The 115,343-nt window shown below is 70.4% G+C and carries 101 protein-coding genes (2 of these 101 running past the window's edge); 63 read left to right on the top strand and 38 right to left on the bottom strand.

Annotation, left to right across the window (positions count from 1 at the left end):
* From ACFVW6_RS11010 to ACFVW6_RS10985, 6 genes are all read left to right on the top strand, one after another.
* Positions 1-1,545: the 3' portion of a nitrate- and nitrite sensing domain-containing protein gene (locus ACFVW6_RS11010; protein ID WP_378826943.1), read on the top strand. Its footprint begins 630 nt before the window's first position; 1,545 of the gene's 2,175 nt are visible here — the last part of the coding sequence; its start codon lies beyond the left edge, outside the window; the stop codon is at positions 1,543-1,545.
* Complete coding sequence (locus tag ACFVW6_RS11005; protein ID WP_378826941.1) at positions 1,542-1,979, top strand: roadblock/LC7 domain-containing protein; 438 nt, start codon at positions 1,542-1,544, stop codon at positions 1,977-1,979. Before ACFVW6_RS11010 ends, ACFVW6_RS11005 begins: the two co-directional genes overlap by 4 nt.
* A complete protein-coding gene (locus ACFVW6_RS11000) occupies positions 1,976-2,356 on the top strand; it encodes a DUF742 domain-containing protein (RefSeq protein WP_378826939.1) in 381 nt (126 codons plus the stop codon). Before ACFVW6_RS11005 ends, ACFVW6_RS11000 begins: the two co-directional genes overlap by 4 nt.
* Positions 2,337-2,918, top strand: coding sequence for an ATP/GTP-binding protein (locus ACFVW6_RS10995; RefSeq protein WP_378826937.1), 582 nt, complete (start codon positions 2,337-2,339; stop codon positions 2,916-2,918). The genes ACFVW6_RS11000 and ACFVW6_RS10995 overlap by 20 nt, the downstream gene beginning before the upstream one ends.
* Positions 2,919-3,004: 86 nt before the next feature.
* Positions 3,005-3,616, top strand: a complete 612-nt coding sequence (locus ACFVW6_RS10990) for a hypothetical protein (protein ID WP_378826935.1) — start codon at positions 3,005-3,007, stop codon at positions 3,614-3,616.
* 140 nt (positions 3,617-3,756) lie between these two features.
* Positions 3,757-4,239 (top strand): hypothetical protein, encoded by a 483-nt coding sequence (locus tag ACFVW6_RS10985; RefSeq protein WP_378826933.1) that lies wholly within the window; start codon positions 3,757-3,759, stop codon positions 4,237-4,239.
* A 20-nt stretch (positions 4,240-4,259) separates the two neighbouring features.
* Here ACFVW6_RS10985 and ACFVW6_RS10980 read toward each other — a convergent pair whose 3' ends face one another.
* Positions 4,260-4,913, bottom strand: a complete 654-nt coding sequence (locus tag ACFVW6_RS10980; RefSeq protein ID WP_378826931.1) for a TetR/AcrR family transcriptional regulator — start codon at positions 4,911-4,913, stop codon at positions 4,260-4,262.
* 107 nt (positions 4,914-5,020) lie between these two features.
* Here ACFVW6_RS10980 and ACFVW6_RS10975 point away from each other — a divergent pair, with 107 nt between their 5' ends.
* On the top strand, positions 5,021-6,469 hold the full coding sequence (locus ACFVW6_RS10975) for a carboxylesterase/lipase family protein (RefSeq protein WP_378826929.1): 1,449 nt from the start codon (positions 5,021-5,023) through the stop codon (positions 6,467-6,469).
* Positions 6,470-6,701: 232 nt separating this feature from the next.
* On the opposite strand, the gene ACFVW6_RS10970 is transcribed toward ACFVW6_RS10975, so the two are convergent.
* Positions 6,702-8,033 (bottom strand): MFS transporter, encoded by a 1,332-nt coding sequence (locus ACFVW6_RS10970; RefSeq protein WP_378826927.1) that lies wholly within the window; start codon positions 8,031-8,033, stop codon positions 6,702-6,704.
* Positions 8,034-8,191: 158 nt separating this feature from the next.
* Between ACFVW6_RS10970 and ACFVW6_RS10965 the strand changes: the two genes are divergently transcribed.
* Positions 8,192-9,379, top strand: coding sequence for a PucR family transcriptional regulator (locus tag ACFVW6_RS10965; RefSeq protein ID WP_378826924.1), 1,188 nt, complete (start codon positions 8,192-8,194; stop codon positions 9,377-9,379).
* A 36-nt stretch (positions 9,380-9,415) separates the two neighbouring features.
* Here ACFVW6_RS10965 and ACFVW6_RS10960 read toward each other — a convergent pair whose 3' ends face one another.
* Both ACFVW6_RS10960 and ACFVW6_RS10955 read right to left on the bottom strand, forming a co-directional pair.
* A complete protein-coding gene (locus tag ACFVW6_RS10960) occupies positions 9,416-10,576 on the bottom strand; it encodes a zinc-binding dehydrogenase (protein WP_378826922.1) in 1,161 nt (386 codons plus the stop codon).
* Positions 10,577-10,714: 138 nt separating this feature from the next.
* Positions 10,715-12,262, bottom strand: a complete 1,548-nt coding sequence (locus ACFVW6_RS10955) for a long-chain-fatty-acid--CoA ligase (RefSeq protein WP_378826919.1) — start codon at positions 12,260-12,262, stop codon at positions 10,715-10,717.
* Positions 12,263-12,389: 127 nt separating this feature from the next.
* Between ACFVW6_RS10955 and ACFVW6_RS10950 the strand changes: the two genes are divergently transcribed.
* From ACFVW6_RS10950 to ACFVW6_RS10920, 7 genes are all read left to right on the top strand, one after another.
* Positions 12,390-13,565 (top strand): lipid-transfer protein, encoded by a 1,176-nt coding sequence (locus tag ACFVW6_RS10950; RefSeq protein ID WP_378826917.1) that lies wholly within the window; start codon positions 12,390-12,392, stop codon positions 13,563-13,565.
* Positions 13,565-14,023, top strand: coding sequence for a MaoC family dehydratase N-terminal domain-containing protein (locus ACFVW6_RS10945; RefSeq protein ID WP_378826916.1), 459 nt, complete (start codon positions 13,565-13,567; stop codon positions 14,021-14,023). Before ACFVW6_RS10950 ends, ACFVW6_RS10945 begins: the two co-directional genes overlap by 1 nt.
* Positions 14,020-14,427, top strand: coding sequence for a MaoC/PaaZ C-terminal domain-containing protein (locus ACFVW6_RS10940; protein ID WP_378826914.1), 408 nt, complete (start codon positions 14,020-14,022; stop codon positions 14,425-14,427). The genes ACFVW6_RS10945 and ACFVW6_RS10940 overlap by 4 nt, the downstream gene beginning before the upstream one ends.
* 17 nt (positions 14,428-14,444) lie before the next feature.
* Positions 14,445-15,275 (top strand): SDR family oxidoreductase, encoded by an 831-nt coding sequence (locus tag ACFVW6_RS10935; protein WP_355279423.1) that lies wholly within the window; start codon positions 14,445-14,447, stop codon positions 15,273-15,275.
* Between the two features lie 14 nt (positions 15,276-15,289).
* Entirely contained in the window at positions 15,290-16,435 is a 1,146-nt protein-coding gene (locus ACFVW6_RS10930) for an acyl-CoA dehydrogenase family protein (protein WP_378826910.1), read from the top strand.
* Between the two features lie 17 nt (positions 16,436-16,452).
* Entirely contained in the window at positions 16,453-17,598 is a 1,146-nt protein-coding gene (locus tag ACFVW6_RS10925; protein ID WP_378826908.1) for a TetR/AcrR family transcriptional regulator, read from the top strand.
* Positions 17,599-17,753: 155 nt separating this feature from the next.
* Entirely contained in the window at positions 17,754-18,140 is a 387-nt protein-coding gene (locus tag ACFVW6_RS10920) for a hypothetical protein (protein ID WP_378826906.1), read from the top strand.
* Positions 18,141-18,169: 29 nt separating this feature from the next.
* On the opposite strand, the gene ACFVW6_RS10915 is transcribed toward ACFVW6_RS10920, so the two are convergent.
* On the bottom strand, positions 18,170-18,883 hold the full coding sequence (locus ACFVW6_RS10915; protein ID WP_378826904.1) for a cutinase family protein: 714 nt from the start codon (positions 18,881-18,883) through the stop codon (positions 18,170-18,172).
* Between the two features lie 160 nt (positions 18,884-19,043).
* Here ACFVW6_RS10915 and ACFVW6_RS10910 point away from each other — a divergent pair, with 160 nt between their 5' ends.
* Both ACFVW6_RS10910 and ACFVW6_RS10905 read left to right on the top strand, forming a co-directional pair.
* A complete protein-coding gene (locus ACFVW6_RS10910) occupies positions 19,044-19,325 on the top strand; it encodes a hypothetical protein (protein WP_378826902.1) in 282 nt (93 codons plus the stop codon).
* A gap of 40 nt (positions 19,326-19,365) precedes the next feature.
* Positions 19,366-19,629, top strand: coding sequence for a hypothetical protein (locus tag ACFVW6_RS10905; protein ID WP_378826899.1), 264 nt, complete (start codon positions 19,366-19,368; stop codon positions 19,627-19,629).
* Between the two features lie 65 nt (positions 19,630-19,694).
* Here ACFVW6_RS10905 and ACFVW6_RS10900 read toward each other — a convergent pair whose 3' ends face one another.
* Positions 19,695-21,203: an FAD-dependent oxidoreductase gene (locus tag ACFVW6_RS10900; protein WP_378826897.1), complete on the bottom strand. Its 1,509-nt coding sequence runs from the start codon at positions 21,201-21,203 to the stop codon at positions 19,695-19,697.
* Between the two features lie 225 nt (positions 21,204-21,428).
* Between ACFVW6_RS10900 and ACFVW6_RS10895 the strand changes: the two genes are divergently transcribed.
* The 3 genes from ACFVW6_RS10895 to ACFVW6_RS10885 all read left to right on the top strand — a co-directional run bounded on the left by ACFVW6_RS10895 (position 21,429) and on the right by ACFVW6_RS10885 (position 25,769).
* On the top strand, positions 21,429-23,666 hold the full coding sequence (locus ACFVW6_RS10895) for an MMPL family transporter (RefSeq protein WP_378826895.1): 2,238 nt from the start codon (positions 21,429-21,431) through the stop codon (positions 23,664-23,666).
* Between the two features lie 28 nt (positions 23,667-23,694).
* On the top strand, positions 23,695-24,309 hold the full coding sequence (locus ACFVW6_RS10890; protein ID WP_378826893.1) for a TetR family transcriptional regulator: 615 nt from the start codon (positions 23,695-23,697) through the stop codon (positions 24,307-24,309).
* Between the two features lie 71 nt (positions 24,310-24,380).
* Positions 24,381-25,769, top strand: a complete 1,389-nt coding sequence (locus ACFVW6_RS10885; RefSeq protein WP_378826891.1) for a wax ester/triacylglycerol synthase family O-acyltransferase — start codon at positions 24,381-24,383, stop codon at positions 25,767-25,769.
* 55 nt (positions 25,770-25,824) lie between these two features.
* Here ACFVW6_RS10885 and ACFVW6_RS10880 read toward each other — a convergent pair whose 3' ends face one another.
* Both ACFVW6_RS10880 and ACFVW6_RS10875 read right to left on the bottom strand, forming a co-directional pair.
* A complete protein-coding gene (locus ACFVW6_RS10880; protein WP_378826889.1) occupies positions 25,825-26,691 on the bottom strand; it encodes an alpha/beta fold hydrolase in 867 nt (288 codons plus the stop codon).
* Between the two features lie 86 nt (positions 26,692-26,777).
* Positions 26,778-27,221, bottom strand: coding sequence for a hypothetical protein (locus ACFVW6_RS10875; RefSeq protein ID WP_378826887.1), 444 nt, complete (start codon positions 27,219-27,221; stop codon positions 26,778-26,780).
* Positions 27,222-27,390: 169 nt separating this feature from the next.
* On the opposite strand from ACFVW6_RS10875, the gene ACFVW6_RS10870 reads away from it, so the two are divergent.
* Positions 27,391-28,785 carry a sensor histidine kinase gene (locus ACFVW6_RS10870; RefSeq protein ID WP_378826885.1) on the top strand — a complete coding sequence of 465 codons (1,395 nt, stop codon included), beginning with the start codon at positions 27,391-27,393 and terminating at the stop codon, positions 28,783-28,785.
* A gap of 14 nt (positions 28,786-28,799) precedes the next feature.
* Positions 28,800-29,441: a response regulator transcription factor gene (locus tag ACFVW6_RS10865; protein WP_355279778.1), complete on the top strand. Its 642-nt coding sequence runs from the start codon at positions 28,800-28,802 to the stop codon at positions 29,439-29,441.
* 9 nt (positions 29,442-29,450) lie between these two features.
* Here the strand turns inward: ACFVW6_RS10865 and ACFVW6_RS10860 are convergent, their stop codons facing one another.
* From ACFVW6_RS10860 to ACFVW6_RS10840, 5 genes are all read right to left on the bottom strand, one after another.
* On the bottom strand, positions 29,451-31,247 hold the full coding sequence (locus ACFVW6_RS10860; RefSeq protein WP_378826883.1) for an acyl-CoA dehydrogenase: 1,797 nt from the start codon (positions 31,245-31,247) through the stop codon (positions 29,451-29,453).
* A 150-nt stretch (positions 31,248-31,397) separates the two neighbouring features.
* Positions 31,398-33,227, bottom strand: a complete 1,830-nt coding sequence (locus ACFVW6_RS10855) for an acyl-CoA dehydrogenase (protein ID WP_378826880.1) — start codon at positions 33,225-33,227, stop codon at positions 31,398-31,400.
* Between the two features lie 213 nt (positions 33,228-33,440).
* Positions 33,441-34,664 (bottom strand): TetR/AcrR family transcriptional regulator, encoded by a 1,224-nt coding sequence (locus ACFVW6_RS10850; protein WP_378826878.1) that lies wholly within the window; start codon positions 34,662-34,664, stop codon positions 33,441-33,443.
* Positions 34,665-34,810: 146 nt separating this feature from the next.
* Positions 34,811-35,272 carry a cupin domain-containing protein gene (locus ACFVW6_RS10845; protein WP_378826876.1) on the bottom strand — a complete coding sequence of 154 codons (462 nt, stop codon included), beginning with the start codon at positions 35,270-35,272 and terminating at the stop codon, positions 34,811-34,813.
* Positions 35,273-35,445: 173 nt separating this feature from the next.
* On the bottom strand, positions 35,446-36,663 hold the full coding sequence (locus ACFVW6_RS10840) for a helix-turn-helix domain-containing protein (protein WP_378826874.1): 1,218 nt from the start codon (positions 36,661-36,663) through the stop codon (positions 35,446-35,448).
* A gap of 386 nt (positions 36,664-37,049) precedes the next feature.
* Between ACFVW6_RS10840 and ACFVW6_RS10835 the strand changes: the two genes are divergently transcribed.
* On the top strand, positions 37,050-37,376 hold the full coding sequence (locus ACFVW6_RS10835) for a hypothetical protein (RefSeq protein WP_378826872.1): 327 nt from the start codon (positions 37,050-37,052) through the stop codon (positions 37,374-37,376).
* 100 nt (positions 37,377-37,476) lie between these two features.
* Here ACFVW6_RS10835 and ACFVW6_RS10830 read toward each other — a convergent pair whose 3' ends face one another.
* The 3 genes from ACFVW6_RS10830 to ACFVW6_RS10820 all read right to left on the bottom strand — a co-directional run bounded on the left by ACFVW6_RS10830 (position 37,477) and on the right by ACFVW6_RS10820 (position 40,064).
* A complete protein-coding gene (locus ACFVW6_RS10830; RefSeq protein WP_378826869.1) occupies positions 37,477-38,241 on the bottom strand; it encodes an SDR family NAD(P)-dependent oxidoreductase in 765 nt (254 codons plus the stop codon).
* Between the two features lie 178 nt (positions 38,242-38,419).
* The gene (locus tag ACFVW6_RS10825) at positions 38,420-39,043 is read right to left on the bottom strand and encodes an MspA family porin (protein WP_378826867.1); all 624 of its coding nucleotides are present in this window, start codon (positions 39,041-39,043) and stop codon (positions 38,420-38,422) included.
* A 142-nt stretch (positions 39,044-39,185) separates the two neighbouring features.
* Positions 39,186-40,064, bottom strand: a complete 879-nt coding sequence (locus tag ACFVW6_RS10820) for a sulfurtransferase (protein ID WP_378826864.1) — start codon at positions 40,062-40,064, stop codon at positions 39,186-39,188.
* A 174-nt stretch (positions 40,065-40,238) separates the two neighbouring features.
* Between ACFVW6_RS10820 and ACFVW6_RS10815 the strand changes: the two genes are divergently transcribed.
* The 17 genes from ACFVW6_RS10815 to fabD all read left to right on the top strand — a co-directional run bounded on the left by ACFVW6_RS10815 (position 40,239) and on the right by fabD (position 59,335).
* On the top strand, positions 40,239-41,090 hold the full coding sequence (locus ACFVW6_RS10815; protein WP_378826862.1) for an SDR family NAD(P)-dependent oxidoreductase: 852 nt from the start codon (positions 40,239-40,241) through the stop codon (positions 41,088-41,090).
* A gap of 336 nt (positions 41,091-41,426) precedes the next feature.
* On the top strand, positions 41,427-42,779 hold the full coding sequence (locus tag ACFVW6_RS10810) for a LuxR C-terminal-related transcriptional regulator (protein ID WP_378826860.1): 1,353 nt from the start codon (positions 41,427-41,429) through the stop codon (positions 42,777-42,779).
* A gap of 253 nt (positions 42,780-43,032) precedes the next feature.
* Positions 43,033-44,208, top strand: a complete 1,176-nt coding sequence (locus tag ACFVW6_RS10805; RefSeq protein WP_378826858.1) for an acyl-CoA dehydrogenase family protein — start codon at positions 43,033-43,035, stop codon at positions 44,206-44,208.
* A gap of 29 nt (positions 44,209-44,237) precedes the next feature.
* On the top strand, positions 44,238-45,995 hold the full coding sequence (locus ACFVW6_RS10800) for an acetyl/propionyl/methylcrotonyl-CoA carboxylase subunit alpha (RefSeq protein ID WP_378826855.1): 1,758 nt from the start codon (positions 44,238-44,240) through the stop codon (positions 45,993-45,995).
* A gap of 20 nt (positions 45,996-46,015) precedes the next feature.
* Positions 46,016-47,470 carry an FAD-dependent monooxygenase gene (locus tag ACFVW6_RS10795; RefSeq protein ID WP_378826853.1) on the top strand — a complete coding sequence of 485 codons (1,455 nt, stop codon included), beginning with the start codon at positions 46,016-46,018 and terminating at the stop codon, positions 47,468-47,470.
* A 23-nt stretch (positions 47,471-47,493) separates the two neighbouring features.
* Entirely contained in the window at positions 47,494-47,820 is a 327-nt protein-coding gene (locus tag ACFVW6_RS10790) for a TcmI family type II polyketide cyclase (RefSeq protein ID WP_378826851.1), read from the top strand.
* Positions 47,817-49,094: a beta-ketoacyl-[acyl-carrier-protein] synthase family protein gene (locus ACFVW6_RS10785; protein WP_378826849.1), complete on the top strand. Its 1,278-nt coding sequence runs from the start codon at positions 47,817-47,819 to the stop codon at positions 49,092-49,094. Before ACFVW6_RS10790 ends, ACFVW6_RS10785 begins: the two co-directional genes overlap by 4 nt.
* Positions 49,091-50,314, top strand: a complete 1,224-nt coding sequence (locus ACFVW6_RS10780; RefSeq protein ID WP_378826847.1) for a ketosynthase chain-length factor — start codon at positions 49,091-49,093, stop codon at positions 50,312-50,314. The genes ACFVW6_RS10785 and ACFVW6_RS10780 overlap by 4 nt, the downstream gene beginning before the upstream one ends.
* A 13-nt stretch (positions 50,315-50,327) precedes the next feature.
* Complete coding sequence (locus ACFVW6_RS10775) at positions 50,328-50,594, top strand: acyl carrier protein (RefSeq protein ID WP_378826845.1); 267 nt, start codon at positions 50,328-50,330, stop codon at positions 50,592-50,594.
* A gap of 31 nt (positions 50,595-50,625) precedes the next feature.
* Positions 50,626-51,408 (top strand): 3-oxoacyl-ACP reductase FabG, encoded by a 783-nt coding sequence (gene fabG / locus ACFVW6_RS10770; RefSeq protein WP_378826843.1) that lies wholly within the window; start codon positions 50,626-50,628, stop codon positions 51,406-51,408.
* A 28-nt stretch (positions 51,409-51,436) separates the two neighbouring features.
* On the top strand, positions 51,437-52,381 hold the full coding sequence (locus ACFVW6_RS10765) for an aromatase/cyclase (RefSeq protein ID WP_378826841.1): 945 nt from the start codon (positions 51,437-51,439) through the stop codon (positions 52,379-52,381).
* Positions 52,362-54,311, top strand: coding sequence for an SDR family oxidoreductase (locus ACFVW6_RS10760; RefSeq protein ID WP_378826839.1), 1,950 nt, complete (start codon positions 52,362-52,364; stop codon positions 54,309-54,311). Before ACFVW6_RS10765 ends, ACFVW6_RS10760 begins: the two co-directional genes overlap by 20 nt.
* Before the next feature lie 36 nt (positions 54,312-54,347).
* Positions 54,348-55,919: an acyl-CoA carboxylase subunit beta gene (locus ACFVW6_RS10755; RefSeq protein ID WP_378826837.1), complete on the top strand. Its 1,572-nt coding sequence runs from the start codon at positions 54,348-54,350 to the stop codon at positions 55,917-55,919.
* Positions 55,916-56,125, top strand: coding sequence for an acyl-CoA carboxylase epsilon subunit (locus ACFVW6_RS10750; protein ID WP_378826835.1), 210 nt, complete (start codon positions 55,916-55,918; stop codon positions 56,123-56,125). The genes ACFVW6_RS10755 and ACFVW6_RS10750 overlap by 4 nt, the downstream gene beginning before the upstream one ends.
* A 15-nt stretch (positions 56,126-56,140) precedes the next feature.
* A complete protein-coding gene (locus tag ACFVW6_RS10745) occupies positions 56,141-57,145 on the top strand; it encodes an LLM class flavin-dependent oxidoreductase (protein ID WP_378826832.1) in 1,005 nt (334 codons plus the stop codon).
* Entirely contained in the window at positions 57,138-58,391 is a 1,254-nt protein-coding gene (locus tag ACFVW6_RS10740; RefSeq protein WP_378826829.1) for an MFS transporter, read from the top strand. The genes ACFVW6_RS10745 and ACFVW6_RS10740 overlap by 8 nt, the downstream gene beginning before the upstream one ends.
* The gene (fabD, locus tag ACFVW6_RS10735) at positions 58,388-59,335 is read left to right on the top strand and encodes an ACP S-malonyltransferase (protein WP_378826827.1); all 948 of its coding nucleotides are present in this window, start codon (positions 58,388-58,390) and stop codon (positions 59,333-59,335) included. The genes ACFVW6_RS10740 and fabD overlap by 4 nt, the downstream gene beginning before the upstream one ends.
* On the opposite strand, the gene ACFVW6_RS10730 is transcribed toward fabD, so the two are convergent.
* The 7 genes from ACFVW6_RS10730 to ACFVW6_RS10700 all read right to left on the bottom strand — a co-directional run bounded on the left by ACFVW6_RS10730 (position 59,332) and on the right by ACFVW6_RS10700 (position 65,148).
* On the bottom strand, positions 59,332-60,075 hold the full coding sequence (locus tag ACFVW6_RS10730) for a class I SAM-dependent methyltransferase (RefSeq protein WP_378826825.1): 744 nt from the start codon (positions 60,073-60,075) through the stop codon (positions 59,332-59,334). The genes fabD and ACFVW6_RS10730 overlap by 4 nt on opposite strands.
* 59 nt (positions 60,076-60,134) lie before the next feature.
* Positions 60,135-61,073, bottom strand: a complete 939-nt coding sequence (locus ACFVW6_RS10725) for a PDR/VanB family oxidoreductase (protein ID WP_378826823.1) — start codon at positions 61,071-61,073, stop codon at positions 60,135-60,137.
* Positions 61,074-61,085: 12 nt separating this feature from the next.
* On the bottom strand, positions 61,086-62,378 hold the full coding sequence (locus ACFVW6_RS10720) for a Rieske 2Fe-2S domain-containing protein (protein ID WP_378826821.1): 1,293 nt from the start codon (positions 62,376-62,378) through the stop codon (positions 61,086-61,088).
* On the bottom strand, positions 62,375-63,274 hold the full coding sequence (locus ACFVW6_RS10715; RefSeq protein WP_378826819.1) for a TIGR03621 family F420-dependent LLM class oxidoreductase: 900 nt from the start codon (positions 63,272-63,274) through the stop codon (positions 62,375-62,377). The genes ACFVW6_RS10720 and ACFVW6_RS10715 overlap by 4 nt, the downstream gene beginning before the upstream one ends.
* Positions 63,271-63,705 carry a hypothetical protein gene (locus tag ACFVW6_RS10710; RefSeq protein ID WP_378826817.1) on the bottom strand — a complete coding sequence of 145 codons (435 nt, stop codon included), beginning with the start codon at positions 63,703-63,705 and terminating at the stop codon, positions 63,271-63,273. Before ACFVW6_RS10710 ends, ACFVW6_RS10715 begins: the two co-directional genes overlap by 4 nt.
* A gap of 32 nt (positions 63,706-63,737) precedes the next feature.
* On the bottom strand, positions 63,738-64,229 hold the full coding sequence (locus ACFVW6_RS10705; protein WP_378826815.1) for a nuclear transport factor 2 family protein: 492 nt from the start codon (positions 64,227-64,229) through the stop codon (positions 63,738-63,740).
* Positions 64,230-64,665: 436 nt separating this feature from the next.
* Positions 64,666-65,148: a nuclear transport factor 2 family protein gene (locus ACFVW6_RS10700; RefSeq protein WP_378826813.1), complete on the bottom strand. Its 483-nt coding sequence runs from the start codon at positions 65,146-65,148 to the stop codon at positions 64,666-64,668.
* Between the two features lie 243 nt (positions 65,149-65,391).
* On the opposite strand from ACFVW6_RS10700, the gene ACFVW6_RS10695 reads away from it, so the two are divergent.
* The 4 genes from ACFVW6_RS10695 to ACFVW6_RS10680 are packed head-to-tail and all read left to right on the top strand — an operon-like array spanning position 65,392 to position 70,483.
* Entirely contained in the window at positions 65,392-67,008 is a 1,617-nt protein-coding gene (locus ACFVW6_RS10695) for an ABC transporter substrate-binding protein (RefSeq protein ID WP_378826811.1), read from the top strand.
* 6 nt (positions 67,009-67,014) lie between these two features.
* Positions 67,015-67,968 (top strand): ABC transporter permease, encoded by a 954-nt coding sequence (locus ACFVW6_RS10690; RefSeq protein ID WP_378826809.1) that lies wholly within the window; start codon positions 67,015-67,017, stop codon positions 67,966-67,968.
* Positions 67,965-68,867 (top strand): ABC transporter permease, encoded by a 903-nt coding sequence (locus ACFVW6_RS10685; protein ID WP_378826807.1) that lies wholly within the window; start codon positions 67,965-67,967, stop codon positions 68,865-68,867. The genes ACFVW6_RS10690 and ACFVW6_RS10685 overlap by 4 nt, the downstream gene beginning before the upstream one ends.
* Complete coding sequence (locus tag ACFVW6_RS10680; protein ID WP_378826804.1) at positions 68,864-70,483, top strand: dipeptide ABC transporter ATP-binding protein; 1,620 nt, start codon at positions 68,864-68,866, stop codon at positions 70,481-70,483. Before ACFVW6_RS10685 ends, ACFVW6_RS10680 begins: the two co-directional genes overlap by 4 nt.
* Positions 70,484-70,487: 4 nt before the next feature.
* On the opposite strand, the gene ACFVW6_RS10675 is transcribed toward ACFVW6_RS10680, so the two are convergent.
* Both ACFVW6_RS10675 and ACFVW6_RS10670 read right to left on the bottom strand, forming a co-directional pair.
* Positions 70,488-71,330 (bottom strand): LLM class flavin-dependent oxidoreductase, encoded by an 843-nt coding sequence (locus tag ACFVW6_RS10675; RefSeq protein ID WP_378826802.1) that lies wholly within the window; start codon positions 71,328-71,330, stop codon positions 70,488-70,490.
* Positions 71,327-71,983: a TetR/AcrR family transcriptional regulator gene (locus tag ACFVW6_RS10670; RefSeq protein WP_355284915.1), complete on the bottom strand. Its 657-nt coding sequence runs from the start codon at positions 71,981-71,983 to the stop codon at positions 71,327-71,329. The genes ACFVW6_RS10675 and ACFVW6_RS10670 overlap by 4 nt, the downstream gene beginning before the upstream one ends.
* 137 nt (positions 71,984-72,120) lie before the next feature.
* On the opposite strand from ACFVW6_RS10670, the gene ACFVW6_RS10665 reads away from it, so the two are divergent.
* The 3 genes from ACFVW6_RS10665 (at position 72,121) to ACFVW6_RS10655 (ending at position 76,221) form a co-directional block, all read left to right on the top strand.
* Complete coding sequence (locus ACFVW6_RS10665) at positions 72,121-73,569, top strand: DHA2 family efflux MFS transporter permease subunit (RefSeq protein WP_378826798.1); 1,449 nt, start codon at positions 72,121-72,123, stop codon at positions 73,567-73,569.
* A 3-nt stretch (positions 73,570-73,572) separates the two neighbouring features.
* Positions 73,573-73,932, top strand: a complete 360-nt coding sequence (locus ACFVW6_RS10660; RefSeq protein ID WP_378826796.1) for a helix-turn-helix domain-containing protein — start codon at positions 73,573-73,575, stop codon at positions 73,930-73,932.
* A gap of 285 nt (positions 73,933-74,217) precedes the next feature.
* Entirely contained in the window at positions 74,218-76,221 is a 2,004-nt protein-coding gene (locus tag ACFVW6_RS10655) for an ArnT family glycosyltransferase (protein WP_378826794.1), read from the top strand.
* Positions 76,222-76,282: 61 nt separating this feature from the next.
* Here ACFVW6_RS10655 and ACFVW6_RS10650 read toward each other — a convergent pair whose 3' ends face one another.
* The 4 genes from ACFVW6_RS10650 to ACFVW6_RS10635 form a co-directional block, all read right to left on the bottom strand.
* Positions 76,283-76,684, bottom strand: a complete 402-nt coding sequence (locus tag ACFVW6_RS10650; RefSeq protein ID WP_378826792.1) for a hypothetical protein — start codon at positions 76,682-76,684, stop codon at positions 76,283-76,285.
* A 139-nt stretch (positions 76,685-76,823) separates the two neighbouring features.
* Positions 76,824-77,897, bottom strand: a complete 1,074-nt coding sequence (locus ACFVW6_RS10645; RefSeq protein ID WP_378826790.1) for a magnesium and cobalt transport protein CorA — start codon at positions 77,895-77,897, stop codon at positions 76,824-76,826.
* A 29-nt stretch (positions 77,898-77,926) separates the two neighbouring features.
* Positions 77,927-78,208, bottom strand: a complete 282-nt coding sequence (locus ACFVW6_RS10640) for a hypothetical protein (protein WP_355283945.1) — start codon at positions 78,206-78,208, stop codon at positions 77,927-77,929.
* 85 nt (positions 78,209-78,293) lie between these two features.
* Positions 78,294-79,622, bottom strand: a complete 1,329-nt coding sequence (locus ACFVW6_RS10635; RefSeq protein WP_378826787.1) for a cytochrome P450 — start codon at positions 79,620-79,622, stop codon at positions 78,294-78,296.
* A 173-nt stretch (positions 79,623-79,795) separates the two neighbouring features.
* Between ACFVW6_RS10635 and ACFVW6_RS10630 the strand changes: the two genes are divergently transcribed.
* Genes ACFVW6_RS10630 through ACFVW6_RS10620 form a run of 3 tightly spaced genes read left to right on the top strand, consistent with a single transcriptional unit; the run spans position 79,796 to position 93,593 of the window.
* Complete coding sequence (locus ACFVW6_RS10630; RefSeq protein ID WP_378826785.1) at positions 79,796-89,872, top strand: HAD-IIIC family phosphatase; 10,077 nt, start codon at positions 79,796-79,798, stop codon at positions 89,870-89,872.
* Complete coding sequence (locus ACFVW6_RS10625) at positions 89,869-92,529, top strand: thioester reductase domain-containing protein (protein ID WP_378826783.1); 2,661 nt, start codon at positions 89,869-89,871, stop codon at positions 92,527-92,529. The genes ACFVW6_RS10630 and ACFVW6_RS10625 overlap by 4 nt, the downstream gene beginning before the upstream one ends.
* Entirely contained in the window at positions 92,526-93,593 is a 1,068-nt protein-coding gene (locus ACFVW6_RS10620) for an alpha/beta fold hydrolase (protein ID WP_378826780.1), read from the top strand. Before ACFVW6_RS10625 ends, ACFVW6_RS10620 begins: the two co-directional genes overlap by 4 nt.
* On the opposite strand, the gene ACFVW6_RS10615 is transcribed toward ACFVW6_RS10620, so the two are convergent.
* Complete coding sequence (locus ACFVW6_RS10615) at positions 93,576-94,580, bottom strand: Gfo/Idh/MocA family protein (protein ID WP_378826778.1); 1,005 nt, start codon at positions 94,578-94,580, stop codon at positions 93,576-93,578. The two genes, ACFVW6_RS10620 and ACFVW6_RS10615, sit on opposite strands and share 18 nt — an antisense overlap.
* Positions 94,581-94,621: 41 nt before the next feature.
* On the opposite strand from ACFVW6_RS10615, the gene ACFVW6_RS10610 reads away from it, so the two are divergent.
* Positions 94,622-95,911, top strand: a complete 1,290-nt coding sequence (locus tag ACFVW6_RS10610) for a glycosyltransferase (RefSeq protein ID WP_378826776.1) — start codon at positions 94,622-94,624, stop codon at positions 95,909-95,911.
* Between the two features lie 13 nt (positions 95,912-95,924).
* A complete protein-coding gene (locus ACFVW6_RS10605) occupies positions 95,925-97,157 on the top strand; it encodes a glycosyltransferase (RefSeq protein WP_378826774.1) in 1,233 nt (410 codons plus the stop codon).
* Here the strand turns inward: ACFVW6_RS10605 and ACFVW6_RS10600 are convergent.
* Positions 97,135-99,597, bottom strand: coding sequence for an FAD-dependent monooxygenase (locus ACFVW6_RS10600; RefSeq protein WP_378826772.1), 2,463 nt, complete (start codon positions 99,595-99,597; stop codon positions 97,135-97,137). The two genes, ACFVW6_RS10605 and ACFVW6_RS10600, sit on opposite strands and share 23 nt — an antisense overlap.
* A gap of 120 nt (positions 99,598-99,717) precedes the next feature.
* Here ACFVW6_RS10600 and ACFVW6_RS10595 point away from each other — a divergent pair, with 120 nt between their 5' ends.
* A complete protein-coding gene (locus ACFVW6_RS10595) occupies positions 99,718-100,287 on the top strand; it encodes a TetR/AcrR family transcriptional regulator (protein ID WP_387791380.1) in 570 nt (189 codons plus the stop codon).
* Positions 100,288-100,332: 45 nt separating this feature from the next.
* Here the strand turns inward: ACFVW6_RS10595 and ACFVW6_RS10590 are convergent, their stop codons facing one another.
* Positions 100,333-100,977, bottom strand: a complete 645-nt coding sequence (locus ACFVW6_RS10590) for a dihydrofolate reductase family protein (protein WP_378826768.1) — start codon at positions 100,975-100,977, stop codon at positions 100,333-100,335.
* A 78-nt stretch (positions 100,978-101,055) separates the two neighbouring features.
* Between ACFVW6_RS10590 and ACFVW6_RS10585 the strand changes: the two genes are divergently transcribed.
* Positions 101,056-101,916 (top strand): haloalkane dehalogenase, encoded by an 861-nt coding sequence (locus ACFVW6_RS10585; protein WP_378826765.1) that lies wholly within the window; start codon positions 101,056-101,058, stop codon positions 101,914-101,916.
* Here the strand turns inward: ACFVW6_RS10585 and ACFVW6_RS10580 are convergent.
* Both ACFVW6_RS10580 and ACFVW6_RS10575 read right to left on the bottom strand, forming a co-directional pair.
* A complete protein-coding gene (locus tag ACFVW6_RS10580) occupies positions 101,885-103,195 on the bottom strand; it encodes a sensor histidine kinase (protein ID WP_378826763.1) in 1,311 nt (436 codons plus the stop codon). The two genes, ACFVW6_RS10585 and ACFVW6_RS10580, sit on opposite strands and share 32 nt — an antisense overlap.
* Positions 103,183-103,857, bottom strand: a complete 675-nt coding sequence (locus tag ACFVW6_RS10575) for a response regulator transcription factor (RefSeq protein WP_378826761.1) — start codon at positions 103,855-103,857, stop codon at positions 103,183-103,185. The genes ACFVW6_RS10580 and ACFVW6_RS10575 overlap by 13 nt, the downstream gene beginning before the upstream one ends.
* Positions 103,858-104,006: 149 nt before the next feature.
* On the opposite strand from ACFVW6_RS10575, the gene ACFVW6_RS10570 reads away from it, so the two are divergent.
* Positions 104,007-104,225: a hypothetical protein gene (locus ACFVW6_RS10570; protein WP_378826759.1), complete on the top strand. Its 219-nt coding sequence runs from the start codon at positions 104,007-104,009 to the stop codon at positions 104,223-104,225.
* 77 nt (positions 104,226-104,302) lie between these two features.
* On the opposite strand, the gene ACFVW6_RS10565 is transcribed toward ACFVW6_RS10570, so the two are convergent.
* Positions 104,303-104,878, bottom strand: a complete 576-nt coding sequence (locus ACFVW6_RS10565; protein WP_378827046.1) for an aminoglycoside phosphotransferase family protein — start codon at positions 104,876-104,878, stop codon at positions 104,303-104,305.
* Between the two features lie 362 nt (positions 104,879-105,240).
* Here ACFVW6_RS10565 and ACFVW6_RS10560 point away from each other — a divergent pair, with 362 nt between their 5' ends.
* From ACFVW6_RS10560 to ACFVW6_RS10530, 7 genes are all read left to right on the top strand, one after another.
* Positions 105,241-106,017 carry an MHYT domain-containing protein gene (locus ACFVW6_RS10560; RefSeq protein ID WP_355283905.1) on the top strand — a complete coding sequence of 259 codons (777 nt, stop codon included), beginning with the start codon at positions 105,241-105,243 and terminating at the stop codon, positions 106,015-106,017.
* Between the two features lie 99 nt (positions 106,018-106,116).
* Positions 106,117-106,305 carry a hypothetical protein gene (locus ACFVW6_RS10555; RefSeq protein WP_355283903.1) on the top strand — a complete coding sequence of 63 codons (189 nt, stop codon included), beginning with the start codon at positions 106,117-106,119 and terminating at the stop codon, positions 106,303-106,305.
* 225 nt (positions 106,306-106,530) lie between these two features.
* Positions 106,531-107,721 (top strand): lipid-transfer protein, encoded by a 1,191-nt coding sequence (locus tag ACFVW6_RS10550; RefSeq protein ID WP_378826756.1) that lies wholly within the window; start codon positions 106,531-106,533, stop codon positions 107,719-107,721.
* A 33-nt stretch (positions 107,722-107,754) separates the two neighbouring features.
* Positions 107,755-108,195, top strand: a complete 441-nt coding sequence (locus ACFVW6_RS10545) for an SRPBCC family protein (RefSeq protein WP_378826754.1) — start codon at positions 107,755-107,757, stop codon at positions 108,193-108,195.
* The gene (locus ACFVW6_RS10540; RefSeq protein ID WP_378826752.1) at positions 108,192-109,061 is read left to right on the top strand and encodes a MaoC/PaaZ C-terminal domain-containing protein; all 870 of its coding nucleotides are present in this window, start codon (positions 108,192-108,194) and stop codon (positions 109,059-109,061) included. Before ACFVW6_RS10545 ends, ACFVW6_RS10540 begins: the two co-directional genes overlap by 4 nt.
* A gap of 13 nt (positions 109,062-109,074) precedes the next feature.
* A complete protein-coding gene (locus ACFVW6_RS10535) occupies positions 109,075-109,953 on the top strand; it encodes an SDR family oxidoreductase (protein ID WP_378826750.1) in 879 nt (292 codons plus the stop codon).
* A gap of 2 nt (positions 109,954-109,955) precedes the next feature.
* Entirely contained in the window at positions 109,956-112,169 is a 2,214-nt protein-coding gene (locus ACFVW6_RS10530) for an acyl-CoA dehydrogenase (RefSeq protein WP_378826748.1), read from the top strand.
* A 6-nt stretch (positions 112,170-112,175) separates the two neighbouring features.
* Here ACFVW6_RS10530 and ACFVW6_RS10525 read toward each other — a convergent pair whose 3' ends face one another.
* Positions 112,176-113,618, bottom strand: a complete 1,443-nt coding sequence (locus tag ACFVW6_RS10525) for an amidase (RefSeq protein WP_378826745.1) — start codon at positions 113,616-113,618, stop codon at positions 112,176-112,178.
* 54 nt (positions 113,619-113,672) lie between these two features.
* Positions 113,673-114,107 carry a hypothetical protein gene (locus ACFVW6_RS10520; RefSeq protein ID WP_378826743.1) on the bottom strand — a complete coding sequence of 145 codons (435 nt, stop codon included), beginning with the start codon at positions 114,105-114,107 and terminating at the stop codon, positions 113,673-113,675.
* A gap of 155 nt (positions 114,108-114,262) precedes the next feature.
* Between ACFVW6_RS10520 and ACFVW6_RS10515 the strand changes: the two genes are divergently transcribed.
* Positions 114,263-114,955: a TetR/AcrR family transcriptional regulator gene (locus ACFVW6_RS10515; RefSeq protein ID WP_378826741.1), complete on the top strand. Its 693-nt coding sequence runs from the start codon at positions 114,263-114,265 to the stop codon at positions 114,953-114,955.
* A 1-nt stretch (position 114,956) separates the two neighbouring features.
* Here the strand turns inward: ACFVW6_RS10515 and ACFVW6_RS10510 are convergent, their stop codons facing one another.
* On the bottom strand, positions 114,957-115,343 hold the 3' portion of the coding sequence (locus ACFVW6_RS10510; protein WP_378826739.1) for a TetR/AcrR family transcriptional regulator. It continues 210 nt past the right edge of the window; the window shows 387 of its 597 coding nt (coding positions 211-597); the start codon falls outside the window, past its right edge — the gene reads right to left on this strand; the stop codon is at positions 114,957-114,959.

Genomic DNA, 115,343 nt, shown 5'->3' with positions numbered 1-115,343 from the left:
GCCGAGCGCGGCACTCTCGAGATCCCCTTCACCGAATGGCAAGCGGCCGAGCGAGTCGTGGCTGCCGAACTCATCGGTGTGTTCCGGGATCACGTGTATTACGCGAACGCGCAGGCCGCGGCCGCGGCCGATCGGTCGATCCAGCGATCGCTCGCCGTGGCCGCTCTCATCACGGTGATCTCGATCGGCGCCTTCGTCATGGCGCTGCGGTTGGCCAACCGCCTGATCCGCCGGTTGCGTTCGCTGCGTTCGCGAAGCTTGGAGCTGGCCAACGAGACACTGCCGTCGATCGTGCGCCGGATCCATGACGGCGAGCAGGTCGATGTCGTCGCCGAGACGACGATGCTCGATACCGGGCAGGACGAGATAGGTCAGGTGGCCTTGGCATTCGGCGCGGCGCAACGTACCGCGATGGTCGCGGCCGCGGCCGAGGCGCGGACGCGGGACGGGTTCAACAAGGTCTTCCTGGACATCGCCCATCGCAGCCAGGTGCTGGTGCGCCGCCAATTGGACGTGCTCGACATCGCCGAGTCCGAACAGCACGATCCGGAGCATCTCGAACTGCTCTTCCAGCTGGATCATCTGGCGACCCGGGCCCGCCGCAACGCCGAGAACCTGCTCATCCTCGGCGGCGAACAGCCGGGGCGGCGCTGGCGGCAACCCGTCGCGCTCGAACAGATCGTGCGCAGCGCGGTCTCGGAGACCAACGACCTCACCCGGGTCAGCGCGATTCGCCTGCCGCAGGTCCACGTGCTCGGTGGGGTGGTCGCCGACCTCATCCACCTGCTCGCGGAGCTGATCGACAACGCCACCCTCTTCTCCCCGCCGCAGTCGCTGGTGTCGGTGCAGGGCAACCGGGTGGGTCGCGGTGTCGTGGTCGAGGTGGAGGACCAGGGTCTCGGCATCCGGTTCGAGGAGCGCGAACGGCTCAACGAATTGCTGCGTGAGCCACCGGACTTCCAGGAGATCGCGCTGGCCGGGCACCGTCCACTCGGTCTCTTCGTCGTCAGCCGGTTGGCCGAGCGCCACTCCATCACCGTCAGCCTGCACGATTCGGCCTACGGCGGGGTCAAGGCGATCGTGCTGATTCCGGCCGAGCTGCTCGCGGCCGAGCCCGAAGACCACGTCGACGAGCCCGTGCCGATGCCGCGCGCACGGGCCCGCCATGCGGCGGAGACGGTGCCGCGCGGCCACGATCTCCCGCAGCTGCCGCCCTGGCCGGGCGAGGTCTTCGACGAACCGGCCGGAGTGCGCGCCGCGCCGACGGAGCAGGCGGCGCCCGATCGGGTCACCCCGTTGGTGCTCCCGACGGCGAGCACCGGTACTCGGCGCGCCCCGCTTCCGAAACGGCGCAAGCAGACCCACCTCGCACCGCAGCTCCAGGTGGCCGACGAGCCGCCCACCGCGGCACGCCCGCCGTCGCCGGACAGTGGGCGCCCGGCGACGGAAATCCGCCGCTCGATGTCGGCTTTCCAGCAGGGCACTTTCCAGGCGCGTAACTCCGCCGCACCCGACCCGAGAAACAACGGATGGTCAGAAACATGAACAACGACGCGACGATGCAGGGGCGTCAGACCCTGGATTGGGTCCTCGACGGGCTGATCGATCGCACGCCGGGATCCGAACACGCCTTGGTGCTCTCCGCGGACGGCTTGCCGCTCGCCCGATCGAGTGCGCTGACCCGCGAGGACGCCGAGCACCTGGCCGCGATGGCCTCGGCACTGCACAGTCTGGCCCGCGGCGTAGGCACCCGCTTCGGCAAGGGCGCGCTGCAGCAAACCGTCGTCGAACTCGACGCTGGCTACCTCATCGTGACCGAGGCCGGACACGGGGCGTGCCTGGCCGTGCTGGCCGCGATCGAGGCCGATCTCGGCCTGGTCGCCTACGAGATGAACGTCATCGTCGGGCAGGTTCGCGATCAGCTGAGCGCCGCGCCGCGCCTGTCGCCGCACACCCTGCGCGTGCCCCCGATGCCGTGAACCGACGCGAAGGCCAGGGCTGGGAGTTCACCGACGACCCGGGCATGCTGGTGCGGCCGTTCGCCGTGACGCGGGGCCGGGCGGGCCGGGACCTGCACGCGCTCGACATCCTCACGCTCGTCGTCGCGGTGCGCTCGGAGAGCGATCTGACCGGGCTCGATCGGGAGTACGCCGAGATCGTCCGGCTCTGCCGAGGCAGGCCGCTGTCCCTCGCCGAGCTGGCGGCCCACCTCGATCTGCTGCTCGCCGCGGTGAAGGTCCTCGTCAGCGACCTGATCCAATCCGGGCACGTCATCTTCCGATCGCCGGCACCGCCCTCGAGCGGGCCGGACCCGACACTTCTCCAGGCGGTGCTCGATGGTATTCGCGGAATCTGATCTCGCGGGCCGGACCGAACTCGGCGCGATCGATGCTGTCAAGATCCTGATCGCGGGCGGCTTCGGCGTCGGCAAGACCACGCTCGTCACGACGATCAGCGAGATCGCGCCACTGCGCACCGAGGAGCGGCTGTCCGCCCTCGGCGCCGAGGTCGACGATCTGACCGGCGTGGAGACCAAGACCACGACGACCGTCGCGTTGGACTTCGGCCGGGTCACGCTGAGTCCGCAGCTGGTGCTCTACCTCTTCGGCACGCCGGGCCAGGACCGGTTCTGGTTCATGTGGAAGGAGCTGTCGGTCGGCGCGCTGGGCGCGGTCGTGCTCGCCGACACCCGCCGGCTCGAGGACTCCTTCGGCGCGATCGACTACTTCGAGTCCCGGCGGATCCCGTTCCTCATCGCGGTCAACTGTTTCGACGGCGCCGACGTCTACGACGAGCACGAAATCCGTGTCGCGCTGGATATTTCGGGCGAGGTCGCCATCACGCTGTGCGACGTGCGCGATCGGGAATCCGCCAAGCAGGTCCTGATCCGCCTGATCGAACACCTCATGGCGGGGTGATCGTTGGACGGTGTCTACCGCGCGCGTGGCCGTACCCTGTTGAGGGCCTGCATGTTTGGTGGCCGTAGCCCGTAGGATGGAGCCTGATGGACCACACGGACCCTTTCCCTCGACCTGTTCCGTTCACCGTGCCGAAGCTGCTTGTGGGCCTAGGGCTGTTACTTGTCGTCGCCGCGGCGATCGCCTCCTTCACTTTCACCTCCACCCTCGCGCGGATCGCGGGCGTCCCCGAGGACCTGACCTGGCTGTGGCCGGTCGTCGCCGGGCTCACCGTCGCGCTGGTGGCCTGTACCTTCATCACCCTCGTGGGTATCCGTGACGACAAGGCCACCTCGCTGGTGCGGGTCTACGAGCTGCTGCTCGTCGCCGCCGTGCTGGCGAGTGTCTTCGGGAACGTGATCGCCATCGCCAGGGAGCCGATCGAGCTGGGCACCCTGGGGATCGCGACCGTCGTCGCCATCCCGCCGGTCTGCCTGATGATCTGCGTGGGCAACTACCTGCTGCTCACGGCCGTCGTCCCCGTCCGCATCGTCGCCGCGATCCCCGAGGACGACTGGCGGCTGCGCGCCCTCGGCATCCCCAGCCCGTCGGCCCCGCCGAAGGAGCCGAGCGCCGCGCCGAACGAGAGCGCCTCCTGGTGGGATCAGTACCGCAGCGAGGCCAGGACCCCACCGACGACCCCGAAAACCCGCACCTAGCCGGCCCGAGCCGGGTCGAAGACGAGTCATGGGTGTCTTGATGCAGAATGTGAAGGTGAAGGAAAGACCTGAGAGGAAGTTCGGAGTGTCCGCCGCTGTGGGATCGATGGGTGTCGCGACGCCTGTTCGCGGTTAGTTCGATGTCGGACCAGGAAGCCGGGTCGGGGCCTGGTGGAAATCGATTCGACGCGGTGGAACAGCTGCGTCGGAAGTGGGAAGAGTCGAAGGCCGCCGACGGTGGATCCGGTGCGGCCGAGGCCGGAGCGTCGAATGTCGTCCGGCTGCCGCGGCGGCCGCGGCGAGGCCGTGAGGACGCCGGCGAGGCCCGGCGCCTGCCCTGGTATCCGGAGGCCGTGTACGACCCGGCGCCGACCCGCCCGGTGACCCGCGCGGAGTTGCAGGGGGAGACCGGCTCGTGGTCTGCCGACGCGCAGGGGCGGCCGGTGCCGCCGAGCGGCGGGAGCGTCGAGCACGAGCGCAATGTCATTGACTTCGGCGCGTCGCGCCGGAAACGCGCCGGGACGGAGTCGTCGCCCGCGGGGCAACGGCCGACCATGAAGCCACGCAGGGTCGGGCCGGTCGACCGGAAAACGGGCGGCGAACCGGGCTCCTCGGAGCACTGACGCGCGATTCCCGGCCGGTGTCACCCGGCGCGGACGATGTCGCGCGCGAACCCGGCGTACTGGGCGGTGACCTGGTCGGGGCGGTAGTTCAGGTTCGGGTCGTACCAGTTGGCTACCCGCATGTTCATACTGGCGATCGCGATGGCCGCCAGGTACGGATCGTCGACCGTGAACTCGCCGGCGTCCGCGCCGTCCCGGATCGTGTCGACGAGCAGCTGAAAGCACTTGTCGCGCATCGTGAGCGCCGGTTCCGCCCGCTCGGGGGCCAGGGCGTGGAGTTCGTTGTTGACGACGACCGCCAGCGGTGCGTAGTCGATGTGCAGCCGGACGTGGGCTTCGACCAGGGCGGTCAGCCGCGCGGTCGGTGCGGCGACGTCGGCCGACGCCGCGCTGAGCCGGTGCCACATCTCCTCGTGCCCGATCCGGACCAGCTCGACGAGCACGTCGTCCTTGGACGGGTAGTGCGCGTACAGGGTGGCGGTGGTGATGCCGACCGCCGCGGCGAGTTGCCGGATGGAACTGCCGTGGAAGCCGTGCTCGGCGAACAGGACCAGCCCGGCTCGCAGGATCGCGCCCCGGGTCCCGGGCGGGGTCGCCGCCTCGGGCAGCGTCGGCGCCTCGGCGGCCAGCCTGCGCTGCCGGAGGGCGATCTCCCGGACGTCGGGTCCTGGCATGCCCACTCCTTGTCTCCCTGACGATCGATCGGTTGACAGTGTAGCGGCCCGTCTGTGACCCTGATCACGAAGCCGATCGATCGATCGGTAGGGAGAGGCGGGTCAGGATGACGAAGACCGTGGCGGAACCGATCGTGTCCACCAGTGGCGGACGGATACGGGGCCGCACCAGCGCCGACGGTGTGACGAGCTTTCTCGGCATTCCGTACGCCGCCCCGCCGGTGGGTCCGGCGCGATTCCGGCTGCCCGAACCAGCGATGCCTTGGACCGGCGTGCGGGACGCGCACGAGTTCGGGCCGACCTGCCCCCAGCTGCCCTATCCGGGACCGATGCAGGCCCTCATCGGCGGCCCGGCGATCGCGGGCGAGGAGTGCCTGAACCTCAATGTCTGGACGCCGGACCCGGCAGGCGCCGGCCTGCCGGTGCTGGTCTGGATCCATGGGGGCGCGTTCACCCGCGGCGGGAACTCGCATCCGCTCTACGACGGTGCCGCGTTCGCCCGCGACGGTGTGGTGCTGGTGTCGATCAACTACCGGCTCGGCATTCCGGGGTTCGCCGTGCTTCCCGGCGCCCCGCTCAATCGCGGCCTCCACGACCAGGTGCTGGCACTGCGCTGGGTGTCGGAGAACATCGCCGCGTTCGGCGGCGATCCCGGCAATGTCACCGTGTTCGGCGAGTCCGCGGGCGCGATCAGCGTGGCGTGTCTGCTGACCGCCGCGCCCGCCGCGGGCCTGTTCCGCCGCGCCGTCCTGCAGAGCGGCAACGCCTCGGCGGTGGCCACCGCGACGGATGCCGCTCGGGTGACCGCCGAGGTCGCGCAGCTGCTGGCCGCCTCCGCGACCGCGGCGGACTTCGGCGAGCTGTCGCCGGAGCGCCTGCTGCAGGCTCAGGCCGACGTGGGAACCGCACTGGCGATCGACCCCGATCCGTCGCGCTGGGGCGCCTCGGTGATCGCGGGCGGAGCCGGTCTGATGAGCATGTTCCCGGTCATCGACGACGATCTCGTGTCCGGGGTGCCGCTGGACCTGGTGCGCGCGGGCACGCGGCGCGGCGTTCCGCTCCTCGTCGGCACCAATGCCGAGGAGTTCCGCTTCTTCGCGGTGCCACTGGGGCTCGTGGCCGGGATCGACGAGCAGACGCTGCCCATGATGTTGGCCCGCGCGGGGATCGGCCCGGCGGCCGTCGCCGCGTGGACGCCGCGCCGATCCAATCCCACGCCCGGCGATGTCTTCTGCGAGATCGTGACCGACCGGATCTTCGGTGAACCCGCCCGGAAGCTGGCCGAGGCCGCCGGGGGTTCCGGCTATCTCTACGAATTCGGCTGGTCCACCGAGGTACTGGGACTCGGCGCGTGCCACGCGCTGGAACTGCCGTTCGTCTTCGACACCCTCGACCGCGCGCACGCGCTGACCGGCGAGCACCCGCCGCAGCGGCTGGCCGACGAGATGCATCGCGCGTGGGTCGATTTCGCCACCGACGGCGATCCGGGATGGCCTGCCTACCGCGCCGAGGCGCCCGTCACGCACACCTTCGATGCGCCGGAGGGACACCGATGACATCCGCGCCGCCGGTATCCACCTGGTGCTGGCGACCCAGCGCCCCTCCGTGGCGATGGCGTCGTCTCACCACCCGACTCGCCCACGGGTCAGCGGCGGTGCCGGTGGCCACCCTCGGCATGGTCCGGGCGATCACCGGCCGATGAGCATGGGGCGCAACGGATTCGCCCGGGGCACCGCGTCACAGGCGCGGCGGTCCCGGGCGAAGCGTCGGCTCAGCCGGTCGATCGGGTCAGCGCTCGTGGCCGTCCTGGGTGTGCATTCCGGCGAGCAGCCGGATGCACACCACCGCCAGCAGCGACAGCCCGATCAGCATGAGCGACAGCGCGGTCGTCGAGCCGGTGCGGTCGAGCAGTTCGACCGCGATCAGTGGGGTCGCGGCGCCGCCGATCACGGACCCCAGCTGGTAGCCCAGCGATGCCCCGCTGTAGCGCACCTCGGGCGGGAACAGCTCGCCGAAGAACGCCGCCAGCGGGCCGTACATCATCGTCAGGAACGTCATGCCGACGGCGAGCCCGGCCGTCAGCCCGAGGAAGGTCTTCGTGTCCACCAGGGTGAAGAAGGGGAAGGCCCACAGCGCGGTGAGCAGCGCGCCCACGGTGTACAGCGGCCTGCGGCCGACGCGGTCGGACAGCGCCGCGAACAGCGGCATGCAGACGAGCAGCAGGGTGGTCGCCAGGCTGAGCGGCAGCAGGACGTCGGCCATCGTCAGTTTCAGCGTGCGCGTTCCGTAGTCGAGCATGAACGTGATGTAGAGGTAGAACGTCGCGTTCACGACGATGAAGGCGCCGCCCGCCAGCGCCACCCGTCCCCAGTGTTCGCGCAGCACGTCGAGCACCGGCGACTTGCTGATCGACTGCGCCGACGACGCCTGCTCCGCCGATGCCCGCTGCAGGTTCTGGAAGGCGGGGGTTTCCTCGAGCCGGTGATGCACGTAGAGCACGACACCGACGAACAGAATGCTGATCAGGAACGGGATGCGCCAGCCGTAGCTGCGAAAAGCCGCGGCGCCCAAGGACACCGAGTGCAGGAAGTAGGCCGACACCCCGAGCAGCACGCCGATGGGCACCCCGAGCTGGGCGAAGCTGCCGTAGAACCCGCGCTTGTGCGCCGGTGCGGATTCGGTCGCCATCAGGGCGGCGCCGCCCCACTGGCCACCGACCGCGAGGCCCTGGGCGAAGCGCAGCAGGGTCAGCGCGACCGGGGCAGCGATGCCGATGGTGGCGTAGGTGGGCAGCAGACCGATGAGTGCGCTCGCCACCGCCATCAGGGTCAGTGCGGCGATGAAGGCCTTCTTGCGGCCGACCCGGTCGCCGAAGTGGCCCCACACGACGCCGCCGACCGGTCGCGCGATGAAGCCGATACCGAAGACACCGAAGGAGGCAAGCACGCCGGTCACCGGGTCGGTGCTGGGGAAGAACAGCTTGGGGAACACCAGCGCCGCCGCGGTGCCGAAGAGGAAGAAGTCGAACCACTCGACACTGGCGCCGACGAGGCTGACCAAGGCCACTTTGCGGACATCGGCCTCGTTGACTGTGGGCGGGCGCCCTGAGCTCGTCGTCATCGCCGGTCTCCTTCGATTGTGCGCATCCACCAGGGCGGATGCCGATCCACTGGTACCGCTCGAACGCTAGGTTCCCGGCCCGCGCAGGTCAGTGGTCGTGCGAACACCGAACGGCGGCACACAGTGTCGGCCGTCACACTCGACAAAGGGATTCATCAATGCTCGATGCGGTCGGTTCCGCGGATACCGCGCTGGTGCACGAAGTGGTCGGCCGGGTCCGGCGGGAGTTGCCGGCCATGGTCGACCACATCACCGGCCGGATGTTCACCGAGATCCCGTTCTATCGCGGCGGCGGGGCGGGCACCGTGGCGGAGGTGCGGGCCCGATTGCGGGTGAACCTCGAGGCCGGACTGTCCAGCCTGCTCGGCGTCGGACACGCGCCGGGGCCACCCGCCGAGACCGGCAGGCTCCGGGCCGGACAGGACGCGCCGCTGGCCGACGTGCTGTGCGCCTATCGCCTCGGCTATCTGGTGCTGTCGAACGCCGTCGTCCGCGCCGGTGCGCAGGCGCCGGCGGTCCCCGCGGAGATCGTCATCGAGCTGCTGCAGGCGCTGTTCCGCAACCACGGCCTCGACGCCGACGCGATGGTCGACGCCTACCGCGAGGAGGCGCACTACCTGATGTCGCAGCGCGAGCGAGAGCGCGCGGCCTACATCGACGTCCTGGTCTCCGAGGATCCCGGGCTGGCCACCCTGCTCGAAGTCGCTCGCGCGCTACGCCTTCCCGTCGACGGGTCGTTTCTGGCGATCGCCACGGTGAGTGATCGCGGCCAGGATCCGATGCCGCGGGTCGTGTCGGCACTGGCGGCGATCGACGTGACGATGGTGTGGCGGATCCGCTACGACACCGCGGTCGGGGTGCTGTCGGTGCGGAACCCGGCCCGTGCCGACCAGGCGATGGCGGTGCTCCGCAGACACACGACCGGCCCGGTGGGCGTCAGCCCGGTCTTCGGGTCACTGCGGCAGACGGCCTGGGCGCTCGGCCTCGCCGAGCTGGTGCGCGACGGCATGCCGGGCGCGCCGACGGTCGAACAATTCGAGAACACCCCGCTGAACGTGCTCGTGGCCGGCGGCCGCGACGCCGCCCGCACCACCGCGCGGACGGTGCTCGGCGGCCTGCTGGACGCGCCCGGCGAGACCCAGCAGACCCTGCTGGCCACGCTGCGGGAGTGGGTCGCGGCCGCGGGCTCGGCGGACCGCACCGCACAGCGGTTGCACTGCCATCCGAACACCGTGCGCAAGCGGCTGCGCCGGCTCGAGGAACTCACCGGGCGCAGCCTGGCCGAACCCGGCGGCATCGCGGAGCTGGTCACCGCCTGCCACGCCTGGACCCAACTCCGTCGCTGACCTCGGCCCGCCGTGGCGGTCGATTCCTCGCCGGGCTCAGGGCGTGACGTTGTCGCTGCGCGGATCGATGAGGATCTTGGCGTGGTGGTCCGGGGATCCCAGGGCGGTGAAGGCCGCGTCGACGCCGTCGAGTCCGACGGTGCCGGTGATCAGCGGGCTGGGGTCGACGGTGCCGTCGGCGATCATGTGCAGGGTGTCGCGGAATTCGCCGGGGTCGTAGCCGAGGACGAACCGCAGTTCGATCTCCTTGTTGATGGCGTTGGCGGGATGGAACGTGTCCTGCTGCATGCACACACCCACGACCACGACGCGGGTCGACGGCGGTGCGTCGGTGAGGATCTGGTCGATGATGCCGGGCACGCCGACGCATTCGAAGACGACGGGACCCGCCGGGCCGCGATCGAGAGTGTGTGCCGCGCGGAACAGGTACCACCACGGCACCTTCGGTACCCGGCGCACCCGTTCCATGACGTCGAAGGCGAGGTTCAGCAGATCCGGGGCACCGGCGATGCGCGGCGGCTTCGGCGCCGCCGCCCAGGCGGATTCGGTGGTCGGATCGACCACCACATCGGCGCCGCAGGCACGGGCCAGTTCCCGGCGGCGCGCCGAGAAGTCGCTGGCGACCACGGTGCGCACGCCCGCCGCCTTGAGCATGGTGACGACGGCCAGTCCGATCGGTCCGCAGCCGATGACGAACGCGGTCTGGCCCTTGGTGATCCGGCTCTTGCGCACGGCATGCCAGCCCACCGCCATCGGCTCGGTGAGCGCGGCGATGTCGGGGGAGAGGCCGTTGGGCACCGCGAAGGTCACCGACTCCTGCGTCAGCACCTGTTCGGCGTACCCGCCGGGTGCGTTCACGGACAACCCGGTGAGCTGCGGCTCGCGCTCGCTGCGCAGGATGGGCATCGCGACCACCGGGGTGCCCGGCTTCCAGCGCCGGTAGGTGCGCGGGCCGTATTCGGCGATCTCGCCGGTGAACTCGTGTCCGAGGACGATCCGCTGGTCCGAGCGCATGAAGCCGCTGTAGCCGGTGGCGACGGCCAGGTCGGCGAGCTCGTCGCAGTGTGTCCGGGCGTGCAGGTCCGAGCCGCAGATACCGCAGCGGGTCACGGTGACGAGGATCTGGCCCGGCCCTGGTCGCGGGGTCGGCAGGTCCTCGACGCGGAATTCGCCCTTGCTGACCACCGACGCACGCATGAGTTCCTCCTAGGCTGGTGCCGGGGCGTCCCCGGGCCCGGGTGGCTCGCGGCAACACCGAGCCGTCTCGGTCGCCATCGTAGCGCCGGCGGTCGGCCGGGGCGGATGATCGCCCCGGCCGATTCCAGGCGCCGGTCCCTAGTGGACCGCGCGGTCGGCGTCCGCCCAGTGCAGCTTGCGCAGATCGCGCTTGAGCACCTTGCCCGCCCCGGAAACCGGTAGCGCGTCAAGGAATTCCACGCTGCGCGGCAGCTTGTAGTTGGCGATGTGCTCGCGACAGAACTCCCGGATGTCGGCCTCGGCCGCGGTCTGCCCCGGCGCCAGGACGATCACCGCGTGCACGCGCTCACCCCAGTCCTGATCGGGCACGCCGATGACCGCGACCTGGGCGACGGCCGGGTGCTTGGCCACCGCGTTCTCGACCTCGACCGAATAGACGTTCTCGCCGCCGGTGACGATCATGTCCTTGAGCCGGTCGACGACGAAGACGTAGCCGCGCGCGTCCATGTACCCGGCGTCGCCGGTGTGCATCCAGCCCCCGCGCAGCGCCGCCGCGGTCTCCTCGGGCCGGTTCCAGTACCCGGACATCACGTGATCGCCCCGGACGACGATCTCGCCGATCTCACCCCGTGCCAGTTCGGTGTCGTCCTCGCCGACGACGCGGACCTCGGCGTGGACCGCCGCGCGCCCGCACGACCTGGTCAGTGCGGGATCGTCGTGGTCCTGCGCGGTGAGCAGGGTGGCGACCGGCGCGAGTTCGGTCATCCCGTAGGCCTGGGTGAAGCGCGCGTTCGCGAGCACGGCCCGCGCCTTGGCCATCACCGTCTCGGAGATCGGTGAGGCGCCGTAGAGCACGCGGGTAAGGCTGGACAGATCCGCGTCGGCCGCGGCGGGGGAGTCGACGAGCAGCTGGATCATCGTCGGTACCAGCAGCGCGTCGGTCACCCGGTGGGTGACGATGGCGTCGACGGTGGCCCCCGGGGTGAACGACGGGACGATCACGTGGGTGGCGCCGGTCAGATTGCCGACGTTCCACGCCGCGATGTCGGCCAGGTGGAACATCGGCGCGACGTGCAGCAACATGCCGCCGCGGGTGAGCATGTCGGTGGTGACCAGACTGCCCATCGCCGAGGTGAGGCAGGCCCGATGCGACAGCATCACGCCCTTGGGGAAACCCGTGGTACCGCCGGTGTAGAAGACGCCGTAGAGCGCGTCGCCGCTGCGCCGGGCGTCGGGGATCGGCGCCGTGGCGGCGAGGAGGTCTTCGTAGGCGAGCATGCCCTCTGGCGTCGGACCGTCGCCGGCGAAGACGACCGTGCGCAGGTTGGGCGCCGCGGCGCGCAGCGCGTCGACGGCGCCGGCGAAGGCGTCGTCGACCACGAGGACATCGGTGCCGCAATCGACGAGCGAGTAGGCGACCTCGGCCGCGCTCCAGCGGATGTTGACCGGGTTGACCACCGCGTCCGCCCACGGCACCGCCAGCAGCAGTTCGTGGTAGCGGTCGCTGTTGAGGGCGTAGATCCCGACGCGATCACCGGACCCGACACCGAGCGCGCGCAGTGCCCCCGCCAGCCGTGCGATGCGATCGACCGATTCGGCGACCGTGCGGCGGCGGGTGCCGCAAATCGTGGCGATCCGGTCGGGATCGCGTTGCAGCGCCGCGTGCAGTGATTGCGTGATGTGCACGGCCAACTCCTCTGTTGTGAATCTTGATCTGTGTGATCTACATGACATTGTTGCGGGCCTTGAGGGAATGTCAAGGGTCGTGCAACCATGAAGTGAATATTGATTCGCCAAGATAGGTGGTGGTGTGATGCAACGGGTGCAGGTCGCCGGAGTCGGGATGGTGCCGTTCTCGACGCCGAGCAGGAGCGAGCCCTACGACGTGCTGGCCGCGGACGCGGTCCGCAACGCCCTGCGCGACGCCGGAATCGGCATCGACCAGGTGCAGCAGGCCTACGCGGGCTACGTCTACGGCGACTCGACGAGTGGTCAGCGCGCGCTCTACAGCGTGGGCATGACCGGTATCCCCGTGGTCAATGTCAACAACAACTGTTCGACCGGATCGTCGGCGCTGTGGCTGGCGCGCCAGGCCGTCGCCAGCGGCGCCGCCGACTGCGTGCTCGCCTTCGGCTTCGAGCAGATGGAACGCGGCGCGCTCGCCATGAAGTGGCCCGACCGGCCGAGCCCGTTCGTCGACTTCATGGCGGTGGCGCAGCAGCACAACGGACCGAGTGAAGCACCGTTCGCCGCACAGCTCTTCGGCGGCGCGGGCGCCGCGTACGCCGAGCGGTACGGCACCGATCCCGCGACCTTCGCGATGATCTCGGTCAAGGCCCGCACCCACGCGAAGAACAATCCGTTCGCCGTATTCCGCGACGCGGTGACCGTCGAGCAGGTGCTCGAATCGCCGCAGATCTTCGGTCCGCTGACCCGGTTGCAGTGCTGCCCGCCCACCTGTGGCGCGGCCGCAGCGATCATCACCAGCGAGGACTTCGCCCGGCGCCACGGCCTGCGCGCCGACGTGGCGATCACCGCCCAAGCGATGACGACCGATACCCCCGACACCTTCGACGACCTGCCCAAGCTCGTCGGCTACGACATGGCCCGGCGCGCGGCCGACCAGGTCTACGAGGCGGCGGGCGTCGATCCCGCCGACATCAGGGTGGTCGAACTGCACGACTGCTTCACCGCGAACGAACTGCTCAGCTACGAAGCGCTCCGGTTGACCCCCGAGGGCACCGCGGAGAAGTTCATCCGCGACGGCGACAACACCTACGGCGGCCGCGTGGTCACCAACCCCTCGGGCGGACTGCTGTCGAAGGGACACCCGCTCGGCGCGACCGGTCTGGCCCAATGCGCCGAGCTCACCTGGCAATTGCGCGGCCAGGCCGACGCGCGGCAGGTCGACGGCGTGACCGTGGCGCTCCAGCACAACATCGGCCTCGGCGGCGCCGCCGTGGTCACCCTGTACGAGAAGGTCGGCTGATGGCCGTCGACATCGAGCGCGCGCTGGCGCTCACCCTGCCCACCTTCACCGTCGACGTCGAGCGCGGCCGGTTGCGGCTGTTCGCGCGCGTCATCGGCGAGACCGACCCGATCTACACCGACGTCGAGGCCGCGCGGGCGGCGGGCCACCCGGATCTGCCCGTCCCGCCGACCTTCTTCTTCAGCCTGATCCTCGAAGCACCGTCGCCCTTCGGCTATTTCGACGAGCTCGACATCGACCTGCGCCGGGTTCTGCACGGCGAGCAGGCCTTCGAGTACGTCGCCATGGCCTACGCCGGGGACACCGTCGAGATCAGCGAGCGCGTCGTGGACGTGACCGTCAAACGCGGTGGCGCCCTCGAGTTCGTCACCAAGGAGACCGAATTCCGCCGTGGCGCCGACCTTCTCGCCAAGGCCACCAATGTGGCCGTCGTCCGCAACCCGGAGGTGACCGCGTGAGCACCGCGCTGCTGACCGTCGGCACCGAGCTGCCGCCCCTGGCCCTACCGCCCATCTCCCGCACCACGCTGGCGTTGTTCGCCGGTGCCGGCGGGGATCACAATCCGATCCACATCGACCTCGACAATGCGCATTCCGCGGGCTTCGACGATGTCTTCGCCCACGGCATGCTCTCCATGGCCTACCTCGGCCGCCTGCTGACCGGCTGGGTGCCCCAGCGCGACATCCGGTCCTTCGCGGTGCGCTTCACCGCGATCACCCCGATCCACGCGGAGCCGACCTGCACCGCGACGGTCACCGCCGTCGCGGACGGACTCGCCACTCTCAGCCTCGCCGTCACCCTCGCCGACGGCACCTCCACCCTGCTCGGCACCGCGGTCGTCGCGGTGCCGGGAACCTACTGATCAGGAGTCACACCAGCATGGGAACACTCGACGGCAAGGTCGCCATCGTCACCGGATCCGGTCGCGGCATCGGGCGCGAGATCGCGCTGAAGTTCGCCGCCGACGGCGCGTCCGTGGTCGTCAACGACCTCGACAAGGACCCGGCCGAGCAGACCGTCGCCGATATCCGCGCCGCGGGCGGCTCGGCGGTCGCGTGCGCGGGCAGCGTCACCGACGACGACTTCGCGGACCGCTTCGTGCAGACCGCGGTCGACGAGTTCGGCGGCATCGACATCATCGTCAACAACGCGGGCTACACCTGGGACACCGTCATCCAGAAGATGACCGACGAGCAGTGGGACGCCATCCTCGACGTCCACCTCAAGGCGCCGTTCCGGATCCTGCGCGCGGCCCAGCCGATCATCTCCACCGAGGTCAAGCGGGCCAGGGCCGCCGGGGAGACCGTGCCGTGCCGCAAGGTCGTCAACATCTCCTCGATCGCCGGGCTCGGCGGCAACGCCGGTCAGGCCAACTACGCCGCGGCCAAGGCGGGCATCACGGGGCTGACCAAGACCCTGGCCAAGGAATGGGGCAGGCTCAACGTCACCGTGAACACGGTCGCCTTCGGCCTGATCACCACGCGCCTCACCGAAGCGCCCGCCGACGGCAGCGCCACTATCGATGTGGGCGGCCGGGAACTCGCCGTCGGCGTGAACCCGGCACTGCTCGACGCGATGTCGCAGCAGATCCCGCTCGGCCGCGCGGGCACCCCGGCCGAGGCGGCGGGGGCCGTCTATCTGCTGTGCCGCCCCGAATCCGATTACATCAGTGCCCAGACCCTGGTCTGCGGCGGCGGATACACCATCTGAGAGGGGACGCCACGATGGACCGGGAGATCTTCGAACCCGAGCACGACGCCTACCGCGACAGCGTGCGGCAATTCCTGGCCAAGCACGTCGTGCCGGGCTATCCGGAATGGGAGAAGGCGGGCATCGTCCCACGCTCGCTGTTCACCGACATCGCCGAACTCGGCGCGTTCATGGCGGTGCCCGAGCGGTTCGGCGGCGCGGGGGTGCGGGACTTCCGGTTCAACGCGATTCTGATCGAGGAGGCCGCGGCGGTCGATGTCGCCCCCGCGGTCCTCGGTCCGACACTGCAGGCCGACGTCTGCATGCCGTACCTGCTCGAGCTGACCGACGACGAGCAGAAGGCGCGCTGGCTGCCCGGCGTCGCCACCGGCGAGACGATCGTCGCGATCGCCATGACCGAGCCGGGGACCGGGTCCGACCTCTCCGGTATCCGCACCAAGGCGGTCCGCGAGGGCGAGCACTATGTGCTCGACGGCGCGAAGACCTTCATCACCAACGGCATCAACGCCGATCTGGTGATCACCGCGGTGCGCACCGGCGAGCACCCGCACCGCGGTATCAGCCTGATCGTGGTCGAGCGCGGCACCGAGGGATTCACCCGCGGGCGCAATCTGGAGAAGGTCGGCATGCACGCCCAGGACACCGCGGAGCTGTCCTTCGCCGGCGCGCGGGTTCCGGTGGCCAACCTGCTCGGCGAGGAGGGCACGGGGTTCTTCGGGCTCAGCAACAACCTGCCCCAGGAGCGGTTGTCGATCGCGGTCGCGGCCATGGCCGGTGCGACCACGGCGCTGCGCGAGACGATCGACTACGTGCGCGAGCGCCGGGCGTTCGGGCGCGCGATCGGCGATTTCCAGGCGACCCGGTTCCGGCTCGCGGACCTGGTCACCGAGGTCGAGATCACCCAGACCTACGTCGACCGCGGCATCACCGCATTGAACGCGGGCCGGTTGAGCGCGGTCGACGCGGCCAAGGCCAAACTCTGGGCGACCGAACTCCAGAGCCGGGTGATCGACGCCTGCGTGCAATTGCACGGCGGCTACGGGTACATGCTCGAATACCCGATTGCCCGGGCCTATCTCGATTCGCGGATCGCCCGCATCTACGGCGGCACGAGCGAGATCATGCAGGAGATCATCGGCCGATCACTGCGGTTGGGCTGAGCGGTAGCATCCCCGTGGTGTCCCCACCGTCCGCCGCCGTGCGCCGCAAACGTCCGGCCAACCGTCGCGAACTGATCGTCGACGCGGCCGCGTCGCTGTTCGCCGACAGTGGTTTCGAGAACGTCGCGATGAGTGATGTCGCGGCCGCGGTCGGTGTCGGCCCCTCGGCGCTCTACCGGCACTTCACCGGCAAGGACGACCTGTTGCGCGCCGCCATCGAGCAGACGCTCGACCGGTTCGCGAGCACGCTCGACGGCCCCGACGTCCTGGACGCGGTCGCCGATTTCGCGGTCGGCCGCCGCACCGCGCCACTGCTGTGGGTGCGCGAGGCACGCCACCTCCCGCGCCCGCAGCGGCTGGACCTGGCCGCCCGGCTCGATCGGCTGTGCGAGTCGTTCGCGGTGGCGACGACCGGCGACGCCCCCGGCCTCGGCGCGCGATTGCGCGCGCGCATGGCGCTGGCCGCCCTGCTCAGCCCGGCCTTCCACGGCACCACGCTGCCCGTCGAGGAATTCCGGTCGACCCTGGTCGGCATCGCCGCCGCGGTGCTGGGTACCGAGGTGGACGTGCCGCCGCCACCACTGGTTCCACCACCGGCGGGGTTGGCCCGCGGCAGCAAGCGCGAACAGATCCTGCGCGCGGCCCTGCGGATCTTCGCCGATCAGACCTACGCGAGCACCGGGATGGAGGAGATCGGCGAGGCCGTCGGCCTGTCCACCTCGAGTGTCTACAACCACTTCACCAGCAAGCTGGAGATCCTCGACGTCGCCCTGCACCGGGCCAACGGCTATCTCCAGGTGACCCTGGACGACACGCTGCTGGCCGCACCCGACGAGGGCGCCGCGCTGCGCGCGCTGGCCGGGGTCTACGCCGACTTCACCCTGCGGCACCCGGCCCTGGTCGACATCCTGGTCACCGAAGTCCGCAGTCTCGGCGCCCAGGCGGAACCGCTGCTGCAGGCCCAGCGTGACTACGTCAGCGAATGGGTGCGGCTCTGCCGCGCGGCGCGGCCCACCCTGACCCGTGAGCAAGCCCTGGTCACTGTGCAGGCCACGCTCATGGCGATGAACGACATCGCCAGGGACAGCACGTTTTCCGATGTCCGCCTGCTGAGCGGGCCCCTGGCCACGATCGCCGTCGCCGCCCTCGGCCTTCCGGAGTAGACGGGTCAGCGGTGCGTTCGGCCCGCACGGTGGGTGTCCGCGATGAGCTGAATCGATCGACCGCCGCAGCACGGTCGAAAGGTGTTGCGGTCGGCTATCTTCGAGGAGGAGGAGTTCGGGACCGTCGTCCGGGCTCGGGCAACAGGGGGTAGGACATGAAACCGAGAATCGTCGCCGCCGCGGTGGCCTTGGCCACGGGCGCCGTCGTCGCGACCGGGTGTTCGAGCGATGCCGATGTGGTGTCGAAGAATCTGTCCAAGGATTCGGACCAATTCAAGATCGACCGTCGGGTGGTGTTCTTCAACGGGATCACCGACAAGTACCTGCTGTCCATCGAGGGCAAGTGCTCGATCAAGGACGAGAACAACCAGCTCGAGGTCACCTGTAAGACCGGTGACGACGAGTACAAGAAGCACTTCCTCGGACTCTCCGACAACGTGAGCTACTTCGTGGAACAGCTCGAATCCGCCGAGGTGAGCCGCTATCACTACAAGGTGATCTTCAAGCCCGAGACCATTCTCGCCGACGTCGACCGGCCCTGAGCCGAGCGGCCCGGCGCTCGACCGACAGGTCAGGCGCCGAGCCGCTCGTGCACGAAGGCCGCGGCCTGGTCGCGGTTGTCGTTGACGAAGTACGCGAAATGGCCGTAGCTCAGCGCGTTTCCGAAGCCGGCGGCCGGGTCGCCGCCCTGGCAGACCCGGTCGCCCGCGTTGCAGTAGTCGCGCAGGCGGTCGGCGAATTCGGCGAGGGCACCCACGGGGAGCGCGCCGGTGCCGGACAGGGCGGGATCGTAGCTGCCGCGATCGTAGGGTTCGGCGCCGTTGAACAGCGGGCTGCCGAACAGAGCGATGGCGTCGATCCGCGCGGCGGCCTGGTCGGTCACCGCGGCGCGGGCGGCGAGGGTGTTGCCGATGACGCGGGCGCCCTGCGAGTAGCCGAGCAGGACGAGCTGCTGGTCCGGGCAGGCGGCGGCGGTCGTGTTCAGCAGCGCGGTCAGGTTCTCGACGCCGCGCACGGAGCTGTCCGGCGCCATCGAGGCCGGGTACTCCAGCTCGGTCACCGTGGCCGCGCGCCCGGATTCCTGGGCGATCCGCTTGCCGAGCGGGGTCAGGAGCAAGCTGCCGATCTGCGGTTCGAGGGTGCCCCGGACCGTGACGACGCGCACCTCCGCGCAGCCGGTGGGGCCGGTGGACGGCTCGGCGGCCGCGGTCGGGAGGGCGGTGAGCGCCAGTGTCGCCGTGACTGTCGCCGCCGAACGCAGCAGGATTCGGGATCGTCCGCGCATGCCGCCCACTGTATTGCGCCGAGGGGCGATGTGGGGCCGGACAGACCGGGTTTGCGCACGTTCTCACGGGTCGGCCCCGTGGTGACAGACAGTAAAATTGGGGTATTTCACAATATCGGGACTCGACTAGTGTCGGCGAGCACATTCATAGGAGGTAGCCATGACTCATCTACTGACCAGAACACTTGCCGCCACTGCTCTTTCGGGCGCCATGCTAGGCGCGTCCCTGGGTCCGGCGCACGCGGCCCCAGCCCCCGTCGCTCCGATCGCGGCATCCGGATCCGCGTCGGGTTCCGGCGATTCCGGCTCCTCGCTGGCGCCACTGATCACCATCCCGCTCGGCGCGCTCTACATCCTGCTCTGCGACGCCGAACCGAACGGGCCGGTCTGCGCCCTGATCTACGAGATCGGCCACGGCAGTTCCGAATCCGACCCGGCCTGATCCCCGGAACATCCCCCTACCTGATCCGAGGAACTCCTTCATGGGCCGAATACTCACCACATCTCTTGTCGCGGTGGCACTCTCCGCCGGGCTGACGCTCGCACCGGCGCAGGCCGCGCCGGCGGTGATCGCGCCGGTCGCGGACTCGCCGACCGGATCGGCGTCGGGATCCGCGCGCGTCCTGCTGGCCTGGCCGCTGGGCTTCGTACTGTTCGGCGCCTGCTTCGCCGACGGCGACAGCCCGACGCACAACCCCCTGTGCCAGGCGCTGCTCGACCTCACCGCGGGCAGCACCGACTTCTGACCCCGACCGACATCCGACGCCGTCGTTCCCGCACCGCGGGGCGGCGGCGTTTCCGGTCGACGGGCTCACGCAACGCCGGTGCGCTCGTGCACGTGATCCAGTGGCCCGCACCGGACGTCGAATCGGGTGCGAATGGTGTCCAGGGACCGGCGCAGGTGCTCGCGTTCGCGGTGGTGGGTGCGGGCGAACCGGGCCATGGCCGCCATGCGGCGGGGGAGGGGATACCAGCGATCGAGGTCGAGTCCGCAGTCGCGGAAGATCGCGGTCGGGACGCTGTCGTAGATGCGGCTCACGTTGTACTGGGTGAGGGTGAACAGGGCGTACGGGACAACGGTTTTGGACTTGCCGAGGAGGTCCTGCATGTCGAGTTCGTAGAGCGGGGTGTCGGTGATGCGGTCCAGGAACATCAGGTGGGTCAGGAAATACGCGATCATCGTCGTCAGGTAGAGCGTGGCCGAGCGCGGCTGGATCGACAGGACGGTGCCGTCGCTCGACAGGTAGGGCTCGTAGGGATGCTCGTGGCGCATGACGTAGCCGGTGCAGTTCACCACCCAGCTACCGGGCCGGATCGACGCGGTCGTGCCGCCGCGGAAGACGAGGCGGGTGTCGTCGCCGTCGTCGACGGCGTCCACGAGATAGTCCATGACCACCGTGCGCAATCCCGCGGCGATCGTCGCCGCTTCGGCTTCCGACAGGATGCCCAGCAGGAAGTTTCCGGCCTCGGGTGTCACCGCGGTGCCGAACGTCGTGCGATGCCAGTCCCAGACGGCGGCCTCGTTGCTGCCGTCGAATCGCCGGTTGACCTCGCGGAGCAGACCGCTGGGCAGCGCACCGCCCCACCATCGCCGGGTGCCCCCGGGGAAGAACTTCTCGCGGCTGTGGAAGAAGGTGCCCCGACCGGCGACCAGATTCACCTCGCGACCGGGCTGTGCGGTGATCAGTTCGTAGGCGGTGTCCATGGCGGTCTTGCCGCCGCCGATGATCCAGACGGGATCGGCACTGGCGCGCAGGCCGTCGCCGCGCAGGTCGCAGTCATCGGGTGACACCGACCTGACCCGCGTGCTGGACAGGGTGAGCGGTGTGTTCGGGGCGATGCGGAAGCCGTAGGCCTTGATCAGCCGCCGCGTTTCGATCACGACCGAGCGGCCGTCCGCGGACTCGCAGGTGATCCGGACGGTGCCCGCGGACTCGTCCTGCGCGGTCATCGTCCAGCCGAAGAGTTCGTCGACGTGCACGCGCTGCTCGATCTCGGCCAGGCAGTGTTCGAGATGGTCGAGCACCTCGTCCTTGGTCGCCAGGTAGGAACGGTCCTGGCCGAGGGTCCACGGGATGTCGCCCGCGGTGAACATGCCGTGCGGCTGATGCAAGCGCACGTACGGATAGGTGTCGGTCCACATGCCGCCCACCCGTTTCCGGCTGTCGACCAGCACGACGCGGTGCTCGCGGTTCAGATAGCGACTCGCGACATACAGTGCGTTGAGCCCGGCGGCGCCCGCACCGACGACGCACACATCGCACGTCATGGTCGCGGCGCCCGCCGTCGAATCGCCGGAGTGTTCGCTTCGGGGAGACATGCGCTGCTCCCTCCTTCGAGGTAGACGCGATTTCGTCCGATGGAGCAATTGTCCGGCAATCCGGCGCGGCCGAACAGAGTAGTGCGTTACCCGGCCGCGGGTGACAGCCGTCATAGCTGCCCCCTACCGCGGAAGCGCTATCGTGTTAGTGACTAACAAGTGGTAGTCACTAACACATTTGTGCACGCGGTGGTCGGCGGACGGCCCGGGAGTGGAGGAAGTGCGATGGCGTCATGGTTGTACCGGCTCGGCCGGTACTCGTTCCGGCACAAATGGCAGGTGATCGCCGCCTGGCTGATCGCCGCGACGGCGGTGGCCGGGCTGGTCGGTGCGCTGAACCCGAAGTTCGCCAAGGACTTCGACCTGCCCGGAACGGACTCCGGCACGGCGACGAGCCAGGTGGAGAAGTACTTCCCCGAGGTCATGCAGCAGCAGATGAAAGCCTCGACGAGCGTCCTCGTCGCGGCCGAGGACGGGATCGCGAACCACACGGCGCAGATCGACGCGCTGGTGGCGGATCTGCGGACCCTGCCCGAGTTGACCGATCCGGCCACCGTTGTCGACCCGGTCCTGGTCGCCCAGGTCGAGCCCGCGCTGGCGGCGTCGGTGGTGGGCGACAACGGCAAGGTCGGCCTCATCCAGGTCCGCCAGAACATCGACGTGATGGACCTGAAGTCGGACCAGAAACACGAACTCCAGGACATCCTCGACCGGCACAACGGTGACGGCCTGCAGGTGGAGGCCACCGGCTCGCTGATGCAGATCATGGAGGAGCCGGGCAAGGCCGAGCTGATCGGTTTCGCGCTCGCCTTCGTGGTGATGATCGTGGCCTTCGGCGCGCTGGTCGCCGCGTTCATCCCGCTGGTCACCGGCGTGGTCGGGGTGCTGATCACGATCCTGCTGGTGACCCTGAGCTCGGAGTTCATCAGCGTCAACCAGAGCGCGACCGGCATCGTCACGATGCTGGGCATCGCGGTGTCCATCGACTACGCGCTGTTCATCGTGTCGCGGTATCGCAGCGAGGTGGCGCGGGGCGGCGAACGCGCCGAGGCCGCGGGTCGCGCGGTCGGCACCGCGGGCTCGGCGGTGGTGTTCGCCGGGCTGACCGTGATCATCGCCGTCGTCGCGCTGACGGTGATCGGGATCCCGCTGATCACCCAGATGGGGATCGGTGCCGCGGTCGCGGTGGCCATCGCGGTGCTGGCCGCGCTGACGCTGATCCCGGCGATCCTCGGTGCGGTGGGCCGTTTCGCGTTCACGCCGCGGATCCCGTGGATCAAGCACGCCGAGCAGTCGGAGACCGCGGAGACCGCCGGGGTGAAGTTCGGGCGCATGGTGGTGCGCAAGCCGCTGCCGTTCATCTTCGCGGGCCTGGCCGTCCTGGTGCTGGCGGCGCTGCCGATGAGCAAGCTCGAACTGGCCATGACGATGAACACCCCCGACGAAGCGCGCGCGATGACATTGCTGCAGCGTGGGTTCGGTCAGGGCATCAACGGCCCGCTGCTGGTCGTGGTCCACCACGACGACGGCGACGTGAGCGCGGCGGCCGACGCGAGCGTGGCCTACATCAAGACATTGCCCGACGTCGCCAACGTCGACACCCTGGTGTGGACCGGCAACGGCGCCACCCAGCCGAACCTCGACGCGGACACCGCGCTGATCATGGTCACGCCGACCAGCGCTCCCGCGGACGAGGCGACCCACGCGCTGATGGAACGGATCCGCGACTACGCACCCGCCGCCGAGCGGGTGGGCGCGGAACTGCACGTCGGCGGACAGACCGCGATCATGTCGGATCTGTCGGCCAAGCTGGACCGTGCGCTGCTGCCGTATCTGGTGGTCGTCGTCGGGCTGGCGTTCCTGATCATGATCGGGGTGTTCCGGTCGATCTGGGTGCCGCTGATCGGCACGCTCGGCTTCGTCTTCTCGGTCCTGGCGACCTTCGGCGCGACGGTGGCCATCTTCCAGGAGGGCGCCCTCGGCCTGATCGACAACACCCAGCCGATCGTGTCGTTCCTGCCGATCTTCCTCATCGGTGTCGTCTTCGGCCTGGCCATGGATTATCAGGTGTTCCTGATGACTCGCATGCGCGAGGAATACATCCACGGGATGACCGCGAAGGACGCCATCATCGCCGGGTATCGGCACGGGGCGCGGGTGGTGACCTCGGCGGCGATCATCATGGTCAGCGTCTTCGCGGCGTTCATGCTCGCCCCCGACACCACGATGAAGATGCTGGGCTTCGCCCTCGGTATCGCGGTGTTCTTCGACGCCTTCATCATTCGCATGATGGTGGTGCCCGCGGTCATCGCGATGCTCGGTGACCGGGCCTGGGGCTTGCCGACGTGGCTCGATAGGCTCGTGCCGAACTTCGACATCGAAGGCGGTGCCGTCCGCAACCGCGGCATTCCCGCGGACGCGGACAGCCCGGCCCCGGCCGAGTTGGTCGAAGTGAGGAGCTGACCCGGGCACCGCCGATGAAGGAGCCGAGATGACGAACACGACGACCCCGGGCGCGAGCCCGGGGCGTCGGGTCGGGCTGCGTGAGAAGCACAAGATGCGCACGCGAACCGCGATCCGCGAGGCCGCGATGCGCCTGTTCGAGCAGCAGGGGTACGCGAACACGACGGTCGAGCAGATCGCCAAGGCGGCCGACGTCTCGCACACCACCTTCTTCCGCTACTTCGCGTCCAAGGAGCAGGTGGTCATCAACGACGACCTCGCCGACCAACGCGAAGCCGCGATCGCCGCGCTGCCCCGCGGGCTCGGTCACTTCGATCTGCTCCGCGCGATCCTGCACGAGCTCAATCGGCTCGCCGTCGAGAACCCGTGGACGGCCAATCCCGAGCGGATGAAGCTGATCCACGCCGAACCGGCCCTGCGCACGGCGTATCAGATCGAATCCGACCGGGCCATCTCCGAGGCCGTCGAGTTCTTCGCCGACTACCTCGGCGTCGAACCGGACAACCCGCGGCTGCGCGTGTTCATCGCCGCCGCGGGCGGGGTGATGTTCCACATCGCCAACAGCGCCTACGAACCCGGCGACGATGTCTACCGGCTGGTACTGGAGGCGGTCGATCTGCTCGAGCAGGGGCTGCCGCTGTAATCGGTGTGAGAGTCGTCTATTTCGGCCGCGCGAGCCAGCAAAAATAGAACGTGTTCTAGTAGGGTTCGGCTATGGAACGACTTACTGGATTGGATGCCAGTTTCCTCTATCTGGAGACCGATACCCAGCATCTACACGTGTGTGCCCTGCTGATTCTCGATCCGGCCGACGGGCCGTACTCGTTCGACCACCTGCGCGACGAGCTGCGCAGGCGCCTGCCCCTCATTCCGCATATGCGCCGCCGGGTCCACCCGGTGCCGTTCAACCTCGACCATCCGCTCTGGGTCGACGACCCCGACTTCGACATCGACAACCACATCCGGCGCGTCGAGCTGCCGGAGCCGGGCGGGCAGGCCGGTCTGGCCGCGCTCATCGGCGAGGTCGCGAGTACGCCGATGGACCAGAACCGGCCGCTGTGGGAGATGTCGGTGGTGGAGGGGCTCGACGACGGCAAGGTCGCGGTGGTCTGCAAGTACCACCATTCGGCGGTCGACGGCATCACCGGCACCAACATGATGATGCACCTGTGCGATCTGGAGCCGGGGCTCAGCAGGCCGGAACCCGAACCGTGGCAACCGGAACCGGTGCCCGGCGATCTCGAGCTCATCGCGCGCGCCGCGGTCCGCTTTCCCGCCAGGGCCGGGATGCTCGGCATGGTGCCCAAGACGCTCGGCATGGTCGCCGGTTTCGCGCAACGCAGGCGGAACAACGAGGCGGGGATGGCGCTGCCGTTCTCCGCGCCGCGCACGCCGTTCAACCAGGCCGTCACCGCGACCAGGGCGGTCTCGTTCACCAAGACCGATCTCGGTGTGATCAAGGAGATCAAGGCCGCGTTCGGGGTGAAGGTGAACGATGTCGTGCTGACCGTGGTCGGTGGTGTGCTGCGCCGCTACCTGGCCGATCACGACGAGCTGCCCGATCGCTCGCTGGTCGCCTCGGTGCCGGTGTCGGTGCACGAATCCACCCGGCACACCGAGGGAATCAACAAGGTCTCGACCCTGTTCTGCCGGCTCGGCACCGATATCGCCGATCCGGTCGAGCGGCTGGAGATGCTGGCCGTCGCCAACCGGGACGCCAAGGCCGAGCACGATCTGATCGGTGCCGACTTCCTCCAGGACTGGTCGAAGTACGCCCCGCCCAACACCTTCCGCCTCGCCTCGCGCGTCTACTCGTCGCTGAAGCTGGCCGAACGGCATCCGGTGGTGCACAACCTGGTGGTCTCGAATGTGCCCGGTCCGCCGATGCCGCTGTACTTCCTCGGTGTCCGGGTCGACGGCATGTATCCGTTCGGGCCGGTCTTCCACGGCGCCGGGCTCACCGTCACCGTGCTGTCGAACTGCGGCGACCTCGATTTCGGCTTCATCGCCTGTCGTGACCTGGTGCCCGATGTCGACGCGCTGGCCGACGCGGTGCCCGCTGTGATCGACGAACTGCTGGCCGCGGCCCGCGCCAGGGGCTGATCGCCCACTCCGCATGTCCGCCCTGTTCGCCACCGGCGTCGAACAGGGTCGTCGACTACCGCCGCGCGGTCACCGCCCGGCACGCGTCGGCCAGCACCGGCACGAACCGGTCCGGCGCGACAGCGCACGCCGCATGACCCGCCGCGACCGGATGCACACTCGACCCGGGAATCGCGGCGGCGAGCTCGATCTGCCGATACACCGGGATCGCCCGGTCCTTGGTCGTGATGACCACCGCGGTCGGCACCCGCAATTCCGGCAGCCACGCGGTGGCGTCGAAGGTTCCGATCTCGGCCAGCACCGGCGCCAGCGCCCATCCGCTCGTACTGCGGAATTCGCCCATCGCCCACTGTCGTAGGTGCCCCGGCACCAGCGCGTCCGGCAGTTCCGGCAGCGCGCGCAGGAGCCGCCGGGCCCGGCGATACGGATAGTCGCCCAGCGCCTCGGCGACACCGGCGAAGCCGCGATGGAACGCCCGCTCACGCCACTTCTCCTGGAAGCGATACGGCGTCGCGCAGAGCACCAGCCCGGCCACGCGGTCCGGATGCCGGTGGGCGGTGAGCAGGGAGACGATGCCGCCCAGGGAATAGCCGACGCAGACGAAGCGGTCCAGACCCAGCGCGTCGGCGACCGCGACCACGTCGTCGGCGCAGTCGTCGAGCCGGAATCGGGCCGACTGGATCCCGCGTCCGTGCCAGCGCTGATCGAACAGCACCACGCGATACCGCGCGCTCAAGGTCTCCAGTGCCGGAAACCAATTCAGGGCCGCCGTGCAGGCGGTGCCGTGCAGCAGGATCAGGACGGGGGCGCCGACCGGGCCCGGGATGTCGACGACGTAGGTCCGGCCGCGTCCCGGCAGATCGAGCATCCGCCCGCCGGGAATCTCGTCGACGGCGGGGACGAGGAAAGGTCCCGTCCGCACTGATCGCGCAGTTCCCACATCGACCTCCTCGGCATTTCTAGAACTCGTTCTAGTTCATGATGCCATAGCGGCGCGGGGACACCGGCTCACCCGGCCGCCTGCTCGATCGCTCGCAACCACGCCGCGTTGTCCTCGACGAAGAAGCCGACCTCACCCGCTCGGGTGTCGACGACCAGATGGGTGCGGCCGCCGGTCACCGCACCCTGGAAGACCCTGGCTTCGCGCACGGACACGATCTCGGGCACCGGGACGGCGAAAGCCTTCCCGACGTACGGCCGGAAATGCAGCTGGGTGGTGGTGAGCGCGATGACGCCGTTGCCCTTCGCGGCCGGGAATCCCGGCGCGGTCGCGCCCCGATAGAGGGCCTTCTCCGGTCCGCGCACGACGGTCTCGCCGGGCAGCTCGCGGGTCAGCTCCTCGGTGATCCGCGCGCCGCGCCGGCGCAACCACACGATGACCGGGATCGCGACGATCGCGAGTACGACGAGAATCCCGGCGACCAGGACGACGACGAACCACAGGGTGCTCATGCGGTGATCATCGTTCGCGCGGGCCGCGTCGTAAACAGGCGCGCCGCCGACACTTCCGCGTCCGGTGCGTGCCGCGCCGCCGACGGGGTGGAAAGGTGGTGCCTGCTACACCATCGACTCGGTGGGCAGCTCCATCGAGATCCCGGCCCGCCACGACAACCATGGAGTCATGACCCACACACCCACCGAGCCGACCCTGGTCATCAGCGGTTCCGGCGAGCCGACCGAGGTCCTCGACGGCCTGCACGAGCCCGCGCCCCGCGGCGGGGCGCTCGCCGCCGTAGCCCGGGCGCCCTTCCAGCTCCGGACGTGGAAGGAACTCGGCTATCTGATCCTGTCGTTCGTGCTCGGCTGTGTGGCCGTGTGCTATCTGTTCTTCGGCTTCGGCGGCGGACTGTACGCGTCGATCTTCCTCGTCGGCATCCCGCTCCTGGCGCTGATCCTGCTCGGCGGCCGGGTGTGGGGGCGGATCTACCGGGCGCTCGGCCGGGAGCTGCTCGGTGTCCGGGTCGAGGCGCCACCGGCGTTCGTCCGCGGACCGGGCCTGATCGGCTTCCTGAAGAGCGCGTTCACCGACCGGGTGAGCTGGCGGGCCACGCTGTTCCTGCTCGCGCAGTCCGTGCTGGGCGTGGTGGTCGGCTATGTGGTGCTCGTGGTGACCGCAATGGTGGCCTTCACCGCGATCTCGCCGATTCCGTGGCTGCTGTTCGATCCGGTCCAGGTGGACGAGAGCGGCATCGAGCGGCACAGCCTGGTGCAGTTCGGTTCCTTCTACGTCGACACCTGGCCCCGGGTGCTGGCCATGTCCGGCCTCGGCATCGCCCTGTGTTTCGCGCTGCCGTGGCTGATCCGCGGTGTCTGCTGGGTGCACGGGATGCTGATCACCCATCTGCTGGCGGCGACATCGCGGGACCGGCAGCTGGCCGAGCTGCGCGCGAGCAGGCGGGCCGCGGTCGACGACGCCGCCGCGACGCTGCGCCGGGTCGAGCGCGACCTGCACGACGGCACCCAGGCGCGGCTGGTCACCATCGCGATGGCCCTGGGCCGGGCCGAGGAACGCCTGGCCACCGGCGGTGATCCCGGCGACCTCATCGCCGAGGCCCGCGCCGGCGCGAAGGAGGCACTGACCGAGCTGCGCGAACTGGTCCGCGGCATCCATCCGCCCGCACTAGAACTCGGCCTCGGGCCCGCCCTGGAGACGCTCACCGCCCGCTGCGCGGTGCCGGTCGAGCTGCGTGTGCCCTTGCCGCGGCGGCCGAGCCCCGCGATCGAGGCCATCGCCTATTTCTCGGTCGCCGAACTACTCACCAATGTGGTCAAGCACGCGCGGGCGACCGAGGTCACCGTCACGGTGCTGCCCGACAGTCTGCGCTCGCTCGCGATCACCGTGCGCGACAACGGGATAGGTGGCGCGCGCCCGTCCGGGGCCGAGGCGGCGGGTGGCAGCGGGCTGGCCGGTCTCGCCGCCCGCGCCCACGCGGTCGACGGCACACTCACCGTCGACAGCCCCGCCGGTGGGCCTACCGTGGTGACCATGGTGTTGCCGACGACGGGTCCGCAGTGAGCACGCCAGGGCCGTTGCGGGTGGTGATCGCCGAGGACAGCGCGATCCTGCGCGACGGTCTGGCCGGCCTGCTCACCGAACGCGGCCACGAGGTGGTGGCGATGGTCGGCGACGCCACGTCGCTGTCCGAGGTGGTCGGCGCGCACCGGCCCGACGTCACGGTGGTGGACGTGCGGATGCCGCCCACCTTCACCGACGAGGGACTGCTCGCGGCGATCGACCTGCGCCGGACCCACCCGGACAGCGGTGTGCTCGTCTTCTCCCAGTGGATCGAAACCCGGTACGCGACAGAACTTCTCGCCGCTGGCGCGGGCGGTGTCGGCTACCTGCTCAAGGACCGGGTCGCCGACGTCGCCGATTTCGTCGACGCGCTGCACCGCGTCGCGACCGGCGGCACCGCGCTCGACCCGGAGGTGGTGAAGCAGCTGATGGGCGCCTCCCGGCAGCAGGACAGCCTGACCCGGCTCACGCCCCGCGAGCGCGAGGTACTCGAACTGATGGCCCAGGGCCTGACCAACAACGCGATCGCCGCAGCCCTCACCGTCACCGAACGCGCGGTCGAGAAGCACATCGGCAACATCTTCACCAAACTCGACCTGCCACCGTCGGACACCCATCACCGCCGTGTCCTCGCGGTCCTGCGCCTGCGCGGGTGACCTGCCGGGTCAGAACCAGTTCTCGTCGGTGTCGAGGGTGGTGCGGTCCAGTGCGGCCAGCAGGTCGAGCTGGGGCGCGGTCTTCGGCAGCTCGTAGCGGAAGTAGTAGCGGGCGGCCGCGCGCTTGCCGTCGTAGAAATCGCCGTCCTTGCCGACGGTCGCCAGTTCCTGTTCGAGCCAGATCCAGGCGAGGACGAGGTGCCCGAACGCCTCGAGGTAGACCGCGGCGTTGGCCATGGCCGCGGCCGGGTCGCCCGCGGCGAACATGGCGGCGGTGACGGTGAGCAGGCGTTGCCAGGCGGTGTCGAGGAGTTCGGCGTGCGCGGCGGGCTGTCCGCCTGCCGCGCGGGTGGCCGACACGGTGGCCGCGATGTGCTCGGTCAGCAGGAGCAGGGACGCGCCGTCGTGCTGGATCACCTTGCGGCCCAGCAGATCCAAGCCCTGGATGCCGTGCGTGCCCTCGTGGATGGGGTTGAGGCGGTTGTCGCGGTAGTGCTGCTCGACGTCGTATTCGCGGGTGTAGCCGTAGCCGCCGTGGACCTGGATGGCCAGGTTGTTGGCTTCCAGACACCACTGGGACGGCCAGCTCTTGGCCACGCCGGTGAGGATCTCCAGCAGCCGGGTGTGCGCGCGGGCGGACTCGGGATCGGTATCGATGCGCTCGAGATCGATGAGCCGGTTGCAGTACAGCAGCAGTGCCAGCGCGCCCTCGCTGTAGGCCTTCTGCGCCAGCAGCATGCGCTTCACGTCGGGGTGCTCGATGATCGGGATCTGCGCGGTGGCCGGGTCCCTGGTGGTGAGGGCACGGCCCTGGTGGCGGGTGCGCGCGTACTCGACGGACTTGAGATAGCCGGTGTAGCCGAGCGCGGTGGCGCCCAGGCCGACGCCGAGGCGGGCCTCGTTCATCATCGTGAACATGTAGGACAGGCCGCGGTGCGGCTCGCCGACGAGATAGCCGACCGCGCCGGGCGCGCCGTCCGGCGTGTGGCGGCCCTCGCCGAAATTGAGGACGGTGTTGGTGGTGCCCCGATAGCCCATCTTGTGGTTGAGCCCGGCCAGGACGACGTCGTTGCGTTCGCCGCGCGACCCGTCCGCGGCCACCAGGAACTTCGGCACGATGAACAGCGAGATGCCCTTGGTGCCCGCCGGACCGCCCGGGATCTTCGCCAGCACCAGGTGCACGATGTTCTCGGTGAGTTCGTGGTCACCGCCGGAGATCCACATCTTGGACCCGAACAGCCGGTAGGTGCCGTCGTCCTGCGGCTCGGCGCGGGTGACGATGTCGGCCAGCGAGCTCCCGGCCTGGGGCTCGGACAGGCACATGGTGCCGGTGGCGGTGCCCTCGATCATCGGGCGGACGAACCGCGCGATCTGGTCGGCGCTGCCGTGGGCCGCGATCAGATTCGCGTTGCCGATGGTCAGGAACACGTAGGCGGTGGTGCCGACATTGGCGGCCTGGAACCAGCTCATGCCCGCGGCCTGCACGGTCGCGGGCAGTTGCAGCCCGCCGAGCTCCTCGTCCATGCTCGCGCCGACGAGGTTGGCCTTGGTGAACGCCTCGACCGCGGCGCCCACCTCGGGGATCATGGTGACCGTCGTGCCGTCGAAGGTGGGCTCGTTGCTGTCGTTGCGCTTGTTGTGCGGGGCGAAGTAGCGCGTCGCGATGTCCTCGCACAGCTCCAGGAAGCCGTCGAAGGTCTGCTTGGAGTGTTCGGCGAACCGCGGGGCCGTGGTCAGCTCCGCCACGCGCAGCCATTCGTAGAGCAGGAAGTCCAGGTCCCGGCGGGAGATCAGGGTCGAGCGCACGGTCGTCCTCTCCGGGGCGGCCGTCCCGGACGGGAGCCCCTGTGCTGTCGGCACCAAGCTACCGACGATCGGTCAGTGGATCGGGGGAAACTCGCCGCGAGGAGCGGCGCCGCGGCGGGACCCGGTGTCTCGCCGCGGCGCCGGCTCGGATCAGAACGCGGCGTCGGGGATGGTCATGGCGTCGTCGGTCAGGCTCGCCACGATCGCCCGATCGGCGGTGAGCCGGGGCAGGACCTCGCGAGCGAAGAACGCGGCGACGGCCACCTTGCCCTCGTAGAAGTCCCGCTCGCCGGTCGCGCCGTCGAGTGCCGCGAGGGCGATCTCGGCGTTGACCAGCAGGCGCCAGCCGATGAACAGGTCGCCGACTGCCATCAGGAAGCGGACCGAACCCAGGCCGACCTTGTACAGCTCGGTCGGCTGCTCCTGGGCGCCCAACAGGTGGCCGGTCAGGGTGGCGGCCATGGCTTGGACGTCCTCGAGCGCGGTGGCGAGCAGCTTGCGCTCACCCTTCAGGCGTTCGGTGGCGGAGTCGGCGTCGATGAACTTCTGGATCTGGCCTGCCACGTGGGCCAGGGCCACACCGCGGTCGCGGGCGATCTTGCGGAAGAAGAAGTCCTGCGCCTGGATCGCGGTGGTGCCCTCGTAGAGGGAGTCGATCTTCGCGTCGCGGATGTACTGCTCGATCGGGTAGTCCTGCAGGAAGCCGGAGCCACCGAAGGTCTGCAGCGAGTCGGTCAGGTACTGGTAGGCGCGCTCGGAGCCGACACCCTTGACGATCGGCAGCAGCAGGTCGTTCACCCGCGCGGCCAGTTCGCTGTCGGCACCCGAAACATGCTGTGCCACTGCGGGATCCTGGTGCGCGGCGGTGAACAGGTACACCGATCGCAGGCCCTCGGCGTAGGCCTTCTGCAGCAGCAGCGAGCGGCGCACGTCGGGGTGGTGCAGGATCGTCACGCGCGGCGCGGTCTTGTCGGCCATCTGGGTCAGGTCGGCGCCCTGGACGCGGGTCTTGGCGTACTCCAGCGCGTTGAGGTAACCGGTCGACAGGGTCGCGATGGCCTTGGTGCCGACCATCATGCGCGCGTTCTCGATGACCTCGAACATCTGCGCGATGCCGTTGTGCGCGTCGCCGACGAGCCAGCCCTTGGCCGGGACACCGTGGCCGCCGAAGGTGAGCTCGCAGGTGGCCGACGCCTTCAGGCCCATCTTGTGCTCGACATTGGTGACGAATACGCCGTTGCGATCACCGAGTTCGCCGGTGGCGGCGTCGAAATGGAACTTCGGCACGAAGAACAGCGACAGGCCCTTGGTGCCGGGACCGGCGCCCTCCGGGCGGGCGAGGACCAGGTGCACGATGTTGCCGAACAGGTCGTCGGAGTCGGCGGAGGTGATGAACCGCTTGACGCCCTCGATGTGCCAGGAGCCGTCCTCCTGCGCGATCGCCTTGGTGCGGCCCGCGCCCACGTCGGAGCCGGCATCCGGCTCGGTTAGCACCATCGTCGCGCCCCACTCGCGCTCCACGATGATCTGGGCCCAGGCGCGCTGCTGGTCGTTGCCGACGCGGTCGAGGATGTCGGCCATCACCGGACCCATGCTGTACATGTGCGCGGCGGGCTGGGCGCCGAGCACGAACTCGGTGACCGCCCACTCCAGGATCGCGGGCGCCGGCACGCCGCCGATCGCCTCGGACTTGCCCAGCCGCCACCACTCCGCGTCGTACCAGGCGCGGACGGCGCGCTTGAACGACTCCGGCAGCGAGACCGTGTGCGTGGCCGGGTCGAACGTCGGGGGCGTGCGGTCGGCCTCGGCGTACGGTGCCGCGACCGGGCCCTCGGCGAGCCGGGCCGCCTCGCTGAGCACCGAGCGTGCGGTATCGGCGTCCATATCACCGAAAGTGCCTGCCGCGAGGACGGTTTCGAGTCCGTACACCTCGAACAGGTTGAACTCGAGGTCTCGCACGTTGCTCTTGTAATGACTCACGAACGCTGCCTTCTCGGTGGGCCGGGGACGCGACGCGTCCAGGGGGAATGGGGGAGCGGCGGTGCGGCTCCCGCGGCCACTGTGCGGCACCGCGGCGCGGCGGGCAACGCTAAGTGAACGGGGGCTAAAACGGGGTGCGCGGGGGCGGTGCGGTCCAGCGGCTGGTAACCGGCCGTCGGCGGCCACCGGTGCACGCTCCGTGAGTGGCGTGAATCACTTTCCGGGTCGTGCGGGCTCGAGCGGGACGGCCTGAATCCGCTGGGCCACCGCGACCAGCGCCTCGACCAGATCCGGCCGTCCGGCCAGCCGTGGGTTGCGGACGGCTTCGATGACCACGGTGGTGACCGCGCGGATGAGCATCCGCGCCACGGGCGGGGCCACCTCGGGACGGAGTGCCCGCAGCAGACGGGCCCAGCGGCCGATGCCGTCCTGGCGGACCTGCCGGTACCGGTGTTCGGCGGCCGACGGCAGATACCGGGTCTGGCTGACCGTGATGGCGAGCAGATCCGGTTCGTCGACGCCGAAGCGGGCGAAGTTGCGGGTGAGGGTCCGGAGCGCCTCGCCGGGATCCCGGCCGTGCGCCAGCGCGTGGGTCACCAGCAGGTGGACCCACTCGTCGTGCCTGCGCACGATCTCGTCGAGCAGTTGCGCCTTGCTGTCGAAGTAGTGGTAGACGGCCGGGCCGGTGATGCCGACGGCCGCGCCGATGTCGTCGATGCTCACCCCGGGGAAACCGTGGTCGGTGAACAGATGCGCGGCCGCGGCGAGAATGCGTTCGCGGCGCACCGTGCGGTCGAGCCCGGGGCGGTCGCTGGCCGCCCAGTGCGCGCGAACGTGCGCGGCGCGGGCTTCGTTCGCCGGGAGGTCGATCGCGAGGACCGCGCGCGCGGTCGCGACGAGCACCCGCGCCGCGACCGCTGGGGGCAGTTCGAGCCGGTGGTAGGCCGGGCTCGCCGCGACCGAGAAGGCCGCCCAGCTCAGCAGTTCGACATCGGCGGGCCGCAGCTCCGGTCGTTGCGTCCGCACGGTGCGGCGCAGGAACTCCGTCAGGCGGGCGGCGCGCAGGAGCACCGCGACCCGGTCGGTCGGATGCAGATGCCGGAATTCGAGCTGCCACAGCCGGGGCAGACCGCGGCGGTCCAGCGCCACCTGGACCAGCTCGACGACCACCGCGTCGTCATCGGGGGACCGTCGGTAGGCGGTCTCGAGCCGGGCCAGCGCGTCGTCCAATCCGGCGAGCAGACACTGACCGAGGAGCTGCTGCTTGCTGTCGAAGTGCCGGTAGAGGGCGCCGGGGGAGATGCCCACCCTGGCGGCGACCATCGCCATCGAGGTGTCGTGATATCCGTCGTGCGCGAACGCGTCGAACGCGGCGTCGAGGATGATCGTGCGACGGTTGCGCGGTCGCGTGCGGCGGGTGGTCACCTCGGATCTCATCCCCCTCAGTGTGCCCGCACCCGGCTCAGACCACGACGAGACCGGTCTCGGCACAGCCCTCGCGCAGTTCCCGCAGTCCGAAGGCGTCGACGGGTCCGACCACGCCCGCGGTGGACAGCACCGTCACCGGGCGGCTCAGCGACCGACTACGGGTGACGGTGGATCGGGTCGATCCAGTGCACGGTTTCCGGCTTCTCGATCGGCTCGATATCCAGATTGACGACCACCTCCTCGCTGTCGCTGCGCACCAGCACGCACTCCAGGGGTTCATCGGTGCTCGCGTTGATCTCCTGGTGCGGGACATACGGCGGCACGAAGATGAAATCCCCCGGCCCGGCCTCGGCGACGAACTCCAACTGCTCACCCCAGCGCATCCGCGCCCGCCCCCGCACCACATAGATGACACTCTCCAGCGCACCGTGATGATGCGCCCCGGTCTTGGCATCCGGATGGATCGTGACAGTCCCCGCCCAGATCTGCCGCGCCCCCACCCGCGCGGCATCGATCGCCGCGGCCCGATCCATCCCCGGTGTCTGCGCCGTGTTCGGATCGAGCCGATCCGCCTTGATCACCCGAACCCCGTTGTGCCGCCAGTCTTCTGCTGCCATGCGCGTGCTCCTCCATATCGGTCGGATTCGAGCTGTCGCGCCGACGGCCGATCGGAGCATGCTCGGATGAGGCTACGCAATCACGGTTTGGCCGCCCGACGGACGTTTTGACTCGATGGGATCACAAGGTGCCGCCGCTGTCCCGTACTCGCTGCGCTTATGAGGTAGCGATGTCAGGCCGCCACGCCGACGCGTTCGCACACCTCGCGAACATCGCGCGCCAATCCGGTCGGCGGGGATTTCCGCAGAGACAGCAGCATGTCGCGGGCATACCCGTTGTAGCTGATCGTCTCGGGCGCAGTGCGCTGTGACTTGTCGAGCAGGGCGAGCACGGCGGCCCATTCCTCTCGCTGCTCGTAGACGCGAGCCAACTCGATCAGGTGCCGGCTGCGGCGCGGCACCGAGGCGATCGCCTCGGCATGGAAGGATCTCGCTGCGCGTAGCGCTTCGCCGGACCGACGCAGCTCCACCCCGAGGGTGACCGCGTTCGCTCCCTGGACGGCCTGCGAGAACGACGTCTGGACGTGTCGGTAGTCCGGGCCCAGCGCCTTCGCCCAGCGATCAGCCCGATCCCAGGCCGCCCATGCTTCGCCATGCCGACCCCGGCGTCCCTGCACGAGGGCGGCCTCGGCTTGTAGCGCGCCGGTGATTCCCCGCCAGTCGTCCGGCGTCTCGTCACGCTCGACGAAGGGCGCGAGGAGCGCCGTGCCCGAGTCGATCAGGCTGAGCGCTTCGTCCCAGCGACCGGAGTCGCGCAGCGCCTGCACCATCCCCCACGTCGAGCAGGCGATCACGTAGGGGTCGTCGGCCTCGTATGCCTGCTCGAGTGCGCGGTCGGCGACCAGCCATACCAGCGCGGCATCGCGCTGGTAGGCGACGAAGAAGTCTGCCAACTGGTAGACGCCGGCGAGTACGGCGCGAGCCGCGCGGCGGTCTGTGCGCGGCGTGCGCGCGGCCAGTTGGGCATCGCGGATCAGATCGGGCAACAGCTCGCCGAGCGCGGTCCGATGGTCCGGAGTGGAGTGCCGTACCGCCCACGCGAGGCGCAGTCGCTCGGCGAGATGCTCGACCGACTGCGCGCCGTCGGGCGCCGGTAGTCGGAATTCGGTGAGGGCGGTCTGTACCTGGCGCAGCGCAGGATGCTCGGTCCCTGCATAGAGTTGCACCGATACGGCGTGCCCATTGCCTGTGAGCTCGGCGAGATCCGTCAGGCCGAGCGCGTCGGCGATCTTCAACAGCATTGGCAGCTTCGGCGTCTGGAGCTTGCATGTCTCGACGGCCTTGACCCACTCGGTGGAGCGGTCGACCAAGCCGCCCAGCACGGGACGGGACATGCCGCGGCGCTCTCGCAATCTCTTGATTCGCAGCCCGACGGGCGGAGCGTCTTCCATTCCTCTACCCCTTCGCGGCGGGTGGAGATCAGTGCATGTCAGAGTACGGGGACCAGGGGTATATTTCGTACCCTTTCCGTCCCGCGGCCGACCTTAGCGTCAGTGGACTACACACACCGGACCACCTGCAGGTGGTCCCTGCCGCCGCGAAGGAACCCGATGATTTCTGTGCGATATGCACGCGAAAACCGAGTCGCGATGGATCGCGGACACGGTTTTCGCCCGCTCCTGGTCGGTGGGCAGCACACCGCAGACTTATGGTTCGCCGCTGCGGAATCAGGGGTGCGGCGCGCTGTCGAGGCGGCGGCGGTATGACACCGGACGATGTTCCGGTGACGAACCCGGACCCGCGTGACCTGGCGAAGTCGGCTGGCGTCGTCGAGGCGATGCGCATCGCCATCACGGCGCAGCGGGCCGCCACTCGCGGCGCGGCAGCGGGATGGCTGCAGCGCGAGGATGGTTCATGGTCGGTGATCGACGAGCACGGCCGCGAGCACCCGGAGCCGTACCGGGTGATAGCCGACGACGATCTCGCTGCCGATGTGGCCGCCGCGCTCGCCGCGGTGGCGGGGCCGGTCGTGATCGATGTCGATCCGCAGTACTCGCCCGCGGTGCGTGAGGCACTCGAACGCGCTGAGCGCATCGCGCGCAGTGCGCGGAGGCCGCAGGTAGAGATCGCCGATCTGCGAACCGCGCTCGACCACCCACACTGAAATCACGCGCACGTGGCCCGGCTGGTTGTTTGCTCGAATCCTGACACAGCGAAATATGCGTCCCCAGCGACAAATTCGGGAGATCCGCCGCCGATCAGGGTTACCGGCCCGGCAGCGGGAGGATGCCGAGGTCGGCGTCGAGCCCGCCGTCGACCACGAGGGTGGTGCCGGTGATGTAGCTCGCGGCGGGGGAGGCGAGGAACCAGATCGCCTCGGCCTGTTCTCGGGGTTCGGCGAGACGGCCCAGTGGAATCCGGCGCTCCAGGGCCGTCAGCAGGGCGGGGTCCTGGTGTACGCCCGCGGTGATGCCGGTGCGGGTGAGGCCCGGTGCGATCGCGTTGATCCGGATCCCCTGTGCGGCATAGTCGAGCGCGAACGCGCGGACGAGATTGATCAGCGCGCCCTTGGACGCGTTGTACGCCCAATTCCCGGGATCTCCGCGCAGGCCGGCGACCGAGGCGGTGAACACCGCCGAACCGCGGGAGTCGCGCAGGGCGGGCAGCGCGGCCCGGAGCGCGTGGACCGGCCCGAGGAGATTCACGTCGAGAATGCGATCGGCCCGGCCCACCGCGTCCGGGGATGCCAGCGGTGGGGTACCCCCGATCCCGGCATTGAGCACGATCGTGTCGAGCCGTCCGAACCGGCTGAGTGCGGTATCGACAGCTGCCTGATTGACCGCCGCCGTGGCGACGTCACCGGCGAGCGTCACGATGCCGTCGCCGAGGTCGGCGAGCCCGCGCTCGGCGATATCCACCGCCACGACGTCGTGTCCACGTTCGGCGAAGAGTTCGACTGTGGCGCGGCCTATTCCGGATGCGGCGCCGGTCACGATCGCGACGCGGTGGCCGCCGGCTGGGGTGGTCACCCGATGCCACCCTGCGGACGCGACGGGAAACCGCCCGCGTCGGAGCCGCGGACAGTGATCGCCGGCCGTGCCGGACCGTATCGATCGAGGAGCGCGCTGGTCATGAGACCGAAATCTAGGTGGTTGCCCGCGTTCTGTGAACGGTTGCGATCACCCGGAACCGGAGGTACTCAGGCGGTCAGAGGGTGATCGGATCGGCGAAGACCGCGCCGGTGCCGGTCACATCGAGAGAGTGGGTGGTGATACTGGTGTAGGGCCGGACAGTCAGTGGCCCAGCGCAATTGGTGACGACCAGGTGGAAGTCGCGGCTGTGGACGTAGCCGGTCGCGTCCGGACGCAGGGCCTGCTCGCCGACGGGGATCTTGACGATCTTGCCCGGTGCCACCGACAGTTCGACGCCGAGTCCACCGGAGACATTCGGCCCGACGCCGAGCGCGATGCCCGGTTCCAGGGAGGTCAGGCCGACGTCGAGCGTGGCGTCGGCGCCCGCGTCGAATCCGAGTCGTCCCTCCAGCTTCAGCTCGACATCGACATCGACCGCACACGCCACGAGATACCCCGCCTCGACCGTGCCCGTCCCCGGCCCGGTGACCCGCCCGTACCCGGTGATATCGAGAAATGCCTCCCGATTGGTGGGCATCCCGTTGAGCGCCCCGACCGACCGAGCGGCGATATCACCGTGCCCCACGGTGTACTCGATCCCACCCGGCGCGTCATAGGTATTCTCGCGCGCGGGCACCGCTGCCGTCGCCGGAACCAGCACGAGCAGATGACCGACGCTGAGCGCGGCACCGACTGCCACGCGCTTCCTGTACATGATTCTCCCGCTCTGTCTCGATCAGCCGGACGGCCGACGGCCATCGTTTCCGCTGAACCTCCAGGAACCCTGGACGATCACTGGGAAGAGTCTGGGAGCGAGGCGAATCACAGAGTGGTCGTGACGGTTATCGAGGGTGGTCGCCGAGGGTGAGGGGGAGGGTGGGGTCGGCGGTCCAGGCGGTGAGGGAGCCGTCGTAGACGGCGACGTCGTCGCGGCCGAGCAGGGCCAGGGCGTGGGCGACGGCGGTGGCGGCGACCCCGCCGCCGCAGTAGGTGACGGGGGTGATCGTGGAATCCAGCAGGCCCGCGGTGGCGAACAGGGTCCGGAGTTCCGCCAGGGGGCGCAGGGTGCCGGTCCGTGGGTCGCGGATCCGGTCGATCGGGAGGTTGATGCTCGCGGGGATGTGCCCGGGGCGGGCGAACACCTCGGTGTCGCCGCGGTAGACGGCGGGATCCACGACGCCGACGAGAACGGCGCCGTCGTCGTCGATGGCGGCCCGCACCTCGGCGGTGGATCGGAGGAGACCCGGCCTGCGGCGCGGGGTGAAGGTGACCGGGGCCGGCGGGACGGGGAAGCTCGAGACCTCGCCGCCCGCGGTCTGCCAGGCCGGGAGTCCGCCGTCGAGGACGGCGACGTCGTCGAAACCCTCCAGGCGCAGCTGCCACCAGAAGCGGGTGGCCCACATACCGTCGTCCTGGTCGTAGACGACGACGCGCACACCGTCACCGATGCCGAGGGCGCCCGCCGCCGCGGCGAAGCGCGCCGAATCCGGTGCGGTGACGGGCTGATCGGCCGTGGGGTCGGCGAAGTCGGTGAGCAGGTCCGCGAAGACCGCGCCGGGCACCTGCGCGGTGGCGTAGGCGGCGCGGCCCGGCTCGAGGGAGAAGGTGCCGTCGTCGTGCACGGTGAACCGGGTGCTCGCGTCCACGACGAGCAGGCCGGGCTCGCCGAGATGGTCGCGGAGCCAGGAGACGGACACGGTGTGGGGGAAGGTGAACCCCATGTGGACCTCCGATCGCGCTGGTGGGCACTGCCTCCCGAACCTAGCGACGGGCGTCGAGTGGTGGACAGAGCACCGATCGCCGTGAATGTAATCAGGTCCTCGAACTGAACTCACTGTTCCAATTCACTGTACGGTCAGGATGACATCGATGAACCGTCCCGTTAGCATCAATGTATGAAGCACATTGTTGTCGCCGGCGGGACAGACGGCCTCGGGCGGGCGGCGGCTCTCGACCGCCTGGCCAAGGGCGACACCGTTGTGGTCATCGGGCGGAACCCGGTGCGTGGCGCCGAGTTCCTGGCGGCGGCCGAGGCGCTCGGTGGCGGGGACCGTGCGCATTTCGTCGCCGCCGACCTCAGCTCGATCGCGGCCACGCGCGAGGCGATCGCGGCGGTTCGTGCGCGCGTCACCCGGCTCGACGCACTGGTGCTGTGCGCGCGGCACTACCGGTCCGAACGGCTGGTGACCGCGGAAGGATTCGAGTACACCCTGGCCCTGTTCTATCTGAGCCGCTTCGTGCTCGGCTACGACCTGCTCGACCTGCTCGCGGCCGCACCTCGGCCGCTGATCCTCAATGTGGCCGGCCCCGGCAGCGGCACCGGCCAGATCCGCTGGGGTGACCTGGGTTTCGCGCAGGGCTATCACGGCCTGCGCGCGCTGTCGCAGGGCGGTCAGCTCAACGACCTGCTGGGAATCGAGTTCGCGCGCCGTGCACCGGCCCGGGTGGCGTACGTGCTGCTGCATCCGGGCGTGGTCGACACGGGGCTGTCCGGCGACTACGACCCCGAGATGGCGGCCAGGATCGAGGCGATGCGGGCGGGCGCGCAATCGGTGGAGCGGGCGGTCGGCCCGATCCTCGACGTGCTGGACGATCCGCCGGCCGCGCCACTGACCGCGATCGTGCAGGGCAAGGTTCTCGACGTCCGCGGGCCCGCCTTCGATCCGGTCGCGGCGGCGCGGTTGTTCGACGAGACGACGACCCTGCTCGCGCGCCTGTCCCAGCCCGCAGGTGCCGTCGAGCGCTGAACCGAGAACTGCGCTCGTTCGGCTATCGGCGGGCAAAGTTCCGTCTGCAAGCACATTTGCCATTGCATCGACGATCTGGCGGCGGATTGCGTAATCGCCTGTGCGAGTATTCGATTCGGGATCGTGATCTGCAAGAGATAAGATCATGAAAATCGTATGTCGAGCGTCACTGTGAATGGCGCTGTGCCGCTGGTACTTTGAAACGAGGGTGGGAATTCTTCGCGGCTGTCGACGGCGTGGCCGCGAAAGCTTGGCTTGCTGCACCAGGGAGACTTCATGAACGATCATCCTGTGCCCTGTTCGGACGGCACGTCGCCGCCGGGCGTAGTGAATTCTATGGTGGGACGCCAGGAATTCCGGTCCATCGGGACGGCCCGGATTTCCGGATGTGCCGAGAGAACCCGATGCGATCGCCCGGAACGGACCTGGTGTGAACGTCGCGATGCCCGGCTCACCCGCACGATCGACTACCTGTCCGGCGTCGGACACACCGAGGCCCGTATCCGGTTCGGCGACGCCGACACCCTGTGCGGTGGCGTGCAGAGCATGCTGTTCGTGCACTGCGGGGTGCTGGACCGTGAAACCATCGTCCGCCGTTCGGAACTGGTGCTCGACACCGAATCCGGGCAGCCGGACGCGGGTTGCCTGTGGCTGGCGCTGCTGGCGCTGGTCTACGCGGACCGCAGCGCGGAGGCCGCCGCCTACTGCACCCGGCTGCTGTCGGCCGACCGACCCGAGGCTTCGGCGCGTGTCGTCGAGGCGCTCACCTTGATCCGCGCCAGGATCGATGCCCAGTCCGGCAGACCCGCCGCGGCGATCGAGGCGATGGGACCGCTGCTGCGGCGCGGGGTGTCGCCCTCGTTGCGGGGAATGGCGCTGGCCTGGCTGGTCGAGGCGTTCGTTCAGGTGGGTGACCTGCGTAGTGCGCGCTGTCTGTTCGAGGACCGGATGAGTGCGGTGGAAGCCATGCCCGACCACGCGCACGTGCTCGCCGCTCGCGGCGCGCTGCACCGGGCCGAGGGCGAGCTCGAGCGCAGCCTCGCGGACTATCTGGCCTGCGGAAAGGTGCTCACCGCACTGAATGTCGCCAATCCGGCGATCGTCCCGTGGCGGTCCAGGGCGGCGCTGGTCGCCACCGCGCTCGGCCGCTGTGACCTGGCGGCCGCGCTGGCCGACGACGAACTCGCGGCCGCCCGGCGCTGGGGGTCACCCGGCGCGGTGGGCCGGGCGTTGCACGCCGTCGGCATGGCCCGGCGAGACGGCGGGTCGGTCGCCACCCTCGAACGAGCCGTGGAGCTGCTCGAGCTGGCCGAGGCCCGGTACGAATTGATGGGTGCCCTGTGTGACCTGGGGCAGCTGCACGCGCTCGAAGGCGATGTGGAGCGGTCGCGGTGGGCGGTCGGCGCGGCCACCGAGCTCGCGACCGCCGCGGGCAGCAGACCGGTGCTCCAGCGGGCGGGCTCGGTGCTCGGCACCCTGGACAACCAGCACCGCGAGACCGGGTTGACCAGACAGGAACGCAAGATCGCCGGCCTGGCCCTGCGCGGCCTCAGCAACAAGGATATCGCCGAGGACCTGTTCCTCACGGTGCGGACGGTCGAGTTCCACCTGTCGAATGTGTATCGCAAACTCGGTATTCCGGGTCGGCGGCAACTGGCGGGGGTGATGAATTCGCGGGAATGCGCGTGAAGTAATGTGCGGTAGTCCAATTCCTCGGACGGTAGTCGTGTTTCGCACGGCTGCCGTCCTTCGTGCGTTTCCGGTGGAACCGAAAGCGAAGTCCCGGTAGTGATCCTGTGGTTCCCCCGGGGATATCCTACGGGTCGACCGTAGAGTCGTTCCGCAGCCCTTGAACCGCCGCCGATTCCTGTGCGAGATTTCTCGTGATCGGTGAGCAGCGTTGTCGCCGAATAATTCTCGAAATTCGGCGAGAGGAATCGATATGTCTGCCAACCCGTCCCGCGCGGAACTCGTCGAGCGTGCCGCGAAATTGGCGCCGCTGCTGCGTTCGCGGGCCCGCTGGATCGACGAGAACCGCCGGCTGCCCGAGGATGTCATCGAGGCGATCGAGGAATCCGGCCTGCTGAAGATGCAGGTGCCCGCCCAGTACGGCGGCTACGAGTCCACCACCCGCGATTTCGTCGACGTGCTCGCCGAGGTCGCCCGCGGCAACACCTCGGTGGCGTTCTGCCTCTCGATCTACGCCTCGCTGACCTGGATGTCGGCACTGTGGCCCGACGCGGCGCTCGACGAGGTGTTCGCGACGCCGAACGTGCGGATCTCGGGCACCACCGCGCCCACCGGGACCGCGACCAAGGTCGATGGCGGGTGGCTGCTCAACGGCACCTGGCGCTTCAACAGCGGTGTGCTGCACGCGCAGTGGAAGGTCACCGTGGCCCTGCCGACCGAGCCGGGCGCCGCGCCGGTGCCGATCTTCGCGCTGGTGCCGACGGCGGACCTGCGCATCATCGACGACTGGTACACCTCCGGGCTGGAGGGCTCGGGCAGCGTCTCGACGGTGGCCGAGAACGTCTTCGTGCCCGACCACCGCGTCATCACCGGGGAGGACTTCTATCAGAACCGCTCCAAGTCGGCGGTCAACGTGCTCAAGCCGCAGTACGCGGCGCCGGTGCTGGTGCCGGTCACCGCGATCCAGACCGGACAGCTGGTCGGCGCGGCCCGGGCGGCGTTGTCGGCCTTCGTCGAACGGCTCCCCGGCAGGCCGATCACCTACACCGACTATCCGAGTCAGCTCGACGCCCCGGTCACCCACCTCCAGGTCGGCGAGGCCGCGCTGCTGATCGAGGACGCCGAGGCGCGGGCGCGCACCTTCGCCGACGTGATCGACGCGAAGGCCGCCGCGAACGAGGCGTGGACCGAACAGGAACGGGTCTGGTCGCGGGTGCAGATCGGCTGGGTGGCCCATCAGGCCAAGGCCGCGGTGGAGATCCTGGCCCAGGCCAGCGGCGGCTCCTCGATCCAGCGTGACGTCCCGATCGCGCGCTTGCAGCGCGACATCCACGCGACCTCGCTGCACGCCATGATCACGCCCAGCGTGAACATCGAGCTGTACGGCCGTTCGCTGGTCGGCCTGCCGCCCAACACCGTCTACCTGTGACCGTGACGCAGCGACAGGGAGCCGAAACCATGCGCAAGGTACTCATCGCCAATCGTGGCGAGATCGCGGTCCGCGTCGTGCGGGCGTGCCGCGACGAAGGACTCACCGCGGTGGCGGTCTACGCCGAACCCGACCGGGACGCACCCCATGTCCGGCTGGCGGACGAGGCGTACGCGCTCGGCGGTGACACGCCCGCGACCAGCTATCTCGACCCGGCCAAACTGCTCGGCGCGGCGGCCGCCGCCGGGGCCGACGCGGTCCACCCCGGCTACGGATTCCTCTCCGAGGACGCCGATTTCGCGCAGGCGGTGCTCGACGCGGGACTCACCTGGATCGGTCCGCCGCCCGCCGCGATCCGCGCGCTCGGCGACAAGGTCTCGGCCCGCCACATCGCCGAGGCGGTCGGCGCTCCGCTCGTGCCCGGCACCCGTGATCCGATCGCGGGCGCGGCCGAGGCGGTGGCCTTCGCCGATCGGCACGGTCTGCCGATCGCGATCAAGGCGGCCCACGGCGGCGGCGGTCGCGGGCTGCGGGTCGTGCGCGACCGTGGCGAGATCGCCGAGCTGTTCGACGCCGCCGTGCGCGAGGCGACCGCCGCCTTCGGGCGGGGCGAATGCTTCGTCGAGCGCTACCTCGAGCAGCCGAGGCATGTCGAAACACAGTGCCTCGCCGATGCTTTCGGTCAGGTCGTGGTGGTGTCGACCCGGGACTGCTCGCTGCAGCGCCGCCATCAGAAACTGGTAGAGGAGGCGCCGGCGCCGTTCCTCACCGAGATACAGCGCGCGGAGCTGTACCGGGCGTCGAAGGCGATCCTGTCCCGGGCGGGCTATGTCGGCGCCGGCACCTGTGAATTCCTGATCGGGCGCGACGGCACGCTGTCGTTCCTCGAGGTGAACACCCGGCTGCAGGTCGAACATCCCGTGAGCGAGGAGGTCACCGGGATCGACCTGGTGCGGGAGATGTTCCGGATCGCCCGCGGCGAGGCGCTCGGCTACGACGACCCACCCGTGCGCGGGCACGCCCTGGAGTTCCGGATCAACGCCGAGGACCCAGGGCGCGGATTCCTGCCCGCGCCCGGCACGGTGAGCGCGTTCGCCGCGCCCTCGGGGCCGGGGGTGCGGGTGGATGCCGGTGTCGACCAGGGGACCGTCATCGGCCCGGCCTGGGATTCGCTGCTGGCCAAGGTGATCGTCACCGGTGCCGACCGCGAGCAGGCGCTGGCCAGGTCGCGCCGGGTGCTCGCCGAGCTCGTTGTCGACGGGCTCCCGACCACGCTGCCGTTCCACCGCGCCGTGCTCGACGACCCCGCGTTCACCACCGCGCCGTTCACCGTGCACACCCGCTGGATCGAGACCGAATTCGACAATCGCCTCGTCCCGCAGGACCTCGCGGGCGAAGCGGAACCGGAGCGGGCCAGGGAGACGGTCGTCGTGGAGATCAGCGGACGCCGGGTCGAGGTGTCCCTGCCCGCGGCCGAACGGATCGGGCCGGGTGTCGCGCCCCGCCGGACGCAAAGAGCGGCGCGCGGAGGCGGAGTTCGCGGTGCGGTCGCGTCCGACGCGCTGGTCGCGCCGATGCAGGGCACCGTCGTGAAAGTCGCTGTGGCGGAAGGTCAGTGGGTCGACGCCGGCGAGCTCGTGGCGGTGATCGAGGCCATGAAGATGGAGCAGCCGCTCACCGCGCACCGGGCGGGCACCGTGCGCGAGCTGACCGCCACCGTCGGGACGACGGTGAGCGCCGGCACCACCCTGTGCCGGCTCGACGACTCCGGAAGTCATGCGGCATGAACGGGATTCAGGAGGAAACCATGGACACTGCGGTCATCGTGGCCGGAGCGGGACCGACCGGGCTGACCCTGGCCGGGGAACTGCGGCTGGCCGGTGTCGACGTGATCGTCGTCGACCAACTGCCCGCCCGCACCGGGGAATCGCGCGGCATCGGGCTGACGCTGCGCACCGCCGAAGTGCTCGAACAGCGTGGCCTGCTGAGCCGCTTCGGCGCGCTCGAGACCGGCTCGGCCGGGCACTTCGGCGGGATCCCGCTGAACCTCGCGGTGCTCGGCGCCCCGCTGGAAGCACCGCGGACCGTGCCGCAGTCGACGACGGAAGCGGTGCTGGAGAGCTGGGCGCGGGAACTCGGCGCCGACATCCGGCGCGGGCACGAGGTCGTCGGGCTCGAAAGCGACGCCGATGGAGTCACCGTGCACCTCGACGGTCACCCGCCGCTGCGGGCGGGCTACCTCGTCGGCGCCGACGGCGGGCGCAGCGTGGTGCGCAAGGCCGCCGGGTTCGACTTTCCCGGCACCCCGGCCACCACCGAACTGCTGCTCGCCGACGTGCGCGGCGTGGAGATCGCGCCGCGGATGATCGGCCAGCAGGTGTCGGGCGGCATGGTGATCAGCGCCCGGCTGCCCGACGGCACCTACCGGATCATCGTCGGCGAACGCGGCGCCGCGCCCCGGCGGCGCAGTGGCCCACCGGATTTCGCCGAGGTCGCCGACGTGTGGAAGCGGCTGACCGACGTCGACATCTCGCACGCGGAACCGGTGTGGGTGAGCGCGTTCGGTGACGCCGCGCGCCTGGTCACCGAGTACCGCCGCGGCCGGGTCCTGCTGGCGGGCGACGCCGCCCACGTGCACCTGCCCGCGGGCGGGCAGGGCATGAACACCGGCATCCAGGACGCGGTGAACCTCGGCTGGAAGCTCGCCGCGGTGGTTCGGGGCACGGCGCCGGCGGCGCTGCTCGACACCTACCACGCGGAGCGCTACCCGGTGGGGGAGCGGCTACTGGCCAACACCAAGGCGCAGAGCCTGTTCCTGCTCGGCGGCGAGGAGGTCGGTCCGCTGCGGGAGGTCCTGCGCGAACTCGTCGCCTATCCCGAGGTGGAACGGCACCTCGCCGCGCGGGTGACCGGCCTCGACATCCGCTACAACGTGGGCCGCGGCTCCCATCCGCTGCTGGGCGCGCGGCTGCCGCGGCGCGCCCTCGCTCGCGGCGGTCAGACCACCGACACGGCCGCGCTGCTGCGGTCCGGTCGCGGCGTCCTGCTCGACTTCACCGACAACCCGGCGCTGCGCCGCCGGGCCCGGCCCTGGACCGACCGCATCGACGTGGTCACCGCCACCACCACCGAACCGATCGAGGCCGACGCCCGCACCACGGCGGTGCTGGTGCGGCCCGACGGCCATGTCGCCTGGGTCGCTCCCGGCGCCGACGACGATCTGCCGACCGCCCTGGACCGCTGGTTCGGGCCGGGCCGGTGAAGACCAGAGAGAAGGGGAAGTCAATGTTCAGCACACTGATCGTGGCCCGCATGGACCTCGCGTCCGCGGGCGATGTCGCCGGATTGTTCCGGGAATTCGACACCACCGAGTTGCCGCACCGGATGGGCACGCGCCGCCGTCAGCTGTTCCACTACCGCGGCCTGTACTTCCATCTCCAGGATTTCGACGCCGACGACGGCGGCGACCGGATCGAGGACGCCAAGACCGACGACCGCTTCGTGCGGATCAGCCAGGATCTGAAGCCGTTCATCGAGGCCTACGACCCGAAGACCTGGCGTTCCCCGGCGGACGCCATGGCGCACCGCTTCTACGACTGGAACGCGCGATGAGCGCCCAGGAACGCCGCGTGGTGATCACCGGTGTCGGTGTCACCGCCCCTGGCGGGGTCGGCACCAAGAGCTTCTGGGACCTGATCTCCAACGGCCGCACCGCGACCGGGCGCATCTCGCTGTTCGATCCGGCGCCGTTCCGCTCCCAGGTGGCCGCCGAGATCGACTTCGACCCGGAACTGCACGGCCTGACCCCGCAGGAGATCCGGCGGATGGACCGGGCGGCGCAGCTGGCGGTGGTGAGCGCCAGGGAGGCGGTCGCCGACAGCGGACTCGAATTCGACGACATCGACCCGTTCCGGACCGGTGTCACCATCGGCAGCGCGGTCGGCGCGACGATGGGGCTCGACCAGGAGTACCGCACCGTCAGCGACGGCGGGCGGCTCGAACTGGTCGACCACACCTACGCGGTGCCACACCTCTACAACTATTTCGTCCCGAGCTCGTTCGCGACCGAGGTGGCCTGGGCCGTGGGCGCGCAGGGACCGTCGACGGTGGTGTCCACCGGCTGCACCTCCGGCCTGGACGCGGTCGGCTACGCCGCGGAGGTCCTGCGGGAGGGCGGCGCCGACGTGATGATCGCCGGTGCCACGGACGCGCCGATCAGCCCGATCACCGTGGCCTGCTTCGACGCGATCAAGGCGACGACCCCGCGCAACGACGACCCCGAACACGCCTCGCGCCCGTTCGACGCCAGCCGCAACGGGTTCGTCCTCGGTGAGGGCGCCGCGGTGTTCGTGCTCGAGGAACTCGAGAGCGCGCGCAGGCGGGGAGCGAAGATCTACGCCGAACTGGCCGGCCACGCCACCCGGTCCAACGCCTTCCACATGACCGGCTTGCGTCCGGACGGCAAGGAGATGGCCGAGGCGATCCGCACGGCGCTGGGGCAGGCGCGGATCGACGGCTCCGAGGTCGACTACATCAACGCGCACGGCTCGGGCACCAAGCAGAACGACCGGCACGAGACCGCCGCGGTCAAGCGCAGTCTCGGCGACCACGCCTATCGCACGCCGATGAGCTCGATCAAGTCGATGGTCGGGCACTCGCTCGGCGCGATCGGCTCGATCGAGATCGCGGCCTCGGTGCTGGCGCTGGTCAACGACGTGGTGCCGCCGACCGCGAACCTGCACCATCCCGATCCCGAATGCGATCTGGACTATGTGCCGCTGACCGCGCGCGACCACAAGGTCGACGTGGTGCTGTCGGTGGGCAGCGGGTTCGGTGGTTTCCAGAGCGCGGTCGTGCTGGCCGATCCGTTCCGGAGCGGGCGATGACCGCCGCGGTGGTGACCGGGCTCGGTGTCGCCGCGCCGACCGGTCTGGGCCTGGACGACTACTGGCGCGCCACCCTCGCCGGGCAGACCGGGATCCGCCGGGTCACCCGGTTCGACCCCGAGTCCTATCCCGCCCGATTGGCCGGGGAGATCACCGGATTCGAGGCCGAGGAGCATCTGCCGGGCCGACTGCTGCCGCAGACCGACCGGATGACCCGGCTGGCGCTGGTGAGCGCCGACTGGGCCTTCGCCGACGCCGGGGTGCGGCCGGACGAACTGCCCGACTACGCCGCGGGCGTGATCACCGCCAGCAGTTCGGGCGGCTTCGAGTTCGGGCAGAACGAACTGCGCGCACTGTGGAGCAAGGGCGGCGAGTACGTGAGCGCCTACCAGTCCTTCGCCTGGTTCTACGCGGTCAACAGCGGGCAGATCTCCATCCGCAACGGCCTGCGCGGTCCGAGCAGCGTGGTGGTCAGCGACCAGGCGGGCGGGCTGGACGCGGTCGCCCAGGCGCGCAGGCAGATCCGGCGCGGCACCGCGCTGGTGGTGACCGGTGCGGTCGACGCCTCGATCTGCCCGTGGGGCTGGGTGGCGCAACTGGCCGGCGGTGGGCTGAGCACCGTCGACGACCCGGAACGGGCCTACCTCCCGTTCGACGCGCAGGCCGGTGGCTACGTCCCCGGCGAGGGCGGCGCGCTGCTGGTGCTCGAGGACGCCGAGCATGCCCGGCGCCGGGACGCGCCACAGATCTACGGCGAGATCGCCGGACACGCGGCGACGGTCGACCCGCGCCCCGACGGCCCGGGCGAGCCCGGACTGCGCCGGGCGATCGAACTCGCCCTCGCCGACGCGGCCGTCACCCCCGCCGAGATCGACGTCGTGTTCGCCGACGCCGCGGGCATCGCCGAGCTGGACCGGATCGAGGCCGACGCCCTGGTCGCGGTGTTCGGCGCGCGTGGCGTCCCGGTGACCGCGCCGAAAACCATGACCGGACGGCTGTATTCGGGCGCGGCGCCGCTCGATCTGGCCGCCGCCTTCCTGTCCATCCGCGACGGCGTGATCCCGCCGACCATCGGCACCGATCTCGCCGCGGACTATCCACTCGATCTGGTCGGCGAGGCCAGACAAGCCCCGGTGCGCACCGCGCTCGTGCTCGCGCGCGGCGCGGGCGGGTTCAACTCCGCCATGGTCGTGCGCGGCCCCGATCATCTTCGCCCCTGAGAAAGGAAAGCCCGTGTCGACATCCCCGTTCACCCTCGACGACCTGCGCCGCATCCTGCGCGAAGGCAGTGGCGACAGCCCCGGCCTCGACGGCGAGTTCGCCGACCTCGAATTCGAAGAGCTCGGCTACGAGTCGCTGGCGCTGCTCGAGACCACCGGCCGGATCAAGCGCGAGTTCGGCGTGACGCTCGACGACGACGCCGTCGTCGCCGTGACCACGCCGCGCGCCCTGGTCGACCTGGTCAACGAGCAGCTGCTCGAAGCGCCACAGCCCAGCTGAGCGACACCGATTGCCCGACAGGAGAACAGACATGACCAACGACGACAAGGTGGCCCTGGTCACCGGCGCCACCAGCGGCATCGGCCTGGCCTCGGCCCGTCAGCTGGCCGGGCAGGGACACCGGGTGTTCCTGTGCGCTCGCAGCAAGGAAGCCGTCGCCGACACCGTCGCGCGATTGCGGGGCGAGGGCTTCGACGTGGACGGCACCACCGCCGATGTCCGTGCGGCCGAAGACATCTCGGCGTTCGTGCGGGCCGCGGTCGACCGGTACGGCCCGGTGGACGTGCTGGTCAACAACGCGGGCCGCTCCGGCGGTGGCGTCACCGCCGACCTCACCGAGGAGCTGTGGTCCGACGTGATCGCGACCAACCTCAACAGCGTGTTCCTGACCAGCCGCGAGGTGCTGACCACCGGTGGCATGCGGGACAAGCAGCGCGGCCGCATCATCAACATCGCGTCCACGGCGGGCAAGCAGGGCGTGGTGCTCGGCGCGCCGTACTCGGCGTCCAAGCACGGCGTCGTCGGCTTTACCAAGGCACTGGGCAACGAGCTGGCCCCGACCGGGATCACCGTCAACGCGGTGTGCCCCGGGTACGTGGAAACGCCGATGGCGCAACGGGTCCGGTCCGGCTACGCGGCGGCCTACGACACCACCGAGGACGCCATCCTCACCAAGTTCCAGGCCAAGATCCCGCTCGGCCGCTACTCCACCCCCGAAGAGGTGGCCGGCCTGGTCGGCTACCTGGCGTCCGATCTGGCCGCCTCCATCACCGCGCAGGCGCTCAACGTCTGCGGCGGACTCGGCAACTTCTGAATCCGGCCGACGAGCACCAGGAGACCCCATGACGACGCAGACCACACGCGAGGTCGAGCACACCATCACCGTGGCCGCCCCGCCCGGCGAGGTGTACCGCCTGCTGGCCGAGGTGGAGAACTGGCCCCGGCTGTTCCCGCCGTCGGTGTACGTGACCCGGCTCGAACACGAGGGCAACGAGGAACGCATCCAGATCTGGGCCACCGCGAACGGGGAACCCAAGACCTGGATCTCGCGTCGTGTCCTCGACCCCGAGCAGCTGCGGATCACCTTCTGGCAGGAGGTGTCCGCGCCGCCGGTGGCGCAGATGAGCGGCACCTGGATCATCGAACCGAGCGGGGACGGCACCGCGCTGCGGCTGCTGCACTCCTACCGGGCAATCGACGACGATCCCGACGGCCTGGCGTGGATCGAGAAGGCGGTCGACGACAACAGCCGCGCCGAACTGCCCGGGCTCAAGGCCGCGGTGGAATCGGCCGTGCGGACCGCGGACCTGACCCTGTCGTTCGTCGACTCGGTCGAGATCGCCGGCGCGGCAGGCGATGTCTACGACTTCGTCAACGAGGCGGACCGGTGGACCGAGCGGCTGCCGCACGTGGCCTCGGTGCGGCTGACCGAGGACACCCCGGGTGTGCAGGTGCTGCGGATGGACACCCTGACGAAGGACGGGTCCAGCCACACCACCGAATCCGTGCGGATCTGCTTCCCCCGGGAGCGGATCGCCTACAAGCAGACCACCCTGCCCGCCCTGATGGCCCTGCACACCGGCTATTGGGAATTCCGGACCAACCCGGACGGCACGACCACCGCGTCCTCGCAGCACACGGTGATCATCGCGGAATCGCGGATCGCCGAGATCCTCGGACCCGAGGCCGGGGTGCCCGAGGCCCGGACGTTCCTGCGGGAGGCGCTCGGCGGCAACAGCCGGGCCACGCTGAACCACGCCAAGAACTATGCCGAAGCCCGACGATGACCCCGACGTCCTGATCGTCGGCGCCGGACCGGTCGGGCTCCTGCTCGCCGGTGATCTGGCCGGCGCGGGCCGGCGCGTGACGGTGGTGGAACAGCTCGCCGCGCCCACCACCGAATCGCGGGCCTCCACCCTGCACGCCCGCACCATGGACGTGCTCGCCGAGCGGGGCGTGCTCGACCGGCTCGGGCCGCTGCCCGACGGTGGCCCCGGCCACTTCGGTGGGTTGCGGCTCGACCTCACCGAAGCCGATCCGGCACATCGGTTCTCGGGCCAGTGGAAATGCCCCCAGGTCCGGCTGGAAGCGGTCTTGCAGGAGCGAGCGCTCGAGGCGGGCGCCGTGCTGCGGCGCGGACATCGGGTCACCGCCCTGACCGCACACCCCGGCTTCGTCCGGATCGAGACCGTCACCGGGGACGGTGTCCGGCACACCCACCGCGGCGCCTATCTCGTCGGGTGCGACGGAGAACGCAGCACGGTGCGCGACCTGGCCGGATTCGAGGTGGCGGGAGCCGGGGCGGCCAGGGAGATGCTGCGGGCCGACGTGGCCGGGATCGACATCCCGGCCCGCCGGTTCGAACGGCTCCCGCACGGGCTGGCGGTGTCGTCGCGCTGGCCCGACGGCAGCACCAGGGTGATGGTGCACGTCTACGGCACCGCACCACGGAGCGCCGGTGGTGAACCGGAGTTCGCCGAGATCGCCGCCGCCTGGGAGCAGGTGACCGGCGAGTCGATCGGACACGGAACGCCGCTGTGGCGCAACGTGTTCGACGACACCAGCCAGCAGGTCACCCGGTACCGGCGCGGCCGGGTCCTGCTGGCGGGCGACGCCGCCCACCGCCAGATGCCGGTCGGCGGTCAAGCCCTCAACCTCGGCCTGCAAGACGCCGCCGACCTGTCCGGCCGGCTGATCGCCAGTCGTGCCGGGGTCGAGGACGGACTCGACGGCTACCACCGCACCCGGCACGCCGTCGGCGCCCGCACCCTGACCAACATCCGCGCCCAAACCCTGCTGCTCCTGGGCGGACCGGAGGTCGATCCCGCCCGGCAGCTGTTCGCCGAGCTCCTGCGGCTCGGCGACGTCCGCTCCCATCTCGCCCGCATGATCAGCGGCCTGCCCGGTCCCGGTGACCCGGCCGCCGCACCACCCCCGTCGAAGGAGAACCTCATGAGCCTGACGAACAAGACCGCCCTGGTCACCGGATCCAGCCGTGGCATCGGTCGCGCGACCGCCCGGCAGCTCGCCGCCAAGGGCGCGCTCGTCGCCGTGCACTACGCGGGCAACGAGGCCGCCGCGCGCGAGACGGTCGAACTCATCGAAACCGACGGTGGCCGTGCCTTTCCCGTCCGCGCCGACCTGGGCGAGGCGGGGGGCGTGCACGAGTTGTTCCTCGGCCTGGAACAGGGACTCAAGGATCGCACCGGCGAGACCACCCTCGACATCCTGGTCAACAACGCCGGGATCACCACGCCGGCCGGCGTCCTCCCCGAGGACGTGACGCCCGAGGACTTCGACCGGCTCTTCGCGGTCAACGTCCGGGCGCCGTTCTTCATCGTGCAGCGCGCTCTCGGACTGCTGCCCGAAGGCGGGCGAATCGTCAACATCTCCTCCGGCCTGACCCGGTTCGCCAGCCCCGACCAGGTGGCCTACTCGATGACCAAGGGCGCGGTGGAACAGATCACGTTGCACTTCGCCCGCCACCTGGCGCCGCGCGGGATCACCGTCAACACCGTCGCGCCCGGCATCACCGACAACGGCAGCGCCGTGTTCGACATCCCGGAGGCGGTCGAGCAGATGGCCCAGTTCTCGGCGTTCAAACGCGTCGGCGCGGCGGTCGACGTCGCCGATGTCGTCACCTTCCTCGCCACCGACGAGGCCCGGTGGATCACCGGCGCCTTCCTCGACGCCACCGGCGGAACGCTGCTCGGCTGAGCGCACGGCCCCGGCCGAGACCCACCAGGAGATCCGATGACGACAGTGCACGAACCCACCGGGTACACCGACCGGCTCGACGAACTCGATGCCGTCAAACGCGCCGCCCGGCTCGGCCCCGATCCGGCGGCCACCGAACGACAGCACGCCAAGGGCAAACTCACCGCCCGCGAACGCGTCGACCTGCTCCTCGACCCCGGCTCGTTCGTCGAGGTGGAGCCGCTGCGCAGGCACCGGGCCACCGGCTTCGGGCTGGAAGCGCGGCGGCCCTACACCGACGGCGTGATCACCGGCTGGGGGACCGTCGACGCGCGCACGGTCTTCGTCTACGCGGGCGATTTCCGCGTCTTCGGCGGTGCGCTGGGCGAGGCGCACGCCCAGAAGATCCACAAGATCATGGACATGGCCGTCGCGGCGGGCGCGCCGCTGGTCTCGCTCAACGACGGTGCGGGCGCCCGCATCCAGGAGGGCGTGACCGCGCTGGCCGGCTACGGCGGGATCTTCCGCCGCAATACCCGGGCCTCGGGGGTGATCCCGCAGATCAGCGTGATGCTCGGCCCGTGCGCGGGCGGTGCCGCGTACTCGCCCGCGCTCACCGATTTCGTGTTCGTGGTGCGCGACATCGCCCAGATGTTCATCACCGGGCCCGATGTGGTGCGCACCGTGACCGGCGAGCAGGTGACCCACGACGAACTCGGCGGCGCCGACATCCACGCGTCGGTGTCAGGGGTCGCGCACTTCGTCTACGACGACGAACAGTCGTGCCTGTCCGACGTGCGCGCGCTGCTGGCGATGCTGCCCGCCAACAACCGGGAGCTGCCGCCGGTGGCGTTCACCGCCGATCCCGCCGACCGGCAGACCACGGCACTGACCGAGCTGGTGCCACTGGACGGCAACCGCCCCTACGACATTCGCGAGGTACTGGCCGAAATCGTCGACGACGGTGACTATTTCGAAGTCCAGGCCACCTGGGCGACGAACCTGGTGTGCGCGCTGGCCCGGCTCGACGGACAGGTGGTCGGCGTGGTGGCCAGCCAGCCGATGAGCCTGGCCGGGGTGCTCGACATCGACGCCAGCGAGAAGGGCGCACGGTTCGTCCAGTTCTGCGACGCCTTCAACATCCCACTGCTGACACTGGTCGACGTGCCGGGATTCCTCCCGGGCGTCGGGCAGGAACACGCGGGCATCATCCGCCGTGGCGCGAAACTGCTCTACGCCTACTGCAACGCGACGGTGCCGCGCGTCTCGCTGGTGCTGCGCAAGTCCTACGGCGGCGCTTATATCGTGATGGACTCGCTGTCGATCGGTACCGACCTGGCCCTGGCCTGGCCGACCAACGAGATCGCCGTGATGGGTGCCGAGGCCGCCGCCGACGTGGTGTTCCGGCGCGAGATCGCGGCGTCGGCCGATCCCGCGGCCACCCGGGACCGCAAGATCGCCGAGTACCGCGACGAACTCGTGCACCCCTACTACGCGGCCGAGCGCGGCCTCATCGACGACGTGATCGACCCGCGCGACACCCGGGGGGTGCTGATCCGCGCCTTCGCCATGCTGGCGGGCAAGGACACCGATCTGCCCCGCCGCAAGCACGGGAACCCGCCGCAATGAGCGCCGCGCACCCGGTGCCCTTCCTGCGCGTCGAGAAGGGCAGCGCCGACCCGGACGAACTCGGCGCCCTGCTCCTGCTGCTGCTCGCCCGGCGCCGCGCCGCCGCCGAACCACCGGCCCCCGCCCGGCCCGTCGCCCGCTGGCGGCGCCTGGAACGCCGGCCCGCCTTCACCGACCCCCGCGCGTGGACCGGATCCACCCGCTGACGAACGGAACCCGAAATGGACGTCGGACTGCTTTTCGATCTGCGCAACCCCGCCCAGTGGCAGCGGCCGTGGGCCGACCACTACGCCCGCACCCTCGAGTTCTGTGAGGAGGCCGACCGGCGCGGTGCCGGCGGGGTCTGGTTCACCGAGCACCACCTCTTCGAGGACGGTTACCTGCCGCAACCGCTCACTTTCGCCGCCGCCGCGGCGGCCAGGACGAAGCGGGTACGCATCGGCACCGCTGTAGTGCTGCCCGCCTTGCGCAAGCCTGCCCAGCTCGCCGAGGAGGCGGCGCTGGTCGATCTGATCAGCGGCGGTCGGCTCGAGCTCGGCCTGGGTGCCGGCTATCGCGTGCCCGAATACCGGCTCTTCGACACCGATTTCGGCCGTCGCTTCGCTCGCACCGGCGAGACCATCGCCGAGATCCAGCGGCTCTGGGCCACCGGCGGCATCACCCCGGGACCGATCCAGGACCCGGTGCCGCTGTGGGGTGGGTTCTACGGTCCGCGTGGCGCTCGGCTGGCCGGGCGGCTCGGCATCGGGTTCCTGCACATCTCGCACGCCCTGTTCCCGCAGTACCGCGAGGGACTGATCGAGGGCGGGCACGACCCCGAGACCGCCCGGGTCTCGGACCTGCTGCCGATCCTGCTGGCCGACGACCCCGAGGCCGCCTGGGAACGGGTGGCCCCGCACCTCGCCCATCAGATGAACTCCTACCGGCAGCTCTCGGTGGCGGGCACCGACGCCCCGGTGCCCCCGGCCCTGGAACTCGACCAGCTGCGGCAGCGCCCCGAGGACGGTTCCTTCGGCCTGCTCGAAATCCTCACGCCCGAACAGGCCGCCGCGCGGATCCACGACCGGGTCGCCGGACTGCCGGTGCGGCACCTGATCTTCTGGGCCAGCATCGCCGGCATGCCCGACGACCTGGTGACCCGGCACATCGAGCTGGTCAGCGAGCAGCTGCCGCCGTTGCTGGACAAGCAGTTCCAGCTCGCCACCCAGCACAACGGCCATGGCTGAGCCCGAACCGCCGCGCTGGGACCGGCGCCGCTGGGCACTGCTGCTGGTGCTGTCGGGGAACATGATCCTCGACGCGATCGAGGGCTCGATCCTGGTGCCTGCGTTCGGGGTGCTGACCAGCGAACTGGGCCGGTCGGCGTGGGAGACCCAGTGGCTGTTGGCCGGTTTCGCCGCCGGTTTCGCGGCGCTGCTGCCGGCCGGGCCCGCCCTGGCCGCCCGATTCGGCCGCAAGCGAGTCTATCTGGCCGCGATGGCGTTGTTCGCCCTCGCCTCGGTGGTCGGCGGGCTCACCGACGACCTGACCCTGCTCGTCGCGACGCGGGTGGTGAAGGGCGCCGCCGCCGCGCTGACCGCACCCGCCGGTCTGGCGGTGATCGCCGCGGAGTTCCCCGCGGGTGCCCAGCAGCGCCGGGCGATCTCGGTCTACGCGGTGTTCGGGGCAGCCGGATTCACCACCGGCCTGCTGCTCTCCGGCGGGCTCGCGGCACTGAACTGGCACCTGCTGTTCGTGTTTCCCGCGCCGGTCGCGATGGTGCTGCTGATCGCCGCGGGACGGGTGATCCCCGACGCGCCGGTGGGTGCGCCACCTCGGCTGTCGAAGGCATTGGTGCGCAACGGTTCCCTGGTGCGGTCCGCGCTCGGCGCGGCGGCACTCAACGGCGGCTATCTCGCCCTGCTGGTGGTGTTCGCCGTGCAGCTGCACGAGGTGCTCGGCTGGGCGCCGTGGCAGATCGCGCTCGGCCTGCTACCCGCGAGTGTGCCGCTGGCGGTATCGGTTCCGTTCGCGGGACGCTACGTCGCGCGGTTCGGCACTGCACCGTTGATCCTCGCCGGCGCGGTGGCGACCCTGGCCGGTCACCTGCTGCTGGTCGCCCGGCCCGACATCCGCGGCTACACCGGCGATGTGCTGCCGGTGCTGCTGCTGATCGAGGCGGGCTTCGTGCTGTCGTTCGCGGCACTGAACATGCAGTCGACCGCGACCGTGCCCGCCGACCTCCGCCCGATCGCGGTGCCGCTCTACCAGACCGGGGTCCAGCTCGGTGCCGCGCTGGTAGTGCCGATCGCGGTCGGGATCGCGGTCGCCGCCGATGCCTACCGTCCGGCGGCGGCCGTGATCGCGGCCGCGGGCCTGCTCGCGGTGCTCGCGGCGAGTGCGGAATTCCGCGCCACCCGCCGTCGTACCGCCGAACCCGGCGAAAGCCGTTCCCTGACAACCACAGTCGAACCCGAGAGGTCCCCGTCATGACCGCAGACGTTTTCCTCCGCGAACAACCCGACGAGCTGCGCACCGGCAGACGAACCCTGGCCCTGTTCCCCGGCCAGGGCTCCCAACGGCCCGGAATGGCCGCCTGGATCACCGACCACCCGGCGGCCGCGGAGGTCTTCCGCAGGGCCGACGACATCCTCGGCCTCCCGCTGACCCGGCTGTGTGTCGAGGGCACCGCCGAACAACTGCGGGCCACCGATGTCGCCCAGCCCGCCATCGTCGCCACCAGCCTCGCGCTCAGCGCCGTCCGCGCCGAGCAGGGCCTGCCCCCGGCGGCCGTCGCGGGACACAGCCTGGGCGAGTTCACCGCCCTCGCCGTCGCCGGTGTGCTCGACCAGGACACCGTGCTGCGCCTGGTGCGCCGCCGCGGCGAACTCATGGCGGAGGTCTCGAACCGCTACGACGGCGCGATGAGCGCGGTCATCGGGCTGCCCGCCGAGCGCGTCGACACCCTGTGCGCCCAGGTGACCTCGGGGGTCGTCGGCGTGGCCAACTACAACCAGCCCACCCAGACCGTGGTCTCGGGCGCCGCCGCGGCGGTGGCCGACCTCGAGGACCTGGCCCGCGCCGCCGGCGCCGCGAAAGTGGTGCGGCTCGAGGTCGCCGGCGCGTTCCATTCCCCCCTGATGGCCGAGATCGCCGACGAATTCGGCACCGAGCTCGACCGCTGTGCCGTCCACGCACCGCGCATCCCGGTCCTGAGCGCCGTCACCGCCGACTACGTCGCCGACCCCACCGAGATCCGCACGCTCCTGCGCGGCCAGCTCCTCGCCCCGGTCCGCTGGGTGGACACCGTCGAGCGCGCCGTCGCGGACGGCTACGACGAACTGGTCGAGCTGGGCCCGGGCCAGGTACTGACCGGCTTCTCCCGCCGCATCGCCCCCGACCTCACGTCGACGGCGATCTCGACGCCGGCGGGCTAGCCGCGGTGTCGGTCCGGCGGTGTGCGCCAGACCGACACATGGCTCTCGCTGTCGTTGGTGAACGGCGTGCCGAGCCAGTCCGCACAGCGCCGCTCCGGCGACAGTCCGGCCAGCTGGGCCATCAGATCGCACTCGGCGGGCCAGGCGTAGCGGAAGTCACTGTGGCCGTAGGTCACCGTGCTGTCGGGATGGCGTCGGTAGTGGTGGGAGGTGCCCCGCTGGGTGCTCAGGTCGTAGGTGTCGAATCCGGTGTGGTGACTGCCCACATGGAACGGCACCGCGGCCTGACCCGGCGGGAACCGCCGGATGCCGGGCACCCACAGTTCGATGACGAACCTGCCGCCGGGGGCGAGATGCCGTGCGGCATTGCGGAAGCACTCGACCTGCTCGGCTTGGGTCAGCAGGTTGCCGAGGCCGTTCCACACCAGGTACACCAGGGCGAATTCGCCCGGTATCCGGCTCGTGGTCATGTCACCGACGACCACCGGGAGGTCGGGGCGCTTGCGGTGGAGCTGGTCGACCATGGGCGCGGACAGTTCGATTCCGTGCACGTCGACGCCCCGCTCGAGCAGGGGGATCGCGACCCGGCCGGTGCCGATGGCGAACTCCAGCGCGGCACCGCCGTCGGCCGCGTCCGCCAGGAACCGCACCGCCGGATCGAGGACCTCGGGTGCGAACATGAAGGCCGAGTCGCGGTCGTATCGCTCGGCCTTCGCGGCATCCCACACCTCGCTGCTCACCACACCGGCAACCCTTCCCGGGGGGACCGGTCGCCCGCCACTCCTTTTTCGCGGCGTGCTCACAGGTCCAGGTCGAGAACGGGGGAGTGGGACCGGGACGAGCAGGTCGTGAACATGCCCTCGGCCCGTTCGCCGTCGGTGAGCACATCGTCGCGATGGTCGGGATCGCCGGCGAGCACGCGCACGACACACTCGCCACAGATGCCCTGCTGACACGAGAAGGGAGCGTCGACACCGTTGTCCAGCAGGACATCGAGCACGCTCCGGTCCTCGGCGACCGGGTATTCGGCGCCCGTGGAGGCCACCCGGACGACGAATCCGGTCGCCTCGGCCCCGGCCGGTGCGGCGAGATCGGTGCCGAAACGTTCGGTGCGCAGGGCCTGGCGCGGCCAGCCGAGCGCCTCGGCCTTGCCGAGCACGTAGTCCATGAACCCGTCCGGCCCGCAGACATAGACCGCCGTCCCCGGCCGCGGATCGCCCAGATCACGGGCCACATCGAGCGCGGTGTGTTCGTTGTCGATGTGGAAGCTGACCCGGGGATTGCCGGTCAGCTCGTCCAGAAAGGCTGCGCGAGAACGGCTCCGGGCGCTGTAGTGCAGCACGTAGTCGGCGCCCGCCCGGTCGAGCTCGGCCCGCATGGCGAGCAGCGGCGTGATCCCGATCCCGCCTGCGATCAGCACCTGACGCTTAGCTGCCACCAGGGGAAAGTGGTTGCGCGGAGCGGAGATCCGCACCCGATCACCCACTGCCAGCGAATGCATCGCTCGCGACCCGCCGCGCGAGTTCGCCACGCGCAGCACGGCCAGCCGATACCGGCCCGGCCCGGGCGTTCCGCACAGCGAGTACTGGCGGACCGTCCCGGAACCGAGCTGGACATCGATATGGGATCCGGCGGTGTACGAGGGGAATTCGGCACCGTCGACCGGGGCGAGCTCGAGCACCACGATGTCGGGCGTCACCAGGGTGCGGGCGCGTACTTCCGCGTCGGTCCAGGTCATCGCGTGCCCCGGTCAGACACCGGCCACCGGTACCGCCGACGCGGACGCCTCCGGCGTGGCCTCGGCGAGAGTGAACAGTCCGGCCTGGGTGTCCCGGACCGGTTCCTCGACCAGACTCACGCCCTGGGGATCGCGACCCGCCTCCACATCGTCGATCATGGTCCGTAACAGCCTGCGCAACAGCACCACACCGCGATCGGTGGTCGCCAGGGTTTCCTCGGAGTGCAGGGCGACCGGGCCCTGGGAGGTCATGATCTCACCGTCACCGGGGAACCGCCGACGTTCCTCGTCGCTCAGCTCCCAGGGGTTCTTGCCGTCCTGGGTGATGCCGAACAGGAACCGTTGCACGCGGCCGGGATCGCGCGCGCGGATGGAGAAGAACGCGCGATGCCGGGTGTCGTCGATCGGCACGGCCCAGATCACCATGTCGGCCTTGGTATCCGGGGTCAGCTCCACCCAGTCCGGCAGCACCGTGGCATTGGGCAGGTGCAGTTCGGCGCCCCAGATCCGCTCGGCCCGCACGCCGTCGCGTTCCCGGTCCAGGAACCGGACACCGTACTTGGCCCCGAACTCGGTGCGGTCGTAGCTGACCCGGCCCGGCAGGGTGGACGGATCGAAGAAGTCCTCGGGGAAGCCGGTCGTTCCCGTGCCGAGGAACTGGTAGCCGCTGTGCTGGGAGTGCAGCCAGTTGATGTGCACCGGATCGATCGTGTTCTCGTAGATCAGCAGCCAGTGGAAGTCCTGCTCGGCGCCGGTCACCGACACCCCGGGAAACGGCCACTCGGCGAAGTACTGCTCGCCCTCGGCGAGATCCTCGAGCACGTCGTAGCGGGGCAGCGCCGGTTTGCGGTCGGGCGGGCCCAGGTACGCGAACACCAGCCCGTAGCGCTCCTCGACCGGATACCACGGCTGCCGGGCGGCGTCCCGGCGCCGGCCGCGATCGGGCTCGCACGCCTGCTCCAGGCAGCGGCCCTGCACGTCGAACTTCCAGCCGTGATAGCCGCAGCGCAGGCCGTCGTCCTCGATCCGGCCGAAGAACAGGCTGGCGCCCCGGTGCGCGCACCGCTCGAACACCACGCCCGCCCTGCCCTGCCCGTCGCGGAAGACGACCAGGTCCTCGCCGAGGATCCGGGTGCGATGCGGTGCGTCGGCGGTGAGGGTGGCCGAGGTGGCGATCGGATGCCAGTAGCGGCGCAGCGCCTCGCCCATCGGCGTGCCGGGCCCGACCTCGGTCAGCCGCTTGTCATAGGACGGGGCCTCGCGGCCGTAGCCGGTGCCGGTGTCCACCGTGGTGCGGTCGGTCATGGTGTCGTCCTCCGGATTTCCTGGATGATCGGGGCGAAGGACTCCATCTCGGGTTCGAGCACGGTGTAGTAGGTCAGGCCGAGGGTCTTGCGCCGCTCGCGCAGGGTGTCGGCGTTCTCCTCGGGCGTGCCGAACAGCAGCGACGGCAGCGCCTCCAGCTCCGCGGGCGTGAGGTCGAGGTGGTTCTGCCAGACGTCGGTGACGCCGTCGGTCGCGCCTCGTGGCAGCACCTTGTGGACGGGAATGTTGAACTCCACCTGGTCGATCCGATCGCCGAGCAGCCCGCGCACGTACTCGATCCGGTCGGTGACCTCGGTGATGCCGCCCAGTTTCAGCCCGTCGCCGTCGCGGACCTCGGTGGTGCCGGTGAAGGCGATGATGTCGGCGTGCGCGGCGGCCAGTTTCAGCAGCCGGGGTCCGCGCCCGGCGATCAGGATCGGCGGTCCGTCGGGCTGTTCGAACCGGGCGTAATTGTCGAGCTCGGCTCGCGGCTTGCGGAACTCGGCGACTGTCCGCTCCAGCTGGGAAACCCGTTCGCCCGCACCGGGAAACGGGATTCCGGCCGCGTCGAACTGCGCGCGGTCGTAGCCGGCGCCTAGTCCCAGCTCGACCCGGCCGCCGGAGTACCGGTCCACCGTCGCGAGATCGCGGGCCAGCACGGTGGGGTGATAGAAGGCGGTGTTGAACACCAGCGTGCCGATCCGGATCCGTTCGGTGGCCTCGGCGGCCAGCAGCAGCGTCGGGATCGGGGCGGGCATGCCGAGATGGTCCGACACCGAGATGACGTCGTAGCCCAGCTCCTCGGCCGCGCGCACCTTGGCGACCCACTCCGCGCGCGTGGACGGGGTGAAGACACAGAGGCCGAAGCGGAACGGCCGATCGTGCGGGGAGGTCATGACGCCTCCTCGGTGGCGATGTTGTCGGCGATTTTCGCCAGCACGGCGTTCGCGGCGAGGAACTCCTCCTCGGTGATGCCACGCAGTGACTCGGCGGCGTGCGCGTTCACCAGGGTCTCGGCGCGCTCGTGCGCGGCCTCGCCCGCGACGGTCAGCCGCAGCGCCGGACCCGTGCTCTCCACCCAGCCGCGGCCGGTGAAGTCGTCGACGATCGGCTGATAAGTGTGCGCGCCGTCGGCGAGGAGGAACGGCGCGAACGCCTCGTCGAGTTCGGCGACGCTACCCAGCCCGATCTGCAGGGCATGCAGGATCTGCCAGTCGCGGCGGGTGAGCTTCTCTTCGCGCAGCAGCGTCCCGGTGGCCGCGTCGAATTGCTGGTGCAGGTGCAGCAGCCAGTAGCCGATGCGCTTGGTGGTGTTCTTCTGGAGCATGACGAGCCTCTCTGTTGTTCCGGCGCCCGGGGCTACTGCTGCCAGCCGCGCGCGTACGGCACGACCCAGTACAGGTCGAGCTCGATCCGGGCGAATCGCCACCGGCCGCCCTCGCGGACGTACTCGTCGGTGAACTTGCCTGCCACGAAAGAGCTTTCGGTGTCGAAGACGACCTTCTCCTCGAAGAACGACACCCCCGTCGCACGGTCGCCGAGGATCTCCACGTCGTGCCCGTGCAGGAACTGCTTGACCAGGACCTGCCCCGCCGGGCTGTTGTCCTCGATCAGTTGCGGCAAGCCGGCGAAGTAGGCCGCGATGGCCTCCCGGCCCCGCGCCTGGCCGAGATGGCGGTAGTCGAGAAACGCGTCGGCGCTGAACAACTCGCCGACCTCGGCCCACCGGCCTTCGTTGATGTGGCGGGGCAGGTCGTGGCGCAGGGTGTTCAGCGCGCGAACCGTCTCGAGCGTCTCGAGCCGTGCGGTGAGCAGTTCGACCTGCTCGGCCAGTTCCAGGACTTCCGACATCGCGTGACACCTCTCGCTCGAACCCGAACCGGAGCAGATTTCTCCCGCGGCGTCGAACAGGCCGGTCGGGAGCCTCCAGGAAACCTCGGCCGCGTTGTTTCCGGGGCCGGGCTGACATCACCTTCGCACGGGTCGTTCGGGGCATACAAGATCGCGGTGGAAAACCTGCGGACCGACCGTAGGTTTCGAGTGAACCGACCGCAGTATTCCGATATCCGGTGCGCGGCCGGGTAAATGTTGTCGGAACATGGGTGACAATTTCACCGGTGGCCTCGGAATAGTGGAGACGGAAATGTCACCGAAGTTATCGGAACATCGTGTCACCGATGTTCCCGAACAATTCCGCGACACTGTTGTCGCGGCGTTCGCGCAGACATTGATCGGGCCGGGCTCGACGGCGAGCCCGGCCCGGTCGCGCGGTGCCGACGAGCTTTCTTCAGATCGGTCCGTGCCCCGCCGCGACCCGCCCCGCGACATGGCGCACGTCGCGATGCGAGATCAGCCACTCGCCCTCGTACTGCTCGAACTCGTCCTGGACCAGCCCGATGACGGTCCAGTCGGCCGGCCTGCCGATATCGGTGGCCGGGGTGCTCGAGAACCAGTGCCAGACCGTGGCATAGGCCGTGAGCAGGGGTTTGTCACCGTTCCATTCGATACTGGCCTGCCCGATCACGTGGGCCACCAGGGACCGCTGCGACTTGGGCACGCGGCTCATGTGCGCGGTGAACTCGTCCCGGCCGTGGAACAGCACCGGCGGGCCGGGCATGATCCGGTACTCGATCAGCGCGTTCGGGGTGAAGCACTCGCTGAACCGCTCGCTCTCCTGGGTGTCGGCGATCCGGAAGAATTTGTTGAAGGTTCGGAAGATCGCCCGCTCCGCTTCGATCGTGGCGAGCAGATTGTCGTGTATGGCGGTCACGTCGGTCCTTTCTCTGCCGGGCGACAACACATCGCGCGGCGCGTCGTTCGGTAATCGACACGATGCGAAGCTAGCACGGTGCCGGGAACGGTCCGATGGCGTGCCGGACAATTCGGTGCGACGATGTATTGCGAGCGAGGTGATCCGAATTGTTGACCGAGTATTTCGTGGTGTGAAATCTTTCGTCGTGTCGCCCGCCGTGAGTCCCACGTGAATCCGGGCAGTAGACAGAGGAATTCTGGCGTGAGCAGTGCTGTTCGTAAGAAGTCGATTCGCCGTGCTGTGGTGTCGGCGGCGGTGGTGAGCCTGTTCGCCGGTGGGTGTGGCACCGGCGCACCGCAGGGCGGCGACGCGGGGCCGCCGAGATCCGGTGGCACACTGCGGTTCTCGGTCGCCTCCGACGCGGGCTGCGTCGATCCCCAGCAGGTCGGCAGCAGTGACACCCTGTACTCGCTGCGCGAGACCGTCGATTCGCTGACCGACCAGGATCCGGAGACGGGCAAGACCGTGCCGTGGCTGGCCGAGAGCTGGGAGGTCGGGTCCGACGCGCGCTCGTTCACCTTCCGGCTGCGCCGCGACGCCACCTTCAGCGACGGCACCCCGGTGAACGCCCAGGTGGTGAAGGCGAACTTCGACGCGATCCCGAAGCTGGGCGCGCTGGCGATCCTGTCCAAGGGCTACATCAACGGCTATGTCGGCACCGAGGTCGTCGACGAGTACACCGCGAGGGTCACCTTCGAACAGCCGAACGCCCAGTTCCTGCAGGCGACTTCGACGGCCGCGCTGGGTCTGGTCTCGGCGGCCAGCGCCGAGAAGACGCCGCAGCAGCGCTGCAGTGACGGGGTGATCGGCTCCGGGCCCTTCGTGCTGTCGAAGTACGTGCCCAACCAGTCGATCACGATCGCCAAGCGGGCCGGGTACGCGTGGGGTTCCCCGCTGTGGACCAAGACGGGCGAGGCCTACCTCGACACCATCGAGTTCACGGTGATCCCCGAATCGGGGGTCCGCGCGGGCAGTGTGCAGTCCGGGCAGATCGACGTCGCCGCCGGCCTCGGCCGCGCCGACGAGGCCGGACTGAAGGCCGCGGGCATCTCCCTGCTGACCCGGTCGCACCCGGGTGCGGTATTCAACCTGGGACTCAACAACTCCCGGCCGATCCTGCAGGACGCGCAGGTGCGCCGCGCGATCCAGACCGCCGTCGACCGGCGCCAGATCGTGGAGGCGGTCTTCGCCAGCGGCACGGTGCCAGCGACCGGCATCCTCTCGCACACCACGCCCGGGTACACCGATCTGTCCGCGGACCTCGCCTTCGACGCCGCCCGGTCGACATCGCTGCTGGACGCGGCGGGCTGGCGGCCCGGCGGCGACGGCATCCGGCAGAAGGACGGCGCCCGGCTGAGCCTGAACGTGGTGTGGTTCAACAACTCCCAGAACACCCGCGCCGCGCTCGAACTGGTCCAGCAGCAGCTCAAGGCCGTCGGGGTGGAGTTGCAGCTCAGGGAACTCCAGGTCACCCAGTTCCCGCAGCTGATCGGCTCCGGCGACTTCGACGGACTGTGGGGCGGCGACCTGAGCCGGGCCGACCCGGACTGCCTGCGCACGCTGTATTCCACCCAGCAGGTCAACGCCTACCGGCTGCCGCCGAGCGAGCTCGACGGGCTGCTCACCGCCCAGGCCGCCGAGGCCGACCAGGCCGAGCGGCAGCCGATCGTGGAGCGAGCCCAGCAGCTGGTCGTGCGCAACGCCTACGTGATCCCGGTGGTGGAGCTCGAGACGGTCCTCGCGGCGGGGCCGACCGTCCACGGCCTGACCTTCGAGTCGTCGAGCCGGACCCGGCTGCACGACACCTGGCGGAGCTGAACCGGCGTGGGACGGTACGTGATCCGCCGCTTGGCCCAGGCGGTCGGGGTGCTGTGGGCGGCGTACACGGTGTCGTTCTTCGTGCTGGAGTTCCTGCCGGGCGACCCGGTGTCGGCGATGGCGGGCGGCGGACTGACCTCCTCACCGGTCGATCCGCGGGAACTCGCCGCGTTGCGCGCCGAGTACGGCTTCGATCAGCCCATCGTGGTGCAGTACCTCGACTATCTGGGGCGGGCGGTGGTCGGTGACTTCGGCGACTCGGTGGCCACCGGCCGGTCGGTGACCGCCACCATGGGCGCGGCACTGCCGCCCACCCTGCAGCTCACCGGCGCGGCGCTGATCCTGGCCGTGCTGTTCGGCGGCGGCCTCGCGGTCGCCGCCACCTACACCTCGCGGCGCTGGTTGCGACAGGTCCTGCTGTCGCTGCCGCCGTTGGCGATCTCGATCCCGTCGTTCTGGGCGGGCCTGATGCTGGTGCAACTGCTGTCGTTCCGGATCCCGCTGTTCCCCGCCTTCGGCAACGGCGGGCCTGCCGCGCTGGTGCTGCCCGCCGTCACCCTGGCGATCCCGACCGGCGCGCTGCTCGCGCAGGTGCTGGCGAAGAGCCTGCTGAGTACCCTGGACGCGCCGTTCGTGCAGACCGCGCGGGCCAAGGGCGCCAGCCGGATCCGGGTCCATCTGCGGCACGCGTTGCGCAACGCGTCCCTGCCCGCGCTGACCCTCGTCGGACTGCTGGTCGGGCAGCTGGTGGCGGGCGCGGTGGTGATCGAGACGGTGTTCTCGCGCAACGGTCTCGGCCGCGTCATGGCGAATGCCGTGAGCGTGCAGGACATTCCGCTGGTGCAGGGCGTGGTGGTGTTCGGCGCGTTCGTCTTCGTCGTGGTGAACCTGATCGTCGACCTGATCTATCCGCTGCTCGACCCGCGGATCGTGGTCGCGCGCCCGAGGAGTTACGCGTGACCGACACCGCGCCTGCCGTCGCCCGCCCCGTCATCGCCGGGACCGCCGACGACGATCACGACACCGACGCCGCCCGGAGCGGGTTCGCGCGGTTCCTGCTGTACCGGCCCGGACTGGTGCTCTCGGTGGTGACGCTGGTGCTGGTCGTGCTCGCCGCGGCGTGGCCGACGCTGTTCACCGCCCGCGATCCGCTGCTCGGCGTGCCGTCGGAGATCTTCGCACCGCCGAGCGGACAGCACTGGTTCGGTACCGACGAACTCGGTCGCGACCTGTTCACCCGCGTCGTGCACGGCACCGCGCTGTCGCTGCGGGCGACGGTGATCGCGGTGGCCGTCGCGTTCCTGGTCGGCGGCGCGCTCGGCCTGGTCGCCGGTTTCGTCGGCCGGTGGGTCGACGACGTGCTGATGCGTTTCGCCGATGTGCTGCTGTCGATTCCGTCGCTGTTCCTGTCGCTGGCCCTGGTGACCGCGCTGGGCTACGGCACGGTGAAAGTGGCGGTCGCGGTGGGCGTCGCGGGGGTGGCCGGGTTCGCCCGGGTGATGCGGGCGGAGGTGCTGCGGGTGCGGCAGGCGGTGTTCGTCGAGGCCGCGTGGTCGTCCGGGGCGCGCTGGTTCACCGTACTCGGCCGCCATGTGCTGCCGAACTCGATCGGCCCCGTCGTCGTCCTGGCCACGCTGGAACTCGGCACCGCGGTGCTGGCGGTGTCGTCGCTGAGCTTCCTCGGCTACGGCGCGGTGCCCCCGGCGCCGGAGTGGGGCACGCTGATCTCGAGCGGCCGGAACTATCTCGCCAACGCGTGGTGGATCTCGACGATGTCGGGCCTCGTGGTGGCGTTCGTCGTGCTCGCGACCAACCGGATCGCGCGGGCACTGGACGGGGAATGGGAGCGTCGGCGATGACCGGGAATCTGCTGGAAGTGCGCGGGCTGTCGGTGTCGTACCGCACCCGCACCGGCCGGGCGCGGGCGGTGCGCGCGGTGGACTTCGACATCGCGCCCGGCGAGATCGTCGCGCTGGTCGGCGAATCCGGATCGGGCAAGAGTTCGACCGCGCACGCCGTCACCGGGCTGCTGCCCGCCGCGGGCCGGATCGACGCGGGCAGTATCCGATTCGGTGGCACCGATCTCGCCACGGCGGGTGACAAGCACCTGCGCGCGATCCGGGGCGCGCAGATCGGGCTGATCCCGCAGGATCCGGCGGTCTCGCTGAACCCGGTGCAGCGCATCGGCACACAGGTCGCCGAGGTCCTGCTGATCCACGGCCTGGCCTCGCGGCGGTCGGCGGCCGAGGCGGCGGTGGACCTGCTGGCACGGGCCGGGATGCCCGACCCGCGGACCCGCGCCGCCCAGTACCCGCACGAACTGTCCGGCGGTATGCGCCAGCGCGCGCTCATCGCCGTCGCCATCGCCGCGAACCCAGCGCTGATCATCGCCGACGAGCCGACCAGCGCACTGGACGTGACGGTGCAGCGGCGCATCCTCGACCACATCGCCGACCTGACCGAAACCCTTGGTACCGCAGTCCTTCTGGTGACTCACGACCTCGGTGTCGCCGCCGATCGGGCCCAGCGGATCGCGGTGATGTCGCGTGGCCGGATCGTGGAGAGCGGACCCACCCGCGAGATCCTCGACAGTCCCCGTGACCCGTACACCCGGCAGCTGCTGAGCAGCGTCCCCGGACGCGCCGGTATCCGCGCGCCGGCCCGGCTTCCGGACACCGCGCCCCTGCTCACCGTCGAGAATCTGGTGAAGGAGTTCCCGTTGCCGCGGGCGAACGGTGGTGCGAGAAGAGTCCGCGCGGTGGACGGCGTGAGCTTCACCCTGCGTCGCGGGGAGACGTTGGCGCTGGTGGGGGAGTCCGGCTCGGGCAAGACCACCACGGCCAGGATGGTGCTGCGCCTGACCCCACCCACGGGCGGCCGCATCGTCTTCGACGGCGACGAGGTGACCGCGAGCAAGGGTGCGCGATTGCGGGCCTTCCGCCGCCGGGCGCAGGTGATCTACCAGAACCCGTACGAGTCACTGGATCCCCGCTTCACCATCCGCGACGTGATCACCGAGCCCCTGCGGGTCTTCGGGGTCGGGAACCGTGCCGACCGCGCGGCGCGGGCCCGCGAGCTGCTCGACCGGGTCGCGCTGCCCGTGGCGATGCTGGACCGCAGGCCCGCCGAACTCTCCGGCGGGCAGCGGCAGCGTGTCGCGATCGCGCGGGCGCTGGCCTTGTCGCCGGAACTGGTGGTCTGCGACGAGCCCGTCTCGGCGCTGGACGTCTCGGTGCAGGCACAGATCCTCGAGCTGTTCGCCGAGTTGCAGGCCGATACCGGCGTGGCGTACCTGTTCATCTCGCACGATCTGGCCGTGGTGCGTCAGATCGCCCATCGGGTGGCGGTGCTGCGGCAGGGCAGGATCGTCGAGATCGACAGCACCGAAAGGGTTTTCGGGGCGCCCACCCACGACTACACCCGGCAGCTGCTGGCCGCGATCCCCGGTGCCGAACTCGCCGCCGAGGGCGCCTGAGCGATCAGGTGCCCGACAGGCGCTCGACGACGGGCGCGAGCTCCCGTGCCGCGTCGTCGTCGACGACGATGTAGGAGATGCCGTACTCGTCGCGGAGCCGCTGGAGCTGATCGGCCACCCGCGTCGCCGATCCGGTGAGCAGATTCGGCGCCCCGGCGGGAATGGGCGGACCGATCGTGCTCGTCGGAGTGCTGAACCGCAGGCCGCGCTCGATTTCGGAATGCCGTGCGCCCGCGGCACTGTCGAGCCACCCGACCTGACGGGCGAGCTGGTCGGCGGAGAACGTGCTGAACGCGATCGTGTCAGCCTCGGCCGCGGCGAGTTCGGTCGCCCTGCGCCCACCCGCCGCGATCAGCAGCGGCACCTTGCGTGGCGGCGTCGGCAGCAGCGCCGTCCCGGTGTTGGTGTAGTGCGGTCCGGTCGCCGTCACGGGCTCCCCGCGGAACAGCGCGTTGACGATTCCGACCGAGGCGGCGAAGCGCTCGAACCTGATCCGGTCGGACTCGACCGCCACCCCCAGCTCGCCGTAGCCGAGCGCGGTCTGACCGGCGCCGAGACCGAGCCGGAACCGGCCGCCGGACACCAGATCCAGGGTGGCGGCCTCCCTGGCGAGGACGAACGGATTGCGGAAGTCGTTGGCCAGCACGAACGTTCCGACCTCCAGCGTCGTCGTGGACGCGGCCGCCCAGGCGAGCGCGGTCAGCGGAGCGGGCACCGGGGCGGGCAGCTCGGGCAGCAGCAGCGATGAGAAGCCGGCGTCTTCGGCCCGGCGGGCAGTCGCGGTCCAGGCTGTCGCGTCGGCGGGGGAGACGGTGACGAGGCCGAAGCGGAAAGGGCGGTGACTCAAGGGTTCTCCGTGGTGCCGTAGGCGCGCAGGAAGGTGTCGACGGCCGCCGTGGCGACGGCGTGCATCTCGGCGGTGGCGACCTTGCGGGTGCCCAGCCGGGTCCGGCCCTCCATGGGGCCGGTGATCAGGACGAGGAACTGCTCGGCGGCGGTCGCCGGATCGCTCGCGCGCAGCCGGCCCGCCAGTGCCAGCCGTGCCAGCCGATCGGCGAGCGCGTCGCCGAGCTGGTCGGACGTGCGGCTCACCACGACATCGATCAGGTCGGGGAACTGGGCGACCTGGCCGTAGGTGAGCCAGCGCAGGGATCGGGACTGCTCCGAACAACACGACCGGATCAGCCGGTAGGCCACATCTTCCAGGGTGGCGCGCAGGTCCTCGCCCGGGGTGCGCAACCGTTCGACCACTGCCAGGTTCTCGGCCAGAACGGCATCGCTCACGGCTGCCAGCGCGTGCCGAAACAGCGTCTCCTTGTCGTTGAGGTGGTTGTAGATGGTCGGCTTGGCGACCCCGGCCACCTCGGCGATCTCCTGCACGCCCGCCTGCGCGTACCCCCGCCGGGCGAACACCACGAACGCCGCGTCCAGGATCGCCTGGCGCTTGTCGATCCGCCCGCGCGAAGTGGTCTGACCGGCCGGTGTCGTCGCTGAAGTCACCACCGCAGTCTATCTCATCCGCATCGGAAAGTTGCCTCACCGGTTCAGTTCCATGTACTCGGGTTGATATGTTCAATTGTGAACATTAGAGTGAACCAGCGAGTTCAATTCACGCTGCTCCAGTTCGGGAGAAATCGATGACGCAACCCCTGGAAGACCGGCTCGACCCGGCCCTGCGCCGGATGATCGCCGTGATCCTGCTCGGCGGGATCATGGGCATCCTCGACGGCTCGATGGCCGCGGTCGCGGTCGACACGTTGTCCGCCCGATTCGACACCTCGCTCGCCACCGTGGGCTGGGTGTCCACCGGATACCTGCTGGCCCTGACCCTCACGATCCCGGTCGGCGCGTGGGCGGTCGACCGGTTCGGCGGCCGCACGCTGTGGCTGTCCGGGCTGGTGGTCTTCCTGCTCGGGTCGATCGGTTCCGGCCTGGCCTGGTCCATCGACAGCCTGATCGTGTTCCGGGTGATCCAGGGCATCGGCGCGGGCATCCTCGACCCGCTCATGCTCACCCTGCTGGCGCGGGCGGCGGGCCCGAGCCGGATGGGCCGGGTGATGGGCGTGATGGGCATCGTCGGGTCGACCGGTCCGATTCTCGGCCCGATCGTCGGCGGCCTGATCCTGAGCAGCTTCGACTGGCGCTGGATGTTCCTGATCAATGTGCCGATCGCGATCGTCGCCTTCGTGCTGTCGCGCCGGATCCTGCCCGCCGACCCGCCCGAACCGTCCACCACCAAGCTCGACGTGCTCGGTGTGGCATTGATCGGTCCCGGTGTCGCCGCCGGTGTGCTCGCGCTGTCGGCGGTCGGCGAGCACGGGACCGCCGCGAGCTGGCAGGTGCTGCTGCCGCTGGGTGTCGCCGTCGTCCTGCTGGCCGGCTACGCCGTGCACGCCTTGCGTCCCAGGCTGACACCGCCGCTGATCGACCTGCGGCTGTTCGCGCGGCGCAGCTTCACCGCCAGTGTGATCGCGGCCGCGCTGCTCGGCCTGGTCAGCTTCGCCAGCATCTTCGCGATCCCGCTGTACTACCAGCAGGTGCGTGGCTTCGACGCCTTCGAAGCAGGTCTGCTGCTCGCGCCCTTCGGTCTCGGTTCGGCGTTCGCGATGCCGTTGGCGGGCAGGCTGTCCGACACCCTCGGCTCCCGCAGGCTCGCGCTGATCGGCGCGACCATCGCGCTGCTGAGCTCGCTCGTGTTCACCCGCTTCGACGCGGACACCCACCTGTGGTGGACGGCGCTGGCGGCGGTCGCCCTCGGCATCGGCACCGGGTCGGCGGGCGCGCCGGTCATCGGATCGGTGTATCGCACGCTGCCGCCGGAGCTGGTGCCCCAGGGCAGTTCGGTGCTGTACATGCTCAACCAGCTCGGCGCGTCGATCGGTATCGCGACGGTCGCCCTGGTCATGGAGACCACGGTCGGCGCGCAGCTGGGCTTCCAGCACGCCTATCTCTGGATCGCGGGCGGTGCGGTGATCATGATCGCCGCGGCCTCGTTCATCCCCGGCAAGCCAACGGCCGCGCCCACCGAGGACGCCGCCCCGCCGGCCGCGCCCGCCCCGGTGGCCGACCGGGCCGATGCGGTGTGATCCATGAGCATCCCCGCCGGACAGTGGCTCGAGATCCTGCAGGCCCCCGAACGGGACCGGCTGACGGTCACCGAGGTGTGCCGCCGCTACGCGATCTCCCGCAAGACGTATTACAGCTACCTCGCGCGCTACCGGGCACACGGTGCGGACGGGCTCGCCCCGCGCTCCCGTCGCCCGAAAACCGTGCCGGGCCGCTCACCCGCGGAACTCGAGGCGGCCGTGGTACGGATCCGGCTGACCCGTCCCGGCTGGGGCGCCCGCCGGATCCGCGCCGAGCTGCTCCGCGCCACCACCGACCACGTCCCCGCCGTCTCCACGGTCCACGCGATCCTGCGCCGCCACGACCTGATCGGCCGGACCTGATGCCCATCACCTGGACCCCCGCCGCCGATCTCTTCGCCGGGTTCGACGCGTACCCGGTAGTCGTCATCAGCCGGGCGGGCCCCGCCCCGGGATCTCCGCTGCGTGGGTCCGGGCGGCCGACCTCGCCTCGCCGTCGGTCGCCAGCAGCAGATCTCGCGCGAGGGTGATGGGTCAGCATGGACAACGCCGTCCCGTGAGCGTGGTCGGCTGTCGGCGTCGCGGTTCACAGCGGGCTCCCAGCCGGTACCCAGCTGGGCTGTAGCGGGCGGGGGCACGGTGGTGGCTATGTCAGTTACCGCCATCGTGCCTTCCGGGCACCTCGATACCCGTGCCGAAGTCGGCGAGGCGGTCACGGTTCGCCGCGATGGACGTGCGCAGTGGGTCGGCTTGGTCCTGTTGCTGGTGGGGACCACCGGGGCCTACCTGTGGAACCTGTCGGCCAACGGGTGGGCCAATACCTATTACGCGGCTGCCGTCGATGCGGGGGCGAGGTCGTGGAAGGCGTTCTTCTTCGGGTCGCTCGACGCGTCCAATGCCATCACCGTCGACAAGACCCCGGCCTCGTTCTGGCCGATGGAACTGTCGGTGCGGCTGTTCGGGATGAACAGCTGGAGCATGCTGGTGCCGCAGGGGCTGCTCGGTGTCGCGTCGGTGGCCCTGCTGTGGGCGATCGTGCGGCGGCACTACGGAGCGAATGCCGGGCTGCTGGCAGGTGTGCTGCTGGCGGTGACCCCCGTCGCGGCGTTGATGTTCCGGTTCAACAATCCCGACGCGCTGCTGGTGCTGTTGATGCTGGCCGCGGTGTGGGCGATGAGCCGGGCGCTGAGTGACGGCCGGTGGCGCTGGCTGGTGTGGTGCGGGTTGTTCGTCGGGCTGGGGTTCTTGGCCAAGCAGTTGCAGGTACTGCTGGTCCTGCCCGCGCTCGCCCTGACCTACCTGCTGTTCGGGCCACCCGCGCTGGGCAAGCGGATCGCGCAGTTGTTCGCGGCCGGGGCGGCGATGGTCGTCGGTGCGGGCTGGTGGATTCTGATCGCCCAGTTCTGGCCCGCCGATCAGCGACCGTATTTCGGTGGCTCGGAGAACAATTCGATCATCGAACTCACCCTCGGCTACAACGGGCTGGACCGGCTCAGCGGCGGTGAAGGCCCCGGCGGCGGATCCGGTGGCGGGAACCTGCCCGACATCTCCGGTGACGTGCCCGGCGGCTTCGGAGGTGGAAGTCCGTTCTCGCAGAGCGGGATCGGGCGGATGTTCAATGACGCGGTCGGCGGACAGATCGCCTGGCTGATCCCCGCGGCACTGATCCTGCTGGTCGCCGGCATCGTGGTGTGCGGGCGTGCGCGCCGCAGCGATCCGCGCCGGGCCGTGCTCGTGCTGTTCGGTGTGTGGGGCGTGGTCACCGGTGTGGTGTTCAGCCTGATGAGCGGCATCTTTCACGAGTACTACACCGTCGCCCTGGCACCGGCCCTGGCCGGGACAGTCGCCGCGGGGCTCGGTGTGCTGTGGCCGCGCCGGGATCGCTGGTGGATTCGGCTGACCCTGGTCGCCACTGTCGCGGCGACCGCGATCACGGCGTGGATTCTGCTCACTCGCACAACGGATTTCGTGCCATGGCTGAAATGGGCAGTCGCCGCTGCCGCGGTGCTCGCGGCGGCCGGGCTGCTGGCCGGGAAGCGCACGAACCTCGCCGTGGTGACGGTGCTGGCCGCGCTGTTCGTCGGCGTCGCCGGGCCCGTCGCGTACACCGTCGACACGATCGGCACCGCGCACACCGGGTCGATCCCGACCGCGGGCCCGCAGACCGAGCGGGGCACGGGTGGGCCCGGCGGATTCCCAGGTGCTACCGGCGACGGTGCGAGCGCCGACGGCGGGATGCCCGGCGCCGATCGAGCCCCCGGTTCCGGCACTACGATGACGATCCCCGGATTCGGTGGCGGTGATGTCAGCGACGAGGTGGTGGCCTTGCTCGACGCCGATCACGACTCCTACCGATGGGTCGCGGCGACGGTCGGCTCGATGTCGCAGGGCGGGTATCAGCTCGCCGGTGATGGCGAGGTCATGGCCATCGGCGGGTTCAGCGGCGGCGACCCGTCGCCGACCCTGGAGCAGTTCCAGCGCTACGTCGCCGACGGTGACATCCACTACTTCATCGCCGGCGGATCCGGCGGTGGACCGGGCTCGTCGAACACTGGTGAAGGATCCAGGATCACCGCCTGGGTGACGGAACACTACAACGCCGTCGAGATCGACGGCGTCACGTTCTACGACCTCACCCAACCGAAGACCTGACACGAACGAAGCGCCCGCCGGGAACCTGTCCGGCGGGCGCTTCGGCTGTTCAGCGAACCCGTCAGGCGGCGTCGAGGGCCGCGGTGATCTTGCGCAGCATCGCGGTCACCGCGGGGCTGGGCGCGCCCTGGGCGAACTGGGCGGCGGATTCGGTGGCGGTCAGGACGGTGTCGCGGAAGTTGGCCGCCTCGGCCGGGTGCTGCTCGCCCAGCAGGCGCACGGCCGCGGTGAGGCTCGGCAACACCTGGTCGGCGAGCTCGGCGACCGACTTACCGTGCAGGTGAACATCTTTGGACTTGGCGGCCAGCACGTGCCCGACCAGACCGGTCGCCGACGTGAGGGCGATCGAGCCGTGCGAGATGGCCTTGTGTGGCGCGCCCGCGGCCGCCAGCAGCGAGACGGCGCCGTAGGCGGCGGTGCGCAGGGTGCCGGCGTCCTGGGCGGTCAGGGTGGTGACAGACATGGTGTTCTCCTCGAAATCCGTTGTGGCGCCGACGGTGTCGGTGCCGGTTGTTTTCTTCGATGAACACACTGTGCCGGGGCGTCCTGATACCGCCCTGACGCACACCTGACACCACCGCTGACACTCGATCGGCCGGGACTCAGAGCCACCTGATCCGGCGGAACACCACCACCAGCGCCAGGCAGATGACCACCATCGTCGCCAGCACCACCGGATAACCCCACGTCTGCTTCAGTTCCGGCATGTAGTCGAAGTTCATCCCGTAGATGCCGGCGATCATCGTCGGCACCGCCAGGATCGCCACGAACGCCGAGATCCGGCGCATGTCGGCGCTCTGCTGGATCGCGATCTTGGCCACCGCCGCGCTCACCAGCGCGGTCAGTGACTCGTCGAGGTCGCTGATCCGCTCGGCGACACCGGTGTGATGATCGGCCACATCGCGCAGGTAGCGGCGGATCTCCTTGGGCAGCGGTGTCTCGGGACGGGTCAGCAGCTGTAGCGGCTGTGCCAACGGGCTCACCGCTCGCCGCAACTCCACGATCTCGCGCTTGAGCTGATAGATCGATTCGATCGGCAAGCGGCTGCGCGGGGTGAACAGTTCCTCTTCGATCTGCTCGACGTCGTATTCCACGGATCCGGCGACCTCGAGATAGGAATCGACGACGTGATCGGTGATCGCGTGCAGCACCGCCCCCGAGCCCCGCGCGAGGCGCTGCGGATCCGCTTCCAGCCGGTGCCGGACCTCGGCCAGCCCGGAATGCTCACCGTGCCGGACCGCGACCACGAAATCGGGCGCGGTGAACACCATGATCTCGCCGGTCTGGACGATCTCGCTCACGGTCGCCATGTCGTGCTCGACATAGGCGACCGTGCGCATCACCGTGACCAGGGTGTCGTCGTAGCGCTCCAGCTTCGGCCGCTGATTGCCCTTCACCGCGTCCTCGACCGCCAGCGAATGCAGGTCGAAGGTCTGAGCGATCTCACCCATCTGCCGGGTATCGGGCTCGAACAACCCCACCCAGACGAACCCCTCGCACCGGCGCCGCACCTCCGCCAGCGCCGCGGCCGGGGTGAACCGGCCGGGCAGACGCCGCCCGGCCACGTAGACACCGCAGTCGACGATCGCGCGTGCCGTCGGCACCGCCGGTTTCGGCACGTCCTGCGCGGGGGTGAGGCGGGAACGTCGAAACCGGAACTGCGGAGCTGATGACACCGCACCGATCCTACGGAGCCGACGGTCCGCTAGCCGTGCGGCTGACTCGGGTCGTAGCCGGGACAGCCCGCATACGGGCGGGGGAGTTCGGGCTTGGCGCCGAAGCAGACGCTGTTCGGGTCGGTCGGGTCGTAGGAGTCGCCTTCTCTGCGGTGGGTGCCGGACGGGACCGGAACGGGGGTGGTGGAGTCGGTGGGGGTGGTGGGCGGCGGCGTCGTCGGGGTGGGCGGCACCGGGTCGGCGGCGCGCGAGCAACCGGTTCCGAGAAGCGCGAGAGCGAGCACGGAAGTGACGAGCAGGGTGCGGTTCACAACTGTCCCTTCATCGGAGATCGCCGCCGCCGACGGACGGCCAGCACACTTTCGGCAACACTAGTGTGGTGGGCCGTCGCCGCCGTCAGCGGGGGAGCAGGGTGATGCGCGCGTTCGCGGCGGGACTCAAGCCGGTGTGATAGCGCCGCGGCGGCTCGATCGGGCCGTCGATCGGCGCGATGCGGCGATGCTCGAGCACCGTGCGGAACAGGATCCGCGCCTCGGCCAGGGCGAACTGCGCGCCGAGGCAGCGGTGCGCGCCCGCGCCGAAGGTGAGCCAGGTGTTGGTGCTCGGGCGGTGGTCGAGGAATCGCTCGGGACGGAAGGTCATCGGGTCGGGGTAGTGGTGCTCGGACTCGTGGATCAGCAGGATCGGCACGATGACGATCGCGCCCTTCGGGATGGTGATGCCGTTGATCTCGGTGTCGCGCAACGCCCGTCGGCCGGTGAACGGCGAGACCGGGCGCAGCCGCATGACTTCGGCGACCACCGCGTCGAGATAGTCGTCCAGACGCGCGCTGTCGCCGGTGTCGACGGCGGCGTCGACCTCGGCCATGGCGGCGGGATGGGCGGCCAGCATGGCGGCGATCCAGCCGAGGGTGATGGCGGTGGTCTCGTAGGCGCCGAGCAGGATGCCGCGCATATTGCGGGCCAGGGCGGGGTCGTCGTGCTGGTCGAGGTCGGTGCCGATGTAGCGCGACAGCACGTCACGGCGGCCGCTCGCGTGCTCGGGCGCGGCGCGGCGGGCGGTGATCTCTTCGACGATGACGGCGTCGACCTCGCGCTGGGCGCGGCGCAGCGGCGGGTAGGGGATGGTCAGGCCGCCGATGACCGGGGTGATCAGGGTGACGGCGAGGAAGCCGCGGCTCTCGATCTCGCCGAACCACGCGGCGACCGCGTTCCGCAGGCGGTCGCGGCGCTCGGGCGCGACCTCGCCGAAGACGACGCCGAGCAGCACGCCGATGGCGAGGTCGTAGCCCGCGGTCAGGAATTCGAAGGACTCACCCACCGGCCAGTTCGGCAGTTCGCGCTCGACCACCTCGACCATCAGGTCCTCGTAGGAACGCAGTGCGGCGGTTTGGAACGGCGGCGCGAAATGCTTGCGTTCGCGCCGGTGCTCTTCGCCGTCGAGGAAGATCATCGTCTGCTTGCCGAACATCACGTCGTGACTCGAGAACCGGCTCAGTACCTGGCCGATGGAGAAGTCGTCGTGATTGGCGAACAGCGCGCGCACATCACCGGGTTCGTGGGTGACCAGCATCGTGGGAAATCCGGGGGGATCGACGACGAATCGCTCGCCGAATTCCCGCAGCGGGGAACTGTGCGTGCCGGGGCGCAGCAATCCGCCCAGCTCGCCGAGCCGGCGCAGGGGTAGTCGGGGCAGGTCGCGCAGCGCGAGGGAGGTCTGTGACACCCCGCCATCCTCACCGCGAAAATGCCGTTGTGCCAAGCGGTGTCGAAAATTCGATGCCCCCAATTATCGGGGCTCACCATGACGCGGTCGATGGTTCACGACGCCCGCTGAGCGCTCGTGTGGCCGCTATTGTGGGCGCAGTCAGTGGGTTCCACGGTCAGAGGAAGTAGTTCGTGCTCAACACTTTCGTCGAAACATTGTTCGCCCAGGTCGAGAATCGGCCGGCCGAGGTGGTGTATCGGTTCTTGGACAATGGTGACGTCGATGGTGTCGTGCACGAATTGTCTTATGCCGAACTGGGGCGGCGGGCCCGCGCGATCGGCGCCGTGCTCCAGGATTCCGCGCCGCGGCGGGCGCTGCTGCTGTATCCGGCCGGGCCCGAGTTCGCCGAGGCGTTCTTCGGGTGTCTGGTCGCCGGGGTGGTCGCGGTGCCTGCGCCGCTGCCGGAGTGGGAGAACCGGTCACTGCGGCGGTTGCGGCGGATGGTGGCCCACGCCGAGGTCGACATCGTGCTGGCGCCGCGCCGGATCCTCGCCGAAGCGGCGGCGCTGGGAGCCGAGATCCCGGAATTGGCCGGGGTGCCGTGGCTGTCGACCGACGACCTGCCCAGCGCGGCGGCCCTGCGCTGGCGCGAACCGGAGCTGCGACCGGACTCGGTGGCGTTCCTGCAGTACACCTCCGGCTCGACCAGCGCGCCGCGCGGCGTGGTCCTCACCCACGCCAACCTGCTGCACAACCAGGCGGCGCTGACCGCAGGGCTGGGCCACGACCGGATCGCCGACCACGACGGCGCGCTGTTCGCCAGCTGGCTGCCGATGTACCACGACATGGGACTCATCGCGCCGCTGCTGCACACGGTGTATCGCGGCGCGCACTCGGTGCTGATGTCGCCGCTGCACTTCCTACAGCGGCCCGAGCGGTGGTTGCGCGCCATCTCCACCTATCGCGCGCACACCAGCGGTGGACCCAATTTCGCCTACGAACTGTGTCTGCGCCGGATCGCGCCCGAGCAGCTCGACGAGCTGGACCTGAGTTCGTGGCGGTGCGCGTTCAACGGCGCCGAGCCCGTGCGGGCGGGCACGGTGCGCCGCTTCAGCGACACCTTCGCCCGTGCCGGGTTCCGCGCGACGGCCCAGCAGCCGGTCTACGGCCTGGCCGAGGCCACGCTGATCGTCACCGCCCCGTCCACGACCGCCGCGCCGACGATCATGCCCGCTGCGGAAAGTCCCACGCGCGGCGGCGAACTCGTCGGCGTCGGTCGCGCGGTGCCGGGGATCTCGCTGTCGATCGTCGATCCGGACAGCGGATCCGAGCGCGCGGAGGGGGAGGAGGGCGAGATCTGGGTGGCCGGTGACAGCGTCGCGGCGGGCTACTTCCACGACGATGCGGCCACGGCCGAGGTCTTCGGCGCCGAGCTACCCGGGCACGACGGGCGGTTCCTGCGCACCGGTGATCTCGGATTCCTCTCCGGTGGTGAACTTTTCGTCACGGGCAGGCGCAAGGATCTGGTGATCGTGGACGGGCGCAATCACTATCCGCAGGACATCGAGGTCACCGTCGAGGCGGCTCACAGCGGGGTCCGGGCGGGGTGTGTGGCGGCGTTCTCCGTCGATCTGGACGGGGAGCAGCCGGTCGTCGTCGCGGAGGTCCGCGGGACCGACCCCGCCGAATTGTCGGCGATCGAAGGTGCTGTGCGGGCCGCGGTGGCGACCGAGCACGGCCTGACCGTGGCCGCGGTCCTGCTGATCCGGCCGGGCACCATCTTCAAGACCAGCAGCGGGAAGATCCAGCGCTCGGCGTGCCGGGCGGCCTACCTGTCCGGAGAACTGCTGACCCTGCTGGCCGGTCCCGTGCGCTCGCCGGAGGGCGAGATCGCCGACGTCGAGGCGGACCTCGCCGCGGAGCCCGAGGTCGACGAGCCCGCGTCGGCCCTGTCGGCGGAGGCAGTGCGGGACTGGCTGGTGACCGCGATCGCTCGCCAGGCCCTGCTGGATCCCGAGCGGGTCGACGTGCACCGCCCGCTGGTCGAATTCGGTTTGGGGTCAGCGGATCTGGTGGAACTGGTAGTCGACCTGTCCGACTTCGCCGGGCGCTTCATCGACACGAACCTCTTCTTCGACCACCCCACGATCGACGGTGTCGCGACCGTCCTGGCCGCACCGGCCGAGGGCGTGGTGGCGCACGCTCCGGTCGTCGACGCGGTAGCGACCGAGGACACCGACGACGACGGCATCGCGATCATCGCCATGTCGTGCCGGTTCCCCGGCGCCGCCGATTCCCCCGAGGCACTGTGGCGGCTGCTGGACGGCGGGGCCGACGGGCTGGGCGAGGTGCCGCCGGGGCGCTGGGACATCGACGGCCTGTACAACCCCGACACGACCGCGACCGGCACCGCCTATACGTTCCGCGGCGGATACGTCGACGGGATCGACCGTTTCGACGCCGCGTTCTTCGGCATCGGTCCCCGTGAAGCGGCGGTCATGGACCCCCAGCAGCGGATGATGCTGCACCTGGCCTGGGAGGCCATCGAACGCTCGGGACGTGATCCCCGGACCTTGCACGGCAGCGCCACCGGCGTCTACCTGGGCGTGTACAGCACCGGGTATCTGGCCGACCCGGCACCCGAGCAGCTGAACGGGCAAGTGGGAACCGGACTTTCGCCGAGCGTCGCCTCGGGCCGGATCTCCTACACACTGGGCCTGCACGGCCCGGCCGTCACCCTGGATACCGCGTGCTCCTCCTCGATCGTGGCGATGCACCTGGCGATGCAGGCGCTGCGGGCGGGGGAGTGCGATCTCGCGCTGGCGGGTGGCGCCACTCTGCTCATGTCGCCGGTCGCTCATATCGAGCTGTGCCGGTTGGGCGTGCTGTCCCCGACCGGCCGGTGCGCCCCGTTCTCCGCCGACGCGGATGGGACGGTGTGGGCCGAAGGCGCGGGCATGGTGCTGCTCAAGCGGCTGGGCGACGCCCGCCGCGACGGTGACCGGGTGCTCGCGGTCGTACGCGGGTCCGCGGTCAATCAGGACGGCCGCAGCCAGGGCCTGAGCGCGCCCAACGGCGCCGCGCAGGAACAGGTTCTGCGCTCGGCGCTGCGGGTATCGGGGCTGACCCCGCACGACATCGACTACGTGGAAGCGCACGGCACGGGCACCGCGCTGGGCGACCCGATCGAGGCGCGGGCGCTGGCCCGGGTGTACGGGCCGGGCCGGGATCCGGTGCGGCCGCTGGGGATCGGCTCGCTCAAGTCGAACCTGGGCCACACGCAGGCGGCGGCGGGCGTGGCGAGTGTCATCAAGCTCGTGCTCGCGCTCGAGCACGAGCGTATCCCTGCCACGTTGAACGTGAATGTCGCGTCACCCCATGTCGATTGGGAGCGCAGTGGGGTCGCGGTGCACGGGCAGACTTCCCCGTGGCGACGCGGCGACCGGCCGCGCCGGGCCGGGGTGAGTGCGTTCGGGCTGAGCGGTACGAACGCGCACCTGATTCTCGAAGAACCCGCACCGAGCCCCGCGCCGGTCGCGTCCGGCCGCGAGACCGCGGTCGCGCTGCTGCCGATCTCGGCGCGCAGCGAACGATCGCTGCACGGGCAGGCCGTGCGGCTGCTCGACCTCGTGCTCGCCGATCCCGGCGCCGAGCCGTGGTCGGTGTCGCGGGCGCTGAGCACCGAACGCAGTCAGTTCGAGCGCCGCGCCGTGCTGGTCGCCGCCGATCGGGACGAGATGATCGGCGCGCTGCGCGACCTGGTCGACGGGCGGGCCGCGGCGAATGTCGTGGTGGGCGACGGTCCGGTGCTGACCACCGCGAAGACCGCCTTCGTCTTCCCGGGGCAGGGCATGCAGTGGGTCGGCATGGCGCGGGACCTGCTCGACGAATCGGCGGCGTTCCGTGCCGAGTTCGAGCTGTGCGACAAGGCATTCGGTCCGTATCTCGGCTGGTCGCTGACTGCCCGGCTGGCCACGCTGAGCACCGCAGATCTGATCGACTTCCCGGTCGTGCAGCCGGTGCTGTTCGCGACCATGGCCGCCTTGACCGCCACCTGGCGGGCGGCGGGTGTGGCCCCGGACGCGGTGCTCGGGCACAGCCAGGGCGAGATCGCCGCCGCGTACTGCGCGGGTGCGCTCGACCTCGACGATGCCGCCCGGATCGTCGTCACCCGCAGCCGCCTGATGCAGGCCATCGACGACCCGGCGGCGATGGCGATGATCGGGTTGCCCGAGGCCGAGGTGGCCGCGCGGCTGCTCGCCTACGACGGCCGGATCTCGATCGCCGCGGTGAATATCCGGCGATCGACCATCGTGGCCGGTGAACAGGCCGCCGTCACCGCGCTGCTCGCCGAACTCGACGATGCGGGCGTCTACACCCGGCTCGGTGCGGCGGGGCCGGGCCTCGCCGGGCACTGCCGGATCATCGAGGAGATCCGCGACGACCTGACCGCGCAGCTGGCCGACCTGTCCGCGAACGTGCCGACCATCCCGTGGTATTCGACGGTGACCGGCGAGCCGATGACGCTCGCGCCGACGGGACCGGACTACTGGTACCGGAACGCGCGCGAGACGGTGCGCTTCGCCGCCACCGTCGAGCGGATGATCGGTGACGGTGTCCGCTACTTCGTGGAGCTGGGCGCGCATCCGTCGTTGACCGCGGCCGTACGGACCGTCGCGGAGGAACTCGGGCGGGACGTGATCGCCGTCGGGTCGCTGGTGCGCGATCAGGACGGGCCGACGGCGCTGGCGCGGTCCCAGGCGGCGCTGTACGCCGCCGGACACGACCTCGACTGGAGCCGCCTCGCTCCGGGTCCGGGCCGGATCGACCTGCCCACCTATGCCTTCGACGAGCGGCGGTTCTGGACCGACAGTGGTCACCGTGACACGGGCGCGATCGGTCTCGACGACATCGCCCATCCGGTCCTCGGTGCCGTTGTCGCGCAGCCGGATTCGGGTGGCGTCACCCTGACCGGAAGGCTGTCCCGCGCGCTGCACCCGTGGGTTTCCGACCATGCGGGACCCGCCGCGGTACTGGTGCCCGGCGCCGCGCTGGTCGAGTGGGCGGTGCGCGCCGGGGACGAGGTGGACTGCCCTGTCGTCCGCGAACTGGTGCTGCGTGCGCCACTGCTGGTGCCCGAGCGTGCCGCGATCCAGCTCCAGGTGGTCGTCGGCGGCGCGGACGCCGAGCAGCGGCGGACGGTGCGCGTGTACGCCCGCGACGAGCACGATCCGGACGCGCAGTGGACGCTGCACGCCGACGGGCAGCTCGGTGAGGACCTGGGAGTCGCACCGGCGCAGACGGATTCGGCTGTGTGGCCACCGACCGGTGCGGAGCAGGTCGATATCGGCGGGCTCTACGATCGGCTGTTCGATCGAGGTCATCGGTACGGTCCGGTGTTCCGGGCGGTGCGTGCGGCGTGGCGACGCGACGACGACCTGTTCGTCGAGGTCGAACTGCCCGAGCAGGCGCATGAGGACGCGGCCGGATTCGGTCTCCACCCGGCGCTGCTCGACGCTGCCCTGCACGCCACCGCGCTGTTCGCGGGCGACGGCGAGCACGCGCTGCTGCCTTTCGTCTGGTCCGACGTGGTGCTGTCGGCGACCGGCGCGACCGCGCTGCGCGTACGGCTGACTCGGTCGGGGCCCGACACCGTCACCGTGTCCGCGACGGATCGGTCCGGCCGTCCGGTCGTGTCGGTGGGCTCGCTGCTGTCGCGTCCGATCGATGTCACCCGGTGGCAGGGTGCGTCACCGGCGGCGGCCGTGCGTAGGCTGTTCCGCCTGACGTGGACACCGCTCGCGCTGCCCACGGCGACGGGCGGGTCGGGTGTGGTCGAATGGCCCGAGGTCGGCGACACCGTCGTGCTCGCTGTCCCCGAGGGGCAGTCGATCGCCGAGGTCCACACCGTTGCCCAGGGAGTCCTGGCCGAGCTCCAGACGTTCCTCGGCGACCGTCGATTCGAGCGGTCCACTCTCGTGGTTCGCACCCGCAACGCTGTGGACGAGAACCCGCTCGGGAGCAACCTCGAAGCCTCGGCAGCTCTCGGTTCCCCGATCAGCCCGGATCCGGCCGGTGCGGTGGTCTGGGGTCTGGTCCGCTCGGCGCAGTCGGAGAACCCCGGGCGGATCGTCCTGGTCGACTCGACCGACCCGGAGATCGACTACCCGGCGCTGCTCGCCGGCGGCGAACAGCAGGTCGTCATTCGTGACGGTCGCGCGTTCGTGCCGAGGCTGACCCGGCTGCCGGAATCCGCCGGGGCCACGCCGCCGCCCCGGATCACCCTGGGCGACGGCGCGGTCCTGATCACCGGTGCGCCGGGACGCCTCGGCTCGGCACTCGCGCGCCACCTGGCCGACGCCTACGGCGCGCGCGACCTGGTCCTGGTCAGCCGCCGCGGCATCGACGGCCCCGGCGGCGCGGACCTGCGCGACGACCTCGAACAGCGGGGTGTGCGGGTGCGGTTCGCCGCCTGCGACATCACCGACCGATCCGCGCTGGCCGATCTGCTCGACGGGCTGCCGCTGGCCGGTGTCGTGCACGCGGCGTGTGTCCTCGACGACGCCACCATCGGCTCGCTCACCCCGGCCCAGCTGACCGCGGTGCTGCGCCCGAAAGTCGATGCGGCGCACCACCTGCACGAACTCACCGGCGATCGCCCGCTGTCGCTGTTCGTCCTGTTCTCGGCCGCGGGTGGCCTGTTCGGTACCCCCGGCCAGGCCGACTACGCGGCCGCGAACGCCTATCTCGACGCGCTCGCGCTGCACCGCCGAGCGGTGGGCCTGCCCGCACAGGCCCTGGCCTGGGGCGCCTGGGAAGTCGACATGCACGACCATCTGGCCCGCGCCGACATCGCCCGCATCGCCCGCGCCGGGGTCCGCGCGTTCGCCGTCCCCGACGGCATGGCGTGCTTCGATGCCGCTCTCGCACAGGGCGATCCGCTGCTGGTGCCGCTGCTCCTTGACACCGCGGTCCTGCGCCGCTCACCGGCGGTGCCACCATTGCTGCACGGGCTGGTGCGGCGGGCGCCCCGCCGCGCGGTGGCCGATCGCGCGGCGGTCGACGCCGGGGTGAGTTCGCGTTTCGCCGACGAGCTGCGCACCGCGCCCCGCGCCGACGCGGTCGCCACCGCCCTGGCCGCGCTGGCCGGGTGGACGGGCGACGTGCTCGGACACGGCACCGAGACGGTCGACGCCGGGATGTCGCTGCACGGTCTCGGCCTGGATTCGCTGATGGCGGTGGAACTGCGGAACAAGGTGCGTGAGCACACCGGGATCGCGGTGCCGCTGGGCACCATCCTCGCCGAGCAGAGCCTCACCGACCTCGCGGGCTATCTCGTGGACGAGATCGGCCGCCGGGTCGGCGACGACACCGCCGCCGTGGTGGTCGAGGTGCCCGAGGTCGAGGTGCTGCCGGTGACCCGGGACATGATGCGGCTGCTGCGCACCGAACAGCTCGGCATCCCGAGTGCCGCGCAGACCGGTGGCGTCGCGGTCCGGGTGCCGGTACCGGTCACCCGGACACAGCTGAGCGCGGCCGTGGCCCGGCTCGTTCGCCGACATGCCGCCTTGCGCACCACCATCCGGCCCAGCGAGGTTCACGGCCGGGAACTGGCCATCTCCCGTGACGCCGAGGTACCGGTCGGGTGGCGCACGCTGGACCGCCTCGACGACAGTGTCGTGGAGCGGCATTTCCGCGCTCTGATGACACCGCCGTTCGATCCGGCGACCGGTCCGCTGTGGCGCTTCGAACTGCTCGACGCCGGTGCGGCGGGCCAGGTGCTGCTTTTCGGGGCGCACCACGGGATGAGCGATGTGCAGTCGATGCTGCTGGTCGCGGGCGAACTCGCGACGGACCTGTCCGGTGCCCCGCTCGACGACACTGTCACCAACCGGGACTTGCACCAGCTGCTCGCCGCGCAGCCGAGCCGACGCGACGACACCGCGGTGACGCGCTGGGGCGCCGCCTTCGCCGGGGCGCGGCGGCTCGACCTGACCCTCGCCTGCCCCCGCCCGGCCGAGCGCACCTACGGCGCGGGTGCCTCGGCACTCGACCTGCCGGCGGGACTACACGACCGGGTCGCCGACCGGGCACGCGAGCTCGGGATCACCCCGGCCGCCCTGTTCCTGGGTGCGCTGACCGTCGCCCTGGCCCGGCGGCAACGGGTCGATCGGTTCGCGCTCGCGGTACCGGTCGACACCCGCATGCACGCGGACGCGACCGACGCTGTCGGCTACTTCGGTGTGCCCGTGCCGTTTCCGGCGGAGGTGGCCGAGGGCGATCGGGTCGCCGATGTGCTGCGGCGCACCGGTGATCGGCTCCGCACGCTCCTCGCGCCCGGGGCCGGGTTCGCCGAGGTCCTGGCCGCACTGGCCGGGGAGGGGCTGTACCGGGACAACGCGCCGATGGTGGAGGTCTACTTCAATTATCTGCGCGCCAACTCCGCGGTGGCCGCCGCCGAGCTCGTCCCGGTGAGTACCGGGTTCTCCGATCTCGATCTGATGATCGCGGTGCTGCCGGACACCGACCAGGTGTGGTTCACCTACAACACCGACATCATCGACGCGGCGGCCTGCGCCGAATTCGGCAGGTACTACCTCGAGGTCGTCGCCGCGGCGGTCGCCGATCCCGGCGCGTCGGCCGTGTCCGAAAGCGTTGGGCAGCAGTCGACGTCGGGCCTGCGAGTCGCGGTCGGTGCGACATTCGCGCTGGGGCGGCTCCCCGAACTGCTGGCGGCCGCGGCCACCGAGGTGCCACTCACTGTCGCCGAAGCGCCGTACCACCAGGTGCTGTCGTGCCTGCGTGACCCGTCGGGGGTGTTCGCGCAGCCGTCGACCGAGGTCGGTGTCGTGCTGATCCGCGCCGCGGATCTGGAGCGCTTCGGTGACCTCACCGACGCTGTGCTCGCCGAACTGGCGATCGAATTCCCCACGGCGGTCGGCGATGTCGTCGCGCGGACCGGACGGCCGATCATCGTCGGCCTGCTCCCGTCGCTGCGGCCGACGCCGCGGTGCGCGGACTGGGAGCGGTCCGTCGCCGATCGGCTGCGCGACGTTCCCGGCGTCGCGCTGCTCGAGCACGCCGAATGGCACCGATTCCACGTCGTGGACGCCCCGTTCGACGAGCGCACCGAGGTGCTGGCGCATCTGCCGTTCACTCCGGAATTCCAGGCGGCGATGGCGCTGACCCTGGTCGCGACCGTCACCGCGGTCGGCGAGCCGGCGCCGAAGGTCATCGCCGTGGACGGTGACGACACTCTGTGGAGCGGGACCGCGGGCGAAACCGGCGCCGCCGGTGTGCGTTTCGACGCGCCACGGCTGGCGCTGGCCGCCCGGCTGCGGCAGTGGCGCGACGCGGGCACCCTGCTGGTGCTGCTGACCAACAACGACGACGACATCGTGCACGAGATCCTGGAACGTCCGGACAGCCCCTTGCGCCGTGCGGATTTCGCCGCCGTCGCCACCGGGTGGGCGGCCAAGCCGGGACGCCTGGCCGCCGTCGCCGACACGCTGCGCCTGGGACTCGATACCTTCTGCTACCTCGACGACAACCCCGTCGAGATCGCGCGGATGCGCGCCGAGCTCCCCGAAGTCCTCGCGGTGACCTGCCCGCCCGCCGCCGAACTCCCGTCCTTCCTCACCCGGCTGTGGCCGCTCGTTCCGCTCGCCACGACCGCCGAGGACCGGGGCCGGGCCGAGTTCTACCGCCAGGAGTCCGTCCGCGACACCGTCCGCGCCACCGTCGAATTCGAGCAGTTCCTCGATCAGCTCGGCCTCGAGGTGGAGATCGAGGCGCTCACCGACGACTCCGCCACCCGGGCACGGCAGCTCGTGCGGCGGACCACCCAGTTCACCCTCGCCGCCGTCACCGGCGACGACCTGGACCGCTGGCGCACCGAAGGCGAGGTCTGGACCGCCACCGCGCGCGACCGCTTCGGCGACTACGGCCTGATCTCCGTGCTGGCCCTGCGCGTGGACGGCGACAGCCTGCGCGTCACCGGCTGGCAGCTCAGCTGCCGGGCCCTCGGCCGCGGCGTCGAGGAACGGCTGCTGCGCTGGGTCGCCGATCGGGCGGAGGCCCTCGGCTGCTCGACGGTGCGCATGACGGTCGACAACACCGCCCGCAACACCCCCGCGCGCCGCCTGGCCGCCCGCCTGCACGGCCACGACGCCCACGATGACGCGCAGAAGGTGTCAACGACACCGGACCGTTTGCGCGAGTTCCGTTCCTGGCACACCCCCGTGCCCGCGGGAAAGGTGATCCAGTGACGAGCCAGGACGACGTGACCACGGCCCGCAACCCCGTTGTCGACCGGCGCGCCCGCGGCGAGTCCATCGACAGTGGCGCTGCGAGAATGGATGTCGCCGCACTGCTGGCCCGCGTCGGGGTGCCCAGCGGCGAGTCACTCGGCGGTGCCGCCCACCCAGACGCCGCCGCGCCGCGCCGCGCCGACTCGGCTGAGACCATTGAGTATTCGCGTGACCCCACGGATGCCGCCGGGCCGCGCCGTACCGACTCGGCTGAGGCCATCGAGCGCTCGCGCCACACCACGGACACTGCCGCGCCGCGGCGTACCGACGTGGCCGCAGTTATCGGGCACTCGACTGGCATCAGGGAAGCCGCCGCATCTGGCCGCATCGGCGGGAACGAGACTGTCGGGCCGTCGGCTGACACCGCGCTCACCGCCGGGCTCGGTCGTATCGGTGGGGCCGAGGCTGTCGGGCTGTCGGCTGACCTCTCGGGCACTGCTGGTCCGGGCCGGATCGGCGAAACCGAGGGCGGCGGGCAGTCGGCTGACCTCTCGGGCGGCCCGAACGTCCACATGCGAGCCGCCGATGTCGACGAGGTGGCCGCGGCAATTGCGGCCCTGGCCGATCGGTTCGCAGCATCGCCGGTCGGGGTCGACACCGACTTCTTCGACGCGGGCGGCACTTCCATCGCCGCCGTCGAATTCGTCGCGGCTCTGGCACGTGAGCTGGATATCCACCTCGACCTCGACACAGTGTTCTTCGATGCGCGTCCACGGCGACTGGCGCAGCGGTGGCTGGCGGAAAAGGCCGACGGGCCTTTGGCTTTGCAGGAGCCCGTCGGATCGTCGAGCGTGGAATCGCCCGCGCCCGCGAATACCGACGACCTGGCCCTGCTGTTCGCCGATCTGGCCGGAGCGGACCGCCTGCCGGTGGTGGCCGCGCCGGAACCAGTGGTGCCCCGCCGGATCCTGCTGACCGGCGCGACCGGATTCCTCGGCAGCCACCTGCTGCTGGACTTGCTGCGGCACAGCGACGCCCACGTCGTCTGCCTGGTCCGCGCCGACGACGATGCCGCCGCGGCCCACCGGCTCGAGCACGCCCTCCGGGGCTACGCCCTGCCGTGGTCACGGGAGATCCTGCGCCGGGTCACCCCACTCGCCGGCGACCTGCGCAGGCCGCGGCTCGGTCTCACCGCCGCGCGGTGGGACACCCTGGCCGCCGAGATCGACGCGATCGTCAACGCGGGCGCCGCGGTCGACTTCCTGCGCGGGTACCCCTCGCTGCGCGGCACGAACGTGCACGGTCCGCTGATCCTGGCCGAGCTGGCCTGCGCCACGCGATCCAAACCGCTGCACCACATCTCGTCGCTGGCGGTGTTCAACGGCGCGACTGCCACCACCCTCGCCGAGGACGCGCCGACCGCCAACGTCGCCGCCCTGCCCATCGGCTACGACCGGTCGAAATGGGCGGCCGAGGCCCTGCTGCGGCGGGCGGGCGAGCACGGCGTCACGGTGACCGTGCTGCGTCCCGGCGGCATCGGCGGCCACCCCGAGACGGGGGCGCACAATCCGCGCGACCTCAACACCGGCATCACCGCGGCCCTGCTGCGGTTCCGCACCGTGCCCGGATTCCGGTATCTGAACGCGGCGCCGGTGGACTGGGTCAGCCGCGTGGCGGCGCAGATCGTCCTCACCCCGGACGCGTGGGGCCAGACCTATCACCTCACCGGACCGCCCACCTCGCTCGACCAGATCATGGCCGAGACCACGCTGGGCGGCCTGGGCGTCCGCGTCCAGGACTGGGCGCGGTGGTGTGCCGACGTGGTCCGGGCGATCGAGGACGACGCGATCACGGAACTGGAGCCGCTGGCCCAGGTGCTGCGGAGCCCGGTCGCCCGGCGGCAGCTGGCCGCGATGGTGGACACCCCACCCGCGACGGCGACCCGCACCGAGGCCTTCGCCGCCGCCCACGGCCTGCCCGCGCCCGGCCGCGCGGGTCCGGCCCGCGCCCGGATGCTCGCCGCCATGGCCGAGGTGGCCCCGGCGGGCGACCATCCGTACCTGCGATTCCACGAGACACTCAGCGGAACCATTACCCGGACAGGGGAATCCGTGCCGTTCCCGTGCGAACTGCGGTTGACCCTGTCGGTGGCCAACAGCGCCCAGGTCTTCGCGGCGCGCACCCTCGACGTCACCGGGGAGCTCACCTGTCCCGCCCTGCACGAGGATCCACTGCGTGTCGAGGGCACCGCCACGGTCCGACCGCACGAGGGAATCCCGCTGCCCGACGAATTACGGCACCCGATCATGCGCTACCAACTGACCCTGCGTGATCCGGCCTGCGGCACCTGGTGGTGGACCGGCCACAAGTTCGCCGCCGCCCGGCGCCGCTTCGTCCGCCAGCTGGGTACCCAGGTGATCGAACTCGGCCGCGTCGGCGAACCCGGCTCCTACACCGGCGAGGTCGCCGTGCCGATGCACACCTACCTGCCCGATCAGATCGACGGCATCGAGATCGATCCACGACTACCCGAACGGCAACGGCGGCTGGCGAAGATGCTGTGGCTCAGCTGGTTCGGCGGGCAGCTCGGCAAGAGCCTGATGGAGCCCATGCTGCGCGTCGGCATCGACCTGCTCGATCTGCGCCGCGCCCTGCGGAAGGAACACCGCCGATGAGCGAGACCCGGGTGTCCGGCACCGAATCCGAGACGATCACGGTCCGCACCGCCGACGGACTCGACCTGCGGCTGCGCCGCGTCGGCCCCGAGGGCGCGCCCGCGGTGCTGCTGGTGCACGGGCACGGGGTGTCCTCGGAGATGTTCGCGCTGGCCGAGATCCGCAATCTGGTCGACGTCCTCGCCGACGCGGGCTACCAGTCGTGGCTGCTCGACTGGCGCGGCAGCAGCCGCCTGCCCTACAACGTGTCCGGTCCGCCCTACACCCTCGACGATGTCGCGCTCTACGACCTGCCCGCCGCGGTCGCCCGCGTCCGGGAGTCGATCGGGGACCGCCCGCTGTTCGCGGTGGCGCATTGCGTCGGCGCGCTGGCACTGGCGCAGAGCCTGACCGCGGGCTTGCTGCCCGGGCTGGCCGGTGTCGTCGCCCAGGGTGTGTTCCTCACCCCGAAGGTCAGCACCGCGACGCGGGTGCGGGTGCTGGTCGGCAGCGAACTGCTCGGCTCCCGCGTCGGCCACCTCGAATCCGACTTCCGCAAGGTGGGACTGTGGTCGCGGCGCACGCTGCTCTACGCGGCCCTCTCGCGCAAGGGCGACTGCCCGGACCCGACCTGCCGGATGGTCCACCACGGCTGGGGGATGGGCGCCGAACTGTTCGCCCACGAGCACCTCGACCCGCGCACCCACGACCGGCTGGCCGAGCTGTTCGGCGCGATCCCGCTCTCGGTGCTGCCGCACCTGCGCCAGATGGAGCTGGCCCACGCCGTCGTGCGCTGGAACCTCGACGACGACCGCTACCTGGCCCTGCCCGAGAACGCGCTCGACCACGCCGACCGCATCGACTGCCCGGTACTGCTGCTGGCGGGCAGCCGCAACGCGGCCTGGGTCGATTCCAACCGGCTCTGCCACGAGGTGCTCGCGGTGCGCAACCCCGGTCTCGACGTGCGCTACACCGAGATCCCGTCGTACGGGCACCTGGACACGTTCATCGGCCGTGGCGCGGCGCTGGACGTGTTCGGGCACCTCGTCGACTTCCTCGACGAGCACTCAGCTGGGCAGGCGTAGTGGCAGCCCGGCGCGGCGGTAGACGGCATCGATGACGGACATGGTGACGATCGCGTCGTCCGGGGTGGTGGCCACCGGCGCCCCGCGCAGCACGGCATCGGCGAAGGCGTCGAGTTGGTAGTCGTAGGACGGGCGGCGGGGAAAGCGGCGCACCCGCCTGCCGCGGTCGGAGCGGACGGCGAGCAGATGCCCGTAGTGCGGCAGCACCGGATTCAGCAGGCGCATCCGGCCGCGGTCGCCGACGACGGTCGCGCTGATCCGCAGCACGTCCGAGGACCACATCGAGCAGCTGACGCGCCCGGTGTGCCCGGCCGGGAACCGCAACTCGGCCGTCATCGCGCGGTCGATCCGGGGATCGGTGTGCGCTTTCGCCTGCGCGGTAACGACTTCCGGGTGCTGGCCGCCGAGCACACGGGCCATGTGCACGGCGTAGCAGCCCGCGTCCATGAGCGCGCCGCCGGCGAGGTCGTAGTCGTAGCGGATGTCGGAGAACTTCGGCAGCGGGAACGACAGCGCGGTCTCCACCCGCCGCAGGGTGCCGAGTTCGCCGGAGGCGATGACGTCCTCGGCGGCCCGGATCAGCGGGTGGTAGCGGTAGTGGAACGCCTCCATCACCACGCGATCGGAATCCCGTGCCAGCGCGGCGATCTCGCGCGCCTCGTCGGCGTTCGCGGTGAACGGCTTCTCGCACAGGACGTGCTTGCCCGCCGCCACCGCGGCCCGCGTCCAGCGTCCGTGCAGGCCGTTCGGCAGCGGAATGTAGACGGCGTCGATCTCCGGCGCGTCGACCAGTTCCTGATAGTCGTCGAAGACCCGCGCGATCCGGTGCTTGTCCGCGAATCGCGCGGCCCGCGTGCGATCGCGCGCGGCCACCGCCGCGACGGTGACCTCCGGATGGCGCCGGGCCGGACCGACGATCGCCGCGGGCGCGATGGCGGCGGCGCCGAGGATGCCGATTCGGAGCGTGGGGCGTGGGTCTTCGGTCACGAGCAGACGGTAACAACAGATCACGAACGAAAGTCGAGAGTATGCGTATCGCCTTGCTGACCGCCGGAACCCGGGGCGATCACCAGCCCTATCTCGCCCTGGCCGACGAATTCGCCGCCCGCGGCCACGCGGTGACGATCACCGCCACCGAGAACTACGCCGAGGTGGTGCGGCGGTCGGGTTTCGAACCGCATGTCATCCCGTTCAATTCGGCCGAACTGCTGGAGTCGCCCGCGGCCAAACGGGCGCTGTCCTCGGGCAAGACCCTGCCGTTCGTGCGGATCATGCTCGATACCGTCAAGATCATGACCGGTGAACGCGGCGAGCGGATGCACCAGGTGCTCACCGAGGCGTGCGAGGGGGCCGATGTGATCGTCTCGTGCGCGTCCACGCTGCCGTGGGCGATGGAGCGCGGCGAGAAGACGGGCCAGCGGGTGGTCGGCTGCCTGCCGTATCCGCTGGAGCGGACGCGGGAGTTCCCGTCCTCGTTCATGGTCAAGAAGATGGTCGCGTCGCGGTGGCTGCGGCTGGCCAGCTACGCGGGGTTCGAGTTCGCCTACGGGGTGGCCTATCGGCGGGTGGACCGCCGGGTCAGGGAACTCATGGAACTGCCAGGCACGCCGCGCAATCCGTTCCGCCGGATCCGGGAGGACGGGATTCCGCTGGTGCACATGGTCAGTCCGGTGCTGCTGCCCAAGCCCGCCGACTGGCCCGAGCGGTCAACCGTCGTCGGCGCGCCGATCCTGCCGCCCCGGCTGCGCGGCGCCTGGGGCGAAGCCGAGCTGGACCCGACGCTGACCGGGTGGCTCGACGAGGGCGAGCCACCGGTCTACTTCTGCCTGACCGGCATGCCGATCCTCGACCCCGTCGGTAGTTGCGATCTGATCGCCGACGTGTGCCGCCGCCTCGGCGTCCGCGCCCTGGTGACGGTGAAGGGCGCGGGGTACCCGCGCGGCATCGGCTACGACCGGAACCTGTTCGTGCTGGACTCCTTCGACTACGACCGGGTGCTGCCGCGCTGCCGCGCGGTCGTCCACCACGGCGGCAGCGGCAACACCCACGACGTGCTGCGCGCCGGTCTGCCCGCGGTGGTCATCGGCGTGCACAGCGACCAGTTCTTCTACGGCTGGCGCATCGCCGACCTCGGCATCGGCGCGGACTTCCCGTATCCCGCGCTCACCGCCGATCGGCTGCACGACGCCCTGGCCCGCACCCTGACGCCCGGAGCCCGCGACCGGGCGGCGGAACTGGGGCGCGCGGTCGCCGCCGAGAACGGGGTCGGCGCCACCGCGGACGCGGTGGAACGCCTCGTCGTCGCGGCGACGGCCTGAGCCGGGCGGCCGCGTGCACATCGCACTGTTCACCGACTTCCACCCGGACACCCTCGGCGGCGTCCAGACCGCCCAGCGCGCCCTGTGCGACGGACTCCGCGGCCGTGGCCACCGGGTGAGCGTCTTCACCGCGCCCGCACCGGGTTCCGGGGACAGCGACGACACGATCCCGCTCCGCACGGTGCCGCTGTCGATGAACAACGGCTTGCCCGTCGTCCTGCCGACCCGGGCCAACCGTCGCCTGCTCGACGCGGCGTTCGCCGAGCGCGGGCCGGTCGATGTCGTGCACACGCTGACCACCTACGGCGTCGGCATCGCGGGCGTGCGCGCCGCCCGCCGCCATGGCGTCCCGGTCGTCCAGAGCATGCAGAGCCGCGACGACACGATGATCGAGAAGTACTCGCCGTCACCGTATTTCGCGGCCCTGACCATGCGGATGCTGCACGGCTGGTTCGTGCCGCTGCGGGGCGACCAACGCAACGACGGCGACGGCCGGACCGCACGGCTCGCCTGGCGGCCGCTGCTCGCCCAGGCGCAATCGGCCGATCGGGTGGTGGTGCCGACCGAGCACTTCGCCCGCCGACTGGTCGCCCGCGGTGTCGACCGCCCGATCCACGTGGTGTCCAACGGCATCGACGACGCACTGCTCGATCGCGTCCGGCGGGCCGAACGCGCGGCACCCGCCACCGGGGCACCGCTGCGGGTGCTGTGGTGCGGCCGGTTCTCGGCGGAGAAGCGCCCGCTCGAGGCGATCGAGGCCGTCCGCCGGACCGGGCACTGCACGCTCGATGTCTACGGCAGCGGCCCCCTGGCCGACCAGGTCGGCGCGGCGGCCGGCGCGGCGGGGGAGCGTGTGTGCCTGCACGGTGCGGTCACGCAGGCCGACATCCTGGCCGCCATGCGCGCGCACGACGTCCTGCTGCTCACCTCCGACTGCGACACCCAGGGCATGGTGCTGCTGGAAGCGGTCGCGACGGGACTGCCGATCGTGTTCTGTGATCCCGAACTGTCCGAAACCGTGCCCGAGGGTGGCGGTGTTCGCACCGGTGATCCGACCGTGCGCGCGTTCGCCGATGTCCTCGGGGCGCTCGCCGCGGACCGCGCGCGCCTGGGCGCGATGCGGGAGGTCCTGGCCGCGTCCGGGGACGAGCCGCGTCAATCCCGTCATCTCGACCGCCTGCTGTCGGTCTACCGGGATGCCGTCGGGGTGACCGGGACGGGTGTCAGTCACCGAACCGGAGGGTGACCGCGTCGTCGTCGGCGTAGGCCCGGCAGGCCAGCACCTTGCCCGCGGCCAGGTCGGCGGCGCCGATCGCCAGCAGCGGATCGGGATCCATGACGACTCTGCCCGACCGCACCGAGGCCAGGCAGGTGCCGCAGGAGCCGCCCAGGCAGGAATAGGGGAGGTCGTCGCGATGTCGAACGGCCTCGCCGAGGATCGGGCGGCCCTGCGGCATGGTGAACACCAGATCGTCTCCGTAGCCGGTGAGCGTTACCTCGCACGGCGGCGTGTCCGGCTGGGCCACGGTGGGTTCCGGCGCGGCGGTCGCGAACAGCTCGAGGTGCACCCGCTCGGCGTCGATCCCCCGGGCGGACAGCGCGGTCACGATCGAGCGGGTGAGTTCCGCTGGCCCGCAGACGAACCAGTGGTCGGCGTCGACGGCATCGAGATCAGCGGCGGCGAGACGACCGTGCCGATAGGCGACATTTCCGGTGCCGGTCGGTGGGTGCTGACGCGACAGGTGGTGGACGATACGCAGCCGATCGGGGAAACGGGCGCTCAAGGCGGTCAACGGGTCGGCCAGCATGGTGCTGCCCTGGTCGCGGCTGCCGTAGTGCAGGGTGACCGTGCTGGCGGGCTCGTCGGTCAGGACAGTCGCGATGATCGAGACGATCGGCGTGATGCCGCTGCCTGCCGCGACCGCCGCGTAGTGGTCGGCTCGATCGGAACACGGTGTGGCGGTGAAGGTTCCGGTCGGCTCGGAGACGTGCAGCAGCGTGCCCGCGGTCAACTGGTCGCGGGCGAAGGCCGAGAAGGCGCCGCCGTCCTGGTGTTTGACAGCGATCCGGAGACGCCCGTGGCCCGGCGTATCGCACAGCGAATAGCTACGGCGGACCGGTCGGCCCCGATGGAGACCACGGATCACGACGTGCTGTCCGGCCAGATAGGAGTACCGGTCCGCGAGCGAGTCGGGAACCGCGAATTCGATCAGCGTGCTGTCCGGCGTATCCAGGTGCACGGTCGCGACGGGCAGCAGATGGAATCCGGGCGCGGGGCCGGTCGGCAGCGGATCGAACGCACTCGGTTGCGACGGTGATGCGCCGGTCGAGCGGATGGACCGGACCCGGTCGGCACCCAGGGCGACGGCGGCTCGGGCCGCACCGGCGAGAACACGCGGCGACAAGACGGTCGCCGGGCCGTCCAGGAGCCCGGCGATGCGGGAGATCTGCTGTCCCAGTGTCGCGTCGCGGGCGCCGAGGGCGACGGCGACCTGGGTCAGTGAGCCGATCGCCCGCAGCCGTGGCTCGCCCTGCGCGTCCACGTGCGGCATGGCCAGATCGAACAGCCGGGTGATCGTCCACGCGTCGTCGACGACGCCGGCCGCGGCGCGGAAGAAACGGGACGCCAGCTCATGGTCGCCCGCGGCGAGCACCGCGCGCAGTGCCAGCGCCTGGAGCGAGGACACCGTCATGCCCTGGCCGAACGCGGGGCTGAAGCTGCACACCGCGTCACCCAGCACCAGCAGACCGTCCGGGAATCGGCGCAGACGCTCGTAGCGTCGGCGCTGATTGGCCAGGTAGCGGTAGGTGCTGATCTCGCCGAGTGGTTCCGCGTCCACCAGCGCCCGGCGCACGTCCGGCGGCGCGACCGAGGCGGCGAAGCGCCAGAACCCGTCGGAATCGGTCGGCGGATGGTCCCCGCCGTAGCCGATGAGGGTGAGGATGTGCAGGCCGTCCTCGATCGCGAACAGGGCCAGCCCCCGGGCGGGATCCCGGCCCGCGATCACGATCTCCTTGTCGCCGACGCTGCCGCCGGGCAGGCGCAGGTAGCGGCTGGCGTACATCATGTCGATTCGCAGGCCCTCCTCGGCGGGGCGGTCGTAGCCGAGCTCGGCGAGCCAGTCGGTGATCGGGCCGTGGCGGCCGAGGCAGCTGACCACCAGGTCGGCGGAGAGGTCGCGGCGGCCGCTGTCGTCCTCGACATCGACTCCGGTGACCCGCCTGTTCGCTGAGTCGGTGGTCAGGGCACGGGCATTCGTGCGGTCGAGGATCCGGACGTTGGCGAGCGCGCGGACGCGCTGCCGCACCCGCCACTCCAGAAACGGCCTGCTCGCTTGCAGGAGCGAGTATCCGCCGTCGGACCGGTGCAGCGTGTGCCCGGAAATGGTCATCCGCATCTCGGTCAGGGACCGGCAGTCGACCGCGCCGTCGGCGAGCAGTTCCGCGGTGATGCCGGGAAACAGTGCCTCGACATTCTGCTTGCCCCTGGCCAGCAGCGCGTGCACGTGCCTGCCCTGCGGGACACCCCGCCGGTCGCCCGGCGTCGAGAGATCGTCGCGCTCGACCACGGTGACGGTGTCGAACGTCTCGCTCAGTACCCGGGCTGTCAGGAGCCCCGCCATGCTCGCGCCCAACACCACGGCATGGCCGCGCCGTCCCCGTTCGAGGCCTGCCCTGGGATTCATCTGTCCTCCGACTCCGTTGTCAGGTCAGTCCACGTCGACGTCTGCGCCGCTCGAACTGATACTAATGGGGAGATTAGTCTCAGTGGTCGAGACCTGGCAACCGCCGGTGTAGAAAGAGGCATGGCTTCGACGACCCGATCATCGGACGCGCTGCGGGCGGCGGCTCTCGCGCTGATCGCCGAGAGCGGCCTCGATTCGCTGACCCTGCTCGCGGTCGCCGAGCGGGCCGGGGTCTCGCGCGCGACCGCCTACCGGGAGTTCGGTGACAAGGACGGGCTCGTGGCGGCGGTCGGGCGCGGTGAGATCGCGGCGATGGTCGCGGCCGCCTACGGCGCGATCGATCTCTTCGCGCCACTGCCCGAGGTCGTGCGGTCGGCCACCCTGTTCGCGCTGGCCTACCTGCGAAAACACCCGGCGTTCGGCTATATCCGGAGCAATGAGCCCGGCTGGCTGCTCGGCGTCGCCGTCCAGCACGGCGACGCCGAACTCAATCTGGTCGAGACGGTCGCCGCCCTGGCCCCGCCGCTCATCGCGGCCCGGGGGGGCGGCGGGGTAGCGCAGCCGCCCGCGGCGGCGGCCGAGGTCGTGGTGCGCATCGTGCTCTCCCACGCGCTGATCGAGCACAGCGCGCTCACCGACGAACAGATCGCGGACACGGCGACGAGGGCCGTCGTCGCGGGTGGCGCGTAGTCACGCGACCCACTGATATGGATAGCTGAATTCGTCTCAGTGCATTCAGCGCCGCCAGAAGAAGTGGTGCACCACGCCGCTCGGACTCGGCACCTGCTCGAGGTGAAAACGGTCGGCGTAGTCGTCGGGGCCGTTCCAGAATCGTTCACCGCGACCGAGTTCCACCGGGGCGACGACCACCTGCATCATGTCGATCAGGTCGGCCGCGAGGAAGGCCCGGACGGTCGCGACACCACCGCCGATCCGGACGTCCTTGCCGTCGGCGGCCGCCTTGGCCTGCGCGAGGACGTCCTCCGGTGACGCGTCGACGAAATGGAACGTGGTGTCGGACAGGGTGAACGACGGCCGCGCGTGGTGGGTGAGGACGAAGACCGGGGTGTGGAACGGCGGTTCGTCGCCCCACCAGCCCTGCCAGTCGTGGTTCTGCCACGGGCCGCGCTGCGGGCCGAACTTGTTGCGCCCCATGATCTCCGCGCCGATATTGTTCGCGAAGTCGCGGGTGATGTAGTCGTCGAGACCATAGGTGCCACCGGGGTCGGTCCGGTTGACCCAGTGCGCGGTGGCACCGGCCCAGGACATGAAATCCGCGGGGTCGGCGTGGCCGAACGGGTGCTCGAGGCTCTGCCCTTCGCCCGCCCCGTAGCCGTCGCGGGAGATCGAGAAGTTCTGAACGCGAACGAACTGTGTCATCGGACGAACCTAGCGCTCGGAACCGACACCACGTAGGTTGCCACTCAGACGATCTGGTGTCCGAGGGGGAGACTGCACGTGCTCATCGATTTCGTTCCCGACAAGTCGCTGTACCCGTTCGAGTCGCGGTGGTTCGACTCGTCCGCGGGGCGGGTGCACTACCTCGACGAGGGATCCGGTCCGGCGATCCTGTTCTGCCATGGGGCTCCGGCGTGGAGTTTCCTGTACCGCCACCTCGTGGCCGGGCTGCGCGATCGGTACCGCTGTATCGCCGTCGACAACCCGGGTTTCGGACTGTCGGAGCGCCCCGCGGGATACGGCTACACCGTCGCCGAGCACACCGCGGTCCTCGGTGAGCTGATCGATCACCTCCAGCTCGACGGCTTCGTGGTGATGGGCCACGACTGGGGCGGCCCGATCGGCCTGGGCGCGGCCGTCACCCGCGCGGACCGGGTGCGTGGGATCGTGCTGGGCAACACGCTGTTCTGGCCGACCGAGGCGCTGGTCAACCGGGCGTTCAGCGTGATCATGAACAGTCGTCCGATGCGACGCCGGATCCTGGAACAGAACTTCCTGGTCGAGCGCGTCCTGCTCGCCGAACTGGGGCGCGTCCTCACGCCCCTCGAGGCCGAGCACTATCGCGCGGTGCAGCCCACCGCGCAGGCCCGGTGCGGTCTGGCCGCGACGCCCAAGGAGATTCGCGCCGCGCGGCCCCTCCTGGAGCGGCTGGGCCGGGAGGTGCCGGAACTGCTCGGCGACAAGCCGACCCTGGCGGTGTGGGGGATGCGGGACATGGCTTTTCGTCCGAAGGCGTATCTGCCGCGGATCCGGGCCACCTTCAGCGACCTCGAGGTGATCGAGCTCGCGGGCGCCGGGCACTTCATCCAGGAACACGATCCGGAGACGATCACGGCCGCGATCGCGAAGCGGTTCCCGTAGGCACGGCGGTGGGTGGCGGCAGCAGCAGCGTCGCGATCGTTCCGCCACCCGCCACCGGCTCGATCGTGGCGGTACCGCCGTGCAATTCGGCGATCCACGCCACCAGCGCCAGACCGATACCGCTGCCGCGCCCCGCGGTGACACCACGGTCGAACGGGTTCGACGACAGCCGCGGTGCCAGACCCGTGCCGTGGTCGCGGACGCAGACCCGGCCCTCACCGACGTAGATCTCCACCGGCGCCCGCGGATTGACCGCGCCGTGGGTGAGCGCGTTCTCCACCAGGTTGCGGATCGCCAGCGCGAGCAGGTGCGGATCACCCATCACGACAGTCGGATTCGGCTGGAGGACGAGGCGCGGGTTGTCGAATTCGTCGACGACCGACTCGGTCAGCTGGTCGAGCAGCAGCTGCACCCGCTCCATCGTGGTGACCCCGGACTGCATGCGCGCCCGGGCGAGCAGCCCGGTCACCACCCGTTCCATCTTCGCGCCGAGCGCGTGCACATCGGCCAGCACCTGTTCGGCCTCGGCCTGCGTGCGCCTGCCCGGCGCGGTCGCCAAGCGATGGGTGGCGAGCGGGGTGCGCAGTTCGTGCGCGGCGTCGGACAGGAAGCGTTCCTGATCGTCGAGCAGCACCAGCGCCTGGCGCATGCTGCGCCCCGACAGCAGATGCCCGCCGACCGCCGACGCCGCCACCATCACCGTGCCGCCGACGATCAGCGCCCACCACAGCAGCGCGCGTCCCCGGTCCCAGCCGTCCGGGTCCGCGCCGGTGATCAGCACGACTTCCCGATCGGAGTCCTCCCAGCCGAACACCGCCGTCGCCAAGCGTACCCGGCGGCCCGCGCTGTCGATCGAGTCCCGGTACACCGTGTCGCCCGCCGCGCGCGTCGCGGCGTCGGCGGCGGCCGCGATCCCCGACTCGGCGGGCATGTGCGAGCGCAGATGGCCGTAGTGGACGGTCCACCCGCCGGTACCGTCCGGGGTCAGCACCAGGATGGCGATCTCACCGCCGACGAGCTGATCGCTGGGCAAGTCGGAGGTGTCGACCGAATCGTCGTCGTTCAGATACACCCGGGGCGCCAGCCCGGTCAGCACCCGGTCGAGGGCACCGTCGAGAGCCTGGTCCCGGGACCGCGCGTCGATCACCGCGGCCACCAGGCCGAGCACGATCATGCACAGCGTCGTGATCGCGGTGATCAGGACGGTGAGCTGCACCCGGGTGCGGTGCAGCCGAGCTACCGCGGGACGCGCGTCGGAGGTGGAGATCAGGACACGCACGCGACGCCACCGAGGACGAAGCCCGCGCCGCGGACGGTGTCGATCACCTGCGGCGGTCCGAGTTTGCGGCGCAATCCGGCCATCACCGCGTCGACCACATTCGAATTCGGTTCGGCCATCTCGTCCCAGCACGCCTCGATCAGCTCCGAGCGCGACACCACCGTGCCGGCCCTGGTCGCCAGCAGTTCCAGCACCGCGAACTCCTTGGGCGTCAGCGAACGCAGGATGCCCGCCCGCTGTACCCGGCGACGTGGCAGATCGATCTCGATATCGCCCAGCCGCAGCAGCGCCGGGAGCGGGTGGTCGCGGCGGCGGCACAGCGCCCGCACCCGCGCGGCCAGTTCGGCGAGCGCGAAGGGCTTGCTGAGGTAGTCGTCGGCGCCGTGCTCGAAACCGGCGATCCGGTCGGACAATCCGTCGCGCGCGGTGAGGACCAGCGCCGGGATCCGGCAGCCGCGCGAGCGCAGCGCGCCGAGCAACTGCAGGCCGTCGCCGTCGGGCATGCCCCGGTCGACGACGAGCACGTCGTAGCTGTTCACCGCGATGTTCACATCGGCGTCGACGAGCAGATGCACCAGATCGACCGCGAATCCGGCGGCCCGCAGCCCCGTCGCGATCTCCCGGCCCAGTCCCTCGTCGTCCTCCACCACCAGCACACGCACGAGAAGCGAGCGTAAGGCAACCCCCGGCAGGCCCGGCGTCATCGCGGCATCACGAAAAGCTCATCACCGCGCCTCATGAAATCCTCACGCGCGCTTTGGTTCTCTGATCCCGGCCCGGAAACGACCGGGCCGGTACGAAAGGAACACCCATGAGCATCAAGTCCGTGATCGCCGCCACCGCGATCGCCGCCGCCTCCGTCGCGGGCGCCGGCCTGGCCTCGGCCGCCCCCGCTCCGATGCTGGGCGGCTACGTCGGCACCTACGCCACCTACGAAGCCTGCGCCGCGGACGGCAACTCGCCGAGCACCGGTGGTGCGCAGTGGGAGTGCGTCGAGGTCATCGGCGGCTGGGACCTCTACACCTACTGACCCCGGTCAGCCCGCGCACAGCGGCCCTCGATGTCGACTCCCCGAGACATCGAGGGCCGACCTGTCCGCGCAGGTGCTCAGGTGAGAGCTTCGGCGAGCTGATCGGTCGCGAACACCAGCCACCCTGGATCGCCGTCGATCCGCCCCCACAGTGCCTCCCGCACCGCGCCCGCCTGCGTCCAGCGGCGCACCCGCACCGGGTCGAGCTCTGCCGCCTCGCAGTAGATATCGAGCAGGCGCAGAATCCTCGCCCTCGGATTCGCCGCCCGGAGTTCGCGGTCGAATCGGGGACTCCGGATGACATCGAGCGCGTCGCAGGCGGGATCGCCGACCGCGCACTTGGGGTCGATCGCCAGCCATGGTTCCCGCTCGGACGCCAGCACATTGGCATCGTGCAGGTCCCCGTGGACCAGCAGGTTCGGCTGGTCGGGCCCGAGGTCGCGGAGCGTGGCCAGCGCCGCGTCGACGACTCGGCCGGGCAGCGGGTCACCCAGCTCCGCCGCGGTGGCGCGGATCGAGCGCGCCCAGTCTCCGGCAGGGCCGCGAGCCAGGCGCGTCCCGGGCCGTCGACGTGCTTGCCGGCGAACGCCGCCGGCACCGCGATCATCCGGCGATGCCGCTCGCCGCTGCGCACTGTGCCACGGTCCTCCGATGAACGTGTCGATTCGATTCTCGGCAATCTATCGCACGGCGGCGTGAAACATGTTCCGCAACAGTGGAATATGTGGGGCACATGCGTAATCGAGCGGTTGTTACAGTGAATTGCTGACAGAATGCCGATAGGTTTCCATGCGATGGATTCCTGGCGAATCGCGGACGAAATCCCGACAGTAGTTAGCCCGAGCAAGGATGCACGTCGTCACATATTCACTGATCAAAGCCGTATGTGACGAAAGCAACTGTCTGGACGAACGTCCAAGTGCTGGAAATTTGCCAGCAGTCCAGTACTCTCACCGCAGGTCGGATTTCGTTGTGCCGCAGCAGGGCTGCGACACCGATGCGAGGGTTTCACGGCGTGCTCGACATCTATCACTTCTCCTATGGCTGGATCACCCCCGTTCTCGCCTACTTCATGTCCTTTCTCGGCTGCCTGCTCGGCCTGCAGTGCGCGGCCCGTGGACGCAATGCGGGCAGGGGGCGCGCCGGCTGGTTGATCAGTGCCGCGGTCGCCATCGGTGGAACCGGTATCTGGGTCATGCATTTCATCGCGATGCTCGGCTTCTCCATCGCGGGCTCGGAGATCCGCTACGACGTTCCGCTCACGCTGTTCAGCGCGGTGACGGCGATGATCGTTGTCGGGATCGGACTGTTCATGGTGAACAAGCCGCAACCGACGCTCGCGTCGCTGATCGGCGGCGGCACCATCGCCGGGCTCGGGGTCGGCGCCATGCACTACGCCGGCATGTACGCGATGAAGTCCCATGCCGTCATCTCCTATGATCCGTGGCTGGTCGCGGCGTCGATGGTGATCGCGGTGGTCGCCTCGATCGTGGCGCTGTGGTTCACTCTGCGCGTCAAGGGATTCCTGGCGACGGTCGGTGCGGCGATGATCATGGGTGTCGCGGTCTGCGGGATGCACTACACCGGCATGGCCGCGATGCGCGCGCACGAGGGGCATCACACCTTGGCGCCGCCGCCGGGCGTGCAGGCGATGCAGTTGCTCGGGCCGCTGATCGGGATCATCAGCATGGTGACCATGCTCGTGCTGATCAGCGTGAGCCTGTCCGAGATCGAGAACGAGGACGCGCTGCCGAAGATGCGGTGGAATACGACACCGCGATCTCGCCGCTGAGGTATCCGCAAATGCTCAGCTATGTTAGTTTTCCTTCGGCTCGATCGCCGGGGCAGCAGGCGGTCGGGTGAGGTTCGCTGCTGCGCCCAGGGAGTGCGAATGTCGTCGAGTGTTCCGATCGGTGCTCGGGTCGTCGTCGGCCGGCGCAGACCGTTCTCCGATCCCTGCTTCGATCGCTTCATCGCCTTGGTCGACGGCCTCTCGACCGAGTCGCACGAGATTCTGATCGGGTTCGCCGAGCGGCTGCGCGCCGTCGAAGGCATCCCCGTCGACCCGCTGGTCGACTAGTTCGTTCCCGGTCCCTCTCGGGGACTTGTCATCCCGTGCTCATCTATCCGGGACTCCTGACTCACTAAATCCGCGCAGGTCATCGCTATTTCCGGCAGGCCTGCCGTTCTGCCGTGCCCAGATCTGGTTCCGTTCGAGGTATTGACCTGGACGCGATGTCCAACCTAAATTGCAGGGACACCGTGTCCCACATACCGGGGACGCGCGGCACACAGGAGTGCGTACATGACACAGAAGGTGTTCGTCGTCGGCGTCGGCATGACGAAGTTCGAGAAGCCGGGCGAACTGGAGTGGGACTACCCCGACATGGCCAGGGAGGCGGGCACGCAGGCGCTCGCCGACGCCGGAATCGAGTACCGGCTGGTCGAGCAGGCCTATGTCGGCTATGTCTACGGTGAGTCCACCTCGGGTCAGCGCGCGGTCTACGAGCTCGGCCTCACCGGCATCCCGGTGGTGAACGTCAACAACAACTGTTCGACCGGGTCGACCGCGCTGTACCTGGCGGCGCAGGCGATTCGCGGCGGGCTGGCCGAATGCACGCTCGCCCTGGGCTTCGAGAAGATGCAGAAGGGCTCGCTCGGTTCGACTTTCGACGACCGCGAGCAGCCGATGATGCGGCACCTGCTGGCGCTGGCCGAGTTGCAGGAGTTCGCGATGCCGCCCGCGCCCTACATGTTCGGCGCCGCGGGCAAGGAGCACATGGAGCGCTACGGCACCACCGCCGAGCAGTTCGCCAAGATCGGCGTGAAGAACCACAAGCATTCGGTGAACAACCCGTACGCGCAGTTCCAGAAGGAATACAGCCTCGACGAAGTCCTCGCGGCCAAGCAGATCTACGGCCCGCTCACCAAGCTGCAGTGCTCGCCGACCTCCGACGGTTCCGGCGCGGTGATCCTCGCCAACGAGGCCTTCGTCGATCGCCACGGGCTGGCCGATCGCGCGGTGGAGATGGTCGGGCAGGCCATGGTCACCGACCTCGGGTCCACCTTCACCGATCCGACCGCGATCAACCTGGTCGGCTCCGACATGTCGCGGACCGCGGCGCTGAAGGTGTACGAGCAGGCCGGGATCGGTCCCGAGGACGTCGACGTCATCGAGCTGCACGACTGCTTCTCCACCAACGAACTGCTGACCTACGAGGCGCTGGGCCTGTGCGCGCCGGGCGAGGGCGGCCGCCTCGTCGACGACGGCGCCACCACCTACGGCGGCACCTGGGTCGTCAACCCGTCCGGCGGCCTGATCTCGAAGGGTCACCCGCTGGGCGCGACCGGTCTGGCCCAGTGCAGCGAGCTCACCTGGCAGTTGCGCGGCACCGCCGACGCCCGCCAGGTCGACGGGGCGCGCATCGCCCTGCAGCACAACATCGGTCTCGGCGGCGCGGTCGTGGTGACCGCCTACCGCCCGGCTGTCCGCTGATCCACCCCCCACGAATCATCGAGGAGTAACCCCATGGCGTCTGTGAGCGTTTCCACCGATCTTCCCGTCACCCCCGAGCAGGCGTGGGCGCGCCTGAGCGATCTGGCGAACTGGGCGGACTGGCTGACCATCCACCAGGGCTGGCGCAGCGAGCTGCCCGCCGAGCTGACCGCGGGCGCGCGGTTCATCGAGGTCGTGTCGGTGATGAACATGGCCAACAAGATCGAGTGGACCGTGGCCGAGGTCGACCCGAACACGTACCTCAAGATCACCGGCACCGGCATGGCCGGGGTCACGGTCGAATTCGCGTTGAAGGTGGAGCCGACGGCCACCGGCTCGAGCGCGATCTTCGACGCGAGCTTCAAGGGCACGATGATCGTCGGCCCGATCGGCAAGGCCGTCGCCAAGCACGCCGAGGCCGACCTGAAGGAGTCGATGGCCAAGTTCACCGAGCTCGTCGGCTCGGCCGCGTGACCACCTCGGAATCGGCCGGAGTCGTCTTCGACGGCTCCGGCCTGGGGGAGTGGACCGACCCCGAACACTTCACGGTCACCGCCGAACGGATCGCGGAATACGCGGCGGCGACCAATGATCCGATCGAGGCGCACCGCGGCGGCGAGATCGCGCCGCCGGTGTTCGCGGTGGTCCCGGTGTTCACCTCGATGGCGCCCGCCGCCCTGTCGGTGGCGCCGGTGGAGCTACTGATGAAGCTGGTCCACGGCGAGCAGGACTTCCGGTTCCATCGCCCGATCCGGGCCGGTGACGACCTGGTGGTGCGGGCCAAGCCGATCGGCTACGTGGGCAGGCCCAACGGCTCGACCGTGGTCGTCTACGCCGAAACGCGGGACGCGGCAGGCGAACTCGTCAACGAGCAGTGGATGACCGCGTTCTTCCGCAAGGTCGACGCAGGGCCCGGCGAAGGGGAGCTCGCACCCGATCATCGGATCACCGACGCCGATCGGGCCGGGGAGCCGGTCGCGCGGGTCACTGCCCACATCGACCAGGACCAGACCTTCCGCTACTCGCCGGCCTCCGGCGATCCCATGCCGATTCACCTCGACGACGAGATCGCCCGCATGGCCGGGCTTCCCGGCATCATCAACCACGGCCTGTGCACCATGGCGTTCACGTCCTGGGCGGCGCTGACCGAACTCGCCGAGGGAGACACCGCGCGCCTGCGCCGGCTCGCCGTGCGCTTCGCCAAGCCGGTGCTGCCGGGCCAGGACATCACCACGACCCTGTGGCGCACCGACTCCGCGCCGGGTGTCACCGCCTACGCCTTCGAGACCGAAGCCGCCGGGCAGATCGCCATCACCGACGGCCGCGTCGAATTCAACTAGGAGACACAGACTCATGGGAAAACTTGACGGTCGCGTCGCCGTCGTCACCGGCGCCGGACGCGGTATCGGCCGCGAACACGCGCTGCTGTTCGCCCGCGAGGGCGCGCAGGTCGTGGTGAACGATCTCGGCGGCGCCAACGACGGTTCCGGCAGCGACGCCGGTCCCGCCCAGCAGGTGGTCGACGAGATCGTCGCCGCCGGCGGCCGGGCGGTCGCCAACACCGACAACATCGCTACGTGGGACGGCGCGAAAGCCCTTGTCGACCAGGCGATCAGCGAGTACGGCTCGCTCGATGTGCTGGTCAACAACGCCGGCATCCTGCGCGACGCGTTCATCGCGGGGATGGAGGAGTCCCAGTGGGACGCCGTCATCGCCGTGCACCTCAAGGGTCACGCCGCCACCCTGCATCACGCCGCGGCGTACTGGAAGGCGCAGGCCAAGGCGGGCACTCCGGTCGCGGCCTCGGTGATCAACACCGCCTCGGCATCGGGCACCTTCATGCCCAACGCGGGTCAGGGCAACTACGGCGCCGCGAAAGCGGGCATCGCCGCGCTGACGCTGGTGGCCGCCGACGAGCTCGAACGCTATGGCGTGCGGGTCAACGCGATCGCCCCGATCGCGCGCACCCGGCTGACGCTGGCGACCCCGGGCATGGGGGCGCTGTTCGCCGCCGAGGTGCCCGAAGGGGAGTTCGACGCGTTCGCCCCCGCCAATATCTCACCGCTGGTCGCGCACCTGGCCGAGGCCGACTGCCCGCTCACCGGCAAGGTGTTCGCGGTGCAGGGCGGCGCGATCGTCGAACTGGCCGGGTGGCACGACGTGCGCACGGTCGAGACCGACGGCCCGTGGACCATCGACGAGGTCGCCGCCCGGCTGAAGGAGACCAGCTAGTCATGGCACGCAACAGCTATGAGCTCGGCGTCGGCGTCAGCGAGGACCACCTGGCCCTCGCCGACGCGGTCGGCGGATTCGTCGAGCGCACCGTCACGGCCGAGATCGTCCGCGCGGCCGTCGAATCCACCGAGGCGGGCAAGCAACTGCCGTACTGGGACGCGCTCGTCGCCCAGGATCTGCTGAGCCTGCATGTGCCCGAGGATCTGGGCGGCCAGGGGGCGGGTCTGCTGACCCTGGCCGTCGCGCTCGAACCGCTCGGCCGCGGTCTGCACACCGGTCCGTTCGTGCCGACCGTGCTGACCAGCGCGGTGCTCGCCCAGGACGGCGGGGCGTGGGCGCGAGCCCAGCTGCCCGGGCTGGCCGACGGCTCGCGCACCGGCGCGGTCGCACTGTCGTCGGGGCTGACGGGCGTGCTGCGTGACGGTGCGCTGATCGTCGACGGGACGGCCGACGGCGTGACCGGGGCGGTGTCGGCGGATGTCGTCCTCGCGCCGGTCACCGTGGACGGTGACCTGCGGTGGGTGGCGTTCGAGAACGTCGACCTGACCGTGAGCGCACAGGATTCCGTCGACGTGCTGCGCGGCGCGGCCCGGCTGCACGCGGATGCGGTCGAGGTCCCCGCCGAGCGGGTGCTCGCGGTGTCCGCGGCGCGGGTGCGCTCGGTGGCGGCGGTGGTGCTGGGCGCCGAGGCGGTCGGGGTGATGTCGTGGTGCGTCTCGACCGCGGCGGAATACGCCAAGACGCGCGTGCAGTTCGGCAGGTCGATCGGGCAGTTCCAGGGCGTCAAGCACAAGTGCGCGCACATGGGCATCGCGCTGGAGAAGGCGCGGGCCGTGCTGTGGGACGCCGCGTTCGCCCTCGACCGCGACGACGAGAACGCCGACTACGCGGCCGCGGTCGCCGCGCTGATCATTCCCGACGCCGCGGTCGAGGTGGCCCAGGACTGCATCCAGGTGCACGGCGGCATCGGCTTCACCTGGGAACACGACGCGCACCTGTACTACCGGCGCGCGCTCGCGCTGCGCGGACAGCTCGGGGCACGGGACGACCGGGCCGAGACGGTCGCGGGCTACGCGCTGTCGGGCGCGACGCTGTCCAGCGAGCTGGAACTGCCCGCCGAGGCCGAACAGATCCGGGCCGGGATCCGCGCGGAGCTCGCGGTGATCGCCGCGATCGACGACGAGGACGAGCAGCTGGTTGCCCTCGGTGACGGCGGCTGGAACCTGCCGCACTTGCCGCGTCCCTACGGCCGGTCGGCGTCGCCGCTCGAGCAGGTGGTGATCTCGCAGGAGATCAAGGCCTCGGGGATTCCGATGCCGCAGCTGCTGATGGGCACCTGGGCGGTCGGCGCGATCGTCCCGCACGGTGACGAACGGCAGAAGCGGGAACTGGTCGTGCCGACCCTGCGCGGGGAACTGGTGTGGTGCCAGCTGTTCAGCGAGCCGGGCGCGGGGTCGGATCTGGCGAGCCTGACCACCAAGGCCACCAAGGTCGACGGTGGCTGGCGGATCTCCGGCCAGAAGATCTGGACCACGGTCGCGCAGTTCGCCGACTGGGCGATGCTGATCGCCCGCACCAGCCCGGACAAGCCCAAACACGAGGGCATCACCTATTTCGTGCTGGACATGTCGACGCCGGGGATCACCGTGCGGCCGCTGCGGGAGATGACCGGATCGGCGCTGTTCAACGAGGTGTTCCTCGACGACGTGTTCATCCCCGACGCGAACGTGGTCGGGGCGGTCGACGACGGCTGGCACGTGGCCCGCACGACGCTGGCCGGTGAGCGGGTGGCGCTGAGCCAGAAGATGGAGGCCTACGCCACCGACACCGATCTGCTGCGGTTCGCGATCGGCCGGGAGCTCTCGCCGGTGGCGCGCTATCACGTCGGCGAGCTGATGGCCGAGAGCCGGGCGGTGGACGTGATCGGGTCGCGGGTGGTGCTCAAGCAGCTCTCGGGCATCGATGTGTCGACCACGTCCAGCGTCGGCAAACTGCTGGGAATGGGCCTGGGACAGGCGATTTCGGAGTTCGTCGTCGCCGAGCTCGGCATCGCCGGGGTCGTCTCGGTGCCGGGCGAGCGCAGCGATCACGCGATGGAACAGCTGATCGCCGGTCGCGCCACCACCATCTACGGTGGCACCACCGAGGTGCAGCTCAATGTCATCGGTGAGCGGATGCTCGGCCTGCCCAGGGACGCCTCGGTGACCGTCTGAGCGCGGTCACGGCCGCGGCCGCACCCACCCGCCGAAGGCGGCCTGGAGGGTGAGGGCCGCGGCGATCGACAGGTGGTCGCGGCCCGCACCCGCGACCACCTGCACACCCAGCGGCAGCCCGTGCGTGCCCCGGCCCAGCGGAACCTGGGTCACCGGCAGCCCGGCGAGGCTGAACGGGGCGACCGCGTCGGTGCGCCACGGCTGCCCGGTGGTGCGGCCGTGGCGCGGCGCGACGGAGGTGAGTGTGGGATGCAGGAGCAGACCTTCGCCGATGGTGTCGGCGATCTCGGCGGCGGCCGCGTGAGCGGCGCCGGTGATCCGCCGGGCCGGTCCGGCGGGCACGCGAGCGGCGAGCAGTTCGCCGAGCGCGAGCAGCCGGGTGGGCAGGGTGTGGTCGCCGGGCAGGCCCGCGAGCTGCCGTGGGGCCAGGATGTCGGCGCCCTCGCCACGCATGATCTCGGCGAAGCTGATGCCGGTCTCCTTGGCGAGCACCATCGTGGTGAACAGTCCGATCATCCGCAGCGATCCCGTCCGGACGCGGACGGTCTCGGCGCCCGCGCTCGCCAGCGCGGCGGCCGCGCGATCACGCGCGGCGAGCACCTCCCGGCCGATGCCGGGGGCGAACACGCCGTCGAGCAGCACGACCCGCACCCCACGCAGCGAGGTGGTCGCCGGGTCGCCGAGCGGCATCTCGCGCGCGAGCGGGTCGACGCCGTCCGGACCGGCCATGATCCGCAGCAGGGGCATCAGATCCTCGGCGCGGCGGGCGATCAGGCCGTTCGCGCAGAGGGCGGCGACGCCGTAGGGCGGTGGCCACGCGCCGGTGGTCGGCAGCAGGCCGGTCGACGGGCGATGGCCGAAGACGCCGTTGCAGAACGCCGGAATGCGGATGGACCCGAGTGTGTCGGTGGCCAGGCCCAGTGGGGACCCGCCGCTGCCGACCGCCGCGCCCTCACCGCCGGAGGATCCACCCGCCGTGCGGGTCCGGTCGTGGACATTGCTGGTGCGGCCGTAGACCCGATTGTCGGACTCGATCCACATGCAGCCCTCGGAGGTGTTGGTCAGCCCGAGCAGGATGGCCCCGGCGTCGAGCACCCGCTGCACCACCGTCGCGTTCGCGGACGGGCGCAGGTGCCTGCGGGCCAGCACGCCCGCCGTGTGGGGCAGGCCGGCCACGGCCAGCGACTCCTTGACGGTGATCGGCACGCCGAACAGCGGCGGCAGCGTCGCTGGGCCGGTCGCCAGCTGCGCGTCGGCCGCGTCGGCCTGGGCGCGCGCGGCCGCGTAGCGCTCGACGACGACGGCGTTCGTCGCCGGGGCGAAGCGTTCGAGCACGGCGATATGAGCATCGACCACCGCGCGGGCACTCACCTCACCCGCGCGCAGGGCGGCAGCCAGGCCGATCGCGGACTCGTCGGTGATCGTCGTCCCGATCCGGCTGGAGCTCATGCGTTACATTATTACGCACGATGTCAACTCGATCGCCGGGCGTGGCGCGGCCGGTCAGGGCATGCTGTGCGCCAGCACGAGGATGCCGCCGACCAGCAGGGCGAGCACCTTCACGACCTCGAGGGCGATGTAGGCGAGATGGCTGTGCGATCGTGGCACGTCGGCACCGGCGAGCACGGCGTCGCTGCGACGGGTCAGGCGCGGGCGCACGACCGCGACCTGCACGGCGAACACGACCATCGCCACCGTGAGGGCCCGGGTGGCCGCGGTGCCGGGGGAGTCGACCAGGATCGCGGCGAGAATCGTTGCGGCGAGCACGAGTTCGGCGATATTGAGGGCCCGGAAGACCAGCCGGCCGATGCCGAGCCCGATCGGCACGGTGACCCCGGGCGCGCGGAATTTCAGCGGCGCCTCCAGGAACGAGATGGCCAGCACCATGCCCAGCCAGCAGAACGTCGCCGCGGCGATCACGGCCAACGCGGTCGTCATATCGATCGGGTCCTCTCCGTCGGTGATTCTCGCCGACCAGACCAGGATCGCCGATCGGCGGTGATCTGTCCCGAGTCCGCGTCGGCCGGGTGCCGGACCCGGCTGGGATACTGTCCGGGCCGGATCGCCCCGTTCCGGTGCCCGATGGGAGGAACGTGACCGCACAGCGCGCCGATGGCCGGGCCAGCCGGTGGGACCGGCATCGCGCCGAGCGCCGGGACCGGATCCTCACGGCGGCGCTGACGGCCGTGCAGGCCCAGGGCGCCTCGGTGGGGGTGCAGGAGATCGCCGATCTCGCGGAGGTGCCGCGATCGGTGCTGTACCGGCTGTTCAAGGACCGCCAGGACCTCGACGAGCAACTGCGGGCCCGCATCGTCGACGACCTGATGGCCGTGCTCGCCCCGACGCTGAACCCCGAAGGCACCGTCGCCGAGGCCATCGCGCGCTCGGTGGACGCCTACGTGGGCTGGATCGCCGCCAATCCGCGACTGCACTATTTCCTCGGTGCCGGGTCGGCGGCGGAGAAGCGGCCCAATTCGCCGATCGTGTCCGGCACCAAGATCGCCATCGCCGGCACCGTCCGGGAGGTGTTCGAGAACGCGCTGCGCGCCCAGTCCGCCCCGGTGACGATCGCCGAGCCGATGGCCTTCGGCCTGGTCGGCTTCGTCGACGGCAGTGTGAACCGCTGGCTGAGCCGCGCCATGCAGCCGATGGACGCCGCCGAGCTGTCGTCCTATCTCCAGGAAGCGATCTGGGCGATCGTGGACAGCAGTCTGCGCAAGGTCGGCGTGATGCTCAATCCGCTGACACCGATGGCGGATCTGGTCGCGCCGCCTGCCGAGGACTGACTCACCGTTCGGTGGCCGCCCGGACCGTGGCGAGCAGTTCGCGCGTGCACGCCGCCAGGTCGAAATCGGGCTCGGCGGCGACCCGGGTGATCACCCCGTTGCGCAGCGACAGGACGAACCCGGCCAGCAGATCGGTGTCGAACTCCCGGAACTCGCCGTCGCGCTGTCCGCGGGCCAGCAGTTCGGCCAGCTTCGCCCGGTCCGCGGCCGCCAGTCCGCCCAGGTCCGCGCTGTCGGGCGCGGCGGCCTGGATGCGCAGCATCGCCACCAGGTGATGCCGGTGCTCGCGCAGGAATTCGCTGTTCGCGAGGAGGAACCCGGCCAGCTCCTCGGCGGCGGTACCCGGCACCGTGCGCGCCACCACGAAGGCGGCGAAATCGGCCAGGAC

It is taken from the genome of Nocardia sp. NPDC058244 (genome assembly GCF_042882065.1).
In the GTDB taxonomy this organism is placed as follows: domain Bacteria; phylum Actinomycetota; class Actinomycetes; order Mycobacteriales; family Mycobacteriaceae; genus Nocardia.
This window is presented reverse-complemented; position numbering and strand designations above follow the sequence as displayed.

Bases quoted from the DNA above. Each gene is read 5' to 3' on its own strand.
- ACFVW6_RS10905 (WP_378826899.1), top strand. From the start codon at position 19,366: ATGGGCCGAATACTCACCACATCTCTTGTCGCGGTGGCACTCTCCGCC.
- ACFVW6_RS10960 (WP_378826922.1), bottom strand. From the start codon at position 10,576: ATGCGTGCGTCGGTGGTCAGCAAGGGCGAATTCCGCGTCGAGGACCTG.
- ACFVW6_RS10915 (WP_378826904.1), bottom strand. From the start codon at position 18,883: ATGCGCGGACGATCCCGAATCCTGCTGCGTTCGGCGGCGACAGTCACG.
- ACFVW6_RS10965 (WP_378826924.1), top strand. From the start codon at position 8,192: ATGCTCGATGCGGTCGGTTCCGCGGATACCGCGCTGGTGCACGAAGTG.
- ACFVW6_RS10650 (WP_378826792.1), bottom strand. From the start codon at position 76,684: ATGTCTGTCACCACCCTGACCGCCCAGGACGCCGGCACCCTGCGCACC.
- ACFVW6_RS10545 (WP_378826754.1), top strand. From the start codon at position 107,755: ATGGCGTCTGTGAGCGTTTCCACCGATCTTCCCGTCACCCCCGAGCAG.
- ACFVW6_RS10980 (WP_378826931.1), bottom strand. From the start codon at position 4,913: ATGCCAGGACCCGACGTCCGGGAGATCGCCCTCCGGCAGCGCAGGCTG.
- ACFVW6_RS10705 (WP_378826815.1), bottom strand. From the start codon at position 64,229: ATGTCGGAAGTCCTGGAACTGGCCGAGCAGGTCGAACTGCTCACCGCA.
- ACFVW6_RS10850 (WP_378826878.1), bottom strand. From the start codon at position 34,664: ATGAGATCCGAGGTGACCACCCGCCGCACGCGACCGCGCAACCGTCGC.
- ACFVW6_RS10590 (WP_378826768.1), bottom strand. From the start codon at position 100,977: ATGACACAGTTCGTTCGCGTTCAGAACTTCTCGATCTCCCGCGACGGC.
- ACFVW6_RS10845 (WP_378826876.1), bottom strand. From the start codon at position 35,272: ATGGCAGCAGAAGACTGGCGGCACAACGGGGTTCGGGTGATCAAGGCG.
- ACFVW6_RS10765 (WP_378826841.1), top strand. From the start codon at position 51,437: ATGACGACGCAGACCACACGCGAGGTCGAGCACACCATCACCGTGGCC.
- ACFVW6_RS10950 (WP_378826917.1), top strand. From the start codon at position 12,390: ATGCAACGGGTGCAGGTCGCCGGAGTCGGGATGGTGCCGTTCTCGACG.
- ACFVW6_RS10715 (WP_378826819.1), bottom strand. From the start codon at position 63,274: ATGACCTCCCCGCACGATCGGCCGTTCCGCTTCGGCCTCTGTGTCTTC.
- ACFVW6_RS11005 (WP_378826941.1), top strand. From the start codon at position 1,542: ATGAACAACGACGCGACGATGCAGGGGCGTCAGACCCTGGATTGGGTC.
- ACFVW6_RS10760 (WP_378826839.1), top strand. From the start codon at position 52,362: ATGCCGAAGCCCGACGATGACCCCGACGTCCTGATCGTCGGCGCCGGA.
- ACFVW6_RS10935 (WP_355279423.1), top strand. From the start codon at position 14,445: ATGGGAACACTCGACGGCAAGGTCGCCATCGTCACCGGATCCGGTCGC.
- ACFVW6_RS10780 (WP_378826847.1), top strand. From the start codon at position 49,091: ATGACCGCCGCGGTGGTGACCGGGCTCGGTGTCGCCGCGCCGACCGGT.
- ACFVW6_RS10795 (WP_378826853.1), top strand. From the start codon at position 46,016: ATGGACACTGCGGTCATCGTGGCCGGAGCGGGACCGACCGGGCTGACC.
- ACFVW6_RS10945 (WP_378826916.1), top strand. From the start codon at position 13,565: ATGGCCGTCGACATCGAGCGCGCGCTGGCGCTCACCCTGCCCACCTTC.
- ACFVW6_RS10680 (WP_378826804.1), top strand. From the start codon at position 68,864: ATGACCGGGAATCTGCTGGAAGTGCGCGGGCTGTCGGTGTCGTACCGC.
- ACFVW6_RS10535 (WP_378826750.1), top strand. From the start codon at position 109,075: ATGGGAAAACTTGACGGTCGCGTCGCCGTCGTCACCGGCGCCGGACGC.
- ACFVW6_RS10820 (WP_378826864.1), bottom strand. From the start codon at position 40,064: ATGGGGTTCACCTTCCCCCACACCGTGTCCGTCTCCTGGCTCCGCGAC.
- ACFVW6_RS10910 (WP_378826902.1), top strand. From the start codon at position 19,044: ATGACTCATCTACTGACCAGAACACTTGCCGCCACTGCTCTTTCGGGC.
- ACFVW6_RS10835 (WP_378826872.1), top strand. From the start codon at position 37,050: ATGCGCATCGCCATCACGGCGCAGCGGGCCGCCACTCGCGGCGCGGCA.
- ACFVW6_RS10750 (WP_378826835.1), top strand. From the start codon at position 55,916: ATGAGCGCCGCGCACCCGGTGCCCTTCCTGCGCGTCGAGAAGGGCAGC.
- ACFVW6_RS10570 (WP_378826759.1), top strand. From the start codon at position 104,007: ATGAGCATCAAGTCCGTGATCGCCGCCACCGCGATCGCCGCCGCCTCC.
- ACFVW6_RS10720 (WP_378826821.1), bottom strand. From the start codon at position 62,378: ATGACCGACCGCACCACGGTGGACACCGGCACCGGCTACGGCCGCGAG.
- ACFVW6_RS10785 (WP_378826849.1), top strand. From the start codon at position 47,817: ATGAGCGCCCAGGAACGCCGCGTGGTGATCACCGGTGTCGGTGTCACC.
- ACFVW6_RS10995 (WP_378826937.1), top strand. From the start codon at position 2,337: ATGGTATTCGCGGAATCTGATCTCGCGGGCCGGACCGAACTCGGCGCG.
- ACFVW6_RS10620 (WP_378826780.1), top strand. From the start codon at position 92,526: ATGAGCGAGACCCGGGTGTCCGGCACCGAATCCGAGACGATCACGGTC.
- ACFVW6_RS10555 (WP_355283903.1), top strand. From the start codon at position 106,117: ATGTCGTCGAGTGTTCCGATCGGTGCTCGGGTCGTCGTCGGCCGGCGC.
- ACFVW6_RS10815 (WP_378826862.1), top strand. From the start codon at position 40,239: ATGAAGCACATTGTTGTCGCCGGCGGGACAGACGGCCTCGGGCGGGCG.
- ACFVW6_RS10665 (WP_378826798.1), top strand. From the start codon at position 72,121: ATGACGCAACCCCTGGAAGACCGGCTCGACCCGGCCCTGCGCCGGATG.
- ACFVW6_RS10595 (WP_387791380.1), top strand. From the start codon at position 99,718: ATGGCTTCGACGACCCGATCATCGGACGCGCTGCGGGCGGCGGCTCTC.
- ACFVW6_RS10840 (WP_378826874.1), bottom strand. From the start codon at position 36,663: ATGGAAGACGCTCCGCCCGTCGGGCTGCGAATCAAGAGATTGCGAGAG.
- ACFVW6_RS10520 (WP_378826743.1), bottom strand. From the start codon at position 114,107: ATGACGACCGCGTTGGCCGTGATCGCCGCGGCGACGTTCTGCTGGCTG.
- ACFVW6_RS10530 (WP_378826748.1), top strand. From the start codon at position 109,956: ATGGCACGCAACAGCTATGAGCTCGGCGTCGGCGTCAGCGAGGACCAC.
- ACFVW6_RS10975 (WP_378826929.1), top strand. From the start codon at position 5,021: ATGACGAAGACCGTGGCGGAACCGATCGTGTCCACCAGTGGCGGACGG.
- fabG (WP_378826843.1), top strand. From the start codon at position 50,626: ATGACCAACGACGACAAGGTGGCCCTGGTCACCGGCGCCACCAGCGGC.
- fabD (WP_378826827.1), top strand. From the start codon at position 58,388: ATGACCGCAGACGTTTTCCTCCGCGAACAACCCGACGAGCTGCGCACC.
- ACFVW6_RS10725 (WP_378826823.1), bottom strand. From the start codon at position 61,073: ATGACCTGGACCGACGCGGAAGTACGCGCCCGCACCCTGGTGACGCCC.
- ACFVW6_RS10885 (WP_378826891.1), top strand. From the start codon at position 24,381: ATGGAACGACTTACTGGATTGGATGCCAGTTTCCTCTATCTGGAGACC.
- ACFVW6_RS10920 (WP_378826906.1), top strand. From the start codon at position 17,754: ATGAAACCGAGAATCGTCGCCGCCGCGGTGGCCTTGGCCACGGGCGCC.
- ACFVW6_RS10755 (WP_378826837.1), top strand. From the start codon at position 54,348: ATGACGACAGTGCACGAACCCACCGGGTACACCGACCGGCTCGACGAA.
- ACFVW6_RS10655 (WP_378826794.1), top strand. From the start codon at position 74,218: ATGTCAGTTACCGCCATCGTGCCTTCCGGGCACCTCGATACCCGTGCC.
- ACFVW6_RS10745 (WP_378826832.1), top strand. From the start codon at position 56,141: ATGGACGTCGGACTGCTTTTCGATCTGCGCAACCCCGCCCAGTGGCAG.
- ACFVW6_RS10895 (WP_378826895.1), top strand. From the start codon at position 21,429: ATGGCGTCATGGTTGTACCGGCTCGGCCGGTACTCGTTCCGGCACAAA.
- ACFVW6_RS10790 (WP_378826851.1), top strand. From the start codon at position 47,494: ATGTTCAGCACACTGATCGTGGCCCGCATGGACCTCGCGTCCGCGGGC.
- ACFVW6_RS10875 (WP_378826887.1), bottom strand. From the start codon at position 27,221: ATGAGCACCCTGTGGTTCGTCGTCGTCCTGGTCGCCGGGATTCTCGTC.
- ACFVW6_RS10870 (WP_378826885.1), top strand. From the start codon at position 27,391: ATGACCCACACACCCACCGAGCCGACCCTGGTCATCAGCGGTTCCGGC.
- ACFVW6_RS10930 (WP_378826910.1), top strand. From the start codon at position 15,290: ATGGACCGGGAGATCTTCGAACCCGAGCACGACGCCTACCGCGACAGC.
- ACFVW6_RS10890 (WP_378826893.1), top strand. From the start codon at position 23,695: ATGACGAACACGACGACCCCGGGCGCGAGCCCGGGGCGTCGGGTCGGG.
- ACFVW6_RS10710 (WP_378826817.1), bottom strand. From the start codon at position 63,705: ATGCTCCAGAAGAACACCACCAAGCGCATCGGCTACTGGCTGCTGCAC.
- ACFVW6_RS10900 (WP_378826897.1), bottom strand. From the start codon at position 21,203: ATGTCTCCCCGAAGCGAACACTCCGGCGATTCGACGGCGGGCGCCGCG.
- ACFVW6_RS10610 (WP_378826776.1), top strand. From the start codon at position 94,622: ATGCGTATCGCCTTGCTGACCGCCGGAACCCGGGGCGATCACCAGCCC.
- ACFVW6_RS10810 (WP_378826860.1), top strand. From the start codon at position 41,427: ATGGTGGGACGCCAGGAATTCCGGTCCATCGGGACGGCCCGGATTTCC.
- ACFVW6_RS10660 (WP_378826796.1), top strand. From the start codon at position 73,573: ATGAGCATCCCCGCCGGACAGTGGCTCGAGATCCTGCAGGCCCCCGAA.
- ACFVW6_RS10600 (WP_378826772.1), bottom strand. From the start codon at position 99,597: ATGAATCCCAGGGCAGGCCTCGAACGGGGACGGCGCGGCCATGCCGTG.
- ACFVW6_RS10525 (WP_378826745.1), bottom strand. From the start codon at position 113,618: ATGAGCTCCAGCCGGATCGGGACGACGATCACCGACGAGTCCGCGATC.
- ACFVW6_RS10970 (WP_378826927.1), bottom strand. From the start codon at position 8,033: ATGACGACGAGCTCAGGGCGCCCGCCCACAGTCAACGAGGCCGATGTC.
- ACFVW6_RS10800 (WP_378826855.1), top strand. From the start codon at position 44,238: ATGCGCAAGGTACTCATCGCCAATCGTGGCGAGATCGCGGTCCGCGTC.
- ACFVW6_RS10805 (WP_378826858.1), top strand. From the start codon at position 43,033: ATGTCTGCCAACCCGTCCCGCGCGGAACTCGTCGAGCGTGCCGCGAAA.
- ACFVW6_RS10740 (WP_378826829.1), top strand. From the start codon at position 57,138: ATGGCTGAGCCCGAACCGCCGCGCTGGGACCGGCGCCGCTGGGCACTG.
- ACFVW6_RS10550 (WP_378826756.1), top strand. From the start codon at position 106,531: ATGACACAGAAGGTGTTCGTCGTCGGCGTCGGCATGACGAAGTTCGAG.
- ACFVW6_RS10985 (WP_378826933.1), top strand. From the start codon at position 3,757: ATGTCGGACCAGGAAGCCGGGTCGGGGCCTGGTGGAAATCGATTCGAC.
- ACFVW6_RS10990 (WP_378826935.1), top strand. From the start codon at position 3,005: ATGGACCACACGGACCCTTTCCCTCGACCTGTTCCGTTCACCGTGCCG.